This is a genomic window from Bacillus sp. NPDC077411 (genome assembly GCF_044543425.1).
In the GTDB taxonomy this organism is placed as follows: Bacteria; Bacillota; Bacilli; order Bacillales; family Bacillaceae_G; genus Bacillus_A; species Bacillus_A bruguierae.
Genome location: NZ_JBITWA010000011.1, coordinates 1 through 103,369, shown reverse-complemented (window position 1 = coordinate 103,369; position 103,369 = coordinate 1). Strand labels below are relative to the sequence as shown.

General features: G+C 36.5%; 97 protein-coding genes, 1 pseudogene and 1 other annotated feature. Of the genes and pseudogenes, 36 read left to right on the top strand and 62 right to left on the bottom strand.

Annotated features, from left to right (window positions below; all coding sequences use genetic code 11):
• From ACIGHG_RS15265 to ACIGHG_RS15235, 7 genes are all read right to left on the bottom strand, one after another.
• Positions 1 to 2,523, bottom strand: a 2,523-nt coding sequence (locus ACIGHG_RS15265) for a Cna B-type domain-containing protein (RefSeq protein ID WP_396549220.1), incomplete at its 3' end; no start/stop codon positions are given.
• A gap of 1,611 nt (positions 2,524 to 4,134) precedes the next feature.
• Positions 4,135 to 5,601, bottom strand: a complete 1,467-nt coding sequence (locus ACIGHG_RS15260) for a catalase (protein ID WP_396549218.1) — start codon at positions 5,599 to 5,601, stop codon at positions 4,135 to 4,137.
• Positions 5,602 to 6,033: 432 nt separating this feature from the next.
• Positions 6,034 to 6,741, bottom strand: a complete 708-nt coding sequence (locus ACIGHG_RS15255; protein ID WP_336470896.1) for a response regulator — start codon at positions 6,739 to 6,741, stop codon at positions 6,034 to 6,036.
• Positions 6,734 to 8,344, bottom strand: coding sequence for a sensor histidine kinase (locus tag ACIGHG_RS15250; RefSeq protein WP_396549216.1), 1,611 nt, complete (start codon positions 8,342 to 8,344; stop codon positions 6,734 to 6,736). Before ACIGHG_RS15250 ends, ACIGHG_RS15255 begins: the two co-directional genes overlap by 8 nt.
• Before the next feature lie 1,000 nt (positions 8,345 to 9,344).
• On the bottom strand, positions 9,345 to 10,556 hold the full coding sequence (locus ACIGHG_RS15245) for an NAD(P)-dependent malic enzyme (protein WP_336470894.1): 1,212 nt from the start codon (positions 10,554 to 10,556) through the stop codon (positions 9,345 to 9,347).
• Positions 10,557 to 10,624: 68 nt separating this feature from the next.
• On the bottom strand, positions 10,625 to 11,971 hold the full coding sequence (locus tag ACIGHG_RS15240) for a 2-hydroxycarboxylate transporter family protein (protein ID WP_336470893.1): 1,347 nt from the start codon (positions 11,969 to 11,971) through the stop codon (positions 10,625 to 10,627).
• A 288-nt stretch (positions 11,972 to 12,259) separates the two neighbouring features.
• On the bottom strand, positions 12,260 to 12,661 hold the full coding sequence (locus ACIGHG_RS15235) for a YxeA family protein (protein ID WP_396549214.1): 402 nt from the start codon (positions 12,659 to 12,661) through the stop codon (positions 12,260 to 12,262).
• Positions 12,662 to 12,842: 181 nt separating this feature from the next.
• Here ACIGHG_RS15235 and ACIGHG_RS15230 point away from each other — a divergent pair, with 181 nt between their 5' ends.
• Positions 12,843 to 13,358 (top strand): DUF1572 family protein, encoded by a 516-nt coding sequence (locus tag ACIGHG_RS15230; protein WP_336471395.1) that lies wholly within the window; start codon positions 12,843 to 12,845, stop codon positions 13,356 to 13,358.
• Positions 13,359 to 13,383: 25 nt separating this feature from the next.
• Positions 13,384 to 13,647, top strand: a complete 264-nt coding sequence (locus ACIGHG_RS15225; RefSeq protein ID WP_336470891.1) for a ribosomal protein L7/L12 — start codon at positions 13,384 to 13,386, stop codon at positions 13,645 to 13,647.
• Between the two features lie 104 nt (positions 13,648 to 13,751).
• Here the strand turns inward: ACIGHG_RS15225 and ACIGHG_RS15220 are convergent, their stop codons facing one another.
• Both ACIGHG_RS15220 and trmB read right to left on the bottom strand, forming a co-directional pair.
• Positions 13,752 to 14,756 carry a S66 family peptidase gene (locus ACIGHG_RS15220; protein ID WP_396549279.1) on the bottom strand — a complete coding sequence of 335 codons (1,005 nt, stop codon included), beginning with the start codon at positions 14,754 to 14,756 and terminating at the stop codon, positions 13,752 to 13,754.
• 546 nt (positions 14,757 to 15,302) lie between these two features.
• A complete protein-coding gene (gene trmB / locus ACIGHG_RS15215; protein WP_336470889.1) occupies positions 15,303 to 15,956 on the bottom strand; it encodes a tRNA (guanosine(46)-N7)-methyltransferase TrmB in 654 nt (217 codons plus the stop codon).
• 197 nt (positions 15,957 to 16,153) lie between these two features.
• Here trmB and ACIGHG_RS15210 point away from each other — a divergent pair, with 197 nt between their 5' ends.
• Entirely contained in the window at positions 16,154 to 16,432 is a 279-nt protein-coding gene (locus ACIGHG_RS15210) for a YtzH-like family protein (RefSeq protein WP_396549212.1), read from the top strand.
• 1 nt (position 16,433) lies between these two features.
• On the opposite strand, the gene ACIGHG_RS15205 is transcribed toward ACIGHG_RS15210, so the two are convergent.
• The 4 genes from ACIGHG_RS15205 to pepV form a co-directional block, all read right to left on the bottom strand.
• Positions 16,434 to 17,231, bottom strand: a complete 798-nt coding sequence (locus ACIGHG_RS15205; RefSeq protein ID WP_336470887.1) for a phosphotransferase family protein — start codon at positions 17,229 to 17,231, stop codon at positions 16,434 to 16,436.
• 242 nt (positions 17,232 to 17,473) lie between these two features.
• A complete protein-coding gene (gene pulA, locus ACIGHG_RS15200; RefSeq protein ID WP_336470886.1) occupies positions 17,474 to 19,615 on the bottom strand; it encodes a type I pullulanase in 2,142 nt (713 codons plus the stop codon).
• 67 nt (positions 19,616 to 19,682) lie between these two features.
• Positions 19,683 to 20,237, bottom strand: a complete 555-nt coding sequence (gene thpR / locus ACIGHG_RS15195; protein WP_336470885.1) for an RNA 2',3'-cyclic phosphodiesterase — start codon at positions 20,235 to 20,237, stop codon at positions 19,683 to 19,685.
• Between the two features lie 389 nt (positions 20,238 to 20,626).
• Positions 20,627 to 22,033 (bottom strand): dipeptidase PepV, encoded by a 1,407-nt coding sequence (gene pepV, locus ACIGHG_RS15190; protein WP_336470884.1) that lies wholly within the window; start codon positions 22,031 to 22,033, stop codon positions 20,627 to 20,629.
• A 352-nt stretch (positions 22,034 to 22,385) separates the two neighbouring features.
• Between pepV and ACIGHG_RS15185 the strand changes: the two genes are divergently transcribed.
• On the top strand, positions 22,386 to 22,607 hold the full coding sequence (locus ACIGHG_RS15185; protein ID WP_090918771.1) for a DeoR family transcriptional regulator: 222 nt from the start codon (positions 22,386 to 22,388) through the stop codon (positions 22,605 to 22,607).
• A 209-nt stretch (positions 22,608 to 22,816) separates the two neighbouring features.
• Here ACIGHG_RS15185 and ACIGHG_RS15180 read toward each other — a convergent pair whose 3' ends face one another.
• Both ACIGHG_RS15180 and ACIGHG_RS15175 read right to left on the bottom strand, forming a co-directional pair.
• Entirely contained in the window at positions 22,817 to 23,539 is a 723-nt protein-coding gene (locus ACIGHG_RS15180) for a pseudouridine synthase (RefSeq protein WP_336470883.1), read from the bottom strand.
• Positions 23,540 to 23,583: 44 nt separating this feature from the next.
• A complete protein-coding gene (locus ACIGHG_RS15175; RefSeq protein ID WP_336470882.1) occupies positions 23,584 to 25,233 on the bottom strand; it encodes a putative polysaccharide biosynthesis protein in 1,650 nt (549 codons plus the stop codon).
• Between the two features lie 152 nt (positions 25,234 to 25,385).
• Here ACIGHG_RS15175 and ACIGHG_RS15170 point away from each other — a divergent pair, with 152 nt between their 5' ends.
• Together ACIGHG_RS15170 and ACIGHG_RS15165 are read left to right on the top strand one after the other, a co-directional pair.
• Positions 25,386 to 26,651, top strand: a complete 1,266-nt coding sequence (locus ACIGHG_RS15170) for a BaiN/RdsA family NAD(P)/FAD-dependent oxidoreductase (RefSeq protein WP_336470881.1) — start codon at positions 25,386 to 25,388, stop codon at positions 26,649 to 26,651.
• 70 nt (positions 26,652 to 26,721) lie between these two features.
• On the top strand, positions 26,722 to 28,170 hold the full coding sequence (locus ACIGHG_RS15165) for an MDR family MFS transporter (RefSeq protein ID WP_336470880.1): 1,449 nt from the start codon (positions 26,722 to 26,724) through the stop codon (positions 28,168 to 28,170).
• Between the two features lie 277 nt (positions 28,171 to 28,447).
• Here the strand turns inward: ACIGHG_RS15165 and ACIGHG_RS15160 are convergent, their stop codons facing one another.
• From ACIGHG_RS15160 to ACIGHG_RS15150, 3 genes are all read right to left on the bottom strand, one after another.
• Positions 28,448 to 28,630 (bottom strand): sporulation protein Cse60, encoded by a 183-nt coding sequence (locus ACIGHG_RS15160; RefSeq protein WP_090918722.1) that lies wholly within the window; start codon positions 28,628 to 28,630, stop codon positions 28,448 to 28,450.
• A 1-nt stretch (position 28,631) separates the two neighbouring features.
• On the bottom strand, positions 28,632 to 28,868 hold the full coding sequence (locus ACIGHG_RS15155; protein ID WP_090918724.1) for a DUF2553 family protein: 237 nt from the start codon (positions 28,866 to 28,868) through the stop codon (positions 28,632 to 28,634).
• A gap of 122 nt (positions 28,869 to 28,990) precedes the next feature.
• Positions 28,991 to 29,389, bottom strand: a complete 399-nt coding sequence (locus ACIGHG_RS15150) for a VOC family protein (protein ID WP_336470879.1) — start codon at positions 29,387 to 29,389, stop codon at positions 28,991 to 28,993.
• 550 nt (positions 29,390 to 29,939) lie between these two features.
• Here ACIGHG_RS15150 and ACIGHG_RS15145 point away from each other — a divergent pair.
• A complete protein-coding gene (locus ACIGHG_RS15145; protein WP_396549206.1) occupies positions 29,940 to 31,655 on the top strand; it encodes an LPXTG cell wall anchor domain-containing protein in 1,716 nt (571 codons plus the stop codon).
• A gap of 153 nt (positions 31,656 to 31,808) precedes the next feature.
• On the opposite strand, the gene ACIGHG_RS15140 is transcribed toward ACIGHG_RS15145, so the two are convergent.
• The 10 genes and pseudogenes from ACIGHG_RS15140 to ACIGHG_RS15100 all read right to left on the bottom strand — a co-directional run bounded on the left by ACIGHG_RS15140 (position 31,809) and on the right by ACIGHG_RS15100 (position 38,458).
• Entirely contained in the window at positions 31,809 to 32,114 is a 306-nt protein-coding gene (locus tag ACIGHG_RS15140; protein WP_396549204.1) for a YjdJ family protein, read from the bottom strand.
• Between the two features lie 100 nt (positions 32,115 to 32,214).
• Entirely contained in the window at positions 32,215 to 32,418 is a 204-nt protein-coding gene (locus ACIGHG_RS15135) for a hypothetical protein (RefSeq protein ID WP_090918732.1), read from the bottom strand.
• A 178-nt stretch (positions 32,419 to 32,596) separates the two neighbouring features.
• Positions 32,597 to 32,716, bottom strand: a pseudogene (locus ACIGHG_RS25690) (DUF2935 domain-containing protein); the annotation flags it as partial.
• The gene (locus ACIGHG_RS15130) at positions 32,710 to 33,549 is read right to left on the bottom strand and encodes a DUF2935 domain-containing protein (protein WP_090918733.1); all 840 of its coding nucleotides are present in this window, start codon (positions 33,547 to 33,549) and stop codon (positions 32,710 to 32,712) included. The gene ACIGHG_RS15130 and the pseudogene ACIGHG_RS25690, both read right to left, overlap by 7 nt.
• A 412-nt stretch (positions 33,550 to 33,961) precedes the next feature.
• On the bottom strand, positions 33,962 to 34,300 hold the full coding sequence (locus ACIGHG_RS15125) for a YmaF family protein (RefSeq protein ID WP_090918773.1): 339 nt from the start codon (positions 34,298 to 34,300) through the stop codon (positions 33,962 to 33,964).
• Positions 34,301 to 34,725: 425 nt separating this feature from the next.
• Positions 34,726 to 35,895: a nitrate/nitrite transporter gene (locus ACIGHG_RS15120; protein WP_336470875.1), complete on the bottom strand. Its 1,170-nt coding sequence runs from the start codon at positions 35,893 to 35,895 to the stop codon at positions 34,726 to 34,728.
• A 91-nt stretch (positions 35,896 to 35,986) separates the two neighbouring features.
• Positions 35,987 to 36,220: a molybdopterin converting factor subunit 1 gene (gene moaD, locus ACIGHG_RS15115; RefSeq protein WP_396549202.1), complete on the bottom strand. Its 234-nt coding sequence runs from the start codon at positions 36,218 to 36,220 to the stop codon at positions 35,987 to 35,989.
• On the bottom strand, positions 36,217 to 36,687 hold the full coding sequence (locus tag ACIGHG_RS15110) for a molybdenum cofactor biosynthesis protein MoaE (RefSeq protein ID WP_090918739.1): 471 nt from the start codon (positions 36,685 to 36,687) through the stop codon (positions 36,217 to 36,219). The genes moaD and ACIGHG_RS15110 overlap by 4 nt, the downstream gene beginning before the upstream one ends.
• A complete protein-coding gene (gene mobB / locus ACIGHG_RS15105; protein ID WP_336470872.1) occupies positions 36,684 to 37,205 on the bottom strand; it encodes a molybdopterin-guanine dinucleotide biosynthesis protein B in 522 nt (173 codons plus the stop codon). Before mobB ends, ACIGHG_RS15110 begins: the two co-directional genes overlap by 4 nt.
• The gene (locus ACIGHG_RS15100) at positions 37,166 to 38,458 is read right to left on the bottom strand and encodes a molybdopterin molybdotransferase MoeA (protein ID WP_336471394.1); all 1,293 of its coding nucleotides are present in this window, start codon (positions 38,456 to 38,458) and stop codon (positions 37,166 to 37,168) included. Before ACIGHG_RS15100 ends, mobB begins: the two co-directional genes overlap by 40 nt.
• A 95-nt stretch (positions 38,459 to 38,553) precedes the next feature.
• Here ACIGHG_RS15100 and moaC point away from each other — a divergent pair, with 95 nt between their 5' ends.
• Positions 38,554 to 39,042 carry a cyclic pyranopterin monophosphate synthase MoaC gene (gene moaC / locus ACIGHG_RS15095; protein ID WP_396549200.1) on the top strand — a complete coding sequence of 163 codons (489 nt, stop codon included), beginning with the start codon at positions 38,554 to 38,556 and terminating at the stop codon, positions 39,040 to 39,042.
• 24 nt (positions 39,043 to 39,066) lie between these two features.
• Here moaC and ACIGHG_RS15090 read toward each other — a convergent pair whose 3' ends face one another.
• Entirely contained in the window at positions 39,067 to 40,080 is a 1,014-nt protein-coding gene (locus ACIGHG_RS15090; RefSeq protein ID WP_396549198.1) for a molybdopterin-synthase adenylyltransferase MoeB, read from the bottom strand.
• Between the two features lie 15 nt (positions 40,081 to 40,095).
• A complete protein-coding gene (gene moaA / locus ACIGHG_RS15085; RefSeq protein WP_336470869.1) occupies positions 40,096 to 41,109 on the bottom strand; it encodes a GTP 3',8-cyclase MoaA in 1,014 nt (337 codons plus the stop codon).
• A gap of 298 nt (positions 41,110 to 41,407) precedes the next feature.
• Between moaA and ACIGHG_RS15080 the strand changes: the two genes are divergently transcribed.
• The 5 genes from ACIGHG_RS15080 to narI all read left to right on the top strand — a co-directional run bounded on the left by ACIGHG_RS15080 (position 41,408) and on the right by narI (position 48,914).
• Positions 41,408 to 42,100, top strand: coding sequence for a Crp/Fnr family transcriptional regulator (locus ACIGHG_RS15080; RefSeq protein ID WP_396549196.1), 693 nt, complete (start codon positions 41,408 to 41,410; stop codon positions 42,098 to 42,100).
• 414 nt (positions 42,101 to 42,514) lie between these two features.
• Entirely contained in the window at positions 42,515 to 46,198 is a 3,684-nt protein-coding gene (locus ACIGHG_RS15075; protein WP_396549195.1) for a nitrate reductase subunit alpha, read from the top strand.
• Positions 46,188 to 47,663, top strand: a complete 1,476-nt coding sequence (narH, locus tag ACIGHG_RS15070; protein WP_396549193.1) for a nitrate reductase subunit beta — start codon at positions 46,188 to 46,190, stop codon at positions 47,661 to 47,663. The genes ACIGHG_RS15075 and narH overlap by 11 nt, the downstream gene beginning before the upstream one ends.
• A gap of 19 nt (positions 47,664 to 47,682) precedes the next feature.
• Positions 47,683 to 48,213 (top strand): nitrate reductase molybdenum cofactor assembly chaperone, encoded by a 531-nt coding sequence (gene narJ, locus ACIGHG_RS15065; RefSeq protein WP_396549191.1) that lies wholly within the window; start codon positions 47,683 to 47,685, stop codon positions 48,211 to 48,213.
• Positions 48,214 to 48,230: 17 nt separating this feature from the next.
• A complete protein-coding gene (gene narI, locus ACIGHG_RS15060) occupies positions 48,231 to 48,914 on the top strand; it encodes a respiratory nitrate reductase subunit gamma (RefSeq protein WP_396549190.1) in 684 nt (227 codons plus the stop codon).
• A 41-nt stretch (positions 48,915 to 48,955) separates the two neighbouring features.
• Here narI and ACIGHG_RS15055 read toward each other — a convergent pair whose 3' ends face one another.
• Entirely contained in the window at positions 48,956 to 49,285 is a 330-nt protein-coding gene (locus ACIGHG_RS15055) for a winged helix-turn-helix transcriptional regulator (RefSeq protein WP_336470863.1), read from the bottom strand.
• A gap of 140 nt (positions 49,286 to 49,425) precedes the next feature.
• On the opposite strand from ACIGHG_RS15055, the gene ACIGHG_RS15050 reads away from it, so the two are divergent.
• The gene (locus ACIGHG_RS15050; RefSeq protein ID WP_396549188.1) at positions 49,426 to 50,097 is read left to right on the top strand and encodes an NAD(P)H-dependent oxidoreductase; all 672 of its coding nucleotides are present in this window, start codon (positions 49,426 to 49,428) and stop codon (positions 50,095 to 50,097) included.
• Positions 50,098 to 50,170: 73 nt separating this feature from the next.
• Here the strand turns inward: ACIGHG_RS15050 and ACIGHG_RS15045 are convergent, their stop codons facing one another.
• The 4 genes from ACIGHG_RS15045 to ACIGHG_RS15030 form a co-directional block, all read right to left on the bottom strand.
• Positions 50,171 to 50,512 (bottom strand): hypothetical protein, encoded by a 342-nt coding sequence (locus ACIGHG_RS15045; RefSeq protein ID WP_396549187.1) that lies wholly within the window; start codon positions 50,510 to 50,512, stop codon positions 50,171 to 50,173.
• Between the two features lie 214 nt (positions 50,513 to 50,726).
• On the bottom strand, positions 50,727 to 50,948 hold the full coding sequence (locus ACIGHG_RS15040; protein ID WP_336470861.1) for a spore germination protein: 222 nt from the start codon (positions 50,946 to 50,948) through the stop codon (positions 50,727 to 50,729).
• Between the two features lie 250 nt (positions 50,949 to 51,198).
• Positions 51,199 to 51,504, bottom strand: a complete 306-nt coding sequence (locus tag ACIGHG_RS15035) for a rhodanese-like domain-containing protein (RefSeq protein WP_336470860.1) — start codon at positions 51,502 to 51,504, stop codon at positions 51,199 to 51,201.
• Positions 51,505 to 51,571: 67 nt separating this feature from the next.
• A complete protein-coding gene (locus ACIGHG_RS15030; protein ID WP_396549186.1) occupies positions 51,572 to 52,696 on the bottom strand; it encodes an alpha/beta fold hydrolase in 1,125 nt (374 codons plus the stop codon).
• A gap of 275 nt (positions 52,697 to 52,971) precedes the next feature.
• Between ACIGHG_RS15030 and ACIGHG_RS15025 the strand changes: the two genes are divergently transcribed.
• The 5 genes from ACIGHG_RS15025 (at position 52,972) to ACIGHG_RS15005 (ending at position 57,900) form a co-directional block, all read left to right on the top strand.
• A complete protein-coding gene (locus tag ACIGHG_RS15025; protein ID WP_396549185.1) occupies positions 52,972 to 54,906 on the top strand; it encodes a spore germination protein in 1,935 nt (644 codons plus the stop codon).
• A gap of 16 nt (positions 54,907 to 54,922) precedes the next feature.
• Positions 54,923 to 56,017 carry a GerAB/ArcD/ProY family transporter gene (locus tag ACIGHG_RS15020; protein WP_396549183.1) on the top strand — a complete coding sequence of 365 codons (1,095 nt, stop codon included), beginning with the start codon at positions 54,923 to 54,925 and terminating at the stop codon, positions 56,015 to 56,017.
• Entirely contained in the window at positions 55,993 to 57,099 is a 1,107-nt protein-coding gene (locus ACIGHG_RS15015; RefSeq protein ID WP_396549181.1) for a Ger(x)C family spore germination protein, read from the top strand. Before ACIGHG_RS15020 ends, ACIGHG_RS15015 begins: the two co-directional genes overlap by 25 nt.
• 116 nt (positions 57,100 to 57,215) lie before the next feature.
• The gene (locus ACIGHG_RS15010; protein WP_396549180.1) at positions 57,216 to 57,398 is read left to right on the top strand and encodes a hypothetical protein; all 183 of its coding nucleotides are present in this window, start codon (positions 57,216 to 57,218) and stop codon (positions 57,396 to 57,398) included.
• An 85-nt stretch (positions 57,399 to 57,483) separates the two neighbouring features.
• Positions 57,484 to 57,900 (top strand): pyrophosphohydrolase domain-containing protein, encoded by a 417-nt coding sequence (locus tag ACIGHG_RS15005; protein WP_336470854.1) that lies wholly within the window; start codon positions 57,484 to 57,486, stop codon positions 57,898 to 57,900.
• A 243-nt stretch (positions 57,901 to 58,143) separates the two neighbouring features.
• Here the strand turns inward: ACIGHG_RS15005 and ACIGHG_RS15000 are convergent, their stop codons facing one another.
• The 3 genes from ACIGHG_RS15000 to ACIGHG_RS14990 all read right to left on the bottom strand — a co-directional run bounded on the left by ACIGHG_RS15000 (position 58,144) and on the right by ACIGHG_RS14990 (position 62,513).
• Positions 58,144 to 58,428, bottom strand: a complete 285-nt coding sequence (locus ACIGHG_RS15000; RefSeq protein ID WP_396549178.1) for a hypothetical protein — start codon at positions 58,426 to 58,428, stop codon at positions 58,144 to 58,146.
• An 82-nt stretch (positions 58,429 to 58,510) separates the two neighbouring features.
• Complete coding sequence (leuS, locus tag ACIGHG_RS14995; protein WP_396549176.1) at positions 58,511 to 60,919, bottom strand: leucine--tRNA ligase; 2,409 nt, start codon at positions 60,917 to 60,919, stop codon at positions 58,511 to 58,513.
• A 65-nt stretch (positions 60,920 to 60,984) separates the two neighbouring features.
• Positions 60,985 to 61,269: a binding site (T-box leader), on the bottom strand.
• Between the two features lie 50 nt (positions 61,270 to 61,319).
• The gene (locus ACIGHG_RS14990) at positions 61,320 to 62,513 is read right to left on the bottom strand and encodes an MDR family MFS transporter (protein ID WP_396549175.1); all 1,194 of its coding nucleotides are present in this window, start codon (positions 62,511 to 62,513) and stop codon (positions 61,320 to 61,322) included.
• Between the two features lie 417 nt (positions 62,514 to 62,930).
• On the opposite strand from ACIGHG_RS14990, the gene ACIGHG_RS14985 reads away from it, so the two are divergent.
• A complete protein-coding gene (locus ACIGHG_RS14985; RefSeq protein ID WP_396549173.1) occupies positions 62,931 to 63,674 on the top strand; it encodes a hypothetical protein in 744 nt (247 codons plus the stop codon).
• Between the two features lie 76 nt (positions 63,675 to 63,750).
• Here ACIGHG_RS14985 and ACIGHG_RS14980 read toward each other — a convergent pair whose 3' ends face one another.
• The 4 genes from ACIGHG_RS14980 to ACIGHG_RS14965 all read right to left on the bottom strand — a co-directional run bounded on the left by ACIGHG_RS14980 (position 63,751) and on the right by ACIGHG_RS14965 (position 67,332).
• Positions 63,751 to 64,623, bottom strand: coding sequence for an ABC transporter permease (locus ACIGHG_RS14980; RefSeq protein WP_396549171.1), 873 nt, complete (start codon positions 64,621 to 64,623; stop codon positions 63,751 to 63,753).
• Positions 64,595 to 65,560, bottom strand: a complete 966-nt coding sequence (locus ACIGHG_RS14975; RefSeq protein ID WP_396549169.1) for an ABC transporter ATP-binding protein — start codon at positions 65,558 to 65,560, stop codon at positions 64,595 to 64,597. The genes ACIGHG_RS14980 and ACIGHG_RS14975 overlap by 29 nt, the downstream gene beginning before the upstream one ends.
• Before the next feature lie 65 nt (positions 65,561 to 65,625).
• Entirely contained in the window at positions 65,626 to 66,801 is a 1,176-nt protein-coding gene (locus ACIGHG_RS14970; protein WP_396549167.1) for an anti-sigma factor family protein, read from the bottom strand.
• 3 nt (positions 66,802 to 66,804) lie between these two features.
• Positions 66,805 to 67,332: an RNA polymerase sigma factor SigX gene (locus tag ACIGHG_RS14965; RefSeq protein WP_336471393.1), complete on the bottom strand. Its 528-nt coding sequence runs from the start codon at positions 67,330 to 67,332 to the stop codon at positions 66,805 to 66,807.
• A gap of 578 nt (positions 67,333 to 67,910) precedes the next feature.
• On the opposite strand from ACIGHG_RS14965, the gene ACIGHG_RS14960 reads away from it, so the two are divergent.
• Both ACIGHG_RS14960 and ACIGHG_RS14955 read left to right on the top strand, forming a co-directional pair.
• Positions 67,911 to 68,339, top strand: a complete 429-nt coding sequence (locus ACIGHG_RS14960) for a DUF5412 domain-containing protein (protein ID WP_396549165.1) — start codon at positions 67,911 to 67,913, stop codon at positions 68,337 to 68,339.
• On the top strand, positions 68,336 to 68,848 hold the full coding sequence (locus ACIGHG_RS14955) for a DUF6584 family protein (RefSeq protein ID WP_336470845.1): 513 nt from the start codon (positions 68,336 to 68,338) through the stop codon (positions 68,846 to 68,848). The genes ACIGHG_RS14960 and ACIGHG_RS14955 overlap by 4 nt, the downstream gene beginning before the upstream one ends.
• Positions 68,849 to 68,970: 122 nt before the next feature.
• Here ACIGHG_RS14955 and ACIGHG_RS14950 read toward each other — a convergent pair whose 3' ends face one another.
• From ACIGHG_RS14950 to ACIGHG_RS14915, 8 genes are all read right to left on the bottom strand, one after another.
• A complete protein-coding gene (locus tag ACIGHG_RS14950; RefSeq protein ID WP_396549163.1) occupies positions 68,971 to 69,498 on the bottom strand; it encodes a cysteine hydrolase family protein in 528 nt (175 codons plus the stop codon).
• 151 nt (positions 69,499 to 69,649) lie between these two features.
• Positions 69,650 to 72,286, bottom strand: a complete 2,637-nt coding sequence (locus ACIGHG_RS14945) for a collagenase ColA (RefSeq protein ID WP_396549161.1) — start codon at positions 72,284 to 72,286, stop codon at positions 69,650 to 69,652.
• Between the two features lie 660 nt (positions 72,287 to 72,946).
• Positions 72,947 to 73,390 carry a hypothetical protein gene (locus ACIGHG_RS14940; RefSeq protein WP_090919381.1) on the bottom strand — a complete coding sequence of 148 codons (444 nt, stop codon included), beginning with the start codon at positions 73,388 to 73,390 and terminating at the stop codon, positions 72,947 to 72,949.
• Between the two features lie 115 nt (positions 73,391 to 73,505).
• Positions 73,506 to 75,359: an FtsX-like permease family protein gene (locus ACIGHG_RS14935; RefSeq protein WP_396549158.1), complete on the bottom strand. Its 1,854-nt coding sequence runs from the start codon at positions 75,357 to 75,359 to the stop codon at positions 73,506 to 73,508.
• 16 nt (positions 75,360 to 75,375) lie between these two features.
• Positions 75,376 to 76,137, bottom strand: a complete 762-nt coding sequence (locus ACIGHG_RS14930) for an ABC transporter ATP-binding protein (protein WP_336470837.1) — start codon at positions 76,135 to 76,137, stop codon at positions 75,376 to 75,378.
• A gap of 256 nt (positions 76,138 to 76,393) precedes the next feature.
• The gene (locus tag ACIGHG_RS14925) at positions 76,394 to 76,756 is read right to left on the bottom strand and encodes a VOC family protein (RefSeq protein ID WP_396549156.1); all 363 of its coding nucleotides are present in this window, start codon (positions 76,754 to 76,756) and stop codon (positions 76,394 to 76,396) included.
• 114 nt (positions 76,757 to 76,870) lie between these two features.
• A complete protein-coding gene (locus ACIGHG_RS14920; protein ID WP_003208774.1) occupies positions 76,871 to 77,020 on the bottom strand; it encodes a hypothetical protein in 150 nt (49 codons plus the stop codon).
• 15 nt (positions 77,021 to 77,035) lie between these two features.
• The gene (locus ACIGHG_RS14915) at positions 77,036 to 77,299 is read right to left on the bottom strand and encodes a YtzC family protein (RefSeq protein WP_090919392.1); all 264 of its coding nucleotides are present in this window, start codon (positions 77,297 to 77,299) and stop codon (positions 77,036 to 77,038) included.
• Positions 77,300 to 77,404: 105 nt separating this feature from the next.
• On the opposite strand from ACIGHG_RS14915, the gene mnmL reads away from it, so the two are divergent.
• The 3 genes from mnmL (at position 77,405) to ACIGHG_RS14900 (ending at position 79,936) form a co-directional block, all read left to right on the top strand.
• Positions 77,405 to 78,364 carry a tRNA modification radical SAM protein MnmL/YtqA gene (gene mnmL, locus ACIGHG_RS14910; RefSeq protein WP_396549153.1) on the top strand — a complete coding sequence of 320 codons (960 nt, stop codon included), beginning with the start codon at positions 77,405 to 77,407 and terminating at the stop codon, positions 78,362 to 78,364.
• On the top strand, positions 78,361 to 78,933 hold the full coding sequence (gene mnmM, locus ACIGHG_RS14905; RefSeq protein ID WP_336470834.1) for a tRNA 5-(aminomethyl)-2-thiouridylate-methyltransferase MnmM: 573 nt from the start codon (positions 78,361 to 78,363) through the stop codon (positions 78,931 to 78,933). The genes mnmL and mnmM overlap by 4 nt, the downstream gene beginning before the upstream one ends.
• 316 nt (positions 78,934 to 79,249) lie before the next feature.
• On the top strand, positions 79,250 to 79,936 hold the full coding sequence (locus ACIGHG_RS14900) for an aspartate/glutamate racemase family protein (protein WP_396549151.1): 687 nt from the start codon (positions 79,250 to 79,252) through the stop codon (positions 79,934 to 79,936).
• Between the two features lie 36 nt (positions 79,937 to 79,972).
• Here the strand turns inward: ACIGHG_RS14900 and ACIGHG_RS14895 are convergent, their stop codons facing one another.
• The 3 genes from ACIGHG_RS14895 to ACIGHG_RS14885 all read right to left on the bottom strand — a co-directional run bounded on the left by ACIGHG_RS14895 (position 79,973) and on the right by ACIGHG_RS14885 (position 82,239).
• Positions 79,973 to 80,176 carry a hypothetical protein gene (locus ACIGHG_RS14895; RefSeq protein WP_336470832.1) on the bottom strand — a complete coding sequence of 68 codons (204 nt, stop codon included), beginning with the start codon at positions 80,174 to 80,176 and terminating at the stop codon, positions 79,973 to 79,975.
• Positions 80,177 to 80,320: 144 nt separating this feature from the next.
• Positions 80,321 to 81,382, bottom strand: a complete 1,062-nt coding sequence (locus ACIGHG_RS14890; RefSeq protein ID WP_139207761.1) for a tetraprenyl-beta-curcumene synthase family protein — start codon at positions 81,380 to 81,382, stop codon at positions 80,321 to 80,323.
• A 77-nt stretch (positions 81,383 to 81,459) separates the two neighbouring features.
• Entirely contained in the window at positions 81,460 to 82,239 is a 780-nt protein-coding gene (locus tag ACIGHG_RS14885; protein ID WP_336470831.1) for an alpha/beta hydrolase, read from the bottom strand.
• A 74-nt stretch (positions 82,240 to 82,313) separates the two neighbouring features.
• On the opposite strand from ACIGHG_RS14885, the gene ACIGHG_RS14880 reads away from it, so the two are divergent.
• The 3 genes from ACIGHG_RS14880 (at position 82,314) to ACIGHG_RS14870 (ending at position 84,667) form a co-directional block, all read left to right on the top strand.
• Complete coding sequence (locus ACIGHG_RS14880) at positions 82,314 to 82,829, top strand: gamma carbonic anhydrase (RefSeq protein WP_336470830.1); 516 nt, start codon at positions 82,314 to 82,316, stop codon at positions 82,827 to 82,829.
• Between the two features lie 132 nt (positions 82,830 to 82,961).
• On the top strand, positions 82,962 to 83,504 hold the full coding sequence (locus tag ACIGHG_RS14875) for a phosphatase PAP2 family protein (RefSeq protein ID WP_090919413.1): 543 nt from the start codon (positions 82,962 to 82,964) through the stop codon (positions 83,502 to 83,504).
• 17 nt (positions 83,505 to 83,521) lie between these two features.
• Complete coding sequence (locus ACIGHG_RS14870) at positions 83,522 to 84,667, top strand: glycosyltransferase family 4 protein (protein ID WP_336470828.1); 1,146 nt, start codon at positions 83,522 to 83,524, stop codon at positions 84,665 to 84,667.
• Between the two features lie 114 nt (positions 84,668 to 84,781).
• Here the strand turns inward: ACIGHG_RS14870 and ACIGHG_RS14865 are convergent, their stop codons facing one another.
• Complete coding sequence (locus ACIGHG_RS14865; protein WP_336470827.1) at positions 84,782 to 85,048, bottom strand: SunI/YnzG family protein; 267 nt, start codon at positions 85,046 to 85,048, stop codon at positions 84,782 to 84,784.
• 163 nt (positions 85,049 to 85,211) lie between these two features.
• On the opposite strand from ACIGHG_RS14865, the gene ACIGHG_RS14860 reads away from it, so the two are divergent.
• Complete coding sequence (locus ACIGHG_RS14860) at positions 85,212 to 85,628, top strand: PH domain-containing protein (RefSeq protein ID WP_336470826.1); 417 nt, start codon at positions 85,212 to 85,214, stop codon at positions 85,626 to 85,628.
• Positions 85,629 to 85,660: 32 nt separating this feature from the next.
• Here the strand turns inward: ACIGHG_RS14860 and ACIGHG_RS14855 are convergent, their stop codons facing one another.
• Together ACIGHG_RS14855 and ACIGHG_RS14850 are read right to left on the bottom strand one after the other, a co-directional pair.
• Positions 85,661 to 86,551, bottom strand: coding sequence for a DMT family transporter (locus ACIGHG_RS14855; protein WP_396549147.1), 891 nt, complete (start codon positions 86,549 to 86,551; stop codon positions 85,661 to 85,663).
• Between the two features lie 432 nt (positions 86,552 to 86,983).
• Entirely contained in the window at positions 86,984 to 90,118 is a 3,135-nt protein-coding gene (locus ACIGHG_RS14850; RefSeq protein WP_396549145.1) for a collagenase, read from the bottom strand.
• Between the two features lie 225 nt (positions 90,119 to 90,343).
• On the opposite strand from ACIGHG_RS14850, the gene ACIGHG_RS14845 reads away from it, so the two are divergent.
• Positions 90,344 to 90,760 carry a hypothetical protein gene (locus tag ACIGHG_RS14845; RefSeq protein ID WP_396549144.1) on the top strand — a complete coding sequence of 139 codons (417 nt, stop codon included), beginning with the start codon at positions 90,344 to 90,346 and terminating at the stop codon, positions 90,758 to 90,760.
• 455 nt (positions 90,761 to 91,215) lie between these two features.
• The gene (locus ACIGHG_RS14840; RefSeq protein WP_396549142.1) at positions 91,216 to 91,749 is read left to right on the top strand and encodes a GNAT family N-acetyltransferase; all 534 of its coding nucleotides are present in this window, start codon (positions 91,216 to 91,218) and stop codon (positions 91,747 to 91,749) included.
• Between the two features lie 328 nt (positions 91,750 to 92,077).
• On the opposite strand, the gene ACIGHG_RS14835 is transcribed toward ACIGHG_RS14840, so the two are convergent.
• From ACIGHG_RS14835 to ACIGHG_RS14825, 3 genes are read right to left on the bottom strand one after another with little or no spacing between them, the layout of a single operon-like run.
• The gene (locus ACIGHG_RS14835; protein ID WP_396549140.1) at positions 92,078 to 92,710 is read right to left on the bottom strand and encodes an NUDIX hydrolase; all 633 of its coding nucleotides are present in this window, start codon (positions 92,708 to 92,710) and stop codon (positions 92,078 to 92,080) included.
• A gap of 12 nt (positions 92,711 to 92,722) precedes the next feature.
• Positions 92,723 to 93,307 carry a molybdenum cofactor guanylyltransferase gene (locus ACIGHG_RS14830; protein WP_396549138.1) on the bottom strand — a complete coding sequence of 195 codons (585 nt, stop codon included), beginning with the start codon at positions 93,305 to 93,307 and terminating at the stop codon, positions 92,723 to 92,725.
• Positions 93,304 to 93,813, bottom strand: a complete 510-nt coding sequence (locus ACIGHG_RS14825; RefSeq protein ID WP_336470819.1) for a MogA/MoaB family molybdenum cofactor biosynthesis protein — start codon at positions 93,811 to 93,813, stop codon at positions 93,304 to 93,306. Before ACIGHG_RS14825 ends, ACIGHG_RS14830 begins: the two co-directional genes overlap by 4 nt.
• A gap of 159 nt (positions 93,814 to 93,972) precedes the next feature.
• Between ACIGHG_RS14825 and ACIGHG_RS14820 the strand changes: the two genes are divergently transcribed.
• A complete protein-coding gene (locus ACIGHG_RS14820; RefSeq protein ID WP_336470818.1) occupies positions 93,973 to 94,155 on the top strand; it encodes a hypothetical protein in 183 nt (60 codons plus the stop codon).
• A gap of 2 nt (positions 94,156 to 94,157) precedes the next feature.
• Positions 94,158 to 94,337, top strand: coding sequence for a hypothetical protein (locus ACIGHG_RS14815; protein ID WP_336470817.1), 180 nt, complete (start codon positions 94,158 to 94,160; stop codon positions 94,335 to 94,337).
• Between the two features lie 280 nt (positions 94,338 to 94,617).
• Here ACIGHG_RS14815 and ACIGHG_RS14810 read toward each other — a convergent pair whose 3' ends face one another.
• Positions 94,618 to 96,402, bottom strand: coding sequence for a response regulator (locus ACIGHG_RS14810; protein ID WP_336470816.1), 1,785 nt, complete (start codon positions 96,400 to 96,402; stop codon positions 94,618 to 94,620).
• A 187-nt stretch (positions 96,403 to 96,589) separates the two neighbouring features.
• Here ACIGHG_RS14810 and ACIGHG_RS14805 point away from each other — a divergent pair, with 187 nt between their 5' ends.
• The 3 genes from ACIGHG_RS14805 to ACIGHG_RS14795 are packed head-to-tail and all read left to right on the top strand — an operon-like array spanning position 96,590 to position 99,164.
• On the top strand, positions 96,590 to 97,507 hold the full coding sequence (locus ACIGHG_RS14805; protein ID WP_336470815.1) for an ABC transporter ATP-binding protein: 918 nt from the start codon (positions 96,590 to 96,592) through the stop codon (positions 97,505 to 97,507).
• Positions 97,500 to 98,432, top strand: coding sequence for an ABC transporter permease (locus ACIGHG_RS14800; protein WP_090920451.1), 933 nt, complete (start codon positions 97,500 to 97,502; stop codon positions 98,430 to 98,432). The genes ACIGHG_RS14805 and ACIGHG_RS14800 overlap by 8 nt, the downstream gene beginning before the upstream one ends.
• Before the next feature lie 30 nt (positions 98,433 to 98,462).
• On the top strand, positions 98,463 to 99,164 hold the full coding sequence (locus tag ACIGHG_RS14795; RefSeq protein WP_396549135.1) for a DUF4097 family beta strand repeat-containing protein: 702 nt from the start codon (positions 98,463 to 98,465) through the stop codon (positions 99,162 to 99,164).
• Positions 99,165 to 99,461: 297 nt separating this feature from the next.
• Here the strand turns inward: ACIGHG_RS14795 and ACIGHG_RS14790 are convergent, their stop codons facing one another.
• Together ACIGHG_RS14790 and ACIGHG_RS14785 are read right to left on the bottom strand one after the other, a co-directional pair.
• Positions 99,462 to 100,775 carry an MFS transporter gene (locus ACIGHG_RS14790; protein WP_336470814.1) on the bottom strand — a complete coding sequence of 438 codons (1,314 nt, stop codon included), beginning with the start codon at positions 100,773 to 100,775 and terminating at the stop codon, positions 99,462 to 99,464.
• Positions 100,776 to 100,855: 80 nt separating this feature from the next.
• The coding region (locus ACIGHG_RS14785) for a phosphopantetheine-binding protein (RefSeq protein WP_396549132.1) at positions 100,856 to 103,369 on the bottom strand (2,514 nt) is incomplete at its 5' end.

Below are 103,369 nucleotides of genomic sequence, written 5' to 3'. Positions count from 1 at the left end.
TCCGTCTACTGGTTGTTCTTTCACTTCATACTTGTACGCTACTCCGTTTGCATCGTACGCTTGTAGATTGTCAAACGTGTAATTCCAATTGTTTGCTGCCGTTACATCTTTCGTGTCAATCACTTGACCATTTTGTAGTAAGTCCACTTTGATTGTGCTCGGACGATCTGTCGCATTGTTGTCATTCCACGTTTTTGTTCCTGCTACTTTTGTTTGGCCTGCTTTTGTATTTGTAATGTCATAACCATTTACTTCCGATTTGTATCCGTCTACTGGTTGTTCTTTCACTTCATATTTGTACGCTACTCCGTTTGCATCGTACGCTTGTAGATTGTCAAATGTGTACTTCCAGTTTGTTGCTGCTGTTACTTCTTTTGTATTTACTACTTGACCGTTTTGTAGAAGGTCTACTTTAACCAAGCTTGGGCGATCTGTTGCATTGTTATCCTTCCAAGTCTTTGTTCCTTCTACTTTTGTTTGACCAACCTTTGTATTCGTAATGTCATAACCGTTTACGCTGGATTGATATCCCGCTACCGGGTGTTCTTTCACTGTATATGTGTAAGCTACTCCATTTGCATCGTATGCTTCTAAATCTGCGAATACATATTTCCAACCCATTGCTGCTGGTACGTCTTGTGTTTGAATTACATTTCCATTTTGTAGTAAGTCGACTTGGATCATTGCCGGACGGTCTATTGCATTTCCGTCTTTCCACGTCTTCGTTCCTTCTACTGTCAATTTCGCTACTTTTGTGTTTGTAATGTTGTAGCCATTTACTTCCGATTTATATCCCGCTACCGGTTGTTCTTTTACTGTGTACGTATAAGGAACACCATTTGCATCATATTGTGCTAAGTCTGCAAATGTGTAATTCCAATTGTTTAATGCCGTTACGTCTTTCGTGTCAATCACTTGACCGTTTTGCAGTAAATCGACTTTGATTGTGCTTGGACGATCTGTCGCGTTGTTATCCTTCCACGTTTTTGTTCCTACTACTGTTGTTTGACCTACTTTTGTATTTGTAATGTTATAACCGTTTACTTCTGATTTGTATCCCGCTACTGGTTGTTCTCTTACTGTGTACGTATACGCATTTCCATCATTATCATATGCAGGTATATCTGCAAACGTATAGTTCCAGTTATTTGCAGCTGTTACGTCTTTCGTGTCAACTACTTGACCGTTTTGTAGTAAATCGACTTTGATTGTTGCTGGACGATCTGTCGCGTTGCTATCCTTCCACGCCTTCGTTCCTAAAATAGATGTCGATTTCACCTTATTCGGAACCATCAGCTTTACACCTTTTTCGGCATTTGCATCAATTGTAAAAGGCACTTTTGCTTGTGGATCAAAATCCAAATAGTTTGGAGCAGTAATCTCTTGTACATAGTAATTGCCTGGATTTAAAGTAGGGACTTCAACCATACCTTGTGCATCTGTTGTATACGTACCGCCAATTTGCTGACCTGACTCTGTATATAATTTAAACGAGACATTCGGTATGAATTTTGTTTCATCTCCAGCAATGTGTTTTACAATTCTTAGCGTTCCTTTAGGTGGTAAATCACCTTGAGCACCACCGCCCGCGTTTATATTTTTAGTCCAAGCACTATCTGAAAACGTTACTGGTTGCTCATTTAAAATCTGGTAATTAATCGTAAAATCATTAAAAAAATTCTCTTGGCTCATTCCATTTTCAGTTATAGTAGCGGTATACCTCAAAATAAAAATCTTACCACTGACCTGATCCTTATAAGCTCTAATTTCAAAAGAATTACTATTAAAAGTAATTGTTCCATAACCCTTATCAACGAATTGTTGAGGTGTTAACGCTTCATTTCCAACTATTAAAGTAAAACCAGCCTGATCAAGTGTTTGGCCTGATTGTGAAGTATCCGACAAAACAATATCAGAACTTAATTGCTCCTTGTTATTATTTATAGGCAGTTCCCACTTCACTTTAGTTGGAGTATCCGGGTCAATTCTACCTGTTTTGTAGGAAAATGGAGCTGTACTCTCACCACCTTCAGTTGGCCCCTTAATGGTTACCCTTTGCGTTTGTAAATTTGTACCTAAATTTGTGTCAACTGTTATCGTTTGCCCTATTGCTACATTCTGAGTCGCTTGAACTTCAAAATAAAAATATCCTCTAATATTTCGAAGTTTCTCAACTACATCAGTAAATGTACATAAAACATTTGTTGCCGTTACTTGACAAGTTCCAAATGTAACACCAGCATCATTCTTTAAATCAATCTTTCTACTATATCCTTGTAATTCTTGAGGTAACGTTAACGTTAGTGTGTCTCCAGCCTTCATTTTATTTCCAGATTTATCACTAAAATTAACTTTTATTCCCGTTCGTTCTCCATAACTGAGATCTGTTTTGTCGAACGTAAAGCTATCAACAAATCCACTTGTATTTAACTCTTGTGCTTTCGCTATTATAGGCATCAAACTCTGACCTATAGTAAATATAAAGATCATGATAATTGAAAAAATAGAAGTTACTTTTTTCATATAATGGTAATAGGTAAACCTTTGAAGCCATCTCCAGCTTTTCCCCCACCCCACACCGTGCGTGCGACTTTCACCGCACACGGCGTTCCACCTAATCAACAAGTTCATATAGCTTTGTTATCGCCATCTTTATGTAAGAGAACCTGTTCATTAGACTCGGGGCCTTCCCTCCACTCCTTATTATCAGAGTTTCATTGGTACTACACCCCTACTGCCATCCCTATTCATAACTCTTTCACAGCTTAAGCTGTTCCCCGAGTTATTACTACATCGTTAGGGACTTCTGACGTTCCGAAACTGCTAGGTATATAACTATACGTAGGCCCTGCCTTTGTCCCGATTACCACTTCAATAAGAAGTTAAAGCAACCCTTTAGCTTTATCCATCACAAACCGTATGATATTGTTTTGGAGATAATATATTGACGCCCATTTCTAGGAACGGATACACGAGACGTACATTCAGCAGTTCGTCATTGATTGCTCAAATCCTGACCATATATAGCTCCCTGTCCGCATCACTTTTGCAATATGTTTAACCTTTCCTCAGCTTTACCTGTTAGGGCTACTCGATGCGACTTCACCCCGCTTCACACGTAGTCGTTACCAATTACGCATGGGGGAGTATTAACAGCCATCTAGTCGTGAGATTTGTTTGGGTATCCCACCGTGGTCTCACAGTTTCAGTTGTTACTAACAATCGTTAGTCCAGACAATCCCTCGAGTGTGAACCCGATTTCTGCCTAACGTCACACACCATACTCTTTATCCGCCTCCTAACGAATGATATTAAGATGGCTTTTGGTACAAATGCACGATAAGAACGACTTGATAGTTGCTAGTATTTTGTCTCTTTCGATCGTTATAAACTTACTTTCTATATATGCCTATCTACTCTTCAAAAATCATTAATTTCTCTAATATAGCTATTAAATCTGATAATTCGAATATTGACATATCTAACAAACAATGATAATATACAAATTGACTAAATTATGTTTTTACCATCATTTCTATCAAATCATGTAAACTGAAATTGTACCGTATTACCATCTCGTGCTGAGCATAAACGCCATTAATTTGTTCATACTATATAAATCCAATTTTAAAATACGGCATAAACAATTTTTCTCCATGTGAGATTAATCAAAAGTAACAAGCTCAGCCATGTCAAAATTTTAATGAGGATTTATATATTTTTTATTATTCATAGATTCATAACATCAATATGTTCAATTTTGACTACACATTTTAACACTTCGAAACTTTTTGACTCCCTCCCTTAAAGGCTCTTTCATGCTCTTGCCTAAAATTTTACACTCTTTTGACAATAAAAATAGTTTTCGTAAGTTTTGTAACTAATTTTGTAATTTTAAAAAGTGTATAGTTGTTCCAAATTTAGCTATATATCTCCATTTCAATTTTTCGACATATAAGTCACTGCTACGCAGAATACAACATGACCTTCACCCCCTTTCTTCTTTTGTTTTCAACCTTGCATGTGATAGAAAAAGGAATTGGCCGTTTCTATGCACGGCCAGGTACTCTCGCCACCTAAAAAGAAAGCGGATTTTATGTCTTTTTTTACTTGTATATATAATTAAGGTATCCCCTACTTCACAGGTCCTCCCACATACGCTGAAATATCAACATGTAATGCTTGTGCTAAACGCATACCATATTCTCGATCTGCACGGAAGAAGTTGCAAATTGCAAGCAATTTTGTTTGTTCATTCACATCTTTTAAATCATTTGCCAAGTTCGCAATTAAGTTATCTTGTTCTTCTTTAGAGAAGGAACGATAACGCTCACCAGCTTGCCCAAAATCGTTTGGTTTCTCAATTTTTTCACGAGATACATAACCTTCAAGTTTCATAGTTGAATCTCGATATACCGAATCTTCACTTGGATTTTCCGCATGGCGACTTGGTTCATAATTAATTGTAGACGGCTGTTGGTTCGTTTGCATGAAACCATCGCGTTGTTGATTATGCACCGCTGCGTACGGACAGTTTACAGGAATTTGTAAGTAATTTGCACCTAAGCGATAACGCTGTGTATCCGGATAAGAGAATAAACGTCCTTGTAATAATTTATCCTCAGATGGTTCAATACCAGGCACAGTTGCGCTTGGTGAAAATGCCGCTTGTTCTACTTCTGCAAAGAAATTTTGCGGGTTACGATTTAGCGTCATTGTACCTACTTCCATTAATGGAAAACGGTCTTCTGGCCATATTTTTGTTGGATCTAATGGATCAAACTCTAAGGAATCCATTTCATCTAGTTTCATAACTTGTAGATGAAGATCCCATTTCGGATAATTCCCACGCTCAATCGCATCAAATAAATCACGAGTTGCATGGTTAAAATCTTTTCCTTGCATTTGTTCTGCTTCTTTTACATTAAAATTACGTACGCCTTGTTGTGGCTTCCAGTGATATTTTACGTATACAACCTTCCCATCTTCGTTTACCCATTTAAATGAATGAACACCGAATCCTTCCATTTGGCGGTAGTTTGCAGGCGTACCGTAATCAGAAAATACCCAAGTTAACATATGAGTTGATTCTGGTGTTAGCGTCATAAAATCCCAGTAGCGATCTGGAGTTTGAATATTTGTATTTGGCGCCGGTTTTAAAGAATGGACCATGTCAGGGAATTTGATTGCATCACGAATGAAAAATACAGGTAAGTGGTTACCAACAAGATCATAGTTTCCTTCTTCTGTATAAAACTTCACCGCAAAACCTCTTGGATCACGAGCTGTTTCCGGAGAACCTTGCCCATGAATAACCGTTGAGAAGCGAACAAATACAGGTGTTTCTGTTCCTTCTTTCTGTAAGAATGCTGCTTTTGTATATTCTTTCATACTATTTTTTGTTACGAAAAGGCCATGAGCGCCAGCACCACGTGCATGTACAACACGCTCAGGAATACGTTCTCGATCAAAATGCGCTAATTTTTCTACTAAATGATAATCCTCTAATAATACTGGGCCACGACGACCTGCTGTACGAGAATTTTGGTTATCTCCTACAGGAGCACCTTGATTTGTTGTTAAGCGATTGTATGGATTCATTTTTGGACCCCCCTTTTATTATAATAATTTTTTATTTAAAATTATTATAAATTAATTATTATTAAAATATGTTTTTTTGTCAATCATTTATATAAAAATTTTTTATATAAATGATTGACATGCTATAAAAAAAGAAAGAGCAGCAAATACGCATACATATCGCTTAAATAAAGGTGATTCAAAAGACGGAATTTTCAGTCTTTTTTAATTTAAAATAGGGAGGTGTTAGCTACTCTCTCTTTGTAATTATAAGTTTAACACTAAAAATACAACCCAACAACAAAAAAATACAATATTCTAAAAAATTCGACATTTTTCTTCAAAATCTTGAAAATATCTGAATAAAACAGATGCTTCGAATTACAAAAAACATTCATTTAGTCAAAAAAACTGTCCCAAAAAGCCGTTATTTAACGATCTTTTGGGACAGCTTCATATATACAAATGTATTTTGTTTTCATCAATACAACGCAGTTTGCTTACCGGTCTTCCTACTTGTTGATATACCATTTCATTTTCTAAAACTCCAATTTCAATTAAAAATAGGACATACTTTCGAATGGAAACCCTAGAAATTCCAACTAATTGTGCCATCTCTTCTGTTGTAAATGTTTTCCCTTGAAGCGATTTTATCTGTTTCCAAACTAATTGTAAGGTTTGTTTTGTTAATCCTTTTGGAAGCACTTTGCTTACAGGAGATTCTTTTTTTTCTTTTTGTAAAATCAATGCATCTAATTCAGATTGATTAATATTGGACTGCGCCTTCATAAATTCAAATTTTTCGCGATAAGCAGATAATGCTTCCTTAAAACGTTCAAACGTAAATGGTTTAATTAAATAATCTACAACTCCATATTGCAGTGCTTTTTTAATACTTACCATATCATGCACCGCTGAAATCATCATCACATCAATTTCTTTTTCCTTATTGCGAATATGCAATAACAATTCAAACCCAGTATCACCAGGCATAAAAATATCAAGCAATATAAAATCTATGTGGGATTCTTCTAGTACTTGCAATGCTTCATCTACAGAATTAGCTATATGAACAAGTTCAAACCCGCCAACTTGTTCTAAATAATGCTTATTTAGAACGGCTACCATTGGATCATCTTCTACAATTAAAACTTTAATCATCTTCCATCTCATCCCTACTTTTATATGGTGTTTCAATTGTGATTATTGTTTGCTCCCCTAATACTGAATCAATATGGATATTTCCTTTTATACGTTCTATACTTTCCTTCACAAGATATAAGCCATATCCTCGATTTTCTCCTTTTGTAGAGTACCCTTTAACAAATAATTTATCTATTTCTTCTTGTTTAATTCCATTACCTGTATCTGTAACCTTTACAATTAATTTATCATAATATTTAATTACAACATTTACCTGCTTATATTTACAATCCGCTACTGCATCCAAAGCATTATCAATTAAATTCCCTACAATTGTAATGAGTTCATGAATAATCCCCTCATCATCCGGCTGTGGTAAATAAGAATCTTCACTGATCGTTAATTCTATTCCTTTTTCTCTTGCATAGCTAAGTTTTCCAAGTAAAAAACCTGCAAACACAGGATTTTTTATCTTCCGCATCACATCTCCAATTTCATATTGATGCTCTGATACCATGCTACTAACATATGTTTCTAATTGTTCATAATGCTTCATATGTGTTAGTCCTAATACAACATGCATTTTATTCATAAACTCATGCGATTGTGCACGCAAAGCCTCTGCATATAGTCGAATACCGGTTAACTGCTCTGCTAATTTTCTTATTTCCGTTTTATCACGAAATGTTGCAATTGCCCCAACAATTTCTCCCTTTACGTATAACGGAACTCGATTCGAAACAATTGTAATCCCATGCATACTATGTTCCTCATCAAACTGCGCTACTCCCGTTTGTAATACTTCTTTTATCCTTGAATTCGGCATATACTTCTTAATGTCTTCACCAATAAACTCTTCTTTGATCCCGCTTTTCTCAATTAACCGCCTGGCTTCGTGATTAATTAAAGTAATCCGCGCATCCGTATCAATCGCAATAATTCCTTCTTTAACAGATTGTAGCATCGTATTTCGTTCTTCTAAGATTTTTGAAATTTCACTAGGTTCGAGGCCAAATAAAATTTTCTTAATATGTCTAGCCAATAAAATAGCCCCTATAACTCCTACTAAAATCCCAACGCTGACACCGATGTACATAATGTGTCTGCTTTGTTTCACCATCTCTTCTACATTATCAGCTGAAATTCCAACAGCCACAACCCCTATTTGTTTTTTCGTTTCAGAAAAGATTGGTACAAATACTCGCATAGACCTTCCTAATGTCCCTTTTGCTGTTGATACATATTCTTTTCCTTTCAAGGCTGTTGCTTCATCGCCCCCAACGAAATGTTGACCAATTTTATTAGGATCCGGATGAGATTTTCGTATCCCATTCATATCCATAACTACAATGAATTGAACATCTGTATTTTTTAAAAGCCGATTCACATTCGGTTGAATTTCAGATTCATCTTTTCTTCCCGATAAAGCATCGATTACGAGCGGTGAATTTGCTGTAATACGTGCAACTGCTTTAGCTTTTTCTATTTGACTTTCTTCTGTCGTACGCTCGACATGATGACTAATTAAAATATCTGTTACAAGTAAAGCAAATATAACAACAGCACATACAAAAAATGCAATGGTTTTCTGCAAACTCAAAAACTTCTTTTTTTTCTCCATCCCTCTCTTTTCACCCCATGTTTTCTATACTCCGTGCGAAATCTATATTACTCATTCTTTACAATGAAAACAACTTTTTTTCATAAGTAAGCCTATGTATAATATTTTACTTATTGAGATACAAAGAAGACCTATATAAATACAAATTTAAAAATTGACATAAAACCCTCTTTCTTTTTAGGTGGGCGAGAGCATCTGACCATGCATAGAAGCGGTCAGGGTCTTTTTGCCACATGCAAGATTTAAAACAAAAGGAGAAAGCAAGTAGCGAGCATGTTGTATTCTGCATAACAGCGACTTATAAAGAAAAGTGGAAGCGGCTCGCTCAGAACAAGAGGGGGATGGAGCTTCTGACATAGAGGCGCTTTTTGCCTCGGTGGAAGACGCGAAGCCACCGACTGTTCTAGCCGCTGGAGCTGGATCATAAGAAAAGCGGAAGCGGCTCGCTCAGAACAAGAGGGGGATGGAACTTCTGACATAGAGGCGCTTTTTGCCTCGGCGGAAGACGCGAAGCCACCGACTGTTTAGGCCCATTGGCTAAGGTTCTTTCACACAGAAGGTGCTTTTTACCTTCTTGTGTGGAAGGTTCTTAGACATGAGGGCCTAGGAGGAAGAGCTAGACAAAGATGTCGAAAAATGAAAATGGATATATAAAGAAGGACAACATATGATTGAACAAGTAGGATTTGAAATAGAGTTTATAGAGAAGAAATAAAACTGCTCCCCACTTCTTAAAGATGGGGAGCAGTTTTAAAATAGGTGGCATGTATCCAGCTTAGACATACACGATCCACATCTTTTAGATTCGTAATATATCCAAGCTCGATATATTTCTTGCATCAAAGTTTCGCTTTATCCCGCATTAACGGGCAGTAAGACCCCCACCTCACGATTCAAAGAGAAACGAGGAAGATAGGGTGGGGAATAACTGCTGACATGCGCCCGATTGGTTCAACTAACCTCTTGGGAAGAAAAATGTTTCCCAAGAGGAAGTTTCACTTTATTGTTCGATTGAATAGTTTGGTACTTTTTTAATTTGTGCCACACCTGATTCAATTGCTGCTTTTGCTACCGCAGCTGCAACACTTGGTACAACTCTTTTATCCAATGGATTTGGGATAACATAATTTGCATTTCGTTCTTCATCTGTAATAATGTTAGCAATTCCATACGCGGCAGCTAATTTCATTTCCTCAGTAACATCTGTGGCACGCACATCTAATGCACCGCGGAATATACCTGGGAATGCTAATACATTGTTCACTTGGTTTGGAAAATCAGAACGTCCTGTTCCAACAACAGCAGCTCCCGCCTCCAGTGCATCTTCTGGGAATATTTCTGGTACTGGATTCGCCATTGCAAACACAATCGGATTTTCATTCATTGTCTTCACAAGTTCTTTTGTTAATACATTAGGAGCAGATACACCGATAAAAATGTCTGCACCAGCAATCGCTTCTTTTAATGTTCCACGTACATGTTCGCGATTTGTTTCTTTCGCAATCTCGATTTGTGCAGGGTTCATCCATGATTCTCCTTCACAAACAACACCTTCTAAACTTACTAACGTCATATGCTGTGCGCCTGCTTTTAATAACAATTTACCAATCGCAATTCCTGCAGAACCAGCACCATTAATGACAATCTTCACTTCATCCATCGTTTTATTTACTACTTTTAACGCGTTAAGAACTGCCGCTAAAACAACAATTGCTGTTCCGTGCTGATCATCATGAAACACTGGAATATTTGTTTCTTCTTTTAAACGCTTTTCAATTTCAAAACAACGCGGCGCTGCAATGTCTTCTAAATTAATACCTGCAAATGTAGGTTCTAAATTTTTAACGATGGTTACGATTTCATCTACATCAGTCGTTCCAAGACAAAGCGGGAATGCATCGACATTCGCAAACTTTTTAAATAAAATACTTTTTCCTTCCATAACAGGCATAGCTGCTTTCGGTCCAATATCACCTAAGCCAAGTACTGCCGTTCCATCTGAGACAACGGCAACCATATTACCACGTGCTGTATAGTCATAAGCTGTTTCTTCATCTGCCGCAATCGCCTTACAAGATTCCGCTACGCCTGGTGTATATGTCAAACTTAAATCATCAGCTGAATTCACTTCTACTTTACTTGTAATTTCAATTTTTCCTACTAATTCTTTATGAAGTAATAACGAACGTTCTTTAATTTGGCTCTCTAACATAAAAATAATCTCCTCCTAATTTTACAAGCTAGCTACGTCTTTACATAGCTAGCTTGTTTGATGTTACATTACGAAAACATTTTTAATAAAATTGATGCTGTTACAACCATTGCTGCTCCGCCTAAACGCGTTGAAATTTGTGCAAACGGCATTAATTCCATACGGTTTGAAGCTGATAAAATCGCAACATCTCCTGTTCCGCCTAGTCCGCTATGGCATCCTGTTACAATCGCAGATTCAACCGGGAACATTTTCATAACTTTCCCAATAAGGAAACCAGTTGCGATCATTGTAATTACCACTGATGCACACACCGCAACATATCCAACTGAAAGAACAGCTGCTACATCTTTTAACGGAATGTACAGTATTCCTAAACCAACCATTAATGGCCACGTTAAGCTTGTCGAAATAAATTTGTATAAGTGATATGCACCTTGCTCCATTTTTGCTGGCATTAATTTAAAGTACTTCACAAGTGCTGCTGAAAAGATCATAATGATTGCCCCTGGAATACCAATAAATTTAGAAGCCAATCCACCGAAAATAAAGAACGTACATGCAATTAATAAACCTGCTCCCATTAATGAGAAGTCAATTGGTTTTTCTGTATTTTGTTCTTTTAATAAATCATCTTGATTACCTGTTTTTACCAATACACCATTACCGCTAAGTTCTGGTTTTTTCTCACCTAATCGCTTCATGTATCCAGCGCCTACAATCGCAAACATATTTCCGATAACCGCTGCCGGAATAAGCTGAGATACAAATGTTGCTGATGATTGATGTAAAATTTCACTGTAAGCTAAGGAAAGTGGTAAAATCCCTTCTCCGATACCACCACTCACAATTGGTACAATGATAAAGAAGAACGTTCTCTTCATTTCAAATCCGAATAATGATCCAACTAATAATCCAACTACAATAGAAGCAAGTGTTCCTACAACTAATGGAATAAACATGCGAATAAAGCCTTGTACTAACACTTTGCGGTTCATTCCTAAAACACTTCCAACTACTAAACAAGAAATGTATAGATATAAAAAGTTCGATTTTTTCATTAACATATTTACAGCATTCATTGATGCTGGGTTGATCCAGTTAAAGAACACGAGTAATGACGGAATAAATAATGAAAGAATTGCTGGTCCACCAACGTTCTTTAAAATTGGAATTCTCATTCCAATATCGCCTAAGAAAATACCCATAATCATAATAACTGCAAATCCGCCAATCATATCCGCAGGCAACTTATTATATACAGATGCTCCATAAATAACCGCTGCTAGCACAAGATATAAAGGTAACGGTATAACACCAATTTTTATATTCATAATTTTTGAAATAAATGTTTCCTGCTTTGTTTCTCCTTCACCTGCAGGTGACATCGTTTCCACTTGATTTTGAATCCCCATAGAGGCACCCCCTTATGTTGTTATTTACAATATTAAAACGCTTTCAATAGTAATAATAGATTTTGTAAGTTTTGTAAGTGGTTTTGTAATTAAAAAAAGTAATTCCCACTCGCTTTCTCCTTTTGTTTTAAACCTTGCACGTGGCAGGAACAGGCCCTGACCGCTTCTACGCATGGCCAGATGATCTCATCCCCCCTAAAAAGAAAGGAATTTTTTATTTCGGATTTTTAACTTGTATATACAAATAAGCAGCTTATGGATAAAGTCTCCACAAGCTGCTTATTTGTATTATTTCACATCTAACTTTTCTTTTGCTTTCACAGGTATTTGCTTAGTCGTTATTTCTTCGTATCTTTGAATTCCATGTGTTTTATCCGGATATTCACCATTTACATACACACGCAGAAATGCCTGTAATTTTAAGTTTTTAGTTGCGAAAAATTTAACCGTTTCTTCATTTCCCTTTTTATCATATGCTTTCATTGTATACCAATACACGGGCTGTTTTTCTCCATCATTATCTTGTACAGATTCTTCTTTTCCATTCTCTGTGATTTGAACGTAATATTCTTTTGCTACCCATTTTTTAATATCTATTGCATCATTTTTTTCAGCAACAGCTAGTACTGCCATTGAAGATACGGAAAATAATAGCATAAATAAAGTAATACCTATTACATATTTCTTCAAGTGAGTCACACCTTTTCTGTTCATTTACTATGTCTGTTTGTATGATAAAAGTTTTATGTGTGATTTGTTATCGATTTACGTGACAGCAAGATTACATTTCTGTAATGTTTCCCTTTCCGCATCGTACATATTTTTCTGTTAAAATAAAGGTAAATTAAGGAAATAGGGAGGAGACTTTTTGATGAATCGAGTTGAAGACAAGTTTTTGTCTACTGTACTTTCTCAATTTATACATATAAAAGCACGTGCTGAACAAGCAATTGAGCAATTAACCGAACAAGAACTTCATTGGCAACCTAATGAAGAATCTAATAGTATTGCAATCATTATGAAGCATTTAAGTGGAAATATGCATTCAAGATGGACTGACTTTTTAACAACAGATGGAGAAAAAGAAGAAAGAGATCGTGACGATGAATTCGTTGATACGATCCAATCAAGAGAAGAATTACTACATATTTGGGAAAAAGGATGGTTCCTCTTATTTTCAACTATTCAAGAACTCAAAACAGATGATCTACTAAAGATTGTGACCATTAGAAAAAATCCCTTAACGGTTTTAGAAGCCATTCAAATTGAAATTGCCCATTGCAGCAATCACTTAGGACAAATTCTATATATCGGTAAGCAAATTAAAGGTTCGGAGTGGAAAATATTAAGCATTCCGAGAGGGCAGTCTAAAAATTTTGTTAAATAAAGTAAACAAGAAAGGAGAGATAAATGTGGATTATTTACTTCTAACAGCAGTAATCGCTTTAGGTATATTTTATATTTCCGGTCAGTTAAACAACATTCATACAAGATTAAAACGAACAGAAGATAAATTAGATCAAATCGCTAAACACATGGAACTCCCTGAGCATACAATTAACAAAGAACTTCGCCAGCTAGTGAAAGAAGGAGATAAAATCAAAGCAATTAAAAAGGCACGAGAGGTTTTAGGGTTGTCATTACTTGAAGCTAAAAATTATGTTGATTCTTTATAGCGCTATAAAAGCTAGCAAAATGCTAGCTTTTATCATTTTAAATAAGTTAAATAATATTAAAGCTTCCTTATGCTTTCTACTGTCATTACAAGCTCTTTAATTAATTAAAATTCTAAAACCCGAACCGTCTTCTGCGTTGCATTCAATTCAATCGTTCTGCCAATTGGCATTGTGACAATTGGATGTGTATGACAGCAATCAAAATCGGCTAAGATTGGAATATCAGTGTCTCCCATTACTTCGAGCAAAATATCATATGGTGTTAGCCCCGTTCCTTGATTGTCAAATTGTTCATGTTTTCCTAAGATTATCCCGCCAATCTTTTCAAATACACCATTTATTTTCAAGAAACTAAAATGCTTTTCAACAATTGCTGCTGTTTTTTTACAGTCCTCAATCATTAAAATATCTCCCTTATGAATAACAGGCATATAAGGGCTCCCCCATATGCTTAACATTGTCATTAAATTTCCAGCTATTAACCGACCCGTTGCGGTACCTTCTTTGACACAAACCCATTCATTCTGATAACTTGCTTTAGGACGATTCTGTGTCTGCCAATTTAATTGCTCATCTGTCCAAAAATGATATATAGGATATTCATACGGAAGTGTTTCATTTTTTATTAACACATCTTCAAATGATGAAAATGTATCATTTACATACGGAGGCAATTCTCCCAATGATGAAATGAGGGACGGACCATAAAATGTTGTCATACCCGTTTTCGCATAAATGCCTAACAAAATGGCAGTGACATCAGAATATCCAACAAAAATTTTTGGATGTTTTTTTATTTCTTCGTAGTCTAAATAAGGAAGTAATGAATTTGAATTGCTTCCTCCAACAGACGACATAATACACTTAATTTCTGGATTCCGAATAAATTCGTTCAACTCTTGAACACGATCTTTTATATTCCCCGATCGATAACGATCACATTTTCCAGTAAGACTTCCATCAACTATAATAAACCCTTTACTTTCCATAAACTGTTTGGAACGTTCGAATCTAGTAGGTGATGTATATGTACCAGGCAATGATGGTGAAAAAACTCCTATTTTATCTCCTTTGTTTAACTGAAACACTCTTCTTCCCCCTATATACATCCATTTGCATTTATATATATAAACATGATGCATGTAATATTTATTTAATATAACCTAATTTCCTAGATATGTTAAATTGATAAAAGTATTCTTACATCAATTTAATAAATTGTCGAATTTTAAAGAAAATTGTCTATTTTTCGTTGATTTATTTTATTTTTAATGTTAAACTCTTAATAATAAAGAAAGAGTAGCGAAAAAACCCTTCAGTTTTTAAGTTTTCTGAAAATTAAGTTTTTAAAACCTTTTTAACTTTCATTGACATTCTTGTGCTGCTCCCGCTCTTTCTTTATCCTTTCAAGAAGTTGTCACAAAGCTAGTACTTTGTGGCGGCTTTTTTTATTTCCTTACATCCCTGCATTATTCTTTAATGTTTGTTGCTCAATAGAACTTTTTATTAACTTTAAACACATATTAAAATTTCAAGAGTATCAACAAAAGCAATATCTAAAGTATTTTCATTAAAACATGCGCTATCTATCGTATTCACCCTTGAGTTAACCTCAGGTTGCGACTGTCTTCCCAAGAATAAAAAAAACCCGCGCATTATTGCGCAGGTTCTGTACGATATTTTGCTTCAACGCGGTAAATACGATTTCCCTTGCTTGAGAATTTTTCTTCGTATTCCGTCATAATATTTCCTTCAAAATCACTGTTGTGAAGATCTAAGCTAATATACGGCAGCAGCATGCCGTATTCCGCCATACTTGTAAGAGAGTATTCAAACAGGGCTTGGTTATCTGTTTTGAAGTGAATCTCTCCGCCTTTTACAAGTACTGTTTCGTAGTTACGTAAAAATGTTTTATACGTTAAACGGCGTTTTTCATGACGATTCTTCGGCCATGGATCAGAGAAATTTAAATACACACGATCAATTTCATTCTCCGCAAAGAATACTGTTAAATCTTCTGCATCTTTATTAATTAATTTTAAATTCGGCAGCGCGTATTCAATTAATTTATCAAGTGCATCTACAACTACACTTGTAAATTTCTCAATTCCAATATAGTTTACGTTTGGATTTGCTTTTGCCATTTCGTACATGAAGCGGCCGCGGCCTGTTCCAACTTCAATGTGAATCGGGTTGTCATTTCCAAATAATTCTTTCCATTTTCCGTTATGTTCTTCTGGATTTCCAATTACAAACTGTGAATATTCTTTCGTTCGGTCCATTGCATATGGTTTATGTCTTAAACGCATAGTTCTCTCCCTCTCTGCACTCCAAGATGTGTGTATCATATAAAAAACCAAGTACGTACGAGCACTCGGTCCGTTTCTTTCAAGTATAAAATTTACTATTTAGACGGAAACTACAAAGTGTATCAAATACAATTTCCATCAGCGGTTCGTTACGCTCGTTTCATTGTTACGATAACAAATGAAAAGGATGTGTCAAAATGCCACTTAATCATGAACATCAAATGGCAATCTTAAAAGACATCTTAGTCAATCATCAAAGTGATTGCTGTGGAACGGTTTCTGAATGTGAACAATTAGAACGTCTCATTCAATCGTTACTCGTAAATGACAATGTGAGTAATGAGGTTAAAACGATGTTAAACGATGTATATTACTATAGTCAATCGGGTAAATATTCTCCTGATTTAGATAACCATATTTCTGGTCATAAAGAACAACTGTCACAATGGATTACAGGAATGGATAGTTTTTCTTAACTTATTCTGAAGCGAGTAGTTGCATTAAATATTGAAGCCAATATTCTGCTTCTACTTGCTTATTTTTTGCTGTATACCATTGCACAAAAATCATACATTGCAGCGTAACATACCATTTCATACGGCTTAGCAAAGAATCAGTGAGTTCTAATCCGTAATGCTCAAGCCACTCATGCCATTCATCTCTTGGAACGTACCAATGGAGTAACATCCCAATATCAAGAGCTGGGTCTGCAATAATCGCTCCGTCCCAATCAATTAAAAACAATTCGTTATCATCTGTTACTAACCAATTGTTATGATTCACATCGCAATGACAAACAGCAAGATGATCAAATTCTACATTCTGAAGGGACTTTTGTAAATACTGAAGTCCTTTTTGAATGACTTCATTTTGCTTTACATCCTCTTGTAAAGTGAGAAGCGCTTCTTCTAGTATATCTTGCGCATGCAAAGGCTGTTTACCAAGCTTTTGAATCATATGCAATAACGCTTCAGAAGAATGAATTTTTTTCAACAATGCTGCCACTCGCTCAGAGTTCATATCTTCTGGTTCTAATTTTTGTCCTGGGAGCCACTTTTGTGCCGAAATCACATCACCATTTGTTAATCGCCTTGTCCAAAGTAACTTCGGAACAATTCCTTCTGCCGACAATACCGCAAGAAAGGGCGATGAATTGCGCTTTAAAAAGATTTTATGATATTCGTTATGCGCAATATAGGCATCTCCTGTCGCCCCTCCGGCTGGTATTACTTTCCATTCTTTTCCTAACAATTGTTCCAACCATTCCATGTTCATTACCCGTTAACAATTCCTTATCTTTTATAGTTATGAAAAGAAAAACCACAACATATCCAAACATATGCCCAGGGTTTCCATCCATTCTGCTTCAAGTAGTAAGTAAAAGTGAAAAAGAAACAGACAAGCCGCTTACCCTTTTACTTTATTTTACAAAAATAATAATAGACTGGCAACTTAACTAAATAGCCACCTTATTCAATTTTACATTTATTATATTCGCATCGTCAAGGGGCGATTCGTCACAATTTCGTCAATATATAGGTGCTAATCGGGGCAATGGTAATTGTCTCTCCCTCAAATGAAGAAATTACACTTTCATGCGCTTTTCCGTCATTTGCAAGTACGTGCCATGTACCACCTTTAGGCAATGAAACCGTTTGCTCCTCTATTCCGTTATGAAATAACACAACAATCTCTTTCCACGGTCCAAACTGCTGCACATCTTGTAAATAATATGCAATTACAGAAGGAGCTGTATTAAAAAAGGACATATGCCGCTTAATCAATTCAGAAGACGCAAAACGAAATGCTCCGTGTGATTTGCGAATACGAATGATTCCTTTTATATAAGAAATCGTTTCTTCTTCTCGTTCTTTTTGATCCCAGTCCATTTGATTAATACAGTCCGGAGCATTATAACTATTTTCATTTCCTTGCTTTGTACGATAAAATTCTTGACCAGCATGTAAAAACGGAATACCTTGTGCTAATAGTGTCATCGTTGTTGCAAGGCGATGGCGGCGTTTTTGCATATGTTCCTCTTCTTTACTACTACCTATAATCTTATCCCACATCGTCATGTTATCGTGACATTCTACATAGTTAATGCTTTGCACAGGTTCTATAAATAAACTCTTCTGTTTGAAATAAGGGATACTTCCTGTAAGCAAGTATTGAATATGCTCTTTATTTGTTGTCTCCCCGAGCGCATACCCGCATTTTTGCACGTCAAATGTACTTCCCTTAATTCCATCACGAAATTGATCATTAAACTGGGCGATACATGGTAGTTTCGCTGCATTTTGTAATGTTGCCTTCTGATCCGCAGCAAGCGGTGTTTGTAAATTCCATCCTTCACCTAGTAATATTACATGCTCTTTTACTTCATTTACTTTCTGCCGGATTTCGTTCATTGTCTCAACATCTAAAATTCCCATTAAGTCAAACCGGAAACCATCCACCTTATACTCTGTTAACCAATATAACACTGAATCGACAATAAACCTCTGCACCATCTTGCGCTCTGAGGCAATATCGTTTCCAACCCCCGTCCCATTTGACGGCATTCCATTTTCATCATGCCGAAAATAATATCCGGGTACAAGCTTTTCAAAAGAAGATGTTTCTCTTTCATACACATGGTTATAAACAACATCGATAATGACGCGCAAACCATTTCGATGAAGTGCTTGAATCATTTGTTTACATTCAACAATTCGATTGTACGGATCTAGAGGATTTGTTGCATAGCTACCATTTGGAACATTATAAAATAACGGATTATACCCCCAATTATACGTTGCAAATGGCTGTTCCTCATCGACTCCGGCATAATGATGAATCGGTAATAGTTCAAGATGTGTAACACCTAATTCCTTTATATAAGAAAGGCCTGTTACCGTCCCTCGTTCTCCTGTCGTTCCTTCTTCTGTTAAACCGAGATATTTCCCTTTATACATTGCGCCGCTATGAGGATGAACTGTCATATCACGAATATGAGCCTCATAAATAACAGCATCCGTCATAGAAGTCATAAGAGGTAGTGGTTCCTCATCTTGCACATATGTTTTCGCAAGGTTTACAACAATTCCGTACGTACCGTTTACAGTCACTGATTTTGCATATGGATCAACCGCTTCTCGCCAAATTAAATTAATGCAGACGAGAAAGGTATACTTTGCACCGTCCCAGTCTCCCGTTAACTCGTAACTCCAAACACCTTTTTCCTGTCCTTCCATTTCATAATCCTTATACACTGTTTCACTTTCATAAATACGAACTTTTGCTTTTGTAGCTGTTGGTGCCCACACTTTAAATACAGTTTGAATGTAGGAATAAGAAGCACCTAAATCTCGTCCTTCGTACATATATAACTCATCAAATTTCTCTGTCCGAATGACAGCACCCATCTGTAAGTCAGTTTCTGCCTTGCGTTCATCACGTATGATATAACAGTTACTCAATGTAATTGGTTCGCTAACTTTACACTCATATTTCGTTACATGTGGAAGGGAGGTGACACAATTGATTGCAAGCTCCCATTCATTTGCACCTTGTTTTAAATGGAATACGCTACTCGTCCCGTATGCATGCGGAAGTAAAACTGTAATTTTATCCATTTCATCTAAATATGCTTCAAATGTACGCTGTATGCTTAACATATGTATCCACACCCTCCCAAGAGACATTCCGTTTTCTATAGTATATTCAAAAAATCAGAAAACGTTTTCAAGCTTGTGTATTCTGTAAATATATTTCATAGATCGCCTCGTACTTTGGCATCCGTTCTATATGTGTTTCATATAACGTTACTGTTTCCACTTCAAATATACGCCGCAGCAGGGCGGGAAGCTGATTTTTATCAAACGCCTCTTCTCCTTTCCACTTACGAGCTACGGTAATATGAGGATGATACGGACGCGTTTCTAATTGAAAACCATTTTGCTCACATATCGTATACACTTCTTTTTGTAAGTCGAACAAAGCCCGTTCTTCTTCCACTCCTATCCAAAAAACACGTGGCTGTTCTTTTACACCAAATGTATGACACCCTTGCAATGTAAGTGAAAAACGGGACATTTCTGCTAGCTGCTGCAAGTCTAATTTTAACTTTTCAAGTTGCCTCTCCTCAGCACTTCCTAAAAACGAAAGTGTAATATGGTAGTCTTCTTTATGTACCCAAGAACGAAATGGCGTCGTTTCTTCTATCATTTCTTTCCACTCTGCCAATATGTTCTTTATCTCATTTGGTAATTTCACTGCAATAAAATAATGTCTCGCCATCTTTTCTCTCTCCTTTTTCCAGGATACATCTATTATTCGTGTGAAGCTGATTCTCCATACATATGAAAGAAGCCGCTCTCCTTATCAAGAGCGGTTCATTCATTGGTTTCGATTTTTTAACATATCATATTGCAAGTAGCAAGAAGATGCTTTTCCCTCTTTCTATGCGTCACCAGTACCTCTCGTACATACTAAAAGAAAGAGGTTTTTATGTTCTTTTCAACACATCAGTCACTGGTACGGAGAACAAAAAGTGACCTGCCTCGTTTTCTCTCTTTATTTTCGCATGGCACGTGGCAGAGACATAAGCCCTGACCGCTTCTAAGCATGGCCAGTCCCTCTAGCCCACCTAAAAAAGACAGCTTTTATGTTTTTGGATTTCCATCCTACTACTTCGCTAATTCATAAATTGCATGTGCATAAATCGCTGTTGCTTTAAGTAAATCTTCAATTTCAATATATTCATCTTTTTGATGCGCTAATTCTTCTTTCCCTGGGAATAGCGGACCAAACGCAACACCAGCCTTCAATGAACGTGCATATGTACCGCCGCCAATTGCTAATAACTCGGCTTTTTCTCCTGTTTGTTCTTCATATACACGCTGAAGCGTACGAATTAATACATGATCTTTATCAACGTGATGCGGGCGAGAGTCTGACACATTTGTGATAGCAAAGTCTTTTGCACTCACATAATTTGTTAATGTTTGCAGCGTTCCTTCTAAGTTTGTTGTGACTGGATAGCGAATATTTAATCCGAGCTTACCGCCTTCTTCTTTTGTATAAGAAAGAAGACCAACGTTTACTGTTAATGGACCTGTAATCTCATCTGCATACGCAATGCCAGCTTTTTCTCCAAGCGTATCATTTGTAAATGTTTCCGCAGCTAAGCTAGCAAATGCGCCGCCTTGCTCATCTAAAGAGATTGTTGTTAAGAAGTTCACAAGTGTTAAGCCTGCATTTTCGCCTTGTTCCGGCGTAGAACCGTGTGCCGAAATCCCTTCTACTTGCAGCCTAACTGTATTCCCTTCCACAATTGCTTTCCCGTTTTTCTTTGCTTCTTGTATATATTGCTCATACTGACTTGCAAGTTCTACTGCTTTTTCGCTCGTTAGGGCAGCTTCTGCAAAATCAGGAACCATATTTAAACGGCGTCCAGATGAGAAGGATACTAATATATTTTCTCCTGCTGCATATTCTTTTTTATTTTGAACAACATATAAATCGCAAATTCCTTTTTCCGCATTAATAATTGGGAAATCTGCATCCGGAGCAAATCCCATCGTCGGCATCTCTTCGTGTTTAAAGTAATGGTCTACGCACTTCCAATTACTTTCTTCATCCGTTCCTAAAATCATGCGAACACGTTTAGAAAGCGGCAATTCTAGTTCTTTTACAATTTTCATTGCGTAGTAAGCTGCCATTGTTGGGCCTTTATCATCAATCGCACCGCGTGCAAAGATTTTACCGTCACGAATATCAGCGCTGTATGCAGGCGTTGTCCAGCCATCTCCTTCTGGCACTACGTCGACGTGACATAAAATACCAACAATTTCTTCTCCTTGTCCCATTTCTAAATGCCCTGCATATCCCTCTAAATTTTTAGAAAGAAATCCGTCAGTCTCTCCCTTATCTAACATGAAAGATAATGCTTTTGCTACACCTTCTCCAAACGGTGCTCCTTCTTTTTCCGTTTCTTCTTCCCATACACTTTTAATTTGTAAAAATTGCTGCACATCGTGAATCAGAGCATCTTTTCGTTTCTCTACTTCTTGCATCCAATTTATATTTGTCATACTTTCACCCTCTTCTCTATTCTCTTTTTCATCATAGCAAACGATCTCTTTTTATGCTAGCAAGCTTAAGTCTAATAACGAACAATTTTAATATTTCAGATAATTAAAATTAGTTTTTTCTTATTTTTTTAAATTTTTTTGCAGGAATTTGACGTTTTACGTAGAAATTTATAAGATAGTTGATAAAGAGAAACAAAATATCAACAACTTTCTTTCTACAAACTCTATCACATATTAAAATTTTGTAAAATTTGAGCAAGTTAGAGCATGTTTTTTTTCATTTGGAGTACAATGGAAATAAAGACCTTCTTTCCTGAATGGGTCAAAAAACTTGTAGAGGAGTGGTTTTTTGATAAAACCTACAACTACTCGTATGCTAACACGCATTAAATCGATCTATATTTACATTAATGAGAAAGGCACCGTAACGACGCAAGACCTTGTAGATGAGTTCGGGATCACACCGCGAACGATACAGCGCGATCTGAATGTGTTGCAATTTAATGAACTCGTGTATAGCCCTTGCCGTGGTAAGTGGACAACAACAGGAAAGAAAGTGAGAATGACCTCGTGATGAGTATAACTTGAGTTATTATATACATACCCCCATTCTTTATAGAAAGAATGGGGGTCTTTTTGATTATGATATAAATCCATTTTAGTCTTGTAACCTGCACTGTCTTCTCTCTTTGTTTTAATACCGCATGTGGCAAAAAAAGGGCCTGACCGCTCTATGCATCGCCAGAACCTCTCTCCCATCTAAAAAAGAGCGTTTTTACCTCTTTATACTTGTGAGTGATAAGACTTTAGCATTTCTACTTCTTCGTCTGTTAATTCACGGTACTGCCCAAGCTCTAGTTCCTCATCTAATACTAAAGGACCCATCTCTGTACGCTTTAAGTACACAACCTTTTTTCCAACCGCTTCAAACATGCGCTTTACTTGATGAAACTTCCCTTCTGTAATAACAAGTTCAATTTCAGATACATCATCGCTTTGAAGAATTTTCAGCTCACCTGGCTTTGTTTCATATCCATCATCTAAAATAACGCCTTTTTTAAACGCAACAACATCTTCTTCTGTCACTTTCCCAGCTACTCTCGCAAAGTATTTTTTCGGGACATGCTTTTTCGGAGAAAGAAGTTGATGCGTTAGTTTTCCATCATTCGTTAATAAAAGAAAACCTTCTGTATCAATATCGAGTCTTCCAACTGGGAACGGATCAAAAATTGCATCTTCCATTTCTAATAAATCAATCACTGTTTCATGATTATCATCTTCTGTTGCAGAAATGACACCTTGAGGTTTATGCATCATTAAGTATACAAATTCTTTATATTCCACTACTTCACCGTGAATCGTAACCTCTTGTTCCTCCACGTTCACATGATATTTCGCATCTTTCACTGATACGCCATCTATTTTTACAACGCCGTCTTTTAATAATTTTTTCACTTCTTTACGACTACCATAACCCATGTTTGCTAATAATTTATCTAATCTCATCGTTTCACCTGCTTTGTATAATTAGAAAAAGAGAGGCGCACAATTTACGCCCCTTTCGTTTTGATCTTCAATCTACCACCAAGTTTACGCTGAATCTTCTCTAAAAATTCACCGCCAAATACTCGCTCTATTACGCCAGTCCGGAATGCTAAATAGCCGTATACAGCCGCTCCTCCCATTGCACAAATGAAGGTTGTAACAAGTGCCGCAGGGCGGCTTGTCTCATATGGAAGCATAAAGGAAAGAATCCATAATAATACTTTAACAACTACGACCATCGCCGCTGTTAATACTGCAATTTGAAACGTTCGTTTATACACAAGTGCAAATGAAAAGTGAGCATACTTTCGAATTTGTTTATTGGTATACCAAACGGATACAGCGAATCCTACACCTGTTGCTACAACCGCACCGATTGTTCCAAAATAACGAATGAACAGCACATTACATAAGAATTTTAAAATAACCCCCATGCCAAGTGCAATAATCGCATGCTTCTGCTGATTAATGCCTTGCAAAATAGCTGCTGTTACTGTGAATAATGCAAATAATAATGCAACTGGAGCGTACCACATTAATACTTTTCCGCCAAGCGGATCAGCTTCATAAAATGCTGTATAAATTGGATACGCTAAAGTGGAAATTCCAATGACAGCTGGTAATGTTAAAAACATATTTACTTGAAACGTTTGTGTAATTTGCTGTTTCAAATAACCGAACTGCCCTTCTGTAAACGATTTTGTAATCGCTGGTACGAGCGTTAAACTGTACGCCGCTGCAAGCGATACTGGAATCATTATTAATTTATGTGTCCACATTGTAAATATACCAAGGGCACGTTCTGCAATATCCCCTTGTCCAATTGCTTGCATCATTGCATTAAACGTTAACGTGTCAATTTGTTGATAAAGCGGAATCGTTAACCCAATCACAACATAAGGAATCGCATAAGCAAACAGTTCTTTAAATAAGTCAAATGTTCGAACTGCTGATTCTGGTACTGTTTGATTAATGATGTATTGATTTAAATGATGCTTTCGCTTCATCCAATACCAAATAAGTACAGCCAATGCCCCGATGGCGGAAACAAACGCTGCAAATGTCGCCACACCAACTGCTGTTGCGACTGAACCTTTTATTACTTTTATAACGATAAAACTACCTACAAGTAAAAATACAATACGAATAATTTGTTCAATAATTTGTGAAACGGTTGTTGGCCCCATTGATTGGAACCCTTGAAAGTAGCCGCGAATTAAACTTGCCGCTGGTACAACAAGAAGCGCAAAACTAACGAGACGAATAATCACTGTTACATCTTCTAAGCTGTTATGTAAATTCTTCTTCCCTAGCATTGCCTCAGCAAATAACGGTGCTGTCATATACAAGACTAAAAAAGAAAGTATTCCGCTTATGATCATCATAACCATACCGGAGCGAAACATTCTCCGGCTCGTCTTATAATCTCCAAGCGCATTATATTTCGAAACAAACTTCGAAACTGCAAGCGGCACTCCTGCCGTTGCGATACTTAAAAAGATTGTATATGGAATATATCCATATGTGTATAACGTCCCGCCTTCTGTGCCAACTAACGCATGAAACGGAAAAACATAAATCATGCCGAGGAACTTTACTAAAAACGTCCCAAGCGTCACAATAAGCGTTCCGCGTAAAAATTTTGAATCGGACATAAAAAATCCTCCTCTATTATTCCAAACGCTGAACTCCAACCTTTGTATTGTACCATACTTTCTCTTCTTAACAGTATATCCCTTCATTTTTCTTTTCTATGAAAACGTGATATTCTTGAATGCAGCAAAACAAGAAAATGAGGTCGATTTATATGCATTATGATGTAATTGTCATTGGAGGCGGTCCTTCTGGATTAATGGCAGCAATCGGTGCTGCTGAAGAAGGTGCACGCGTCTTACTTCTTGATAAAGGTGACAAATTAGGAAGAAAGCTTGCTATTTCTGGCGGTGGACGCTGCAACGTAACAAACCGTCTTCCGCTCGATGAAATTGTAAAACATATTCCTGGAAATGGTCGTTTCTTATATAGCGCCTTTTCTATTTTTAATAATGAAGATATTATTCAGTTCTTCGAAAAGCTTGGCGTAAAATTAAAAGAAGAAGATCATGGCCGCATGTTTCCTGTATCAAACAAAGCTCAGTCGGTTGTAGATGCACTGCTAACGCGTTTAAAAGAACTGCGCGTTACAATTCGTACAAATCTCCCTGTTAAAACTGTAGAGTATGAAAATGGGCAAACGAAAGCGGTTGTCCTGCAAAATGGTGAGGTGCTTGAAACGAACCATGTCGTTATTGCAGTTGGCGGGAAATCAGTGCCGCATACAGGTTCTACTGGGGATGGTTATGCTTGGGCTGAAAAGGCAGGGCATACGATTACAGAACTATTCCCAACTGAAGTACCAATTCTTTCTAATGAACCATTTATTCGTGACCGTACATTACAAGGCTTAGCACTTCGTGATGTAGAACTAAGCGTATTAAATCCAAAAGGAAAAGCGGTTATCTCTCATAAAATGGATATGCTCTTTACCCACTTCGGTGTGTCTGGGCCAGCAGCACTTCGCTGCAGTCAGTTCGCCCTGAAAACGATGAAAAAGTTCAAAACAAACAAAGTAACAATGAGCATTGATGCATTGCCAGAGGAGCATAGCGAGCAACTCTTTCAGCGCATGATGAAACAAATAAAAGAAGAGCCGAAAAAAGCAGTAAAAAATGTACTAAAAGGCTATGTACCTGAGCGGTATTTCTTATTCCTATTAGAGAAAAATGAAATTGACGGCAGTCAGCAATGCGGACAAATTTCTCACGAAAAAATCCGCGCTCTTGCTGCAGACTTCAAAGGATTTACCTTTACCGTAAATGGAACGCAGCCTCTTGAAAAAGCATTTGTAACAGGCGGCGGTGTGACGGTGAAAGAAATTAATCCGAAAGAAATGTCATCAAAACTCATGAACGGCTTATATTTTTGCGGAGAAGTTCTTGATATTCACGGCTATACTGGCGGGTATAATATTACCTCAGCACTCGTTACAGGCCGAATTGCTGGAATGACTGCTGGTCAAAATGCTACCATATAGTAGTAAAAAAGGAGTCTAATTACTAGCCTCCTTTTCATTTTTAATTGTAAAAAACAAAAGGGGAAAACAGATGAGAAAAAAAGTAATGATATCTTTAATGTTAATGACGTTTCTTTCTGCTGTTGAAGGAACGATTGTTAGCACAGCGGTGCCTCGCATTACAAGCGAACTTTCAGGGGTAGGACTTGTAAGCTGGGTGTATGCGATTTATATGTTAGCAACCGCAGTAACAACACCGATTTACGGGAAGCTAGCAGACTTATTTGGACGTAAAAAAGTACTATTAATTGGAGCTGCCATCTTTTTAATCGGCTCTACATTATGCGGCGTTGCAACATCAATGGAACAATTAATTCTGTTCCGCGCCCTGCAAGGAGTAGGAGCAGGTGCTGTTATGCCAATTACAATGACAATTATCGGTGACTTATATAGCGAAGCAAAAGATAGAGCAAAAGCGCAAGGTTGGCTGAGCGCTGTTTGGGGTGTATCTGGTGTTGTTGGGCCGTTAGTTGGCGGGTTTTTAGTCGATTCACTCTCTTGGCGTTATATCTTTTTCTTAAACATTCCATTTGGAATCTTTGCTTGTGTGATGATTGCGATTTCTTATAAAGAATCCATCAAACCAGCAAAACATCATATCGATTATCCAGGTGCTGTTATCTTCTCACTTAGTACGATTGCCTTACTTTATGCGCTACTAACAGGAAGTCAGCATCAAAACTGGGGCGATATCACAATTATCGGCCTACTGGTATTTGCCGTTTTCGCATTTATCCTTTTCTTATTTGTAGAAAAAAAATCACCAGAACCATTAATTCCGTTAGATCTGTTCTCTAACCGAACTGTATCTATCGTGAACGTATTAACGTTAATCACTGGTGCGATGATTATTAGTATTACAATGTACCTTCCAATTTGGACACAAGGGGTATTAGGAAAAAATGCAACGGAAGCCGGTATGATTCTGATGCCAATTCCTGTATTTTGGACAGTTGGTGCGATGATGTCCGGTAACTTAGTTGGCCGTTTACAAACAAAACAAATTATTTTACTTGGTGGCAGCATTTTATCCGCTTCAACGCTCTTATTATTCATGCTATCTACTCATTCGCACCCATCTCTTATTTACATTGCAATGGGTATGTTTGGCCTTGGAATGGGACTTATAACACCAATCTTTATGGTCACAATTCAAGCTTCTGTCCCTGCAAATAAACGCGGAACAGCAGTCGGTTTAAATACATTTATTAATACATTTAGCCAAACGCTAGGGGCAGCAGTATTTGGAACGATTTTCAATACAGTAATCCACAGCGCAGGAGAAGGAAATGTAAACTTAGTAACTTCAGAACATGGAAGTACTGCTACAGGATCGCAAGAAGTATTAGCTTCTAGTGTTCATATTATCTTTAGCGGCACGTTTATATTAGCCGTTATCAGTTTAGTTATTGCATGGGTATGCTTACAATCTAAACAACAAGAAACAGTTGCACCGCAGCAAAAAGGCACTGCACTGTAGAAAATGAAATAGACGTTCTGTTATAAATGTCCCTCGGTAGAAAGGGGGATTCGTGTTAGGTTGTGTCGAAAGATCTTTATATCGCTTCAAATCGCCGATATATGAGGGATTTCCGCCGATAAAGTGAAATTTCCCTAAGTGGGGGGATTCTTCATCCCCCACTTAGGGAATTGAGCTTTTACGGGTAGTTACCTCCCACGTGTTTCCCGAGTCTTTACTGCCCGCAAATAGCGGAATAAATACAAAACAGACGACTTCGCGTCGTCTGTTTTTGTATTTAAGACCGATATATAATCATCGCAGAGAAACAATAAATCTGACTCTCTTCATCATTGTTCGAAACCGATACTTGGTACTTAATATCTACAATTTTTTCTTCATCCACTTTCTTCAAAAAGACATTGATAGCCTCTTCTAAATCCTTTTCATGACTTTCATCAAATATTTTCACGCGAATCACATTAACACCATCCTAAGTCACAACCTTCTACTGCTGGACTGTTATCTCGGCGCGTATCAATGATGCGATAAAACTTACCATCTTCATATAAATAGCCATCTTCTAATACATACTGCTTCTCTTCAGTATAGACATAAAATTTACCAATCATAAATTTATTAGAGTATAATTCCAAATAATCTGTTTTGAACTTCGCCACTACCTTGTCTGTAATATCAATTTTAATTGTACGACTCATCTCCCAGCCCTCCTTTCGAAAAAGAACGGATTGGTTTATTGTATTAAGGATTTTTGATTTTATGAATGAAAATTAAGGGGATATGCTGTGGAAAAAAAGAGAGACGTGCCATATTAGCGAGCTTACTGCTGTAACCCCTCTGTATTCATAAGTACAATTCTCCAACCATCCGGATCTTCTATGGTAATTCCTTTTTCTTTCCAATAAGGGTTTTCTGGTTCAACTTCAAAATATCCCATTGTATTTAATCTATTATTTATGTTTTCGATTTTAACTTTATCCGGCATATAAAATACAAGTAAATTATCTTTTGTCGGAGCAGGACATGGACTTCCGTTCATATGCCTTGTAAACTCTAAATGATATTCTACACCAGGTAATCCAAACATTACCCCATCATAGCCTTCATGATTGTGAAACTCGCCTATACGTTTTAACCCCAATCCTTCTTCGTAAAACCGAATTATTTCTTCAAATTTGTCTGTCGGTCTTGCTATTCTAAATTGAACCCAACTTTCCATACAATTCTCTCCCTATCATTTTAGAATACTTTCAACTTCTATTATAAAATAGCCATATGCTTCTTAAAATCACTCATTAGGATGAGATAAAATAAGACAAAAGATTTATAAATTAATAAAAATATACCCCTAGCAAAATCAATAAAAATCATTTATTTTTTCAAAACAATATCCATACTTAGCAATATATATAAATCCAACTTGATTTTCCAACACACAAGTCGTCGCCATGCTGAACAAAAAATAACCTGCTACTTTCTTTCTCTCTTTGTTTGAACTTCGCACGTGGAAGAAAAAGGAACTGACCGCTTCTACGCATGGCCAGATGCTCTCGACCATCTAAAAAGAAAAGGGGTTTATGTCAGGTTTTTAATTTGGATTTATATATATCTAAAACTAGTAACCACAATTAAGGTTGGTATAGAGTAAAATTTCGCTACATATACAGAAAAACCTACAAAAAATTTAATTATATTGATTAATATTGTAATTTTTGGTATAAATTTCTTGTGTAGTTTTAAAAAAATTCAAAATTCAGAGGTGGTTTCTAGTGAAGAAAAAATACGCTTTACCAGCAGTCGCAGCTACATCCTTATTACTGCAACCTATGAGTACGTTTGCTCAAACGAACGAAACAAAGACTGTTACTTCAGAAGAAAAAAAAGAAAATGTAAATCAGAAAGAACTTGAATCAAAACAAACGAATGCTCCTGAAACTGTGCAAAAGCAAGAATCCAAGTCCGAACAAGAACAAAAACTAACTGAACAAGCAAAGCCTGTACAAGAACAAAAGCCAACTGAACAAACGAAACCTGTACAAGAACAAAAGCCAACTGAACAAACGAAACCTGTACAAGAACAAAGCCAAACAGCGGCTCCATCTTCACAAGAAAATAAACCAACACCTCAGCAAACGGAACCTACAAAAGAAGAAAAATTAAAAGAGGAAACAAACCAACAAGCACAAGCTCCAGTAAAACAAACAATCTCAGAAATGTTCCCTGACGCAACCATTGCCGATGCAGTTGCTAGTGAACTTGAAAAAACACCTGACGATAAAGTAACAAAAGAAGAATTAAAACAAGTAACAAAGCTTTACATTACAAACGAGGGAACATTCACTTCTTTACAAGGATTTCAGTTATTACCGAATTTAGAAGATCTTAATTTGTATGCAAATAATAATGTAAATACGGCATTAACTAAATCGCCTCTTTCTATTGATTTATCAGGCAATAAGAAACTAAAGCGCTTAGGTATAAGCAACTTAGGAATCAATGCACTTTCTTTATCTGAAAATAAAGATCTACAATCATTGCATTTAGAAAACAATCAAATTGCTGTATTAGATGTATCTAACCAAACGAAACTAACGGATCTGTCAGCTATACATAATGGTATGAAAGAATTACGTTTACCAAAAGAATCGAAACTAGACACACTTGATGTATCTAACAACAATCTAACAAATTTGAACTTAAAAAATCAAGTTGCATTGCACACTCTCCTTGCAGAACACAATGCACTTTCTTCTATACAGTTCAATCCAAACGTAATACTTCACAATATCCAATTAAATAACAATGCACTGAATGATTTGCCTAACTTAAACACATCCAAACTTTCTTATTTAAATATCATAGAAAATAAATTTGATTTAAAAAATGGACCATTTGCGAAAAAGCATCTTGAATTGTTACAGCAAGATTTTAAGCCTGATAATGGGCAAGAGGCTTTTGGTTATTATTTTGATTATCAATTCTCAACTCACAGTGATCGTCCAGATGCACCAGTTGTCCTTGCTGATATGAAAAACAAGAAGATTTTAGGCATAACTCAACATATGGAATACTCTCTTGATGAAGGAAAAACATGGCATGATTTCATGATTAATGGACACCTTTCAGTCGAAGAAGGTAAAAAAGCCCTCATTCGATACAAAAAGACTGATAAATGGTTAGAGAGTGAATCAACAAAACTAGTATTCTCACAAACAGATAATACAAACAATGGAAATGGGAATAACAATAATAACGGAAATTCCAACAACGGCAATAACAACTCTAATAACAATGGAAATTCTAACAGTGGCAATAACAATTCTAATAACAGTAACACGAATGGAACAGGTCAAGTTAACAACTCAACGAAATCCCAATCACTTCCACAAACAGGTTCTGCTGTTGAAACAACTGGAATCGCTGGAGCTCTTGCACTCCTTGGAGCTTGGTTCTTGCGAAGAAAGGCACAGCGAGAAGGAGAATAATAGAAATAAAAAAAGAAATCAGATTGAATCCTTTTATGAGGATCAATTTGATTTCTTTTTACTTCACAAACATTATGACAAAGTAGGAATGAAACGTGTGAAACGCTCATTTGTTTTGGGAAAAAAGCAGATTATCAGTATACATAACTACTTCTAAACTTTATAAATGCCTCTTTTCTTCAAAATAAGATACATACTTAAAAACAACATATACCCAAAACTCGCAACCATAATTAGTACTGGCACCGGGTAAAATTTAGCTGCATATACAAAAAAATCGATTTGCAAAATGTCGTCATAATTTGAAACTGGCCCTTTAAAATAATTCGTAAACTTAGCGGAATATTTCCATTCAAATGAATCCTCGATTAGATTACTTCCTTCGTACCAACTAATAAGAGCGGAAACGCTGAAGAAGATAATTGCTATCCCGAATTGAACGATGTACCTTGTTTTCATACACTATTCTCCTTTTTATTTTATAAACAAAACAAAGCGCCTCCAAGTTTATACTCGGTAGGCACTCTCCTGTACATGTATCGTTTTAAACGATCATATGTCATACATTGTTATCTCTCTGCTTTTTATAGAAGCGATTTGAATCCTCAATCATAATCCCTCCAACAATTATCATGATTGCCGCAAATATTTTGATACACACTCTATATCCATACTCTAAATCTTTAAAATAAAGTGTTGTGACCATGTAAATAACAGCACCAGCTACTGCAAGAATTAAACCTTTATATTTCTGAAAGAACATGTAAATCCACCTTTACTATGTATATACAATTGACATAAAAGCTAGCGTAAATCTTGCAATTGATATGTCAAAAAACAAGAACTCCAAAATAATACATAACATCCAATATATTCATAATAAAGGTTTGTAGAGTATGATTCAATATCCATATTAAAACTAGAGAATCCTAGCTATATGATTACTGTCCGAATTGCTCTATTTGTTTTAGTTTTAATCGCTGTTCTAAAACGTGAATCATAAAGAGGAAATGCTTCGCTTCTCTTACAACGTGATCCGCTAGTAAAGGATTAATTACATTCTAGATTGTGATTTAACGCTTGTAAGATGCGCATCAAACATATCAATTATTTCAAGGAATCTATCAGCTTCACGGAAAACATGGTCTGCTAATAGTGGGTGAATGATACTCTTTATTTTACATTGCTCGATTAAATCACGTGCCGTTTTCTTAAAGTCCCGAAGAGATGTGACTGACACACGATTTTGATCCAGAAATTGATCTAAAAGAGGAACTGTTTGAGATTGTGGTTTCATAGATTCTAAGTCAATTGCTTGATACATCAATTCATCAAAATCATTACTAAAATTCCGGGCCATATCTACAAGCTTTCTTTCCGATGGATCAAGAAGATGACCAATAAATTTAGCATGGTCTGCCATAATCCTTAAAAAGAAAACATTTTCTTTAATAATGGCATCAGGAAGAGCATTCAATTTACCCGCATTTAATTCAATTAAACGATTTCTAAAATAATCAGCTTCCCTACTTGTATGATCAACTAACAGTGGAAAATTATTTTGCCCTGGCAATTTACATGTGAGAATTAATCCTAGAATTTTTCGTTTAAATCCGAAAATATTAGTTGCAGCTTGTTGTACTTCTGAATTAAATCTTTTTATTTGCTCAGGATCTGTTTGATTTGTATAGGAATGTGCAATTTGTTCGATATGTTCAAACAATCGGTAAAATTGATTAGCCTCTTGGATTAGTTGAGTATCCTCACATCTAAACCCCAATCGAAGAAATAAAGAATGCTCTTTCATGATTCTAGACCAAAAACGAATTTCATTTAATGATCGTTCAACAAACGCTCCAGATGTAACACCCGTATCAGGATGTAATCTATCCATTTTCAATCCCTCCAGTAAATACTATGCTAGTTCTATTCTTATGAATAGATATATGTAAAAATACCATCAATAAAAGTTCAGTCTGGCTATAAAAATAATCTTATTTTTTCTATTCATCACAACATAAATAATAATTCTAATTTATTTACCAAACAGACGACTCCAAAGTGATTTCTTCTGTCCTGAAGCTACTATTAGGCGCTGGCGTTTTAATTATTAAGAACAAAAACAAGCTGCCATTTAACAGCAAGAGGGGGCGTATTAACTTTATCCCTATACTCGTGGGCAGTAAAACCCCACCTCAAGATTCAGAGAAAAGCAAAGAAGATAAGTGGGGGATAACTGCCATAAGAGCCCGATTGGTTCAACTAACCATTCGGAGAAAAGGCATCTCCGAACGGGAAGTTTCACTTTATTTATCACCCGGGGCAGGCTGATCCACTCCCTTAACATGGTGTTTATGCCCATTATTTTCCGTCGTATAAAAGTCGTAATAATGAACATGCATTCCGTTTCCAACTGGAATTGCTGGTCCTGAATACGCCTTGTAATAGTGTGTATGTCCATCTTCGAACAATACATATCCTTCTGTATAATGTATATGCCCTCCCTCTTGTGTCTTAATGGGCGGAGATGTTACATCTAGGCACTGATGTACATGTCCTCCCTCAACAGATGTATAATCCACTGACCCATGGTTATGATGTGGCACAAAACCAGAAACGAAATCATTTTTTCCTACCCTGTTCACTCTATCCATTCTCTTCATTCCCCTTATGCATAAAGATAAACTCTATAAACTAGTATGCTTATACTATTGAGATAATTCCCCTCTTCATATATACAAGTTAAAAATCGACATAAAACCTCTTTCTTTTTTTGGAGGTCGAGAGCATCTGGCCATGCATAGAAACGGTCAGGGCCTTTTCCTGCCACATCCGAGGTTTAAAACAAAGGGAGAAAGCAAGTAGCGGTCATGTTGTATTTTGCATAGCAGAGACTTATATGCGGGAAAATTTAAATGGATATATAGTTAAATTAACACCGAGATTTGAAAGATTTTTAACAGGATCAGATAGCCAAAAGTAAGCAAATTGCATTTTTGTTTTCAAATTCCCTAAAATACGAAAAAAGAAGATATCCCCAAAATCATCACTTCGGAGACATCTTCTTTTCCTATCTATGCTGTAACATCGCAACTAACTTCTCTTGACTATACATCCAAACAGTAATAACTAAACAAGCAAGCGCTACTTCTGATAACGCCATAAACCCAATTGCATAATGGCCTGTTAGTTGGAATAATAGTGTTAGGATTAATGGCGGGAAGAAACCACCAAGTCCACCAAGTGCCGATACAAGACCATTTACAATACCAGCTTGCTTGGAGAAATACATTGGTACAAGTTTAAAGATTGTTCCATTTCCAGTACCAGCGCAAAAAGCCACTAATAAACAACCGAATGTGTATACATTCATCTTTGGCATGAATGATAAAATAATTCCTGCTAATGTTAAACCCGTAAAGACAAAGATTAAAATTTTAAATGGATTAAATTTGTCGCCGAGCCAGCCGCCAATTGGACGCATAATTGTTGCTAATGCAATAAAACCAGCTGTACGTAATCCCGCATCTACTTTCGCTAAGCCGAAGTGAGATACGAGGAAGTTCGGTAAATAAACTGTAAATGCGACGAACGAACCAAACGTTAAGAAATAGAAAATACATAAGAACCAAAGCTTTTCATTTTTATAAACACCTTTAATTTGTTCCGTTAATGATGTATTTACCTTTTTCTCGTTACGATCTCCTAACAGGAAGTTTGCTAATGCAAATGCAGCGAGTAAGATTAAGTACATTTGTACCGTTGTTCTCCAGCCAAATGAAGTTGCAAGTACTGGTGCGAGAAAGGATGTAACTGCTGTTCCTATATTTCCTATTCCGTATATTCCGTTTACAAAGCCATGCTTTTCTTTCGGATAGTATTTCAGAAGAGATGTTACCCCTACAGAGAATACAGCTCCGCCAACCCCAGCAAATAAACCGCCAATAATTAAATCTAGCATCGATGTTGCCATACTAATATAAAAGACAGGGAATAATAGAATAATAAAACTAATAAAGAATAATTTTCTTGCTCCGTAACGATTGGTCCAGTAACCAATTGGAATGCGAAGAATAGAGCCTAAAATCACTGGTACTGCCGTGACAAGAGAAATCTGTCCTGCTGTTAACACAATGTCTGCTTTAATAAATGGCATTAAAGAAGATAAAATCACCCATACCATAAAGCCAAGTATAAGATTTGAAGTTTGTAATCCTAACTGAAAATTCGGATTTTTCATCAGTCTCTCCCCCTATTTTGTTCAATATTTCACATTTTCTATTGCTTCCCTCCTGCCTAATCACGCTCTTTCATGATTAGGCAGGAAAGAATCACCCGCCGCTTACGGGTGGAATCAATGCGACAACATCACCATCTTGGATCATATCATCTTCATTCGCATATTCTTCATTAATTGCTACCATTATGTGCTGAGAAAGGAAGACATTGTAGTCCTTCATTACAAGCTCCTTCAGCTCTGCTACCGTAAGGTTTTGTACATCAATTTGTAATTGCTGTGTTCCAGCTTCTTCTTGTAGATGGGAAAATAATAATACTGTAATCATTCCACTTTCTCCTTTCCTGGTTCTCCGTTTGGATACGGTGTTTGCTCTAATTGATCACCAATCCATTTCTCACCGTCTTCCCAAAACTCTTTCTTCCAAATGGGAACAATTTGTTTAATGCGTTCCATAATATATTCATTCGCTTCATACGCCGCTTTTCGGTGCGGCGTCGATACGGCAACAACAACCGCAATATCAGAAATTTGCAATGTGCCGATGCGATGTGAAATGGCCACATATGTTCCTGGCCATTTTTCTTTCGTTTCTTCACCAATTTTGGCAAGCATTTTTTCAGCCATCGAACGGTATGCAGCATACTCTAGGTAAAGCGTACGGCGCCCTTTCGTAAATTCGCGCACTGTACCAATGAATGTCGTCACAGCGCCGCATTCACGGCGAATGACTTTCTGCGCTACTTCTTCAATGGAAATCGGCGTATCCACTACTTCAAAATACGTTTTTGTCATTTTGCATCCCTCATTCTTTGTACGAACCAATTTATATACTTCTCATCTTCCGTTATATAAAAAACTTGATAGTTCTCTTTCCCTGTTTTTAGAGCCTCATTCCATGTAATAACGGCGATCACATTTTCTACACTTTCTAATAAAGAAGCATCTTCCTCTGACCGAAGTAAAACAACTTTCGGGTATCGTTCTTTTTTATATCCTTCAACGATTATGACTTCCGCTTCAAAACATGTATACAAATGAATAATTTTTTCTAAAGACCAGTCGCGCTGAGCGGATAAAGACAATAATCCGTCCCCTTCCACTGCGCTGACAATCGCTCCAGCTTGGCGATGACGTTCGCTATCTTTTTGCAAGGGCAATTCTGGATATCCTCCGTGGCCATGATGCTTAATCGCCCCTACTTTCATACCTTCAGTCGTTAGCGCTTTAATCAGCTTCTCTGTCAATGTTGTCTTTCCACTATTTTGATACCCTATGATTTGTAAGACTGGAACGGCTCTTTCCACGGCCACTCACTTCCTTGCTCTCTGTCTAATAAAAAGACAGTAACAGTCATACCTTCTTCAAAACCGCGCGTGCCACCTGGCAAGACGATAAAAGCATTTGCATCGGCTAGTGAAGAAACAGCACTTGATTTATCAAGTCCAACTGGCACTGCTTGCAGCCTTCCATTTACAATGTCTACTTTCCCTCTAACAAAGCGTGTAAATGGATTTGCTTTCGGGAATCCCTTCATTAAAATGGCATCACCACGGTACATATGCGGCTCTTTCATACGTAGAAATGTTCGAACAACCGGACGTACGAACAATTCAAAGCCAACATAACAAGCAGACGGATTACCCGATAATCCAAACAATAATTTTCCATTTACTTCTGCTACTGTCGTTACACTTCCGGGGCGCATCGCCACTTTATTGAACAGTACGTTCGCTCCAAGCTTCTCATAAATAGCTGGTAAGTAATCATAATCCCCAACTGACACACCGCCTGTTGTAATAAGAATATCGACTTCTTCCATTGTCTTTTTTACCATCTCATAGCACGTATCGAAGTCATCCGCGAATTGGCCATAATACCGAACCGTTCCGCCTGCTTGCATAATTTGCGCAGCAATCATATATGAGTTACTGTTGCGAATTTTCCCCGGTTCAAGCGGCTCATGAACTTCTAACAATTCACTTCCTGTCGTCACAACTCCAATAACCGGACGTTTTATGGCGGCTACCTCACTATAGCCAAACGTTGCAAGAAGCGCTGCCACTCCTGGATTAATCATCGTTCCTTTTTCAACAAGCACATGGTGCTTCCTTACATCTTCACCCTTACGTGAAATATTATCGCCTGACTGAAACGGACGCTTCAACTTCATATATGTCTTCTCGTCTTTTTGAAATCCTTCTGTCAGCTCAAGCATGACAACTGCATCACAACCAGTTGGAATCGCTGCACCGGTCATAATGCGGACCGCTTGAAATGCCTTCACTTCTTCTGTAAAAATAGAACCAGCACCAATTTCTCCAACCACTTCAAATTGGGCTGGATGCTCCTGACTTGCTTTTTTTGTATCTTCTGCACGAATCGCAAAACCGTCGTATGGAGAGCGATCGAAATGAGGAACATCATGATCCGCTACTACGTCTTCGCCAAGAATTCTCCCATAACTTTCTGTAAGCGGTACCTGCTCTGTTTCTCCATATTTTGCATATTCCATCACATGTGCCACTGCATCACTAACTGCAATTGGTATTCGTTTTTCTAGCATCATTTTCACCCCGTATTTGCAAAATATCACATCTTCATTACAATTTTTATTGTACAATGCTAATCATAATAGCAATTACTTCAAGGAGGAATTTCATGTCTTCATTTACTCATTTTAACGAACAAGGCCGCGCCAAAATGGTCGATATTAGCGATAAGAAGATTACTGTACGAACAGCCATTGCTTGTTCAAGTATCACCTTGACGAAAGAGATTTATGATAAAATTACTCATAATGAAATCGGAAAAGGCGATGTTTTAGCCGTTGCACAAATCGCTGGTATTATGGCAGCAAAACGTACTTCTGATATTATTCCGATGTGTCATCCGCTGCTTCTTAAAGGTGTTGATATTTCCTTTGACTGGCATATTGCAGATGAACAATATCGTTTGCTTATTGAAGTAAAAGTGAAAACAGAAGGCAGTACCGGCGTTGAAATGGAAGCCTTAACTGCCGCTTCTGCTACTGCTCTTACCGTATATGACATGTGCAAAGCTGTCGATAAAGGTATGATTATTGGTGAAACATACTTGTTTGAAAAAACAGGCGGCAAAAACGGTGATTATATAAGAAATCAGTCTTAATCCAAGGGGGCACCCCCTTTGGATTCACCCTATATAACGCGCATATAATCGCTTTGCCACTTGTATATCATTTGTACCATGAACGAATGCCCGCCCGTCTTGGAATAAAACGAAGCGATATTCATCAGCATGAAATGATAATAAGTACGGTGTCCTCTCTACTAGCACGCTTCTTTGTAAGCGCTTTTCCAATTCTTCTAAGTTAAGCGGCTGATTTATGCCTGGACGTATCTGAACCGTATTACGGCCGCATAGTACTTCTGTTTTCATTTGTGCTTCAAATGTTAAGCTTGGATATGTACGCAGCTTGCCGCATGATAGACAGTTTTCTTTTTTCTGCCTATTTACTTTAAATGCCATATACTGATTGTTCCAAAGATCAAATGATACCATCGTTTCCCTTAGTGCTGCAAAATCTCCAACTAATATTTTTAAAGCTTCGGCAACTTGATAAGCAACAACCATTTGTACGGCTGGTTGAATAATTCCCGCTGTATCACACGTTGCTCCGCTCGTTGGATGCTCCATTAAACAGCGAAAACATGGTGTTTTCCCTGGAATAATCGTATACGTTACACCGTAACTCCCAACGCAGCCACCGTATATCCACGGAACGTTATACTTTTGTGAAATATCATTAATAAGAAGGCGCGTATCGAAATTATCCGTTGCATCAATCATAACATCTATGTTTTGAACAAGCCGCTCTATTTCTTGCACCGTTACATCTGTTACAACCGGCTCAATGTCTACGTCAGAATTAATCCGCCTTAAGTGCTGCGCGGCTGCAACTGCTTTTGGCACATAACGCTTCGCATCTTCTTCTGTATATAATTGTTGCCTTTGCAAATTGCTCCATTCGACATAATCACGATCTGCAATCGTCAACTTGCCAATTCCTGCCCGAACAAGCGCCTCAGCATTTGCTGCACCAAGTGCACCAGCGCCGATGATTAATACATGTTTTTCACGTAAATTTCGCTGACCAGCTTCCCCAATCTCAGAAAATAGTATTTGTCGTGAGTACCGCTCTTGCATCTTAACCCCTTCTCCCTATCCGCCAATATATGACATTTCAATTTTTGGGCGGTTATTTGCACTTTCTTCCGTTCGTTCATCTGAATAACGATCTTCCCGCTTCTTCCACGCATCTTGCACAACTTGAAACAATTCATCATCATCTATCCCATTACGAATCAGCGTTCGTAAATCTGTTCCTGTCGTTGCAAATAAACATGTATACAACTGACCTTCTGCTGAAATGCGCGCTCTCGTACAAGAAGAACAAAACGATTCAGAAACAGAAGTAATAAAACCAACTTCGGCCTCAGTTCCAACATATCGATATCGCTTTGCCACTTCACCGAAATAATGTGGATCTACTGGCTCAATTGGATACACACGGCCAATCATATCGATTAACTCTTTCTTTGTAATAACTTGTTCAAAGTTCCAACCGTTCGTACTTCCAACATCCATAAATTCGATAAAGCGAAGAGGGATGCACTGCTCTTTACAATAAGCGGCCATCTTCAAAATTTGTTTATCGTTCATTCCTTTTTTCACGACCATATTAATTTTTACGTCTAAGCCGGCGAATCTTGCTTCTTCAATTCCTCGTAATACAGGTTTTGTACCTACATTGCGACCATTAATACTTCGAAATACATCATCATCTAATGCATCTAAGCTAACGTTTATTCGCTGTAAACCTGCCTCTTTCAATGCCTTTGCTTGCTTCGTTAAATGAATCCCATTTGTCGTTAGTCCAATATCTGTTAAACCTTCTATTTTAGCAAGACGTTTAATAAGCTGTGGTAAATCTTTACGAAGTAACGGTTCGCCGCCAGTTAAACGAATTTTCCTTACGCCCATGCGAACAAAAAGTTTAGCCAATCGCTCAATCTCATCAAACGTCAATAAAAACTCTTCTTTTAAAAATGCATAATCTGGCCCAAACACTTCAGCCGGCATACAATACGTGCACCGAAAATTACAACGATCAATAACAGAAATGCGTAAATCTTGAAGTGGCCGCTGCCATACATCTACAATCTTCTCAGTCATCTTCACCCCTCCTTCTTGCTGTATATATACTTTTATTCTATTATAATATATTTTAAAATAGGGTGTTTTTGCTCTTGCACTTTATCTTTTTTTGGCTGTCTTTCATTTGTCTTCATCATAAAAAAAGAACAACACTCTATGTTGTGATATTTCTCACATCAATTTCTTCATTCAAAAATTCTTCACAAATCTGTTCAAAAACTGTTCACAATTAGTCAAGGAAAAAAATCTCTTGCATTTTCACTATATTTATATTCAAAATAAGAAATAGACTATTCTGAGAAGAGAGGTGATTGCTGTGGCAAACAGTACTGCATTATCAAATGATTTAAAAGAATTACTCGCATCTGTCGAATATAAAATGCAAGTGAACAAGTCTAATTATATTTTCCAAGAAGGTATGGAGGCAAAAGAACTATATATTATTCACTCTGGAAAAGTGCAAATTAGTAAAATTAGCGCCGACGGTCAAGAATTGACACTGCGCATTTGTTCGGAGAATGATATTATTGGGGAACTTACATTATTTACAGAAAATGCCAAATATCTATTAAATTCAAAAGTGCTTGAACATGCAGAAATCGGCGTCATTAAGCGGGATGCATTAGAAAAAGCATTGCTGGAAAAATCAGCTCTTGCCTTCGAATTTATGAAGTGGGTTAGTGAACATTTACGAAGAATGCAAACGAAGTTTCGTGATTTAGTATTGCACGGCAAAAAGGGAGCACTCTACTCAACTCTTATTCGCATGACGAATAGTTATGGCATTTTAAAAGAAGATGGTATTCTTATCGATCTTCCATTAACGAATCAAGAGCTTGCAAACTTCTGTGCAACCTCCCGTGAAAGTGTCAATCGCATGTTAAATGATTTAAAAAAACAAGACGTTATTTCTATTCATAAAGGCAAAATTACCATTCATAATTTACACTTTTTAAAATGTGCAATCGCTTGTGAAGATTGCCCTACTTCTATTTGTAGTATTGAGTAGCATTCTATATATACAAGTTAAAAAACCGACATAAAAACCCTTTTCTTTTTTGGGAGGGACGAGAGCATCTGGCCGTGCATAGAAGCGGTCAGGGCCTTTTCCTGCCACATGCGAGGTTTCAAACAAAGGGAGCTAGCAAGTAGCGATCATGTTTTATTTTGCATAGCAGCAGCTTATGTGTCGGAACATTAGAATGGATATATTATTGAGGATGCTGCTTTTTTTCTTTCTCCCCCCTACTCTACACACAAAACATATTTTGCGATGTGCAAAATGTCACACTTTCTCTATTTTCCCCTTACACTCTCATGAATTTTGACAATCTGTTGAACTGTGATAGATATCACATCTCTATTTTGCATGCCCTCTTATAGTGAAATTAAGCAAGAGAGACGCAATAAAGGAGTGAGCACTATGAAAAAGAAACTATCACCATTCATGCAACGTTTAAAATATTTTTCTCCAATAGATCGTTATAACGATAATCATACGCAAGAAACGTATGAAGACCGGGAATGGGAAAATGCCTATAGAAAACGGTGGCAACATGATAAAGTAATTCGCTCCACACACGGCGTAAACTGCACCGGTTCTTGCAGCTGGAACATTTACGTAAAAGATGGAATTGTCACTTGGGAAGGACAAGAGCTAAATTATCCGTCTACTGGTCCTGATATGCCAGATTTTGAGCCCCGCGGATGTCCGCGCGGAGCAAGCTTTTCTTGGTACATTTATAGTCCGCTTCGTGTGAAATATCCATATGTGCGCGGCGTCCTTTGGAATATGTGGCAAGAAGAACTGCAAAAACATGAATCACCGTTAGATGCTTGGAAAAGCATTGTTGAAAATCCAGAAAAAGCACGCACATATAAAGGGGCTCGCGGAAAAGGCGGCTTCATTCGTGCAAATTGGGATGAAGTATTACAGCTCGTTGCTGCTTCCTTACTATATACAGTAATCAAGTATGGCCCTGATCGAAATGTTGGTTTCTCACCAATTCCTGCGATGTCAATGTTAAGTCACGCAGCTGGCAGTCGCTTTATGCAGCTTATGGGCGGACCGATGCTGAGCTTCTACGATTGGTACGCTGACTTACCGCCAGCTTCGCCGCAAATTTGGGGTGATCAAACCGATGTGCCAGAAAGTAGTGATTGGTACAACGCTGGCTACATTATGACATGGGGATCCAATGTACCGCTAACACGGACGCCAGATGCCCACTTCTTAGCGGAAGTGCGCTATAAAGGAACGAAAGTTGTTTCTGTTAGCCCTGATTTTGCCGAATCAACAAAATTCGCTGATGACTGGATCAGTGTAAAACAAGGAACAGACGGTGCACTTGCAATGGCAATGGGGCACGTCATTTTACAAGAATTCTACGTGGACAAACAAGTAGACTACTTCATCAATTATGCAAAACAATACACCGATTTCCCATTCCTTGTCACGTTAAAACAACAAGAAGGTCAATTTGTTGCAGATCGTTTCTTAAATGCTGCTGATATCGGCCGGGAAACAAAGCTTGGCGAATGGAAACCTGTTCTTTGGAACGATAACGGTCATGATTTCGCTACGCCGCACGGCACAATGGGATCACGCTGGGATAACGAGAAAAAATGGAATTTACGTTTAGAAGATGAACAAACAGGCGAAAAAATTGATCCGCGTCTTTCTTTACTTGGTATGGAGGATGCAATTGGAACTGTACAAATTCCATACTTTTCTGATGACGGAAATGAGGTATTAGAACGTACCATTCCAGTGAAAAAGATTCCAACACCAAACGGCGATCTTTTCGTAACAACTGTCTATGATTTAACATTAGCAAACTACGGCGTGGACCGCGGTCTTGGGGGGCAAGAACCGAAGAGCTTTGATGAAGATGTTCCGTTTACGCCAGCATGGCAAGAAAAGATGACAGGTGTAAAACGAGAACTTATTATTCAAATTGCTCGTGAATTTGCTCAAAATGCCGTTGATACAAATGGACGCTCGATGATTATTGTCGGCGCTGGTATTAACCATTGGTTTAACTCGGATACGATTTACCGCGCTGTCTTAAACCTAGTTCTGCTTGTTGGGGCACAAGGTGTAAACGGCGGCGGCTGGGCTCATTATGTTGGCCAAGAAAAATTACGTCCGGCAGAAGGTTGGCAAACCATCGCAACCGCAAAGGATTGGCAAGGCCCGCCGAAACTACAAAACGGTACATCCTTCTTCTATTTCGTTACAGATCAGTGGCGCTATGAAGATACACCAGTTGGACATTTAGCATCACCAGTTGTCGGCAACTCACGTTATCAGCATCACGGTGATTATAACGTATTAGCAGCAAGACTCGGCTGGTTACCTTCTTATCCAACATTCGAGAAAAACGGAATTGAATTATATAAAGAAGCGGTCGCTAGTGGTGCAACAACAGGGGAAGAAATCGGGAAATATGTTGCAGAAAAGCTAAAAAACAAAGAGCTCAAATTTGCGATTGAAGACCCTGATAGCCAAAATAATTTCCCGCGCAACTTATTCGTCTGGCGCGCGAATTTAATTTCAAGCTCCGGTAAAGGACACGAATATTTCTTAAAACACTTACTAGGTACAACAAACGGACTAATGAACGATGATCATGATTCATTACGACCAGAAGAAATTACATGGCATGAAGAGGCACCAGAAGGAAAACTTGATCTATTAATCAACTTAGATTTCCGTATGGCTGGAACAGCACTATACTCTGATATCGTTCTTCCTGCTTCAACGTGGTATGAAAAGCATGATTTAAGCAGTACAGATATGCATCCATTCGTGCATCCATTTAACCCGGCAATTGGTTCACCATGGGAAGCTCGTTCTGACTGGGATATTTTCTGCTCCCTTTCAAAAGCAGTCTCTGATTTGGCACAAAAATTAGACCTAGAGCCAATGAAAGAAGTTGTTGCAACGCCACTTCTTCACGATACACCGCAGGAATTAGCACAGCCGCTTGGACAAATTAAAGATTGGAGCAAAGGGGAATGTGAGCCAATCCCAGGCAAAACAATGCCGCAAATTCATGTTGTAGAACGAGACTATAAAACGCTGCATGACAAAATGACCGCACTCGGGCCAAACGTTGGAAAACAACCAATTGGTACAAAAGGCATCTCTTGGTCTGCTGAAAAAGAATACGAACAATTAAAGAGCAAATTAGGTGTAATCCGCACTGATTCTATCGCGAAAGGATGCCCTGACATAACAGAAGCAATCAATGCCGCTGAAGCTGTGTTAACCCTTTCTTCGACAACAAACGGTCACATGGCAGTAAAAGCATGGGAAGCGCTTGAAAAACAAACAGATTTACAACTGCGTGATTTGGCAGAAGAGCGTGAAGAAGAATGCTTCACATTTGAACAAATTACAGCGCAGCCAAAAACGGTTATTACATCACCTGCTTTTAGTGGTTCTGAAAAAGGAGGACGCCGCTATTCACCATTTACAACAAATGTGGAGCGTCTCATTCCGTGGCGAACAATAACAGGGCGTCAATCTTTCTACTTAGATCACGACATGATGAAAGAATTTGGCGAAACAATGGCAACGTTCAAACCAATTTTACAGCATAAACCGTTCCGTAAATCTCGCCCTGAAGTAGAAGGAAAAGAAATTACGCTAAACTATTTAACACCGCATAATAAGTGGTCTATTCATAGTATGTATTTTGATGCACTGCCGATGTTAACACTGTTCCGCGGCGGACCAACAGTATGGATGAATAAAGATGACGCTGCCGAAGCCGGCGTTGCTGATAATGACTGGATTGAATGCTTTAACCGAAACGGCGTTGTTGTTGCACGCGCTGTCGTCACACACCGTATGCCGCGTGGAATGGCGTTTATGCATCATGCACAAGATCGCCATATTAACGTGCCTGGTACGAATTTAACAAGTAACCGCGGAGGAACACATAATAGCCCGACACGCATTCACGTAAAACCAACTCATATGATTGGCGGATACGGTCAATTAAGTTACGGCTTTAACTACTATGGCCCAACTGGAAACCAACGCGACTTAAATGTCGTCATCCGCAAACTGAAGGAGGTAGATTGGCTTGAAGATTAAAGCGCAAGTCGGAATGGTAATGAACCTTGATAAATGCATCGGCTGTCACACTTGTAGCGTAACATGCAAAAACACCTGGACGAATCGTCCAGGTGCTGAATACATGTACTTTAACAACGTGGAAACAAAACCGGGCATTGGCTATCCAAAACAATGGGAAGATCAAGAAAAATATAAGGGCGGCTGGGAGCTGAAAAACGGAGATCTTCAGTTGAAATCCGGTTCAAAAATGAAACGGCTCATGAACATTTTCCATAACCCAGATCAACCAACAATTGATGATTACTTTGAGCCTTGGAACTATGATTATGAAACATTAACAAACAGTCCGCAGCGTAAACATCAGCCGGTCGCTCGCCCAAAATCAGCTATTACAGGTGAATTTATCGATAAAATTGAATGGGGCCCAAACTGGGAAGATGATTTAGCAGGCGGGCATATAACAGGCTTACAAGATCCAAACGTCAAAAAAATGGAAGAAGAAATTAAAACGGATTTTGAAAATGTGTTCATGATGTACTTACCGCGTATTTGCGAACATTGCATCAATCCGCCGTGCGTATCTTCTTGTCCATCCGGTTCTATGTATAAGCGCGATGAAGATGGCATTGTCCTTGTTGACCAAAATGCATGCCGTGCTTGGAGATTCTGCGTTTCTTCTTGCCCGTATAAAAAAGTGTATTTCAACTGGCAAACGAATAAAGCTGAAAAATGTACGATGTGCTTCCCGCGTATTGAAGCAGGTATGCCAACAATTTGTTCAGAAACATGCGTTGGACGTATTCGTTATATCGGAGTTATGTTATATGACGCTGACAAAGTAAAAGAAGCTGCATCTGTACCAGATGAACAAGACTTATACGAGTCTCAGCTTAACGTATTCCTAGATCCAAATGATCCAGAAGTAGCTGCTGAAGCAAAGAAACAAGGGATTCCAGAAGAATGGATCAAGGCTGCTCAGCAATCACCAATTTATAAAATGATTATCGATTGGAAAATTGCTCTTCCTCTTCATCCAGAATATCGTACATTGCCAATGGTTTGGTATATTCCGCCATTAAGTCCAATTATGAACATGGTCGAAGGAAAAGGAAGCAACTGGCAAGCAGAAGAAATTTTTCCTGCTATTGATAATATGCGTATTCCAATTCAATATTTAGCAAATTTATTAACTGCAGGCGATGAATCTCATATTCGTCTTACATTGAAAAAAATGGCTGTCATGCGTACTCATATGAGAGCATTACAAATAAATAAAGAACCCAATGAAGATATATTAAAAGAACTGAACTTAACAAAAGAAGACATTGAAGATATGTACCGTCTTCTTGCGATTGCGAAATATAAAGATCGTTTCGTCATTCCAACTTCCCACCGCGAACAAGTGGCAGATCTTTATAACGAGCAAGGAAGCTGCGGTCTTTCCTTTGCCGGCGGTCCGGGCTCTTGCATGACAATCTCTTAAAATAAAGGAGGTAACAATTATGAATCAAAGTTTACAAACAGCGTTTTCTTGTTCTTCCTTTCTTCTCTCCTATCCTGAACAAGGATGGAGAGAAGCACTTCCTCATTTACAAAATGATATTCAAACTATCGAACATGAGGAAATTCGCACTATTCTTACAACGTTTATTGAACAAGCAAAGCAAAAAACAAGTGATGAATTAATTCAATCATTTGTATATACATTTGATTTTGGCAAAAAAACAAATATGTATCTCACTTATATGAACACTGGTGAACAACGAGAACGAGGAATTGAACTGCTAGAACTAAAACAACACTATCAAAAAGCTGGCTTCGCTGTAACAGATAAAGAACTGCCTGATTATTTACCGCTTATGTTAGAATTTCTCGCAAATGCTGGTGAAGAAGATAGTGAGCCGATTATGAAAAAATATGAAAACAATATCGAAGCATTGCATCAACAATTAAAAGACACAAACAGTATGCATGAACCAATTGTCCGATGCATCCTTACTGCTATTCGTGCATGGCAGTATGAAATAAACTAGAAAGGAGTACGACAAAGATGATGGATCAATTTTTATGGGTACTCTTTCCCTATATCATTTTAGTCATTTTCATTGGTGGACATATTTTTAGATACAACTACGATCAATTTGGTTGGACATCAAAATCTAGTGAACTATTAGAGAAGAAAATGCTCCGAATCGGCAGTTTACTATTTCATTTTGGTATTATGTTCGTAATTGGCGGGCATGTTATGGGAATTTTAATCCCCGAATCTGTCTACAGTTCTCTCGGCATTTCTGAACATATGTATCATATAATGGCAATTAGCTTCGGCCTTCCGGCAGGTATTGCTTCTGTAATCGGATTATTCATTTTAACGTATCGCCGCTTTACCGTAAAACGGATTATTGCAACGAGTACAACCGGAGACTATATCGCTCTCATCTTGTTGCTTATTGTAATGCTCGCAGGACTTTCTTCTACATTTTTAAACATCGATTCAAACGGTTTTGATTATCGAACAACGATTGGCCCATGGTTCCGCAGCCTCTTTATTTTCCAGCCTAAAGCGGAATATATGGCGGAGGTGCCAATTTGGTTTAAAATTCACATCATTGCAGCTATGGGATTGTTTGCAACATGGCCATTTACAAGACTTGTTCATGTCTTTAGCGTACCAGTGAAATACTTACGACGCAGTTATATCATTTATCGGAAAAGAAAACCGATAAAATTTTAATAAAAATAAAAAAGTGTGCAGCACCTTGATTGCACACTTTTTTATTCCTGCTCTATTTGTGTTCGATACTGCTTTCCCCAATCACGCATCATTATGATAATCGGAATTAACGACTTTCCGAATTCCGTTAACGAGTATTCAACCTTCGGAGGTACTTCCTTATATACTTCACGGTGAATCACACCATCAGCCTCTAGCTCTCGTAATTGTCTCGTTAACATTCGCTGTGTGATACCAGGCATCAATCGTAAAAATTGATTAAAGCGAATTTCTCCATTTATTAAATGAAATAGAATAACACCTTTCCATTTTCCGCCGATTACATCTAATGTTACTTCTACTGAGCAACGATGTATATTCTCTTTCTCCATCTCATCACTCTCCATTAGTATACATTTTGATACTATATGTCAAAAATGTGCGTACTTACATCTATAATGATACTATAGTAAAATCTATTTTGTAATCAACTTACTAAGAGAAAGTAAATTATCAAAAGGTGGTTATTGAAATGAAAAATACAAAAGAAGAAATTTTAAAAGCATATCAGTTTAGACATGCGTGCAAAGTATTTGATGTAAATAAAAAAATCTCTGATGAAGATTTTCATTTTATTCTAGAAACAGGTCGTCTTTCTCCCAGTTCATTTGGCTTTGAACCTTGGAAATTTGTCGTGATTCAAAATCAAGATCTTCGCAAAAAGCTCCTGCCGATAGCATGGGGAGCACAAAAACAATTACCAACAGCCAGCCATTTTGTTGTGATATTAGCTCGAAAGAAAGAAGATATGATGTATAACTCTTCTTATATTTCTAACTTCATGATAAATATCCAAAGACTTCCACAAGACGTGGTGAATGTGAAAGGTGATTTTTATAAAACGTTCCAAGAATCCGATTTCAATTTATTAGAAAGTGATCGCGCTATGTTTGATTGGGCTTCTAAACAAACGTACATTGCTCTAGGTAATATGATGACTGCAGCTGCTCAAATCGGTATCGATTCTTGTCCTATTGAAGGCTTTCATCAAGAAAAGGTAGAATCGCTTTTACGCGAAGAAGGAATTATGTCCGGAGATACATTCGGTGTCTCTTGTTTAGTGGCTTTCGGTTATCGATTAGAAGAACCACAACATGAAAAAACCCGTCAAACAATGGATATGGTTGTTGAATGGATTAAATAAAGCATCTATCAGTGGGGAGTTTTCCCTCTCCCACTGATAGATGCTTTTTCATAGAAGTAATCAGCCCGCACTTCTATGAAAAACCTACTCCAAAATCTGTATTCTCTGTACTAGGAGTTGCTTGAGGAACTGCTTGTAAACCGCTCCCGCTGCTACTACTTGAACTATTACTTTGGCCACTGCTTGGGCTACTTCCTAGTGCAGCGCCTCGTGTAATCGTAGTTGTCACTGTATCTCCAGGACGTAAACAAACTTGATTTGCATTCCCGATAACGACGACAACATCCATACATGTTGGTCCTGTTGATCCTGTAAATGTTTTCGAAGCAACAAACGAAGTATCTCGCAAATTATCTCCTGTGAAAATATTCCCAGAATTATTGACAATAACAAATTCCTTAATACAAGCCCCCATTTTTATACAACCTTTCCGCATAAGTCCATTTTATTTTTTCAACATATAAGTCGCTGCTATGCAGAACAAAACATGACCACTACTTGCTTTCTCCCTTTGTTTTAAACCTCGCATGTGGCAGGAAAAGGCCCTGACCGTCTCTATGCAAGGCCAGATGCCCTCGTCCCCCCTAAAAGGAAAGGGGTTTTTATGTCGTTTTTTTAACTTGTATATATTATGCTCCTGCCGTTAAACTTGTCTCTAGCGGTGGAATAAATTCAGTACCTGTTGGTACGCTCGGCGGCATTAACTTCCCATTTAAGAATGTCGCAGAGCTTGATCCACCAGCGCCGCTAAATGCCTTCGTCGCAAAAAATGGAGAAAGATTGTAGCAATTCCCCATATTGATTGCTCCTCTATTGTTTATGACTTTGATTTTTCGAATAAGTGAATTCACTCTTGAACCACCTTCCTTAACAATATCTCGTGCTTTCTACACTGTATGCAAAAGAAAAAAACTTGAAACGGACGCGTTTCAAGTTTTCAAAAGAATTATTACATTTTAACAAGTAGTAGATGAAAGATTTTATTTTATCCCGCATTAACGGGCAGTATAGTGGGGATGCACAGGGAAGAAAACTGCCCGTAAAAGCCCGATTGGGAGGGCTAATAATCAGTGGGGATGAACCCCCCCACTGATTAAAGTTTCACTTTATTTCTCCTTCATACTGCATCATACCGCCAACCATGTTCAATGTCTTATAACCTAGTTCATTTAAATAATGACAAACATTTTCGCTGCGCATACCAGATCGGCAAATAAAAATATATTCATTTTCTTTATCAAAGAAGTCTAATTTATGAGGAATATCACCCATTTTAATATGCACTGCTTCTGGAATTTTCCCATATTCTACTTCTTCATCTTCACGCACATCTACTAAAAAGAGCGTTTCTCCTTTTTCTAAACGCTCTTGTACTTCTTCTGGCATAATTGTTTTCACTTCAGTCATAAACTCTCCTCCTTCTTTCTCCTCAATTTTAGCATGCACCACTGAGAAAACAAGTTATGTGTAAAAGCTACATAATACTTGAGATCCGCTGATTAAGAAATTGATGCACTTTCCCTGCAAATAAATGCGTCTCAAACACACCTGCCATATGTCCGTATATACTTTCAATTTCATATACTTCTGCAAATTTCCCATTCTTTCTCAACAATTCAACCATCTCATAATTATAACGGGGAGGCTGCAGTAAATCTTGCTTACAAGGAATCATAAGGACGCTCGCTTCTACTTGCTGAAGCGCTTCTTCTAATGCAGAAAACCCGTGAACAATATCGTGTAATAAAGTTGCTTTTGCGGTGTACATCCATGAATTTGCATCAACAAAGGAGATATTCTGTAATGTAGCCTCGTTAATTGCTTCTTCAAATGAAGTTAATGTACAAAAATCTTGATACGGCGCAGATTCTGTACTGTCCCGCGGAAATGTCGTTTCATAATAGTGAGCATCATATGCATTTATAAACATCATTTTCGCTGCTAAGTGCAGTCCTTTTACAGGCTGCTGCTCCCCATAATTTCCCTCTTTCCAAGCTGGGTCTAATTGAATTGCATCGATTGCATGTTGCAAAACATTAATAGACGTTACAACTGGATTTTGCGGATTTGTAATCACGCCAACCATTCGTTCCATCATATGCGGATAATGAACGGCCCATTGCTGAGCAATCATACCTCCAGCAGATGGACCAATAACCGTATGCAGCCTCGTAATTCCCATATCCTTTATTAATTCATACTGAATGCGAGCCATATCAAGAAACGTGAAGACTGGAAATTCCATTCCATACTCTGCGCCTGTTTCCGGATTTATCGTTTTTGGTCCTGTTGTCACAACATCAGAATTTTTCACTTGTACATTACAAAGATTATCTGTACAAATAACAAAATATTTATTTGTATCAATTGCTTTTTCTGGTCCAATTAACTCATCCCACCAACCTGGAACCTGGTCTTGCTCTGTATACTTTCCTGCCGCATGACTCGTTGCACTAAAGTAATGACAAACTAAAATAGCATTTGACTTCTCACGGTTTAGCATACCGTATGTTTCATAGCCAATTTGGATTGGAATTGATGTACCGTTTTCAAATGTAAATTTCTCTAATCGAAATACTTGCTTTTGTATATATAACATCTTTTCACCTCCTTATGTAACACCTCGTTTCTACGTGTACAAATGAAGTGTACTACTGAAGACTATTCAAAAAATGAAGCCATATTTCCTTTATTCGTTTGATTATTATTCCATCGAAAACGAATCATTCGTAGCCTCACTATGTATACAAAATTTTTTATCTCGCTATTCACGGTCAATAAGGCCGTTTCACTTTTTCACACACAAATATATGCATAATATATAAAAATTCCCACAGACTAAAGTTATCTTATTTGGATAAAGAGGGAATACACATGTTTTTCAAATGGTTTCGCAAAAAAAAGCACAATAATGCGCAAGCAGAAAAGAGCAATACGAGTACGAAAAAGAAACAAAATGAACAAACAAAAAGTAGTCAATTAGCGCAAACGAAACAACAAGTACAATCGGACAAACAACAGGCAAATCAACAGCAAGCTCAATCGAATAAACAACAGACAAATCAACAGCAAGCCCAATCAAACAAACAACAGACAAATCAACAGCAAGCTCAATCGAATAAACAACAGACAAATCAACAGCAGGCTCAATCGAACAAACAACAGGCAAATCAACAGCAAGCTCAATCGAATAAACAACAGACAAACCAACAGCAAGCCCAATCAAACAAACAACAGACAAATCAACAGCAAGCTCAATCGAATAAACAACAGACAAACCAACAACAAGCTGCAACTAATCAACAATCAAAGCAAAGTCAAAACAGCATTTTCGATTTTAGTAAGCCAGAGCACGAAACTGCTTATTCACTACAAGAACTGATCCAAAAATTACAAGAATCAAGCGATTTTGTTCACTATCATACTTCTGAAGACCCAGCTAAGCCTTATTGGATCTCCTATTTTCGGACGTCAATGGATGGTATGCGATTACAAAATTATTTAATGCCTGCTTTATTGCACCATACTGCGCCAACACTAGAAGAAATAAAAGCAATGGTTCCAATCAGCGGACTCATTATTACAAGTGACGTAAAAAAAATTGAAGAAATGGTTTTAAAAGGGCATGCTATCATTCAACTACACGAGCATGATACGGAATGTTTACTTGCGAATATCGCAATTGAGAAATACAGATTACCAACTATACCATTAAACGAATCAACAGTTATCGGACCGCAAGAAGGATTTGTAGAGGATATCGATACAAACATTAACCTTGTTCGAAAACGGTTGCCAGTTCTGGAGTTAAAAACAAAAGAACTCTTAATTGGAGAATTATCCAAAACGAAAGTCGTTATCATGTATTTGAATAATATAGTAGAAAAAGAAAACGTTACATATCTAGAAAATGCCTTAAACACAATGCAATATGAACAAATTAATGATAGCTATTATATTCCCCAGCTAATGGGCAATACATCTATTTTCCCAACATTTATTAATACAGAACGGGCTGATCGTGTCAGCAACGGGCTCATTGATGGAAAAATCGCTATATTTGTTGATGGCTCACCAAATGTTTTGTTATCACCTGTATCTCTACTGGATTTCTTCATCTCTCCAGAGGATTACAGCGTGTCATGGTTTTATGCAACTTTTTCCCGTTTATTACGCTTTATCGCAGTTACGTTTTCCATTTGTGCAACGCCCCTATATGTAGCTGTGCTTAGTTATCACTATGAATTAATTCCTAGTGATTTGCTGGAGACATTAATTTTATCGCGGGCACAAGTACCATTTCCGCCTATAATAGAGGCTTTTTTCCTAGAGTTAGCTATTGATCTTCTTCGGGAAGCAGGAGCACGTTTACCAGTGAAAGTCGGACAAACGCTCGGCATTGTAGGCGGTATCGTAATTGGACAAGCGTCTGTCCAAGCAGGATTAACAAGTAACATTTTGTTAATCATTGTCGCCTTATCTGCGCTTGCATCGTTTATTACACCGATTTATCAAATGGGCAATGCCGTTCGTTTACTTCGCTTTCCCTTTCTCATACTTGCTGAGTTATGGGGATTATTAGGAATTTCTTTAGGATTTATCTTTCTATTAACACGGCTTTTTCGATTATCATCTCTTCGAAAGCCGTATGGGTTTGTCTATCCATTTCGCAAACAGTCGGCGAAAGACTCTTTCGTACGAATGCCATTATCTAAAATAGATCAGCGCGGGGTTCAAGCAAGACCACAACATGATGGTCGTTATATAAAGGAAGTGTTTCAAAAACGTATGACAGATTTCGATGAGTAAAAAGCGAGGAGCGCATATGAGTACAGTTAAAACCAACTATAAAGTATCTCCCATTTTTGTTTTTTTCTTAGTCCATAGCGCGCAATTCGGTGTTGGTGTTCTTGGATTTGCACGTGTTATTGCAAAAGCTGCCGGATACGATGCATGGATGGGGGTTCTTATTGCAGGTATAATCATTCATATTCTTATGTGGATGATATACCGTTTATTAGAAAGTATAAATGGAAATTTGATTACATTACATCAACATCTATTTGGAAAGTGGATAGGCAATGCATGCAATGTAATTTTCATGGCATATTTCTTTCTTATCAGCGTCTCCGTTATGCGCACGTACGTAGAAATTATTCAAGTTTGGATGTTCCCAACGGCAGCTACATGGAAATTAACAATCTTTTTATCCATACTTAGCTATTATATTATTTCATCCGGCTTTCGGGTTATGACCGGAATTTGTGTTGTTTCTGTCGTCGCTACATGCGGATATATCATGCTGCTATTTGTGGTCATTAAATATGGAAATTTCGGAAACCTATTGCCTGTATTTTCACATTCTTTTGGAGATATTTTAAAAGCAGCTCAAGCATCAACTTATACAATGATTAGTTTTGAAGTTATTTTGATGATGTATCCATTTGTCAAAACGCCTGAGAAATCTCATAAATTTGCACAATATGGTGTTTTATTTTCTAACTTTTTATATTTATTAAGTACAATCCTTGCTTTTGCCTTTTTTAGCGAAAAACAATTGTCCAAAACAATTTGGTCACAGCTCTCTATCACACAAGTCATTCATCTTCCTTTCATCGAGCGTCTAGAATATATTGCGATTTCAGGCTATGCACTCATTGTCATTACAAGTATTATCTTACCATTATGGGCTGCAACGAGAGGATTATACGAAGTCTTTCATGTAAAACAAAAGTATATATTAATTTCTTTATTATTCATAACTGTCATTATTTCACAACTCCTAACAGAACGGCATGACATTAATAATTTTATTAGTCAAGTCTCAAAAGGAAGCTTTTGGATTGTTTTTGTGTACATCCCAATCTTATTTCTTATAATGTGGGTGAAAAAGAAATGGAAAACATTAAGAAACAAGTAATATTCCTTTTTAGTTTTTGCTTACTTTTTACAACAGCATGTGTCCCCAAAAGTATCATTGACGACATTAGCCTCATTCAAGGTGCTGTTTTCGATGTCGCTCCAAATACAGATTCAAACCGTGAAAGATTACAAGTGACTTACGTTTGTCCAATTCAAAGAAAAGGGAACAAAGTACAAGTACTTCAAGGCTACGGAAATACAATTAAACAAGTGAAAACAACAACCTCTTTAGAATCGGGACAACCTCTTGCAAGCGGACAAATACGTGTTACTCTTTTCACAGAAAAATTAGCTAAAAAAGGCCTCTCTGGTGTATTTGATACGCTTCTTCGTGATGTAAATATCGGGAACTTAGTATATGTTGGTATCCTTGAAGGAGGCGGCAATGACGAAGGTGAGAAACTTTTATCAGGCAAATACAATACTGCTTCTAACGTAGCAATCTATATTAAAAAAATGTTGGAACAGAATATGAAATCAGGTGACGTACCAAAAGATAATTTATACATGCAAACTTTCCGGTATTATCGTGAAGGTCAAGATACGTATATGCCTATATTAAAAAAGAAAAAGAACAGCATTAAAATTACTAGTGTGGCTCTTTTCAAACAAGATAAATATGTGGGAAAAGTAGAAGAAAAAGATATGTTTCTTTTTAAAACGCTACTCGATAAAAGTCAAATGGAATCACATGAATTTAAAACAAAGTTAGGCTATACGATAATTAACAATATTCGTTCTTCCCCTTCTTATCATGTATATGTACAAGGCGGAAAACCTTCCTTTATTATTCACGTAAAAATGGCAGCGCGTATTCAAGAGATTTCGAAACATACGAACTTAGAAAACAAAAAAAATGTAGAAAAAATACGAAAAGACATTGAAAAGAACTTGAATGCAGATGGAGCAAAATTAGTAAAAAAGCTTCAATCACTAGGTGCAGACTCGCTTGCTTTAGGTGCAAGATTTAAACAACACTATAAGCCTTTCAAATTAAAAGAATGGCGAAAAATGTACAAAGACGTTCCAGTAAAGGTAAAATATACGGTCGATATTACGAATTCAGGAGTTATTGAGTAAAACATTTGATCCTCTTCCCGAAATAAAAACTGGTTAGAGGATCAAACGCAAAATGGCTTTTCATATTTCATTTTATTCCCTATACTCAAAGTTAAGAGTTGAAACGGGGGAATCTCATGCCTAAAAAATTAATAAAGCCTATATTACATATCATTCTCTTTTGTACTGTCTTTTTATTTGCTCATACATATTTAAAAAACGCTTCCTTTACACGTTATCTCCTTGTGACAGTACCGATACTTATCATTGGAATGCTTGGAATAGATATCGCGCTATCCTTAACAGAAAAGAAAGAATAACATTTGCAAAAGTAGAATATACACTGCCCTAACCTAAATCATGTTACAATAACAATCGGAAAAGAACGAGAAAGGATGAAACAACATGACAATCGAAAAAGGTTTAGATAAAGGGTACGAACTTGTTGCGAAAATGCATGAAGTATTTGGTCACCCTGTTGCAGATACACCAACAAAATTAACAGAAGAGCGTGCAAAAATTCGTGCAAGCTTCATGCAAGAAGAACTAGAAGAGTTCTTAGAAGCAAACACAGTAGAAGATCAGTATGATGCACTAATTGACTTAATTTACTTTGCATTCGGAACGTTTGCCGAAATGGGTGTTCGTCCTGATAAAGGGTTTGAAATTGTAAACAATGCAAACATGGCAAAATTATTCCCAGACGGTAAACCACGCTTCCGCGAAGGTGACGGCAAAATTTTAAAACCTGAAGGATGGGAAGCGCCAGAACCACAACTTCGTGCAGAAATTGAGCGTCAACGTCAAGAAGCAAAAAAATAATATATGATTTCCATTTGAAAAGGAGCCACCTGTTAAATGGCTCCTTTTCTCTATTTCTTTTTCGAATCTCCCATTTGGGGTTGCTTTCCTTTCGAAGCATTTGCATCGAAATTAGGCTGTCTTTGACCAGTATTATTACTTCTTCCTTTACCCATATGTAACACCCCCTTCTTCTTTATCATTCCCAAATAAAAAATCTCCTTGCATAGAAGGAGATTTTACATAGTTGATAAATTTTACATTTTATTGGCCTTGATACGGCATGCCATAATGATGGCCATGGTGATGATGATGCGGATGATAAATAACATGTTGATAGCCATGGTGATGATGTGGATAATGATGATGATATGGATGATACCCCACATGATGATAACCATAAGGATAGCCTCCATGTGGATAATGTCCTACTTGCGTTGGAGGAAATACCCCCATACCGTATGGACTAGGCATTTGGCGTTGTTCATAATAATTCATTCGGTTCACCTCTTCTTCACGATTTAATGTGTCGATGTTATCATATTGCAAAAAGAGAAATAGGTGTTTGTCTATACTATAATTCCGCTTTAATATGCGAAAAAAGGCACCTAAAAATAGGTGCCCTTTTTCATTAGTTTGCTACGATATTTACAAGTTTTCCAGGAACAACAATTACTTTTCGAACTGTTTTCCCTTCAATTTGTTCTTTAATTGCTTCAAGTGCAAGTTGTTCCATTTCTTCTTTTGATGCGTCTTTTTTCATTGTTAGCTTCGCACGTACTTTACCCATGACTTGAACAACGATTTCAACTTCATCTTCTACAAGTTTAGACTCATCAAATGTTGGCCAACTTACATATGAAACTGTTTCGTTATATCCAAGCTTGTTCCAAAGTTCTTCCGCAACGTGTGGTGCAACTGGCGCTAACATTTTCACGAAACCTTCTACATATTCTTTTGGAAGTGTTTCTGCTTTATATGCATCGTTAATAAATACCATCATTTGAGAAATTGCAGTATTAAAGCGAAGCTCTTCATAGTCTTCTGTTACTTTCTTCACTGTTTGGTGATATACTTTTTCAAGATTTTTGTTTGGTGCATCAGTAATTTTCTCGTTTAGTTCACCATTATCTTGAACAAATAGACGCCATACGCGGTCTAAGAAACGACGAGCTCCATCAAGGCCATTTTCAGACCAAGCAATGGAAGCATCTAATGGTCCCATAAACATTTCATATAGACGAAGTGTATCTGCACCATGGCTTGCTACGATATCATCAGGGTTTACAACGTTCCCTTTTGATTTACTCATTTTCTCGTTGTTTTCTCCTAAAATCATACCTTGGTTAAATAGTTGTTGGAATGGCTCTTTCGTTGGAACAACGCCAATATCATATAATACTTTATGCCAGAAGCGTGCATATAGTAAATGAAGTACCGCATGCTCCGCACCGCCGATATAAATATCAACTGGAAGCCATTGTTTTACTTTTTCAGGATCTACAAGTGCTTCGCTGTTGTTTGGATCCATGTAGCGTAGGTAATACCAGCAGCTACCTGCCCATTGCGGCATTGTATTTGTCTCGCGGCGACCTTTCTTACCAGTCACTGGATCAACCACATTTACCCACTCTTCAATGTTTGCAAGTGGAGATTCGCCTGTACCAGATGGACGAATGTTCTCTGTTTTTGGAAGAACTAATGGTAATTCTTCATCTTTCACAGCTGACATTGTGCCGTCTTCCCAGTGGATAATCGGAATTGGCTCACCCCAGTAACGTTGACGGCTAAATAACCAATCACGAAGACGGTACGTTACTTTTTGATTTCCTGCGCTTGTTACTTCAAGCCATTCAATCATTTTCGCAATCGCTTCTTCTTTATTTAATCCATCTAAGAATGCAGAGTTAATATGTGCACCATCACCTGTATGTGCTTCTTTCGTAATGTCTCCGCCTTCTACAACTTCTTTCATCTGCAGTTCAAATGTTTTCGCAAACTCATAATCGCGCTCATCATGTGCCGGAACCGCCATTACTGCACCTGTTCCGTAGCTTGCAAGTACATAGTCAGCGATCCAGATTGGTAATTTCTCACCGTTTACTGGGCTAATCGCATAAGCACCTGTGAATACACCTGTTTTTTCTTTCGCAAGCTCTGTACGCTCTAAATCACTTTTCGCTTTTACAGAATCAACGTAAGCTTCTACTGCTTCTTTTTGCTCTGCTGTTGTAATTTCTGCAACAAGTGCGTGTTCTGGAGCAAGCACACAGTATGTTGCACCGAATAATGTATCTGGGCGCGTTGTAAATACAGTAAATTTCTCATCTGTACCGTTGATAGCGAAGTGAACTTCAGCACCTTCAGAACGGCCAATCCAGTTGCGCTGCATATCTTTTAAACTCTCTGGCCAATCAAGCTCATCTAAATCTTCTAGAAGACGATCTGCATAAGCTGTAATTTTCAGCATCCATTGTCTCATTGGACGACGCTCAACAGGATGTCCGCCGCGCTCACTCACGCCATCGATTACTTCTTCGTTCGCAAGTACAGTACCAAGTGCCGGGCACCAGTTTACTGGTACTTCATCAACGTAAGCTAAACCTTTTTCATATAGTTTTAAGAAGATCCACTGTGTCCATTTATAGTAGTTTGGATCTGTCGTATTTACTTCACGATCCCAATCATAAGAGAAGCCTAACGCTTTAATTTGGTTTCGGAACGTGTTAATGTTTTTCTCTGTAAATTCAGCTGGGCTGTTTCCAGTATCAAGCGCATATTGCTCAGCTGGAAGACCGAACGCATCCCATCCCATTGGATGAAGAACGTTATAGCCTTGCATACGTTTCATACGAGATAAAATGTCCGTTGCTGTATATCCTTCTGGATGTCCTACGTGCAGCCCTGCACCTGATGGATATGGGAACATATCTAGTGCGTAAAATTTTGGTTTGTCTGTTTCATCTGGCGTACGGAATGTTTTATTTTCTTCCCAATACGCTTGCCACTTCTTTTCAATTTCTTGATGATTGAAGCTCATGAAATACCCTCCATTCAAATTTTATATATTTTTCACCGCCAAAAATACAAAAAACCCCTCATCCCAGAAGGGACGAGAGGTTATATTCCCGCGGTACCACCCTAAATTAATGTCATAAAGGATGTTCAAAACGTCCAGTTAAGATAGCTATCGCATTTCTTTATCCTTCTTTTTGAACAAGCACTAATATACATTCGCTTAGATCCGTAACGTGGATAAACGGCAATCGCTACTTTGTTTCACAACTGCAACTCAAAGGCGAGTTCATAACGAAACTTGGATTGACTTGCACCGACCGTCAACTCTCTAAACCAGCTTCTATTACTACTACTCCTTCTCACTGTTATTACATATGAGTTATTTAAAGTATATTCTAAAACAAGTTACATGTTCCGTCAAACTAAACTGCAACTTTTTCGTCTCCTGTTTCTTCAACATGTACCCTCTTATCATACATACTCGTTGCGATAATTGCTACTACAAGCATTACCATTATCGCTATAAACAATACTTCCATATTATATACATCTACAATTGCTCCGCCCACAACCGGTCCAAACATTTTCCCAACAGTCGCTGCGCTATTTACAACACCTTGATAGAAGCCAATCTTATCATTTGGTGCAAGGATATTCGCAATCGTTGGCACAGCTGGCCAAACAAATAATTCACCAATTGTTAATGTCACCATCGCGACAAGGAACATTGTAAATTGCTGCGCTTGACTTAATACGATAAACGACACTGCAAAAATACCAATTCCGATCATAATTTGTTGTTTTAAAGAGCGTTTCATCGCACGAATCATCATACTTATTAATGGCTGGGCACAAACGATCATCGCTCCGTTTATCGTCCATAATAAACTATAGTGGCGAAGACTAATATTCAGTTCCTGCATGTGCGTCGCAATCGCTCCTTGCCACTGTACATACGTAACCCAGCATAAAGCATATGCTACACATACAATAAGAAGCGCCTTGAATCCCGGTGTAAGTGACCAACCATCTTTCGTTTTTTCTTTGACTGCTACACGCTTATCTTTCTTATCTTCCATACCACGGAATCCAATAAATGCGATTAAGAAGAAAATAAAGTATAAAATAAAGTTCGCTAAGAAAATATAATCGAAGCGATAAGAAGCAACTAAACCACCGCACGCCGTCCCAACGGCGATCCCAACGTTTTGTCCCACATACATCGCATTAAATGCTCTCCGGCCGCCTTCTGGCCAAACCGTTCCGACCATCGCATACATCGCCGGAAAGACCATTCCAGAACCAAAACCAATTAACGCAAGCCAAATAATATAAAATGGCCAGCCATGGAAAAATACAAGACCTAAAATTGATAATAATGTAATCACAATTCCAACTAAAATTGACTTATATCCGCCCCATTTATCAAATAAAACACCGCCGAGTAAATTACCGATTACTCCTGTTAACGAGTTAATCATTAATACCATTCCGGCCACAGATAATGACTTTCCTAAATGATCATGTAAATAAATTGTATTAAAAGGCCATAAAAAAGAAGCACCCGTGACATTAATAATCATCCCAGCTACTAATAGCCATACTTTCCTTGGCATAGTCTCCCTCCTATTCTTTTTTTCGTTCCTCTATAACAGTAAAATTGTAGTCGTTTTTAAATAAGAAGGCAACTGATTAATAGTTGATGAAATTCAGATAATGAGATGTAAACCATATAAATACACATTAAAAAACTAACATAAAACCATTTTCTTTTTAGGTGGGCGAGAGCGTCTGGCCATGCGTAGGAGCGGTCAGGGCCTTTTTCTGCCACATGCGATGGTTTGCAAGCAAGTGCAGATCATAATGTATTCCGCATAGCAGCGACTTATATGTAAAAACATAAAAAAATAATTACCGAAGGGTTTTTACATCGAAATACCATTTTATGAAAATTAACTATAAATATGGTATATTATAGAATAAATTAAAGATAATATAATGATATATACATAATTATATTTAGGAGAAAACTTATGAAAAAAGCTCGTTTTTATTTTATTTTTGCTTTCATCTTACTCTCCCTCTCTTGTATTCCGATGTTTCATATACTAAGAGAGTTATGGATTGTTACAAAAATAGAAAACACTTATGAAATACACGAAGCATATGTAGCTAAAGATGGATTTGAAGGTTCATTAGATGTTCAAGAATTAAATGTGAATGGTATCAACCTTAAAATAAAAGAAGAAAAAACAAATAAACTAGCACCACGCACTTTTTTTGACATAGAAGACAACGTTCCTCCTGGTGAAATCGTTAAAATTCATCTTTTTATAAATAATAAAGAGGTTTCTACCCCTGATGAGATATGGCTCTCAAATCGACAAAAAGGTGGAAAGTATTTTTCATGGTTAGATATATTAACCGTAAAAAACAAACGAACTGATGAACAGCAAGTTTATTTTGTGCAGAGATTAACAGATGACAATGCTCCTATGGAAAAAAGAAAATGGAAAATTATTCGCATCAATCAAGATGGTACTTCTTTCGAAGAACGCTTCACTTATAACGAAAGAAGCAATCATAATCTTGGTGTAAAACTTATTAATTTCTCGCATACAGGTTTAATGTCGATGGGACATCATTCAGACATAATGCAAGGATTTCCAAGCATGTTCTTTCCTCTACTTTATCCAATATTCACATGTTTATTAGGCGTTATGTTGCTAATCATGGCTATTGTATTACGAAAAAATAAACAAAAAGCTCATAATTAAAGCTCCTTCTCTACAATTGAAGGAGCTTTAACTATAATATATAAAGTGAGTCTTCCGTCAGTATTTTTTCATCTCCTTATAAATCACGTGATTTAAATGTACGCATCGCTATAAAAATAGCTGCTAACACATATAAAACAGCATAAACAACCATCATGTTACTCGGTGTTGAAACACTTCCGAACACGCCTTGTGAGGCGATTGATAAAGGATTGTCTGATGAATCAAATAAATAGATTGTCATTTTACGATACATTGTATCGATTGGGAATACAAGGCTTGCAATTATACCCATGTTCACAAGTGCTGCTTTATGTGCCAATGTACCGATTTGTTCAACAAATCCGCCAATAAATCCAGTTCCGTATAAAATAATTAACACAATGCCAGCATTTAGTGTTGCCATACGCGTACTTAGTAAGATCGCGATGCTAATTAAAATAACAGGCTGTAGCAAGAAAAGAGCCAATGCTTTTATAATCTGCGCGGCTGTGAAATCTAAATGAAACGTACTTCCTCCCATTGTTTGATGGATAAGCACGATACTTATAAACAGGAAAACTGCGTACGCAATCAGTAACAAGCATAAGCCGATCCATTTCCCCATTAAAAAGGAAAAGCGTGAAATTGGTCTCGTTAGCCACGTATCAATTTGATGACTTTCAATTTCATTGGCAATGCTGCCAACACTACTTAAAATAGCTAATAACGCTGTGATAAACGAAGAAAAGTACAACCCCACTCCAAGAAGCTGTGTAGAAAAGAAACTCTTACTCATAAAGTCTTGAGCTGACGAAATACCGCTAGATTCTCCTGGAAGGATTTCACTGACGGCATAATGAATGGCCACTCCATAAAATATTAAAAAGGCAAATGTCATACATAACGTAATGGTAAAAATACGTTTTAACAGAATTTCTTTAAATGATAATTTGGCGATTGTCCACATGCTGCGTCCCCTCTTTCTTATTTACCCAGTACATAAACACATCTTCCAAATGCGGATGAACCGGATTTAGCTGATACACAGGAATGTGTAGTGATACAAATGCTTCTAACAATCTAGGAATGTCATCTTCTTGTTGCAGCGTTATAATCCAGCGCTTACGATTTTGCTGTTCTTCTATCTTCCTTACATTTTTAATAAACGAAGGCAGTTGTTTAAAGAATAATTCGCTCTTTTCACCAAGTGTTACTTCAACTTCCGTTTGAATCATCATCAATGAGCGCCAATCTCCTTGTACAATTAACTCTCCCTTATTAATAATCGCCACGTGATCACATACATGTTCAATTTCATTTAATAGATGGCTATTTAAAAATACGGTCTTCCCTTGGTCACGAAGCTCTTCCATTAAATGACGTACTTCTTTTCGCCCGATTGGATCAAGTGCTGATGTTGGCTCATCTAAGAAAATCAATTCAGGATCAGAAAGCAGAGCACAAGCAAGCCCGATACGCTGCTGCATTCCTTTTGAATAACCGCGAATTTTTTCTTTCTCCCTTCCCTTTAGACCTACTTTTTCAATAACCTCATTCATTTTTGCTTTCCGCTCCCGAAAAGGAAGATCGCATAACTTTGCATGCGTTTCAAGTAACTGCCAACCAGTCAGCCAATCAGGATAGCGAAACAGTTCAGGTAAATAGCCAATGCGCCGTTTTGATTCAATCGTCCCAATCGGTTGCCCTAACATTTGTGCTGTTCCAGAATCAGGGTAAATTAACCCAAGCATCGTTCGCACAAACGTACTTTTTCCTGCACCGTTAGGACCTATAAATCCGAATACAGTACCGCGCGGCACATCTAATGAAATGCTTTTGATACCGCCTTTTCCATTATATTGTTTTGTTAAGTTCTTCGTTTGAATAATCCAGTCTTGATTCATGTTTTACCTCCGCTCCATACAGGAACAGAGCCGCCCCTTTTTGCGGAGCCGCTCTTGTTCAATCATTATTTTAGTTCATTTGCAAGTTTAATAAGATCGTTTGCATTCGTATCTTTCCCCTGCTCTTTATGTTGCTCAATCATATGCAATTTCCCTTCTTTTTCCCACACAAGCACATTTTCATAATCCGTACTATATAAAACCGCCTTCACTCCTTGAACCTTTGTCTCTGATGCTTTTGCATCTTTTGCTACATAAGGAATCGGCAATGTATGTGTCCAATCTTGAATACCTGCAAGCTGTGTTTTTACATTCCCAGGAATAATCGGAAGCTCTAAAACTGTTTTTTGTAATTTCGCAACATCTACACCTTCTGGAACAGAAATTTTTGGTGCATCAATCACATTATAAGAAAAACCACTTGATGTTCGATTGCCCTCAACATCTATTTGTGTACGTACTGATTCTGGAACTGTGATTGAAAACTGCTTGCCATTCAAAGCACTTTCAAACTGCGTATTGCTCTGTAGTTGTTTCAACAACTTATTAGCTTTTTCTGTATCGAGTTCAAATTGCATAATAAATGACGGGTTCGTATCTACACTCGTTACATGGTATCCATTTGGTACTTTTGGAACAGCATATCCAGCTTCTCTCGCTTGCTGTTCCGACTGAAAATGAGCATCTTTTTTACTTCCGTTATCTTTGATTCCTATTTTCCCAATTCCTTTAATGGACTTCTCTCCTTCTTCCATATGAGAGATCCATCCTTCAATTTCATGTAAGTCCGACTCGGTAAGTTGAACTAATTGCACATCCTTTACTCGAAAAATCGATAACAAGTTACTTGCTCCTGCCCGTACTTCTGGAACTGTTAAAGACACACACACAATTGCCGCTGCTGCTGCTCCGGTAATCCAACGTTTAGATGATTTCTTCATATTATGCCATCTTCCCTTCTTTTTGCTTTCTTCACTGTTTATTTCTTCTGTTTTATGAGTTCGGATATTTTGTTCAAAGGTTTTCCAAGCTTGGTCAACATCGATATCAATTTCTTGACTAAAGTTTGCAAATTCATCATTTAATATCACTTGTTCCCATTGATTAAGCTTGCTCACTTCTTCTAACTTCTGTTGACATGCTTTACATTGATCAAGATGCTGAATATATTGCTTTCTTTCATCACGGTTTAACTCTCCATCTAAGTATGACTGAATAAATCCAATATCTTGGCATTTCATTTGTTATCCCTCCTTCATCCCTCTATACATTTTCCGGAATTTTGCTTTCGCTCGTGCTAGCAATGTTCCAACCGAGGATACTTCCATCTGGGTAGCCTCCGCTATTTCTTTGTATTGAAACCCCGAAAACTTCATTAATAAGAGGGTCCGTTCACGCTCATCCATCTCTTTTAATGTACTTTGTACGCGAGTAATTTCTTCATTTTGAATACATTGTTCTTCCGATGATGGACTACTAATTGACTGTTTATAATTTGCTTCTTTTTCGATTCTTGCTTGATGCCTTTTTTCAGATCGCAAATAGTTATATGCTGCATAAATGGATGCCTTTGCAAGCCATGCTGATACACTTTCAATCTGTTTCCATTCTGTATGATATAATTGCAAAAATACTTCCTGTGCTAAATCTTCAGCAATTGCTTGATCTCGCACAATCCTCATAATCTGTCTCACAACGTGAGCATAATATTCTTTAAATACATCTTGAAACTGTATATTGGAAACTGAATCTTGTTCATATATATTTAACAATGAAGCTTTCACCTCCACTCGTTTTTTCCTCCTTATTAGCTACTGTCACTATAAAGAAACCACAAACTAGTTATTTGTGACAAAAAAATAAAAAATATTTTCTTGTATTGAAACTAATTTTTATCCCTTGCCCTCTAAGATATTTTGTTGAGAAGCATAAATCTATATATAAGTTAAAAAACAACATAAAAACCTCCTTTCTTTTTAGGGGGGACAAGAGCATCTGGCCGCGCATAGAAACGGTCAGGGCCTTTTCCTACCACATGCAATATTTAAAACAAAAGGAGGAAGCAAGTACAGGTCATGTTGTATTCTGCATAGCAGCAACTTATAAAGAAAGGCGGAAGACGCGAAGCCACCGACTGTTCTAGCCGCTGGAGCTGGATCATAAAGAAAGGTGGAGCCGACAGGACTAGGAGGCAGAGCTAGACAAAGATGTCGAAAAATTAATATATATATAAACCTAAATAACGACATAAAAATCCTCTGTTTTAGTGAGGCGAGAGCACCTGGACACACATAGAATTTATACATAAAATGGTATAAAATACATATAATCATTTTTAAAGGAGAAGTAAATGGATACTAAAAAAGCACAAAGAGAAATCAAGAAAACAAAGAGAAAAGTAGGAATTGTATTACTTTCTACGTTGATGATTGGAGCTGGCTTTATATATTGGAAGTTTTTTAGTTTGCAAGGTGTTCCAACAGGAAAATTAATTCGAACAGTTGAATCTCCAAATGGAGATTATAAAATAAAAACTTATGTTCAAGATGGAGGCTCATTAAGTGCAGACGCCGTTAGAGGTGAATTGGTCCATCTTAAAACGAATTCTGCTAAAACGATATACTGGAATTATCCTGATAACGATCCAACCATTGAATGGATTGATGAAACTACAGTTACAATCGGAAATCAAACTTTACATATTCCGAAACAAGAAACATATGATTGGCGTGACGATAAAAATTATAAAAGAGAATATCCTAAACAATTTTCAAAATGAAAAAGGAGGATTATACAATCAACAACATACCTAAAAAAACGTTAAAAAAGATTGAAAACGATATTACAAATAATGATTTAGGAAAAGCAAGAGATCGACTACATGGCTTGATTTCGACTTATCCTAATGCATTAGACCTTCGTAAGAAACTAGGAGATGTTTATTACAAATTACAACACCCCGCAATGGCTGGTCGATATTGGTACTTAGAAGAGCAGAAAACATCTGAAATGATTGAGGCGTGTTCACTATTTGAGAAATCTATGGGGAACAACGCTAATCAGATAGCTAGAGCCTTAAAATTTAAAGGGGATAACGAAATAATTCAAAAGTTATGTTCTGAACCTATCGCATCTTCTCTGCAAGAAAAAGTAAAAGAAAGCATGATCGAAGAATATGAAGAAACGTGGCAAGATAAGCTCGTTCCTTTTGGATGCATCTCGGCGCTTATATTAATCATTTTGTTTGCTCTACTTGGTATTTATACTGTCTTTGATTGGATATTTTAATAACTTATTCTTAAAACAGGAGGCTATGTATGCAAAACCTCCCAGAGTTTGTTTTTGCAACCATGTATATCACTCGCTAACAAAAAAGCTAGCAAACCAATGAATCGTTTGCTAGCTTTTATTTATAGCACTGTATCTAATTCTACAATTTTTAAAAATCGGTTATTCCAAATGTTTTCATGATGCTTAATCATTTGCTCTGCTTCTAATACTGCACTTGTTATTGTACTATGTGTATTTCTAGCAAGAAGGTTATTTTGATATCCTAAGCTATAAGCAGCTCGAATTGTAGTATCCAAACAAAATTCAGTTTGAGCTCCTGCAAAAATAATTTGCTCAATTTCTTTCTCTTTTAAGTAGTTTAATAGCTCTGTTTGATAGAATGCATCCCATTTCGTTTTTTGAATCACTTTATCTGAGGAGGCCCTAGCTAATCCTTTATGTAATTGCCAGCCATCTTTCCCTTCAAACATTTCATCTGTTTCCTCTGTATCTGTATGTTGAATGAAGATAACGGGGATATTTTTTTCATGAGCCTTCGTAATTAATTCGTTGATATTTTCAACTACGCGTTCTTTATCATATAAAAAGTTTTGCGGTTCAAGAAAGAAAATCTCTTGCATGTCAATGACAACTAAAGCTTGTTTCATTACTATTCTCCACCCTATTCGTTTCTTTTTTATTATAGCATTTTTTACCAAATCGTGTCATTTTTTTGATGAAATAATGATGAGGAGGATGATACAATGTAAAATCCAGCCACAGATTCTCTATGGCTGGATTTTTAACTCTTACTTTCAACTATTTTACCTCTACTGTATAATTCCCTGTTCCACCGCTATATTTATATACACTCAAATAATATTTTCCCGGCTTCGCATTATAATTTCCGAGCAATTTGTTTCCGTCGCGTTTTGTTGCATAGGCGGCATAATTATTTAAGTCTGATTCAGAATATAATACCCAATTCATTCCAAGGTTTTGTTCATTCGTAACGGTAATCTGTAAATCTTTTGCTGTCTTCACATCAATAACAAACCGATCAACTTGATCTTGATCACTTAGGTTACCTCGTAATAATGTGTTCAGAGATAGTGGATTAGCTGTATTAAATGAATCATTCGGTTCTTTTTCTACGCTATTATCTTCTTCAGTATTCACTCCGCTAAACACAACATCATATTCAAATTGTCCAGCCGCATTGACATGGTAATTCACAAAATAAGCAGTCAATGTTTTATAGCCGCTCCACTCTTTTTCAGAAAGATGCTTTAACATCTCATTCGTTGCTTGATTCATCGCTTTCCAGTCCTCAGTTTCTCCTTTTGACGCACTTCCTGTATATGTTCCTTGTAGTGTAAATGTATTAAAGAATTGTGATTTGTTTTTTGTTACCTTCACATTTGTTAGCTTTGCCTCGTTAGTAATATCTGCTGCAACATCAGAAAGCGCTTTCGGTTTATGCTCTGCTAAATAATCATCTGATACCTGCGGAATTGTATACTTATCCCGATTATCAATCAGCATTTGCATATAAGATTGGTATTCTTCATTTAATTTATTATCCTTACTTAATGCAGAGCGGTACGCATCATAACCTGGAACATCATTTGCACGAATTAAATCATGCACTTTATCAAACATACCAGAGCGATTATTATACATATAAGATTGCAATGCAAACGAATAGTTATAAAAATCCCACGTTCCGTATTTTGCATACAATGTTTGCTCTGCCGTGTATCGTTTCGTTGGATCATTAGATAATCTGTTAATCATACTTTTTCGCGGTACAACGCTATCTAATCGCGTTGATCCTGCAAAGAACTCCGCGTTTCCTTCTTCAAACCAAGTCAAACGTTCATCTTGATACATGTTTCCCTGTCCCCATAACCCTGGAACTTCATATCTTCCCTGTAAATAGTGTGTAAATTCATGACGGAACAATTCCTCCAAACTAAAAACACTTTGCTGTGGTGTACGTTCATATGTGAAGAACGTTCCGATTCCTTCAATGTAAATACCACCATTATTCGTTTCATAGCCATACAATTGACGGTTAAATTGATATTCGTCGGGACTATTGTAAATAACCATTGTTAACACATCATCAGCATGTCCGCCCTCGAGCGGCTTATCACTACCAACTGTACGATAAAATTGAGCGCGTACTTCTTTTGCCGCCCAGTATAAACGTTTAATTTTATCCTCAGTCACTTTACCTCCCGCTTTCAAGACGATTGCCCCGTCATCAAACGTATAGGTTTTAGGCAAATATTTCTTCTTACCATCTTCTCGAATTTGATCTAAATTTACTGTTTTTCCGTTCGCATCTACTCCGCCGTAATTTGTAACAATTTGTTCTACCGCAACAAAATATTGCTGTCCTAAATATGGATAAATCCACATCGCTTCTGTTGCAACTTGCTGTCCTTTTGCCTGTGTACTATGAAGCTTACCAAATCGGCTAGCATAGTAAATTCCATTATTAATTAACCATCCGTTTTTGTCTGTTACCGTACCAATGAGTGCAAAACGACTTATTTCATTAATAAAGCTATCGATATTCCTATACCACATCGTATCTTTTGGTTCTTTGTCTGTATCATACATATACGACTGAACATCATAATCAATTTCTTTCATCAAATTATATATAGCATTACCTTTTGTCCGATCTTCAATAAACGTGGAAAGATTATCATTATATTGTTTAAAAATTTTAGCAGCATATTGAATGATTTCAACATCACTTGATGCCCCGCCAATTAACATTCCATACGATGAAATAACTTTGTTTTGTTCCGATGTACCAAGTTTAAAATTCGGATTTTTTGCAATCGCTTTCAAAGATGGCAAACATTTATCATGATAGCTGCGTTCACTTAGTTTACTTAATTCTTGATGATAAAAACCTAAATAAAATCCCGAACGTATAACTTCTACTAATGTCTCAATTCCTTTTGAATCGTCCTGCGTATACGCTTGGCCTTGTTCTGCTAGTTTATCAATAAGCGCTTGTATCCGGCTATCATCTTGATAGAACTTCAGACTATCACTATTAAACTGAAATAATTCCGGAATTTGATACCATTGAATCGTAACAAGAAGATCGGCTAATTGTTTGTTGCTTAATTGATTTAATTCAGCCATCGAATATTTTTTTTCTTCAGCCAGCTGTTTAGCATCCTCTTTTGGTGCTGGCGGACGCTGCGATAAATCTGCTAACTTTAACCGTTTTGTAAAAGATGGACTTTCTTGTACGTTCGAAGAGTGCGCTAACTCATCAACGGATTTCTTTAATCCTACCGGCTCCATTTGTAATACATTCTTCGTATTTTTCTCTTTTGCCTCTGCTTGAATTTGCATGCCATTACATGATATAGTAACAAGCCCAACACCAAGCATCAGTTTATAAAATTTCGAGTATTTCGCCATGCTATCTCCTCCTTTTTAAAATAAAGAAAATTCTGACTTTTTAAGCTAAAGCTTTCTTTCATGTACCTTTACTAGACAACCTCATCCCCATTGATACCTGTAAAATAAGTTCCAATATTTTCAATAAGTATTCCCTTATTGCAGCTACTGCTAAATTTATTTATCCCCCTTCCTTATTTCAGATAAGCAAGAACCATGCCAATATTAAATTTCATAGAAAAAATGAATTTTTATCAGAATAATCTAATGATTTATACACCAATAATTTAGTCATGTATAAATTATTTGACATAAAAATTCCCTTTCAATCAAAAGCATCCTGAAGTTAATTGTTCTGTCGCGAATAAAAATGATATCGAAAAATGTCGAATTAATAAGAATATTGTCTTTTTTTCATTGATTCATTTTATTTTTAATGATACACTCATATTATAAAGAAAGAGTAAAATGAAAAAACCCTTCAGCTTTATAATTTTCCGAAAATTAAGTTTTTAACCATTTTACTGTTCACTTCCATGCTTGTGTTTCTCCTACTCTTTCTTTTTAGCGTCCCCCCTTATCAAGCTACCCTTCTTGATAAGGGGGGATTTGTGTATAAAATCCTTGTTCATTAAAAAAAGCACTTTTGAAATTTCATAAGTGCTTTTTAAAGTTAGCAAATTATCGATTAACAAATTGCATTCCTATATCTGTTGCATCTTCTTTATTTAAGTGATAGATTGTTTTGTTTCCAACACATTGAACATAAGCTTCGGCATAGTATGGTTCAACGCTAAACAATACTACATTAAATGTAATTCTTTTCCCGTCATCTAACACAAAATCAATTTTACGGTGCGAAGATTGTTCAAAAAATCTCTTCTTAAAAAATTCTTTTTGTGTCACCACTTTTTTTGAACTCGTTAACTTTTGAAATACATCTCTCGCATCTTTCCCGCCATCTGTAATCATACCCTCGGCAACCGAATCTGTTTCTAAATATTGCACCTTTGATATCATATCAGGTGTTAGCGCTACTTTATCTTCATGCTCTATTAGAAAGATATATATAAATAAAGGAACGAATATAAATAATAAGCCGAATACTATTTTTTTCTTGTTCATTTTCTCCCCCCCTCGTATAATCGTAGCACAAAAAACTTTATATCAGATTTACTAAGTTAAATCATTCTTGTAGATGTAAAAATACCGAGCATCACCGCTCGGTATTTCCCAAATTCTATTCCTCTTTCGGAAGAACAATTCCTTTATACAATTGAACGGTAATAAAATAATAGATCATATAAATGACTACGAAAATCAAGATTGGAAGCCATACACGGAAGTAAGGATTAATTAAAATGAACGAGAAGATGTTCATACCAACTAATACGTGGACAATCCCTACGATTCCTGGGAATAGGAATACTAAGAATAACTCTTTGTAAATTGATTTCGTTAATAATTCACGGCGAACGCCAATTTTGCGAAGCATTTGGTAACGTGTAATATCGCTTGATGCTCCTGAAAGAATTTTAAACATTAAACAACTTGCCATCATTGCTAGGAACGCAATTCCTAAGAAGAATCCCATAAATACTGTTCCGCTTGCAATGCCGTAAAATCCAGTATAAAATTGGTTCTTACTTTGCAAGGAATTTTCTTTTATATTTTTATATTTAGCTAGCTGCAATTCGTCAATTTTTTTCCATTCTTTTTTATATGTTAAGAAATCATCTACTTTTCCAATTAATGCAACACCCTCTTTGCCTTGCAAACCATCATACATTTTTTGATCTACAATTTTGATTGTTTGATTAGGGGATACATAAGATAGATGAATTGTGCTTAATGCCTGATCCCACTCTTTTGGAATCACATTATCAGATTTTTCTTGACTGGAACTCAAAATCGCACCTACTGGCAGTTCTTCAGAAGCTCGTTTTACTTTACCGATATCTTTCATCCCTTTAAAAACTTTTAAATCTTGTATTAAAGGACGATTTTTCTCTAAATCTTCTTTTAAATAATACACATATTTATCATCTATTTTATAACGATATTCATTTTTCTCTTTAAATGTAATACCATCTAAAATTTTCTTTTCTTCGGCTGTTGGATTATGAATTGCAACATCATAAATTGCCAAACCATCTACAGTAAGCATAACATTATTTTTAAATGCCATACCGCCAGAAATCGCACCTGCTCCAAGCGCAACTAACATCGCTACTGTCGCTAATACTTTTGTTAAGCTATTAATACGGAAATTTAATTGTGCAAATGTAAAGGCATTAAGTCCTTTTTCAGTAACCTTTTTATTACTTTTAAGCTTTTTAATAATAAGCGGAAGGAATGTTCCAAATAACATGTAAGTTCCGGACGTTACAGTAATTAATGCTATAATAATTCCCATTTGCGCCAACTTGTCCATGTAAACCATAGAAGCATAGCCGATTGCTAACAGAATAATTCCAACGAATGCAGCTATAACAGTCTTTATTCCTGTTTTAGAAACACGATCCGTTTTAGAATCTGCATGAACCAGTTGCAGAACCGTAATACGCGATAATTTGATACTATTCATAATTGCTGATAAAACAAATAGTACTAAGAAGAAAATACATGTAACAAGCATAGATGGGACATAAAACGCATGATAGCCACCTGCAGTAAACTCAAGCTGCTGCATAAGTAGTTTACCAATTCCTTGCGCTAGCCCTATACCAACTGCAATACCAACTACAAGAGATGCTGCTCCTAATACAATTGTTTCAATAAACATGAGCATTGTAACCTTATGTTTTTTCGCTCCTAGCATCATGTACATACCAAATTCTTTTTGACGAAGTGATAGTAAGAAAGAATTTGCATATAAAATGTAGAAGAATGTAATGATAGCTAATAGTACCGCACCAGCATGGAAGACGAATTGAATACTACTAATTACAGAATTCGCTTCAATAAACGCTTTATTTAGTGCTAACGTTTGAAACATGTAAAAAATCGAAATTGACATAACAAGACCAACGAGTAAGACAATATAGTCTTTCAGCTTACTTTTCAGTCCTGACATGGAAAGCTTAAATAACATGCCTGCCTCTCCTTTCTTACGCTTTTTGTGTGCCTAAGTCTGCCAGCACATCTAAAATTTCTTTATAAAATTCTTCACGTGTACCCTTGCGGTGAATTTCTTTATATAACTCACCATCTTGGATAAATAAAATACGTCGGCAATAACTTGCACTATACGGATCATGTGTAACCATCATAATAGAAACACCTTGTTCTTCATTTAAGTTTGTCATCGCATCTAACAAACTTGTTGCGTTTTTGGAATCCAGCGCTCCTGTTGGCTCGTCACCTAAAATAATGGCTGGTTCATGTACAAGTGCACGTGCCGCCGCTGAACGTTGCTTTTGTCCCCCAGATACTTCAGATGGATATTTTTGAAGAATCTCTGAAATTCCTAGCATTTCCGCTACCTTCTCTACTTTCGGTCCAATCTTTTTTGAAGGAACCCCTTGCAGTGAAAGAGGCAATGCAATATTTTCATAAATTGATAGGTTTTCTAGTAAGTTAAAGTCTTGAAATATGAAGCCTAATTTTTGTGAACGAAAATCAGATAATTCCCCCTGCTTCATTTTCGTAATATCTGTACCTGCAATTTCAACAACGCCGTCCGTCGCTTTATCTAATGTTGAAATAACATTCAATAATGTTGTTTTTCCAGAACCAGAAGGTCCCATAATCCCAACAAATTCACCTTCTTGAATGGAGAATGATACACCCTTTAATGCATGTGATTGACTTTCACCTTTTTTACCGTATACTTTTTGAACATTCTTTACGTCTACAACTGGTGTTTTCATATAAATCCTCCTGTACTTTGTTTTCCTGTTCCTATTTTGCTCTTTTAAAGCATTTCCTGCCATAGATTAAACTTACATTTATCTTACAATTTTGTAAGATATATAAACGGCTCCATATGTTACATGTAAACACGTAGCATATGGAGCCGCTTGTTATTTTAAGATATATATTTTCATTTCTCGTAATAAAGTTACATTATTTTACCATAACGAACATAAAAGAGGCTGAGCTCATATAAGCTCAGCTTCTTTCATTTTATCCTTTTAAAACAAACTTATTACCTTCGTTATCTTTAAAAATGGCAAATGTACCCCATGGCATTTCATTTGGCTCTTGTGTAAATTCCACACTATTTTTCCTCATTGTTTCATATGTATCTGTCATATTTTCCGTTACAAATACAATCGATGCTTTTAGTTCATTTGCATTTTTCATCATTGATTTTGGATAAATAACTAGGTGAGAACGTGTATCTTTCGGTCCTACTTCAATCCAACTTGCATTTGGCCCCATTGGATCATTACGGTATATTTCAAATCCCGCTTTCTCTGTCCAAAATTGTAGTGCCTTTTGCTGGTCATCTACGTACACGGCTACTGTGCCGATATGTACAATCATGCTTCATTCCTCCGCTCTGTGATATTCGAGCATTATTATAATACATCTCTCGTACGTATGAAAAAGAAAGCAAATTTCCATAAGAAATAAAACCAGGTCATATTTCGACCTGGTTTATTCTGATTGCTTTGATTTTTGTGGTTGGCCTTTTTTACGATTTCTTTGCTTTGCTTGTACTACTGGATCTAATTCATTTGAAAACTCAGCATTATGTCCGTTTTGTGTTTTTTGCTCTGGGTTATTTTGATCTGAACGCTTTGCCATCCTTATCGCTCCTTATTAATGCGGTGTAATAATCATTTGATGTTGTAATTGTCGTATTGCCATACGTGCACGATTCAGCTGTTCACGTTGTTCATCATTTGCATAGTGCTGCATCGTTTGCATCTCATTGTAAGCTTGTTCTAATTGAAGCTGCGCATCAGAGTAGTTCATTTTATTGTAATGCTCTTGTCTCATTCCAATGTCCAATTGTTCTTTTGCATATTCCATTGCTTGATGTGCATTTTGGATGCACGCTTCCAGTGATTCACGCTCTGCCATGATTGTTCCTCCTTACCAATATTTCTCCTTTAGCTTGTCCGTTCTATATGAACCTTATGAGTATGTTATAATGATTTTTGCTCATATCTTTGAGGAGGAATAACTATGAAGGTCCAAAATCCTTTCCCATATTCAAACGACAATAAACGTTACCATACGTGGAACTACCATCTACGCGGGCATTTCGGCGAGAAAATCTTTAAAGTTTCTTTAGATGCTGGATTTGACTGCCCAAACCGTGATGGCACAGTTGCGTACGGGGGCTGTACATTTTGTAGTGCGGCTGGTTCCGGAGACTTTGCCGGTGACCGCCGTGATGATGTTGTTACGCAATATCATGAAATGAAAGAAAAAATGCATACGAAATGGAAAGATGGTAAGTGTATTGCCTATTTCCAAGCTTATACGAATACACACGCTCCTGTTGAGGTGTTAAAAGAAAAATTTGAACCACTTTTAAAAGAAGAAGGCGTTGTCGGTCTTTCTATCGCTACCCGGCCAGACTGCTTACCTGATGATGTTGTCGAATATTTAGCTGATCTAAATAAGCGTACGTACCTTTGGGTCGAGCTTGGCTTACAAACCGTACATGAACGTACAGCGCTTTTGATTAACCGCGCTCACGATTATCCTTCTTATGTAGAAGGTATAAATAAACTTCGTAAGCATAACATTAACGTGTGCTCACACATCATTAACGGTCTCCCTCTTGAAGACTATGACATGATGATGGAAACAGCGCGCGAAGTGGTAAAACTTGATATTCAAGGAATTAAAATTCATTTGCTACACTTATTAAAAGGAACGCCTATGGTGAAGCAATATGAAAAAGGACAACTACAATTTCTATCTCTTGAGGATTACGTAAATCTCGTTGTTGACCAGCTTGAAATCATTCCATCAGATGTCATCGTACATCGCATCACAGGTGACGGTCCACCTGACTTAATGATCGGTCCGATGTGGAGCTTGAACAAGTGGGAAGTATTAAATGCAATTGATGCTGAATTTGTACGCCGCGGCAGCTGGCAAGGTAAATATGCAAATGAGGTGAAGACAGTATGAAATTAGAACGCATCTTACCTTTTGCCCGCACGCTGCTAGAACGAGCGGTGAAAGAAGGAGATTACACTGTTGACGCAACGCTCGGCAACGGACATGATACGTGCTTTTTAGCAGAGCTTGTCGGCGAGAATGGAACAGTATTTGGCTTCGATATTCAAGAAGAAGCAATTACCAATTCAAGCACACGGCTGCAAGAAAAAGGACTGACTGAGCGTGCCGTTCTTATTCATGATAGCCACGATACATTAACAGCCGTATTACCAGAAGACGCAAAAGGAAAAGTAACAGGAGCTATCTTTAACTTAGGCTATCTTCCTGGCGGTGATAAAAACATCGTCACAAAACCAAACTCAACTCTTTCTGCCTTGCAGCAGTTATTAGAAGTTATGGCACCAGAAGGAATTATCATTCTTGTCATTTATCACGGACATCCTGAAGGACAAATAGAACGCGATGCCGTTGTCAAATTTGCCGGGCAGCTAGATCAAAAAGAAGCACACGTACTGAAGTACGAATTTATGAACCAACAAAATAACCCGCCGTTTATTATTGCGATTGAAAAGAGATAAAGTGAAACTTCCATCAGTGACGCTTTTCTCACTGATGGAAAGCCCGCCCAATCGGGCTTTTACGGGCAGTTTTCTTCCCCGTGCATACCCACTTTACTGCCCGTTAATGCGGGATAAAGCGCCTGGCCAATATATCGGCGACTTTTGAAATATATCGGCGCTTCGACACAGGATAAAGACCCTTCGACAAATTACAGCATGAATACACCTACCAAAATACGTGCATACTGCGCGTATTTTTTATTGTCTAAGAAGGATTCTTTCATACGAAACAAGAATTTCTATATTCGAATTAAAACAAAGGGGATGAACAACCATGATTGGAATACTAGCTGGAATGGGGCCCAAGTCTACTGGGCCATTCGTTGATAACGTAGTAAAGCAATGCCAAGAAATTTATGGTGCGAAAGATGACATGGACTTTCCTCATATGATGATTTATTCATGTCCAACACCGTTCTATATCAATAAAGCTATTAATCATGAAGATATGAAAAGAGCAATTATAAACGGGGCACAAAAACTTGAAAGTACAGGTGTCGATTTTATTGCTATGCCATGTAATACTGCACACCTTTATTTTGATCAACTGCATAGTTCCATTTCAATTCCACTATTAAATATAGTCGATGAAACAATAAAAGAAATACCTTATCACGTAAAAAAATTAGCTCTTTTAGCAACTGATTCGACCGTTCAATCTGGTATATATCAAGAGGGATTTTTGAAACGTGGTATACAATATATTCAAAAAAATAGCTGGCAAACTGCTATCAATCAAATTATATATAAAATAAAAATAGGACAAATAAACGAAGCGAGTCAATCGTGGAATACACTATGCTCAGAATTAACTGAAACTGTCGATGCTGTTGTCATAGCATGTACAGATTTAAATGTCATATTAGAAACAAAACAAAATCATCTTTACGTTGTAGATTCCTCTACATGTCTTGCCAAAGCTATTGTAAATAAGTATTTAGCTTATCAAAAATCTAATTGAACAAAAGGAGCCCTCATACAAAAATATGAGCGCTCCTTAATTCGTTTCTTCTTGATGTTTTAAAAACCAGATATCCACAATAATAACAACTGCTAATACCGCCTGCATGATGTAATCTACAGTTGTTGGCCCACCTGCTTTTATCAGCATATTATAAATGCCAAGTACAAATGAAATAGAAAGGCATACTAATAACGAAACTTCGGTATTATCATATAACTTTTTAAAGAATTTTTTCATTTTAGCACCTCCGCATCTATATTTTACCATATAAATACGAAGGTGCTAAATAAATCCAATGAGGAACTAGGAAGAGATAATCCTCATAAAAAAACGAGCTGAGCTGCCTCCTACCTCTGTAGAATACAGCTCAGCTCGTTTTCATCACTGTGCTATCTTCTTGCGATACATCCTTCCATTCCAATAGAAAAAGCGCGAAGTAAAGCCGCCGTATTTCACAATGCGCCGTGCCATGTGTTGCATTTCTTTTTGCTGTGACACTTTCTCGTCTGATAAATAAATTCCAAGCAACCCGCGGCTTATGAGGCGATGAAATTTCATATGTGGCAGTTGTTCCAAGCTTCTTTCTGCTTCTATTACAAAATGTTTCAATCTCTCAAGAGTTGCTTCTTTATTTTCATAGTAACTACAAAAATTTAAATCTCCGCCAATACGATCTTCTTCTTGGTCAATGAAATAATCAAGTAAAATATGTAATCCTTGTACATAAGGAAAATACCCTTGTTTAATTTTCATAATATCATCGTCTGTTAATTCATCATGGAATGCATATGCTACAAGACAGAAAATACCTAGCGTAGAACCTGCACAAGCTGAAAATTCAAACCAGCTCATTGGCGGAACTTTTTCACGATGCGCTGCAAACCACGTTTTCAAGCGATCTTCTCTCTCTTCTTGCTTTACATGTTTATGAATTTGCAAATCACAGTAATAACAAGCAAGTTCATGAAGAATCGGGGCAATCTTGTTATAATGCTTCGTCTTTGCAAGCACTTCTTGACAAGTTGCTACAAGTTCATCTAAATAACCACCGTCATCTTGATCATCACGGTAACGATAATAGTTGCTTCCTTCGCTTCCTGGTGTTAGCGCCGCAAGCATTGACTCATGGAGCGCTGCAAAATCCTTTGGATCAAGTGATGTACTACGGTCGCATAAATTGTCCAAATAATCACTAATCGTTTGGTACGCTACAATGAATCGAATACATTCCTCGCGATGTTCATCGGCAAGCAGCGCTAAAATGCTGCCGCCTTCACAGTGAAATGTTTTATGCTCAATGCTCGCTAACGCTTGATTATGAAGTTCATCATTCGGAATATGGTAGGCGCGTTCTTTCCACATTGCGAGCTCATGGTGTACAACCGGAAACACATCTCGGTATACTTTCGCCATGAGCGTTATGGGGTTACTCGGTACTTTCACTTCGTTCTTCATCTCCTCTAAATGAATATGGTCAAATACTTTTAAAATATATACTGGTAATTATTTATTTTTGTTTCCTAAATTAAATGCGTTTCTACAAATGATTTTGCATATGCAAAAATGTCATCTTTCTCATACTCATTAAATAGCTCATGATAACAGTTTGGCCATTCTTTATATGCTTTGTCACTAATTTTCAGACTATCAAACCAGCTACAGACACGTGTTTTATCTACAAGTTTATCCTCACACGCCTGCATTAGCAAGAGCGGTACGTCTGGAAATTCATTTCGTTTTTCATGTGCAATTTCTACCGCTTTAATTAACTCACTATACCAACGAACTGATACTTTGCGCAAGAACAATGAGTCATTTTCCATTGCATCGCGAATTTCATGATTACGCGTCGCCATTTCGACTGTAATATTCGAATTAAATTGCATTTTCGGGGCTACAGCATTTAGTACTTTCGCAATGGTACGAAGCGGTAGTTTCGGCATTGATAACACTCCTAAGCACGGCGAAGTCAAGATTACTCCTTGCACATCCATTTTCGTTTCTTGCAGCACGCGAATAACTATTAACCCTCCCATACTATGTCCATATAGGAAAAGGGGCAAGTAATATTTTTTCGCTTCTTTAATCCATGTCTTTACTTCTTCTATGTATTCATCAAATGACGTAATATGTCCTCTATTTCTTGAAGTTGTTCCGTGCGCAGGTAAATCTCCCATCACAACATGAAAGCCAAGATAGCGCCACATGTCTGCAAGTGCCTCGTAACGTCCATGATGCTCCATTGCACCATGTACCATAACTATAACACCTTTTGCCTCTTCCGCTTCATAATTCCACATAAAATTCCTCCATTTCACTCTATTTCATAATTTGCTACACTAATATTAGTTTCTAGGAGAGGAAGGTTACTTATATGATTTATCCTTACAAAGACAAACATCCGAAAATTGCTAATAGCGCATTTATCGCTGACTACGTCACAATTACAGGTGATGTTACAATTGGTGAAGAATCAAGCATTTGGTTTAACACTGTCATCCGTGGAGATGTTTCTCCAACGATTATCGGAGACCGGACCAATATACAAGATCAATGTACACTTCATCAAAGTCCAAAGTACCCGCTTATTTTAGAAGATGATGTTACAATTGGACATCAAGTCATTTTACATAGCTGTACAGTGAAAAAAGATGCATTAATTGGCATGGGGTCCATTATTTTAGACGGAGCTGAAATTGGTGAAGGTGCATTTATCGGTGCCGGCAGTTTAGTACCGCAAGGAAAGAAAATCCCGCCAAATACACTTGCATTCGGTCGTCCGGCCAAAGTAATCCGTGAACTAACGGATGAAGACCGTGAAGATATGGCTCGCATTCGTCGTCAATACGTCGAAAAAGGACAATATTATAAAAGTTTACAAACGAAATAAAATTTTTAGCTGCCACCTGAAACGGCAGCTTTTTCTTCGTAAAACTCTACATTTTCTTTACAAAACCTTAGTATTCCCTCAATAAAATTTCATTAAAATAAAAGTGAGACTTCAGTTAGGAGGAGAAGTTTGATGAAAACTAGACCCATTAGCTCCTTATATAAAATAGAGTGCTACATCTTCAAAGGAATTAATCGCTATTTCGAGCGTAAAACATTAAACATCTTTTTTCGCACCATTACACATATGGGCGGTGCAACCTTTACAATCTCTCTTATTGTATTCTTGCTTGTTCTCACAAACGGATCTTTACGAGGCATAGCAATTGCAAGTGCTATTTCCCTTGCGATTAGTCATATTCCTGTGCAAATTTTAAAAAAGTTTTATCCGCGAAAACGTCCTTATTTAACCATTCATAATGCAAAGTATCCGACGAATCCATTAGCGGATCATTCTTTTCCATCTGGACACACGACGGCTATCTTTTCTGTGATTATCCCTTTTCTATTATATGAACCAAGCATAACATTTTTGCTACTTCCAGTGGCAATTAGCGTGGGCATTTCGCGTATTTATCTTGGCCTGCACTATCCATCTGATGTACTCGTTGGCATGTGTCTCGGGACAATAGCCGGCATTGTTTCTTATTATCAATTCATTCCACTTTTTATATAGAAGAAGGAGGGAATCTGATGAAGATTGCCATCTTTACAGATACGTTTACACCGCAAGTGAACGGTGTTGCCAAAACACTCGATCGTTTTACACAGTATTTGCAAAAACAAAATATTGCTTACTCTGTATTTGCCCCGCATCATACAACGGAAGATCACTTCGTTACCAACGTCAATAAAATGAAAAGCATCCCGCTTAAACTGCTCTATCCAGAATGCCGATTAGCATTTCCAAATCCACGTTTCATCAAAAAAGAACTCTTTCAATTTCAGCCGGATCTTATCCATGTCGCAACCCCCTTTAACATGGGGCTTTGCGGTATGTATTACGCAAAAAAACTGAACATCCCTCTCGTCGGCTCATATCACACAGATTTTGATGCATATTTACAATATTATAAAATTGAATTCTTCTCCAAGATGTTATGGAATTATTTAAAATGGTTTCATAGCGCTCTGCAAAAAACATTCGTTCCTTCTCTTGAAACGATGCAACAACTACAGAAAAAAGGCTTCCAAGACTTATATCTTTGGGGCCGAGGAGTAGATTGCAATCTATTTCATCCTCATTACGATCAAGACGCATTTCGAAAAAAATATAGCATCACATCACCGTACATCCTCTCTTACGTTGGACGTTTAGCTCCTGAAAAAGATATTGAAACCTTGCTGGTATTAATAAAACAAACAACAAAAAAACGACAAAATGATATTCATTGGCTAATCGTCGGAGATGGCCCTTTCGCTGGTGAAATAAAAGAAATAATGACAGAAAATATAACATTTACTGGATATTTACAAGGAGATGAATTAGCTGAAGCATATGCTTGTTCAAATATTATGGTATTCCCATCCCCAACAGAAACATTCGGAAACGTCGTCTTAGAATCGCTGGCATGCGGCACACCGGTTATCGGTGCAAACGCAGGCGGTGTGAAAAACATTATTACAAACGGAGCAACTGGTCTTCTTTGTGAGCCGAAACAAATAGACTCTTTTTTATCTTGTATTTATACATTGCTTGATCATCCAATAAAGCGTGAGTATATGGGGCAACAAGGTAGAAATTACGCTTTAACACAAAGCTGGGATGAAATTTTCAACGACCTTGTTATGCATTATGAAGATGTAATTCAAAACCGAAAAGCGGAAATGCTGGCGTAATCTCACTCTTGTTGAGCTAAACATATGGAATTTTAACTTAAGATTGAAACTTCTATCAGTGGGAGGAATCCCATTAGTGGAAGCTTCAATCTTAAAATTTTTGAAGAAATCTTACTACCCGTTAATACGAGCTGAGTGTATCGTATTTAAAATTGAAGTTTTATTTGTAGTAAACAACAAATAAGCTTGTTTTTTAGTCCTAATCAAAATTCGATCTGTTGTCCCTTGCGGCATTCCGATTCGAATAGCTTTCGCTTCTTTTCCACCATAAGTGTCATCTTCAGTAACCTCAATAATTTCCTTCAATGGAATACGAATTTTTGCTAATTGCCATTCAATCATTAATTCTTCATCTGCTTTCGTAATTTTAATTCCTGGCATATGATCAAGACCTTTCTTTTTATTCATCCCATAACAAAAAATGAGAATATATTAAAAATTTTACATTATTAACAAAAAATAAAATATGCAATTATGCATATTTTCCAAAGTAATTATTGTATTATAATTATTTTATGTACCAAAGATACCGAGGTGGATATACATGAAATTCAAAGTAAAGCAAAATCCTTTTCATATGCTTATACTTTTACTGACTATTTTCTTTTTTATTGCACTATTTTTCATACAAGAAACGAATAATATTTACTTAAGTTGTATGATTTTGTTAAACATAATCAACTTTTTATTTGTTTATAAATCTACTTACACAATCACTGATGAATCACTCATTATTAAATATTATTTCACAAACACCGAAATCCCTTTTAATGATCTCCAACATATGAAATACTACGGAAAACCATTGGATTCAAACAAATGGACAAGACAGCGATTAGAAATTATGTATGGTTTATTTGATATAATAACAGTTTGTGTGCCGCAAGACGAGGAGACATTTATTCGTTTATTAAAAGAAAAATGTCCTAATATAAAGATAATAAATAAACCTGCTAATTAATAGTTTTAGTAGGTTTATTTATTACAAAATAGTCACTTTTCTTCTATTACAAGTAACCGTTTCTCTGACTTTACAAACCATAAACCAATAAAAATAACGAGCCCGCCAATCAATTGTTGTAAAGATAATTGCTCTCTTGCCCATATTGCTGCAAATAAAACCGCTACAAACGGTGTAATGTACATATATACCATCGTATGTGATGCACCAATTTTTTGAATCCCAACGTACCACATCACAAGCCCAAATACAGTAACAAGAAAAATGGAATAGATTAACGAAAACCATGTACTGCTGTGCTCGATCGCAAAAGGTAACTGAACAATTTGCCAACCGCTCAATAATACAAGCGGCACCGCACCAATTGCTGAAGCCCAGGCCGTTACGCGCAAAGCAGAATACCTTTTCATAAGCGGCGTTGCTAAAACAGGATACAATCCCCAGCAAATCGAAGTAATGAGCCCAATTGCATTACCATAAAAAGATTGCACAAGAGAATGCCCTGCAAGTAATACAAGTGCCGCTCCGATACACGCAATAACTGATCCAACAAGTTTACGTGATGAAAACTGCTCTTCTTTCAAAAATACAGCAAACATCGTCGTAAAAATGGGAGAAATCGAGATTAATAACGATGCATTTGTTGCAGACGTATATTGAATCGTCTCCATAAATAACGTTTGATACAGCGTAATCCCAACCATGCTAACAAAAATAAGTCTTATCATATCTTTCCATGCAATATAAAGCGATTTTTCTATGTAAAACGTTAGCAACAATAACAGCGGTGCCGCAGTAACCATGCGAATGGCTGTAAATTGGATTGCAGTTAATTCTACGAGTCCGTATTTTCCGATTGTATAATTGACGCCCCATATGATAACAACACATAAAAGCAGTAATTCAATTCCCCATCTTTTCATATATTTCCCCCGCTATATCCGATACTTTACTCCATTAATTTTCGAGACATATGCTGTAACTCCTTCTTACTTGCAAAATCCCTACTTTTCTCATTGAATTTTAGTTTTTTTACGTATGCATAAAAGAGGAATATACATATGAATACAGACAAACAACTATCTCAATATCATGGAAAGCAGGGATTCCTTACCAGAAACGACTATTCGGAAGAAACAATTTTTGAATCAGTGAATGAAGACTCTCACTGCTGAGTCTCCAACAAACTATTCCTCTAGCTATCCTCTTTGTTTATTCTAAATTTTAACGTATACAAATAGCAAAAAAGAAGAAAGCAAATATAATCTGCTTTCTTCTCACTTTGTTGAAAAAATTGTTTTTCAACAGTTTGCAGAGACACTTCTTTCTATGAAGAAGTATCTCTATTTCTATCTTTATTTTACTTTAACAGAATATGTCCCATCTCTCTGATCATATGTACCCACATATAAATAATACTTCCCTGGTTTTACTGTAAACGTTCCTTTAATTACATCTCCACCAGGCTGTCCATTTGTAACGGGTCTTCTCAAATCCGATTCATGATAAAGCGCCCACGTCATGTTGAGTTTACATTCGTTAATGACAAAAATTTCCATTTCTTTTGGTGATGACACATTAAACGTATAAGTATCCCTATAATCTCCATCACCAAATGAACCTTTGAGAAGCGTATTAAACGGAATTACATTTGCTTGTTCAAGATGATTATTTGGTTCTGTTTCAGTTGCCCCTATTCGATCTACAGTAACTATCATTTGTTCTTTACTTTCTTTTCCTTGATCATCTTTCGTTGTTAAGGTTGCCGTATATGTTCCTGCTTTTTCATATGTATGAGTAGGATTTTCTTCTGTACTTGTTTTCCCATCTCCAAAGTCCCAAAGGTAAGAAACAACTTTTCGACCTTCCGCTTTTGAACGATCGCTCTTAAACTGAATTGCGCTATTTTCTTCCCCGTAATATGTTTCTTTTGCCCGCTCTACATGAACTGTCATTAGTTCTTTACTTTCTTTTCCTTTATCATCTTCCATTGTTAAGGTTGCCGTATACGTTCCTGCTTTTTCATATACATGAGTAGGATTTGCTTCTGTACTTGTTTCCCCATCTCCAAAGTCCCAAAGATAAGAAACAATTTTTCGATCTTCAGCTTTTGAACTATCGCTCTTAAACTGAATTGCATTATTTTCTTCCCCGGAATATGAATCTTTTCTCTTTACAATCGTTCCTTGACTTGCGCCTTCATCTGTTGCAATGCCGTGGAAAACAATATCATATTGGAACTGATTTTCATTATTTACACGATAATTTACAAAGTACGCTGTTACTGTTTTATAACCGCTCCATTCTTTTTGTGACAGCTTCTCTAATGCTTCGTTCACTTGTTTACTCATCGTTTTCCAGTCTTCAGATTCACCTTTCGTTGCATTGCCTGTATACGTACCTTCAACTGTAAATGTATTAAAGAATTGAGACTTATGCTTTGTAATCTTTGCATCTTTTACATTCGCAACATCCGCAATTTCCTGCTTCACTTCAGTTAGTGCCTTCTGTGCATGACTTACTACATAATCATCTGATACTTGCGGCACAGTAAATTTTTCTTGATTATCCATTAATTGCTGCATATATGTTTGATATTCTTTATTCAATTGTTCATCTTTACTTAACGCCTCTCGGTATGCATCATAACCTTGCACATCATTTGCACGAATTAAATCTTGTACTTTATCAAAAGTATCAAATTTGTGATTATACATATAAGACTGCAATGCAAAGGAATAGTTATAAAAATCCCACGTTCCGTATTTTGCATATAGTGTTTGTTCTGCTGTATAGCGTTTTGCTGGTTCGTTTGATAAACCTCTTATAACACTCTTACGCGGCACTACATTATTCGTACGCGTCGATCCCGCAAAAAATTCTGCATTTCCTTCTTCATACCATGTCAAACGTTCATTTTGCTGTAATTCCCCTTGCCCCCATAATCCAGGCACTTCATATCTTCCCTGTAAATAATGTGTAAATTCATGACGGAACAATTCTTCCAAACTAAAAATACTTTGCTGCGGTGTACGTTCATATGTAAAGAACGTTCCGACGTTTTCTATATAAATACCACCATTACTCGTTTCGTATCCGTACAATTGCTGGTTAAATTTATATTCATCTGGCGTATTATAAATCACGATTGTTAATACATCATCCGCATTCCCTTGTTCTAATGCTTTATCATTTCCGATTACACGATGATATTGTGCTTTTACTTCTTTCGCAGCCCAGTACATTCTTTGGATTTTTTCCTCTGTCACTTTATCTCCCGTTTTAAAGACAATTGCTCCGTCATCAAATGTATACGTGTTAGGTAAAAATTTCTTCTTTCCCTCTTCTTTAATTTGATCTAAATTTACTGCTTTTCCGTTGGCATCTACTCCGCCGTAATTTGTAGCAATCTGCTGTGCCGCACCAAAATATTGCTCTCCTAAATATGGATACATCCCCATTGCTCGCGTAACAACGTCTAACCCTTTCTTCGGATTACTATGAAATTTCCCTAAACGTCCTGCATAGTAAATCCCATTATTAATGAGCCAACCATTTTTATCCGTCACATTACCTATAAGCGCCATTTTATTGACTTCATTTATAAAACTATCAATCTTCCCATACCACATTGTCGCATTTGGCTCTTTACCCGAAAGGACCCAATCAGTATCTATACTGGCATCGACAGCTCCCATCAAAGCGTATACAGCATCTCCTTTCTTACGGTCACTTTCATATGTAGAAAGGTTATTATTATACTGTTTTAAAATTTTTGCTGCATATTGCACCGTTTCAACGTCACTAGACGTATTCCTCATTAAATCCCCGTATGCATTTACAACCAAATCTTGCTCAGCTGTACCGAGTTTAAAATTTGGATTCTTGGCAATTGCTTTTAATGCCGGTAAACACTTATCTTTGAAGCTTCTCTCTTTTAAATAACTTAAACTTGATTCCTCATTATAAAATCCAACATAAAAAGCGGAGCGAAGCACTTCAGTAAATGTATCAATTCCTTTTGCATCGTTTTTTGTAAACGTACTTCCTCGTTTCTCTAATCCATTGATGATTACTTGCATGCGTTCTTTATTTCCATAGAAACCCTTTGTTTCTTCGTTAAACTGAAATAAATCTTTAATTTGTCCGCTTCGAATATTCGCTAGTGTATCAATTAACTCCTCATCGTTCATTTTATTCAGTTCATCTAAAGTATAGCTTTTCTGAGACTGCTCCGCTTTCACACTTGTCTTAGCGGAAGCTGGCTTCTGTGAAAAATCTCCTACTTTTAAACGGTCTTCAAATGATAATGTTTCATCAGCTTTTGAGGAATGAGCAACTGCATCTTTTGGCGTTTCTATCCCTGCTGGTTTCATTTGCAGTACATTGTAAGGTACTTTTTCTTCCGCTGATACTTCAGCTTGCAATGCCCCTAACGACAATGCCATTGTACTAACTCCAAGCATAATTTTATTCATTTTCTTTTTCATAATGTCCCTCCATACCAATATATAACTGAAACAAGATAACATATTATTTAAATGAATAAAATTAAATATGCAAGATTTCATATTACTTTTGAATAGTCTTTAAACACTTTGTGAATGATTCAACAGAAGAGAAAGGCATTTTTAGGCTATGAATAAGCTTCATATAAGGAGTACACAACATACTGATATTGTAAATGTGGATAAAAAAGATGAGGTGATGTTTTCATGAATAATCAACCAATGTATTTTCCATATGCAAATTATAATCAACTACAGTATTACCCTATGCAAACTCCTGGTTATCAATCCTTCGAGGACATAAGAGAAATCGATGATGACGTATATCGTCCCGACGATGCTGAAGATGCTCCAACATCAGCACCACCGGCACAAGCGCCATCAGTACCATCAACATTTTCTTCTCCTGTACAAATGGGTCAAATACGATCATTGATGTGTAATTGTTTAGGAAGATGGGGATTTATTGGCTTAAAAGGACAAGGACCTTTTGGAAGAAATTTTTGGTTTTACCCTACTGAAGTAAGAACGCACGGAGTATCCGGATATACATGGCAAGCAGGACGCCGCCGCAAAGTAAGCTATCGATATTCACAAATCAGAAACTTTATATGTGTTTCTTAACATAAATAACAAACCAACACATTTCAAACTGACAACATTCTAAAATCACGATATGCAACATTGCATAAATTTCAAATAATTTACAGTGGTATAATATATATAAAGAGTGAATTTACCTCATATATAGCAAGATACCCTAGTATTCAATTACAAAAAAGCGAAGAATCTTTATGGTTCTTCGCTTTTTTGTATCGTTCTATATATTTTTTAATTCAAAAATGAAAGCTATAAAATTTCAAACATTAATATTATGATGGATATAAACTATATACAAGTTAAAAATCCCTTTCTTTTTAGGCGGGCGAGAGCATCTGGCCATGCATAGAAGCGGTCAGGACCTTTTTCTGCCACATGCTAGGTTTAAACAAAGGGAACAAGCAAGCAGCGGTCAGGCTGTATTCTGCATAGCAGCGATTTATATCTCGAAAAATTAAAATTGAAAGAAGCTGAGAAATATGGAAAAAATATGTTTAAAAAATGGTAAAGAAGTGATGATAAGAGAAGCTGTCCAAGAAGATGCTCAGTCTATGATCAAATTTTATAATATAGTCGGCGGAGAAACTGATTTTCTTTCGTTCGGAAAAAATGAGTTCAGTATGTCTCTACATGATTATGAAAACTTCATAGAGTCTACTAGAACAGATAATCATTCAATTATATTGCTAGCAACAATGGATGATGAGATCATCAGCATCGCATCTATTACCTCTAGTCAAAAAGCACGAGCGAAGCATGTAGGAACGCTCGGAATCGTAATTGCAGAAGAACACTGCGGGATTGGTTTAGGCAGAACATTGATGGACGAACTTATTGAATGGGCAAAAGGAAATGGAACAACTAAGAAAATACATCTTGTAACTCGAGAAGACAATGATAGAGCAATAGAACTTTATAAGAAGGTTGGCTTTAAAGAAGAAGGATTATTACAACAAGATACGTATATAGATGGTATGTATTATAGTACTCTTATTATGGGATTGTTAATTTAAATATTCTGTATACACAAATTAACAAAGACAACATAAAACCTCTTTTCTTTAGGGGGGACGAGAGCATCTGGCCATGCATAGGAGCGGTCAGGTCCTTTTCCTGAAAGGCAAGGGTTAAAACAAAGTGAGAAAGCGAGTGCAGACCACTTTTTTCTCCATAGCAACGACTTATGTGTCGAAAAATTAAAATACATTTATATATTTTGGATATATAAATGTATTTTTTTTACGAAAGCAAAAGCACTCGAATATGAGTGCTTTTGCTAATTCAATCTTATGTGGTTGTTTTTTGGATGATTTTGATTTGTAAATACAGAGCAATCATTTTTTAGACCAATAACTTCATATTCTCTCTCATCAACGTGATAATGCTCTCATAATACGAAAGCTCATGCGGCACAAAATGACTTTTATCTATCGTTTTATGAATAGAAACTTTTTCTCCGGCTTCATTCATTTCGAATCCTTCTACTGTAATTTCATTTCTTTCTCCTAACCAAAGTTCAGCAAAACTATTGAAGTCAATTTTGACAATACCTGACACTTCTTCTGCCTGCAGTGTATAATCGTCCATTGTACCTTTCATTTCATATAAAAAGACGTGAGCTAATTCTTTATCAATAAAAGCTTCCATTGTAACGCAATAATTGATAATGCCTAATGATATAAGTTCATCAAACGAGACATCAATCCCCACTTCTTCTTGCACTTCGCGTATTCCATCATACACGGTTTCATGAGCTAGTATATGTCCCGCAGCTGTAATGTCTAACAAATTTGGATAATCCTTTTTTATATGACTACGAATTTGCAGATGAATATAATCTACTCCATTTTCCCTACTTATAAACCAGCAATGAAATGTTTCATGCCAATGCCCTATTTTATGTACTTCTTCACGTGTTGCGACTCCGACTGGATTTCTATGTTCATCAAATATTTTTAGTAATTCGCTTTCCATTATGTACTCCCCTTATTTGCTCTTTTTCTTCTGTAATTCCTTATATTCTTCCTTTGTATTCACATTTACAAAAATATCTGTTTCTGTCACCGTTACATACTGAACGTTACACTGTGATAATAACCCCTGCATACTTCTTTTCTCTTCCTTTAATAACCGTTCTATTTTCTCTTTTACTTTATAATGGTATAGTGCTAAAAGTGGTTGTTTCCGCCCTTCAGCTAACGGAACAATTGCTTCATATGCTTCTTCCGCTCGTTCTATTAATTCCAATGCCCACTCTTTCGAAACATTTGGTGTGTCGCACGGTGCAACGATGTACCAGTCTGCGCTTACATATTCCATGCCTGTTACTAAACCAGCAAGCGGGCCGTTTCCTTTATACAGCGCAAGATCTTCTATAACAGGAACATTCAGCATATGTGAAAGCTCATCTGTAATGTCTGAATGGCTAATGACAACCATATCTGTTACAATTTCTTTTAACGCTTCTATACTATGCTCAATAAATGTTTTTCCCTGCCAATTTGCTAATGCTTTCGGCTCTCCAAAACGACTTGACCTTCCGCCGGCTAATACAATTCCTGCTATTTTCATTGACGATGCAGCTCAAATGTAATATGGCCAAGCTCTGGTAAAATTAATTTATTCATTGCCAGACGAACTGCACCTGTCGATCCTGGCATAGAAAAGACCACCTTTGTACCAATTGTTCCGCCAATCGCCCTGCTTAGCATCGCTGCGCTGCCGATATCTTCTAAATAACTAATCGTTCGAAATAACTCACCAAAACCAACGATTTCCTTATCTAATAATGGAGAAACAGCTTCAATTGTCACGTCACGCTTTGTAATACCTGTTCCTCCATTAGTTAATACAACGTCAACATCCTCTTGATGATATCCAGACAAGACAGCTTGCTGAATGCTTTCCTTATCATCTTTCACAATCTCATACGCTGTTACTTGATGATTTGTTTCTCTTAATAACTCTTTTAATAGCTTACCACTTTTATCGGTTTCTTCTGTACGCGTATCCGAGATTGTGATGATTTTACAACGAACTTGTACAGGTGCTTGTTTTTTATGTTCTGTGACGCTCATTCTTTTTTCCTCCTCATTGATAAGCTTTTCTAAATTTTATCATACATAATATAACAGTAAAAAAATGTGAGACCTATCACACTTCTTTATCGAAAAAACATTTCTTTTCCGAAATTTACCTTATAATAAAAATATAGACTTTTAAAGGGGGAACTTCATATGGATACAATGAGAAAATTAACGACGGTATTTATTTTGCTATTCGTCGCTTCTATTAGCGCTGGCATGGCATTAAAAGACGCTGTACCATATGCTGCAATTGGAGGCTGGGGACTTGGCACACTCTTTTTACTATGTTCAGCCTTTTGTGCAGGAAAAATTCGTTATCGTAAAGGGGACTAACTATGTTTGGTAAAAAATCAACTATGTGTACAACATGTGGGAAGGAAATTGCAGTACATGAACGTTCTTGGGTGTACATGCAATATCCACCAAGTGGGATGACAAATATTCAAAAATATATTGAACTCAGCGGCGAAGTGTATTGCACTTCTTGTGTTGGAAAACTAGAGGAACGAAAATAAAAAGTCTTTGCGTGTGTGCGCAAAGATTTTTTATTCCTATAACGAATTCTATTTTAAAGTAACAACAAAAAAGAACGCTCTTGATTGACTTGTATATTCTATATATATCTATTTTAATTTTTCGCCATATAATGCTGCTATGTAGAATACAACATGACCGCTTCTATGCATGGCCAGCTGCTCTCGCCCGCCTAAAAAGAAAGACGGTTTTTATGTCGATTTTTTAATTTGTATTTATATAGTAGTGTATGTAACTATTCTAGTAAATTATCCGTATTATTTATAATAAAGCTTCCTCATCTGCTTTTTTTACAGCTTCACTTCTTCCTGAAACTTTAAGCTTCATATATATAGAAGAAGCATAATTCCTTACAGTCCCTTCAGATAAAAACAATTTTTGGGAAATTTCTTTATATCGAAGGCCCTCTTTAAGAGCACCTAAGACCTCAATTTCACGTCGCGTCAATTCATAAGGATACTTTTTCGGTATTGAGTTATATTCATTAAACAAACGATTCGCAACACCTTGAGACAACATAGTCCCTCCTGAATTTACTAATCTAATTGCCGCTACTAATTCTTTAGGCGGGGCAGATTTAAGTACATATCCTTCAGCCCCTGCTTTAAGCGCTTCAGAAACACTAGAAGATTCTTCAAAAGTCGTCACCATAATAACTTTAATATTTGGCCATTTCCTTTTAATTTCTTCTGTCGTTATAATCCCATTCATCTCAGGCATTTGTACGTCCATAAGAATAATATCTGGTTGATTTACTTCACATTTTTCTAAAGCTTGTCTTCCGCTATTCGCAATAGTAACATGAAAACCAGTATATTCAGTCAATAAAAGTTGTAAGCTATCTAAAACCATAGATTGATCATCTACTATTAATATATTTATTTCATCTTGAGTAGGAGTCTTCTCTATATTTAAACTTGGAATTACACAAGTTAAAATGGTGCCAACATTCTTTTGAGAGTCTATGTACAAGCTTCCTTGATATTCATTTAAACGATTTCTCATTCCAGATAAGCCAAATCCCTCTTGGATATATTCTATTCCTTTACCATTATCTTGTACCTGAAGCATGACATGACTTTTATGATATTGTAAAAGAACTTGTATCGATTCTGCTTCTCCATGCCTAGTTGCATTTGTCATTGCCTCTTGTAAACAACGACAAAAAGTCATTTTAACTTTTTTCGCTATCGTATACTGCTCTCCAATTGTTCGAAAAACAACATCAATGTGTGTATTGCTTTTAAATTCTTCTATAATATTAAGTAAAGATACATCTAAATTTGACTCCTCTTCCAATGGATCCATTTCATGAATTTGCCTTCGAATACTCTCTAAGCCAGATCGTGACATATCTAATATATCTTGTAATTTTTTTTTCCCCTCTTCAGTAGTTAAATGAGGTTTTAATGTTTCCATACTTAATATAACTGACGTAAATTTATAACCAACAGTATCATGTAATTCCCTTGCCATTCTACATCTTTCCTCAAGTAAGGTCATTCTTTCAACTTGTGAAGAGTATTGTTCTAAAATTGCATTCTTCTCTTTAATTAATTCAAGTTTTTGTTTAATTGAATCCATAGAAAAAACAATTCTCTGTGACACATGTCCAACACCATAGATGAAAAGAACGTCAAATATATTTAGAAGCAGGTGATTTAATTTATAATCAAAATTCAAGAAAACTCCGAATATATAAACGATAATTGTTAAAGGTAATGTATAGAAATTAGCTTTTCCACGACAAAAAAATGCCAATGTTAAAATTGCAGGAGAAAAAAACTGTGCTAAATGATAAGTATATGCAAGATAAAGCGAAAGCCCTCCCACTAATATTATCTCAGCCAATAAATATAGTTCATATCGAATTTTATATAATATTACAGGTATGACATACAGTATTAAAGTCATACCAAAAACAATTTCAAAAGGAAATGTAGGATTATCTTGATACGTTAAAATCGTAACTGCCGTAATCCAAAAGATACGAATGAATACGATTGACCAATGCTGCCAAAGTAATTTATTTTGTATGGAAATCAACTGTATAAGCACCTCCTACTAAAAAACTTCTACTTAATGTATATATTTTACATCATTATATTTTTATCATAGCAAGGTTATTACATTTTGTCACTGTACTTTATTACATTAATTTTGATACGTTGATACCAAGAACACAACTCATAATATTGAATCGAAAATGAAAATGAATAAGGAGATGAAAAAAGTGAGTATCTTGCAAGTAAGCAATTTAACTAAAAAAGTCGGAAAAAAAACACTTGTCAATCAATTGTCATTTGATGTGAACGAAGGAGAAATACTTGGACTCCTCGGTCCAAACGGAGCTGGAAAAACCACGACAATTAGAATGATAGTTGGATTAATTTCAAAATCTAGTGGAACAGTTGAAATCAATGGAAAAAATGTAGATAAAGATTTTAAAGGGGCGATGAGACATGTAGGAGTAATTGTTGAAAACCCTGATTTGTACAAATTTCTATCTGGCTATGATAATCTTCTTCACTTCTCTCGTATGACGCCCAATGTCCCAAACGAACGATTAAATGAGGTTGTATCTTTAGTTGGTTTAGAGAAAAGTATTCATAATAAAGTTTCAACTTACTCTTTAGGAATGAAACAACGGCTTGCCCTTGCGATTGTTTTAGTACACAAGCCTTCACTTCTACTATTAGATGAACCTACAAATGGGCTTGATCCTAAAGGTATTCGTGATTTAAGGCTTCATTTAAAAAAGCTAGCTAAAGTTGAAAATGTAGCAATTGTTGTATCAAGCCACCAAATGGCTGAAATGGAAATGATGTGTGACCGTATAGCTATTATTGATAAGGGCAATATGGTGGGCTTACATGACATTAAAGATATTACAAAAGAAAAGGTAAGTCACGTTCAATTTGAAGTAGATCGAACAGATTTAGCTATTCCAGTACTTCAAAAGTTATTAGTAGGAGCTGAAATTGTAACAAACCAAAATATGATCAATATTAAAATTAGTAAAGAACGTATACCAGAAATTAGTGATACGTTAGCAAGAAGTGGAGTAAATGTTTACGGTGTTCAAACTATGAAAGCCACTCTAGAGGACAAATTTATCGAAATGACAGGAGATGAACTACGTAATGCTTAATCTAATAAAAAATGAAAACATGAAAACTTTTAAACGAAAAAGAACTTGGGTCATGATAGGAGTTATGGTTCTATTTATTCTAGTCCAATTTCTAAATGTGAAATTTTCTCATCATGTCAACTATGGAGATGATTGGAAAACTTCCCTTATAGAAGAAAATGAATTACTTAAAGTTGAAAAAGAATCTAAAACATTACCTGTGGAAATACTCGAAAATGAAAAAAAGTTTTTACTAAATAAGTACTACATTGACAATAATATAAAACCAGAAAACAATGCATGGTTCTTTACAATTGGACAAAGTACAAACTTTTTAGTAGCGATTTCTATTCTTACCTTAATAATAGCTGGTGAAAGTGTGGCAAGTGAATTTCAGTCAGGAACCATTAAATTTCTATTAACTCGAACTGCTACTCGTACAGAAATATATTTTTCTAAATATATTTCGACTTTATTATTTGGACTGTTTCTAGTCGGAATCACATTTATTCTTTCAATTATATTTAGTGGTATTCTGTTAGGATTTGATGGCATAAACGGTGACTACTTATTTGTCAAAGATCAAGTCGTTCAAAAAACAAGTGTCCTTCAAGCACTAATTGGTAGCTTACTCTTTAAAATTCCTTTCTTACTTATTGTTGCGACTTTAGCATTTATGATTTCAGCTGCATTTAAAAGTTCAACATTCTCTATCGTGTTTTCTCTTTTAATAACAATTGCAGGTTTTGTTATGAGCATTTCATTAAAAGGTTTCAGCTGGACACAATATTTTATCTTCTCTAATACAGATCTATCAAATTTTATATATGAGAGTCCACCTGTAGAGGGAATGACCTTAAGTTTTGCTTTAATATTAATCTTAATTCATATATTCATCATGCATCTAGTTTCTTATCCGATTTTTGTAAAAAGAGATGTCGTTTAAATTTTTTATTAAAGACTGGAGGAAAGCAAAATGAAACAAAAATTAATTACTTTCTGTGCGTTAATCCCTTTAATTCTTACTGGCTGTTCAAGTTCTGAAAGTGAAACAAAAGAACAAAAACTGGAACTACCAGCCTCTAATGTTAAAACACTAACATTAGATAATCGTAATGGTAATATTGATATTTCAACAAACTCTACATCGGATAAAATAGTAGCTTCTATCAATGCAAAAGCAAAAGGAATTAGCATGGACAAATTAAAGCTAGATCTTTCAGAGAAAAATGGAGTTGCCCACTTAAATACATCTTTTGACGGGCAATTCTTTAGTAATAGTGAAACTTGGGTTGATGTTAAACTCTCGGTACCTAAAAATGTAAAAGTAGAATTTAAAGACAACCATAGAGACGGAGATATTAAAGTTTCTAAACTGGATTCAGATATAAACATACTTAATGTTAATGGAAATATAGACATTTCCAATGTTAAAGGGACTGTAAGTGTAACAAATAGGGACGGAAAGGTTAATATTTCCAGCGTGTCATCTGATATTAATGTTGACAATAATAATGGCGCTGTTGTTATTAAAGATATTGATGGATCAGTACGAGCTAAGGTTGGTGATGGTTCAGCCGATATCAATGGTATTGAAAAAAATGTTACGATTTTAGGCGCTAAAAATGATAAGATAAAAGTGGATGGTGTTAAAGGGAAAGTAACATTCAATAAATAACTTTCGACTTATTGATATAAAAATGAATTAAACCAACCGCATTTTTAGTATAATGCGGTTGGTTTAATTAAATCCATTTTAATTTTTCGACATATAACTCATTGCTATGTAGCAATACAACATGATCTGCACTTGCTCCCTCCCTTTGTTTTTAAACCTCGCATGTGGCAGGAAAAGGCCCTGACCGCTTCCATGCACGGCCAGATGCTCTCGTCCTCCTCTAAAAGAAAGGGGTTTTTATGTCGTTTTTTTAACTTGGATATATATAGTACATTATTAACTTTACACTAGAATAGTTTAATGTGAAGTTACCTTTTCATGTTTTAAGCCTATATCTTGTTCTAATGTTTCCTTACTAAAATAGCTTTTTACTTCTTCATTTCTATTTGCCAAAAAACCAACTATCAAAACGATAACACCAGATGCGATTGGAATATAAAACCAATTAATACCCTCTAACAATATTCCATATAACCACATGCCTATTGGTGTACATATGCTTGTAATAGAACTAACTACACCAAAAAAACTAGCTCTAATATTTTCAGGTGTGTGAATTTGTATATGTGAAGTCATTGGTATATTCGCTAAAGCATTAAAGATTCCTGTTGTAGAAATGATAATGCAATAAATTACAATAATAAGTAACGTTATGTTTAAAAAATCTTGTGATAAGAAATTTGGAAAACACCACATCATAAAAAGTAGTGCTTGTATTTGAAACAAAATAAATATCTTATCTATGACAGCTTGCATAATTTTTTTTCTTGAAACTAATAACGCACCTATGATAATCCCAACAAAGTAAGAAGATTGAATAATAGATAATCCTTGTCCAGAAAGGTCTAACTTTTGATAAATTACATATGGTAAAACAACTTGTAAAAGAGGTGTAAGAACAAAGTTAATTGTAAAGAATGCCACTAATAAGTATTTCACAGCTGTTTGCTTATTAATATATCTATATACTTCCTTAAAGCTTTCTGTGTAACTTTTGTTCTCTTCAACCATCGTTTTACGCTTAAATTTCAAAAATACTTGAAAAAAACCAGACAAGATAACTACTATACCATAGATTAGCACGATCATTTCTAAATCAATTAATCTATAAATAACCGCACCTAATATCGGTCCTACAACATTAATTACAGCTCCAATCGTTTGATACGACGAATTAACACTAGCTACCTTATCATTATTCACAATGTTTGCAATAGAAGCGTTTAATGTCAAAAAACAAAATGCTTGAATTAAGCTTAATAATACAGTGAAAATTGTGACACTAACAATGTCTAGGCTAAAAAACTTAAAAGCTCCAAAGAAAATTAGTAGCAGTAATCCACTAAAAACCTCTGAAAGTATAATGATCTTCTTCTTATCATGTTTATCAATATATACACCTGCAAAAATATTAACAAGTATTCCAGGTATAATAGAAAAACCTAAAACCATCGAAAAGGCAGTAGGTGATCCAGTTACATCTAAAACATATAGGCTTAGTGCAAATTTAAATATTGAACTTCCCATTTCTGAAAGAAAACGTGTAACTGTAAAAATAAGCATATTCAAAGATTCGACTTTCGGTTGATGTAGTACACTTGTATTACTCATAGTATCTCCTTTCAAATAAAACTGAAATAGTAAAGAAGTACCTAAACTTCTTTACTATTTCAGAAGATCACTACATTTATTTACACATTTTGTAAAAATAAACTTTCTGGAGTATCTACTAAATATTGTTCAAGTAATTCTTTCGATTCTACATACGGTATTGTCAGTGCTACATAAACCATGTCTTCCTCATACCAAACTTCACAAATAATTCTATTTCTATCCTTTACATTAGCTTCTTGTAAATCAACAGACTGTAATATTTTTTGTTCATTACGTATTTCGCCTAAGAAGTTAAAAACAATTGGAATCTCTTGCAATGATTCTTTAAGGTATTCCCTTGACATTGAATAATCTTCTTGCATCTTTTCATTGAAAATTAAGTTAGCAAAACTAATATTTTTTGAAACCGCCAACTCAATATTTTCTTTAATTTTCTTTCCACTCGTTATTAAATCCATTTCTTTTGATACAACGATTGGAATATAATCTACAAACTCACCGATTACATTAAAATATTTTTTATTCCTAAAAGTTCTAGCATAGTTCGCAATCAAAATTGGAGCATGGGTAATATTAAAATACTTATGACAGAAATTAACTAACATATTAAACGGCACTTCAAGTTTACTTTCATCGCCAAATTTTTCATTTAACTTGTTAATTTCCATTCCCAATTTAATCGTAGTGTTTCCACCTATTTTTTTATTATTAATTACAAAATTAGAAATAGCTTTCTGACCTTCACTAAATTGCTTAAGCTTATATTTTTCTACAATTTCGGCATCACTAATCTCTATTGGTCCCAGCATAATTTGTTCATTATAATCCCAATAACTATTATCTTTAGTCCAATTTTCTACACTTCCTCTATGGTAGTAATTATAATATCGTTCAATTTTGTTCTTTATAATTTCACCACTCATAAAGTCAAAAATCGAATGAGAAAATGGTAGGATAAGTAAATAATCTTTTAAACTCTCTTTCACTAAGATCATTCTATATTGTAATGAATCTTGATCATATTTCTTATAAAAATACGGCCAAATTATTTGATCCATTAACTCTTGTTTTGTAGAAAAACTAAATTCAGATATATCTAGAAACGGTAATAGTATATCTTCTGGGCACTGTACTGTTTCCCACATATATTCATTATCTTTTTTAATAAGCTTACTTCTCATTAAATCCTGTTCTCTTATGACTTTTAATATAGCTTTCTTTAAATTTTCTACATCCATATACTGCTCAAACTTCATTACTGTTCCAGAAATATCAGTTTGATTAATGTGATAGCATTGAGAAGGCACAATTGCTCTTACACTTTCTGATTCCATAGAAAGTACAGAATCTGAGAACTCTGTAAGCAAGTTCTCTATTTTTTCCTTCCATTCTTTTTTTACCACATCTGCTTCTAAGTTTTTATTAGGCAATTTTTGCTCTTTACCCATAAGAATATAATGTGGTTGAACAGATGGATGACAATTTTTATCTATTGCATCTTGCAATTCTTCTAGACTTACATGTTGTTGGTCCTCTACTGTTAAAATATTTAATGTATTATCCTCTATTGTTAATTGACTCATCTTACACTTAACAAAGAATTTTTCTTCAATTAACTGTTCAACCTGTTCAAAATGATTCAAATATTGAATTCGATCAGTTGTATCATTATCAAGCAGGTGCTGAGCTAAACTTCTTATTGTATGATGTTCAAAAATATCACTTAGCTTCACTTTCTTACCTAAGTTTTGAAGTCTAGAAATTAGTTTAATAGCTGTTAAGGAATTTCCACCTAGATTAAAGAAACTGCTCTTTACACCAATTCTTTTTAAGCCCAGTATTTCTGTCCAAATTTCATGTAGCTCTGTCTCCAACTCAGTAACTGGTTCTTCATTGGATTCCTGTTCATTGGTCGGCAGCTCTCTACTCATTAATTCTTTTCTATCTGCCTTTCCACTCGCATTTAAAGGCATTTCATCTATAGAAATTAAAAACGCAGGAATCATGTAACTAGGTAATTGTTCATTCATATAATTTCTCAATTTATCTTCATTAAAATTACCTTTGTGTACTATATATCCACATAAAATTAATTCTTTAGCTTCGTTAAATCTCGCAACTACCACAGCCTCTTGAATCATCTCATGTTGTAATAATGTTTGTTCGATTTCACCTAGTTCGATACGATACCCTCTAATTTTCACTTGATGATCAATACGTCCTAGATATTCAATTTGTCCATTTTCTTTCCATCGTACAAGGTCGCCTGTTTTGTACATTTTTTCCCCTTCAACAAACGGATCCTCTACGAAAGCTTTTTTCGTTAATTCTTCCCGGTTCAAATACCCTCTTGCGAGGCAATCCCCTGCAATGTGTAATTCACCTGGAACACCAATTGGTACAAGTTGGTTACAGCGATCCAAAATATATAAGCGGACATTATCAATTGGTTGACCAATTGGAATTGAATCTGGTACACATTCATTTTCAGTTGGACAATCATAGTATGAAACCTCTACTGTTGCCTCAGTTGGTCCATACAAATTATGCAACGTGGTTCCACATGCTGCATGCCATAAACTATTAAATCG

Bases quoted from the DNA above. Each gene is read 5' to 3' on its own strand.
- ACIGHG_RS14940 (WP_090919381.1), bottom strand. From the start codon at position 73,390: ATGAACAAGAAAAAAATAGTATTCGGCTTATTATTTATATTCGTTCCT.
- ACIGHG_RS15260 (WP_396549218.1), bottom strand. From the start codon at position 5,601: ATGAATCCATACAATCGCTTAACAACAAATCAAGGTGCTCCTGTAGGA.
- ACIGHG_RS15175 (WP_336470882.1), bottom strand. From the start codon at position 25,233: ATGTCCGATTCAAAATTTTTACGCGGAACGCTTATTGTGACGCTTGGG.
- ACIGHG_RS15050 (WP_396549188.1), top strand. From the start codon at position 49,426: ATGAAAAATACAAAAGAAGAAATTTTAAAAGCATATCAGTTTAGACAT.
- ACIGHG_RS14830 (WP_396549138.1), bottom strand. From the start codon at position 93,307: ATGAAAATAGCAGGAATTGTATTAGCCGGCGGAAGGTCAAGTCGTTTT.
- ACIGHG_RS14975 (WP_396549169.1), bottom strand. From the start codon at position 65,560: ATGAATCAAGACTGGATTATTCAAACGAAGAACTTAACAAAACAATAT.
- ACIGHG_RS15130 (WP_090918733.1), bottom strand. From the start codon at position 33,549: ATGGATAGATTACATCCTGATACGGGTGTTACATCTGGAGCGTTTGTT.
- ACIGHG_RS14835 (WP_396549140.1), bottom strand. From the start codon at position 92,710: ATGGAAAGCGAATTACTAAAAATATTTGATGAACATAGAAATCCAGTC.
- ACIGHG_RS14900 (WP_396549151.1), top strand. From the start codon at position 79,250: ATGATTGGAATACTAGCTGGAATGGGGCCCAAGTCTACTGGGCCATTC.
- ACIGHG_RS15255 (WP_336470896.1), bottom strand. From the start codon at position 6,741: ATGATTAAAGTTTTAATTGTAGAAGATGATCCAATGGTAGCCGTTCTA.
- ACIGHG_RS15180 (WP_336470883.1), bottom strand. From the start codon at position 23,539: ATGAGATTAGATAAATTATTAGCAAACATGGGTTATGGTAGTCGTAAA.
- ACIGHG_RS14930 (WP_336470837.1), bottom strand. From the start codon at position 76,137: ATGAAAACACCAGTTGTAGACGTAAAGAATGTTCAAAAAGTATACGGT.
- moaA (WP_336470869.1), bottom strand. From the start codon at position 41,109: ATGACTGAGAAGATTGTAGATGTATGGCAGCGGCCACTTCAAGATTTA.
- ACIGHG_RS15140 (WP_396549204.1), bottom strand. From the start codon at position 32,114: ATGAAAACAAGGTACATCGTTCAATTCGGGATAGCAATTATCTTCTTC.
- ACIGHG_RS14880 (WP_336470830.1), top strand. From the start codon at position 82,314: ATGATTTATCCTTACAAAGACAAACATCCGAAAATTGCTAATAGCGCA.
- mnmM (WP_336470834.1), top strand. From the start codon at position 78,361: ATGAAATTAGAACGCATCTTACCTTTTGCCCGCACGCTGCTAGAACGA.
- pepV (WP_336470884.1), bottom strand. From the start codon at position 22,033: ATGACAAATATAAATTGGATGCAAGAAGTAGAGAAACGAAAAGATGCT.
- leuS (WP_396549176.1), bottom strand. From the start codon at position 60,919: ATGAGCTTCAATCATCAAGAAATTGAAAAGAAGTGGCAAGCGTATTGG.
- ACIGHG_RS14985 (WP_396549173.1), top strand. From the start codon at position 62,931: ATGAAAAAAGCTCGTTTTTATTTTATTTTTGCTTTCATCTTACTCTCC.
- ACIGHG_RS15075 (WP_396549195.1), top strand. From the start codon at position 42,515: ATGAAAAAGAAACTATCACCATTCATGCAACGTTTAAAATATTTTTCT.
- ACIGHG_RS14920 (WP_003208774.1), bottom strand. From the start codon at position 77,020: ATGGCAAAGCGTTCAGATCAAAATAACCCAGAGCAAAAAACACAAAAC.
- ACIGHG_RS14870 (WP_336470828.1), top strand. From the start codon at position 83,522: ATGAAGATTGCCATCTTTACAGATACGTTTACACCGCAAGTGAACGGT.
- ACIGHG_RS15010 (WP_396549180.1), top strand. From the start codon at position 57,216: ATGCCTAAAAAATTAATAAAGCCTATATTACATATCATTCTCTTTTGT.
- ACIGHG_RS14875 (WP_090919413.1), top strand. From the start codon at position 82,962: ATGAAAACTAGACCCATTAGCTCCTTATATAAAATAGAGTGCTACATC.
- ACIGHG_RS14925 (WP_396549156.1), bottom strand. From the start codon at position 76,756: ATGATTGTACATATCGGCACAGTAGCCGTGTACGTAGATGACCAGCAA.
- ACIGHG_RS15020 (WP_396549183.1), top strand. From the start codon at position 54,923: ATGAGTACAGTTAAAACCAACTATAAAGTATCTCCCATTTTTGTTTTT.
- pulA (WP_336470886.1), bottom strand. From the start codon at position 19,615: ATGTTAAGCATACAGCGTACATTTGAAGCATATTTAGATGAAATGGAT.
- ACIGHG_RS14795 (WP_396549135.1), top strand. From the start codon at position 98,463: ATGAAACAAAAATTAATTACTTTCTGTGCGTTAATCCCTTTAATTCTT.
- ACIGHG_RS15245 (WP_336470894.1), bottom strand. From the start codon at position 10,556: ATGTTAGAGAGCCAAATTAAAGAACGTTCGTTATTACTTCATAAAGAA.
- ACIGHG_RS14860 (WP_336470826.1), top strand. From the start codon at position 85,212: ATGAAATTCAAAGTAAAGCAAAATCCTTTTCATATGCTTATACTTTTA.
- ACIGHG_RS14855 (WP_396549147.1), bottom strand. From the start codon at position 86,551: ATGAAAAGATGGGGAATTGAATTACTGCTTTTATGTGTTGTTATCATA.
- ACIGHG_RS15135 (WP_090918732.1), bottom strand. From the start codon at position 32,418: ATGTTCTTTCAGAAATATAAAGGTTTAATTCTTGCAGTAGCTGGTGCT.
- ACIGHG_RS15090 (WP_396549198.1), bottom strand. From the start codon at position 40,080: ATGCAAGAGCGGTACTCACGACAAATACTATTTTCTGAGATTGGGGAA.
- ACIGHG_RS15155 (WP_090918724.1), bottom strand. From the start codon at position 28,868: ATGAGTCGTACAATTAAAATTGATATTACAGACAAGGTAGTGGCGAAG.
- ACIGHG_RS15150 (WP_336470879.1), bottom strand. From the start codon at position 29,389: ATGGAAAGTTGGGTTCAATTTAGAATAGCAAGACCGACAGACAAATTT.
- ACIGHG_RS14960 (WP_396549165.1), top strand. From the start codon at position 67,911: ATGGATACTAAAAAAGCACAAAGAGAAATCAAGAAAACAAAGAGAAAA.
- ACIGHG_RS14815 (WP_336470817.1), top strand. From the start codon at position 94,158: ATGTTTGGTAAAAAATCAACTATGTGTACAACATGTGGGAAGGAAATT.
- ACIGHG_RS14885 (WP_336470831.1), bottom strand. From the start codon at position 82,239: ATGTGGAATTATGAAGCGGAAGAGGCAAAAGGTGTTATAGTTATGGTA.
- ACIGHG_RS15025 (WP_396549185.1), top strand. From the start codon at position 52,972: ATGTTTTTCAAATGGTTTCGCAAAAAAAAGCACAATAATGCGCAAGCA.
- ACIGHG_RS14950 (WP_396549163.1), bottom strand. From the start codon at position 69,498: ATGAAACAAGCTTTAGTTGTCATTGACATGCAAGAGATTTTCTTTCTT.
- ACIGHG_RS14935 (WP_396549158.1), bottom strand. From the start codon at position 75,359: ATGTTATTTAAGCTTTCCATGTCAGGACTGAAAAGTAAGCTGAAAGAC.
- moaD (WP_396549202.1), bottom strand. From the start codon at position 36,220: ATGATTACAGTATTATTATTTTCCCATCTACAAGAAGAAGCTGGAACA.
- ACIGHG_RS15030 (WP_396549186.1), bottom strand. From the start codon at position 52,696: ATGTTATATATACAAAAGCAAGTATTTCGATTAGAGAAATTTACATTT.
- ACIGHG_RS15165 (WP_336470880.1), top strand. From the start codon at position 26,722: ATGAGAAAAAAAGTAATGATATCTTTAATGTTAATGACGTTTCTTTCT.
- narJ (WP_396549191.1), top strand. From the start codon at position 47,683: ATGAATCAAAGTTTACAAACAGCGTTTTCTTGTTCTTCCTTTCTTCTC.
- narI (WP_396549190.1), top strand. From the start codon at position 48,231: ATGATGGATCAATTTTTATGGGTACTCTTTCCCTATATCATTTTAGTC.
- mnmL (WP_396549153.1), top strand. From the start codon at position 77,405: ATGAAGGTCCAAAATCCTTTCCCATATTCAAACGACAATAAACGTTAC.
- ACIGHG_RS15100 (WP_336471394.1), bottom strand. From the start codon at position 38,458: ATGCTAGAAAAACGAATACCAATTGCAGTTAGTGATGCAGTGGCACAT.
- ACIGHG_RS15015 (WP_396549181.1), top strand. From the start codon at position 55,993: ATGGAAAACATTAAGAAACAAGTAATATTCCTTTTTAGTTTTTGCTTA.
- ACIGHG_RS14850 (WP_396549145.1), bottom strand. From the start codon at position 90,118: ATGAAAAAGAAAATGAATAAAATTATGCTTGGAGTTAGTACAATGGCA.
- ACIGHG_RS14800 (WP_090920451.1), top strand. From the start codon at position 97,500: ATGCTTAATCTAATAAAAAATGAAAACATGAAAACTTTTAAACGAAAA.
- ACIGHG_RS15170 (WP_336470881.1), top strand. From the start codon at position 25,386: ATGCATTATGATGTAATTGTCATTGGAGGCGGTCCTTCTGGATTAATG.
- ACIGHG_RS14980 (WP_396549171.1), bottom strand. From the start codon at position 64,623: ATGTGGACAATCGCCAAATTATCATTTAAAGAAATTCTGTTAAAACGT.
- ACIGHG_RS15110 (WP_090918739.1), bottom strand. From the start codon at position 36,687: ATGACAAAAACGTATTTTGAAGTAGTGGATACGCCGATTTCCATTGAA.
- ACIGHG_RS15250 (WP_396549216.1), bottom strand. From the start codon at position 8,344: ATGGAGAAAAAAAAGAAGTTTTTGAGTTTGCAGAAAACCATTGCATTT.
- ACIGHG_RS14865 (WP_336470827.1), bottom strand. From the start codon at position 85,048: ATGCCAGGAATTAAAATTACGAAAGCAGATGAAGAATTAATGATTGAA.
- ACIGHG_RS14970 (WP_396549167.1), bottom strand. From the start codon at position 66,801: ATGAAATGCCAAGATATTGGATTTATTCAGTCATACTTAGATGGAGAG.
- ACIGHG_RS14895 (WP_336470832.1), bottom strand. From the start codon at position 80,176: ATGAAAAAATTCTTTAAAAAGTTATATGATAATACCGAAGTTTCGTTA.
- ACIGHG_RS14945 (WP_396549161.1), bottom strand. From the start codon at position 72,286: ATGGCGAAATACTCGAAATTTTATAAACTGATGCTTGGTGTTGGGCTT.
- ACIGHG_RS15120 (WP_336470875.1), bottom strand. From the start codon at position 35,895: ATGAAAAATCCGAATTTTCAGTTAGGATTACAAACTTCAAATCTTATA.
- ACIGHG_RS15240 (WP_336470893.1), bottom strand. From the start codon at position 11,971: ATGGGGATTCAAAATCAAGTGGAAACGATGTCACCTGCAGGTGAAGGA.
- thpR (WP_336470885.1), bottom strand. From the start codon at position 20,237: ATGGCGAGACATTATTTTATTGCAGTGAAATTACCAAATGAGATAAAG.
- ACIGHG_RS14990 (WP_396549175.1), bottom strand. From the start codon at position 62,513: ATGCCAAGGAAAGTATGGCTATTAGTAGCTGGGATGATTATTAATGTC.
- ACIGHG_RS14955 (WP_336470845.1), top strand. From the start codon at position 68,336: ATGAAAAAGGAGGATTATACAATCAACAACATACCTAAAAAAACGTTA.
- ACIGHG_RS15045 (WP_396549187.1), bottom strand. From the start codon at position 50,512: ATGGGGGCTTGTATTAAGGAATTTGTTATTGTCAATAATTCTGGGAAT.
- ACIGHG_RS15055 (WP_336470863.1), bottom strand. From the start codon at position 49,285: ATGGAGAAAGAGAATATACATCGTTGCTCAGTAGAAGTAACATTAGAT.
- ACIGHG_RS14915 (WP_090919392.1), bottom strand. From the start codon at position 77,299: ATGGCAGAGCGTGAATCACTGGAAGCGTGCATCCAAAATGCACATCAA.
- ACIGHG_RS14820 (WP_336470818.1), top strand. From the start codon at position 93,973: ATGGATACAATGAGAAAATTAACGACGGTATTTATTTTGCTATTCGTC.
- ACIGHG_RS14825 (WP_336470819.1), bottom strand. From the start codon at position 93,813: ATGAGCGTCACAGAACATAAAAAACAAGCACCTGTACAAGTTCGTTGT.
- ACIGHG_RS14845 (WP_396549144.1), top strand. From the start codon at position 90,344: ATGAATAATCAACCAATGTATTTTCCATATGCAAATTATAATCAACTA.
- ACIGHG_RS15005 (WP_336470854.1), top strand. From the start codon at position 57,484: ATGACAATCGAAAAAGGTTTAGATAAAGGGTACGAACTTGTTGCGAAA.
- ACIGHG_RS15210 (WP_396549212.1), top strand. From the start codon at position 16,154: ATGCCACTTAATCATGAACATCAAATGGCAATCTTAAAAGACATCTTA.
- moaC (WP_396549200.1), top strand. From the start codon at position 38,554: ATGTCTTCATTTACTCATTTTAACGAACAAGGCCGCGCCAAAATGGTC.
- ACIGHG_RS15205 (WP_336470887.1), bottom strand. From the start codon at position 17,231: ATGAACATGGAATGGTTGGAACAATTGTTAGGAAAAGAATGGAAAGTA.
- ACIGHG_RS14790 (WP_336470814.1), bottom strand. From the start codon at position 100,775: ATGAGTAATACAAGTGTACTACATCAACCGAAAGTCGAATCTTTGAAT.
- ACIGHG_RS14840 (WP_396549142.1), top strand. From the start codon at position 91,216: ATGGAAAAAATATGTTTAAAAAATGGTAAAGAAGTGATGATAAGAGAA.
- ACIGHG_RS15230 (WP_336471395.1), top strand. From the start codon at position 12,843: ATGAATCGAGTTGAAGACAAGTTTTTGTCTACTGTACTTTCTCAATTT.
- ACIGHG_RS15035 (WP_336470860.1), bottom strand. From the start codon at position 51,504: ATGACTGAAGTGAAAACAATTATGCCAGAAGAAGTACAAGAGCGTTTA.
- ACIGHG_RS15220 (WP_396549279.1), bottom strand. From the start codon at position 14,756: ATGTATATAGGGGGAAGAAGAGTGTTTCAGTTAAACAAAGGAGATAAA.
- trmB (WP_336470889.1), bottom strand. From the start codon at position 15,956: ATGCGTTTAAGACATAAACCATATGCAATGGACCGAACGAAAGAATAT.